The sequence below is a fragment of the Flavobacterium sp. MMS24-S5 genome (assembly GCF_050320125.1).
Classification (GTDB): domain Bacteria; phylum Bacteroidota; class Bacteroidia; order Flavobacteriales; family Flavobacteriaceae; genus Flavobacterium; species Flavobacterium tyrosinilyticum.
This window is the reverse complement of sequence record NZ_CP190016.1, coordinates 3,866,525-3,981,867: the sequence shown is the minus strand read 5'-3', so window position 1 is coordinate 3,981,867 and position 115,343 is coordinate 3,866,525. Positions and strand designations below refer to the sequence as shown.

The 115,343-nt window shown below is 33.5% G+C and carries 72 protein-coding genes, 5 tRNA genes and 16 pseudogenes (2 of these 93 running past the window's edge); 31 read left to right on the top strand and 62 right to left on the bottom strand.

Going from position 1 to position 115,343, the window contains the following annotated elements:
* The 3 pseudogenes from ACPWTF_RS18380 to ACPWTF_RS18370 form a co-directional block, all read right to left on the bottom strand.
* Nucleotides 1-255: pseudogene (locus tag ACPWTF_RS18380) on the bottom strand (bifunctional aconitate hydratase 2/2-methylisocitrate dehydratase); it reaches 2,516 nt to the left of the window's first position.
* 378 nt (nucleotides 256-633) lie between these two features.
* A pseudogene (locus ACPWTF_RS18375) lies at nucleotides 634-1,586 on the bottom strand (AAA family ATPase).
* Nucleotides 1,587-1,664: 78 nt separating this feature from the next.
* Nucleotides 1,665-3,094: pseudogene (locus ACPWTF_RS18370) on the bottom strand (peptidylprolyl isomerase).
* Between the two features lie 487 nt (nucleotides 3,095-3,581).
* On the opposite strand from ACPWTF_RS18370, the gene ACPWTF_RS18365 reads away from it, so the two are divergent.
* Entirely contained in the window at nucleotides 3,582-5,024 is a 1,443-nt protein-coding gene (locus ACPWTF_RS18365; protein WP_427872428.1) for an alpha-amylase, read from the top strand.
* 150 nt (nucleotides 5,025-5,174) lie between these two features.
* The gene (locus ACPWTF_RS18360) at nucleotides 5,175-6,767 is read left to right on the top strand and encodes a peptide chain release factor 3 (RefSeq protein WP_177210637.1); all 1,593 of its coding nucleotides are present in this window, start codon (nucleotides 5,175-5,177) and stop codon (nucleotides 6,765-6,767) included.
* Nucleotides 6,768-6,853: 86 nt separating this feature from the next.
* Here the strand turns inward: ACPWTF_RS18360 and ACPWTF_RS18355 are convergent, their stop codons facing one another.
* The 20 genes and pseudogenes from ACPWTF_RS18355 to ACPWTF_RS18260 form a co-directional block, all read right to left on the bottom strand.
* Nucleotides 6,854-7,597 (bottom strand): hypothetical protein, encoded by a 744-nt coding sequence (locus ACPWTF_RS18355; protein WP_427872427.1) that lies wholly within the window; start codon nucleotides 7,595-7,597, stop codon nucleotides 6,854-6,856.
* A 319-nt stretch (nucleotides 7,598-7,916) separates the two neighbouring features.
* Entirely contained in the window at nucleotides 7,917-8,228 is a 312-nt protein-coding gene (locus ACPWTF_RS18350) for a DUF3467 domain-containing protein (RefSeq protein ID WP_055094614.1), read from the bottom strand.
* A gap of 10 nt (nucleotides 8,229-8,238) precedes the next feature.
* Nucleotides 8,239-12,547 (bottom strand): annotated as a pseudogene (rpoC, locus tag ACPWTF_RS18345) (DNA-directed RNA polymerase subunit beta').
* Nucleotides 12,548-12,828: 281 nt separating this feature from the next.
* Nucleotides 12,829-16,641, bottom strand: a complete 3,813-nt coding sequence (gene rpoB / locus ACPWTF_RS18340) for a DNA-directed RNA polymerase subunit beta (protein ID WP_248729635.1) — start codon at nucleotides 16,639-16,641, stop codon at nucleotides 12,829-12,831.
* Between the two features lie 264 nt (nucleotides 16,642-16,905).
* Nucleotides 16,906-17,277, bottom strand: coding sequence for a 50S ribosomal protein L7/L12 (rplL, locus tag ACPWTF_RS18335; RefSeq protein ID WP_008466917.1), 372 nt, complete (start codon nucleotides 17,275-17,277; stop codon nucleotides 16,906-16,908).
* Nucleotides 17,278-17,369: 92 nt separating this feature from the next.
* Nucleotides 17,370-17,873 (bottom strand): 50S ribosomal protein L10, encoded by a 504-nt coding sequence (rplJ, locus tag ACPWTF_RS18330; protein WP_012024014.1) that lies wholly within the window; start codon nucleotides 17,871-17,873, stop codon nucleotides 17,370-17,372.
* 22 nt (nucleotides 17,874-17,895) lie between these two features.
* Nucleotides 17,896-18,586 (bottom strand): annotated as a pseudogene (rplA, locus tag ACPWTF_RS18325) (50S ribosomal protein L1).
* A 13-nt stretch (nucleotides 18,587-18,599) separates the two neighbouring features.
* Nucleotides 18,600-19,038, bottom strand: a pseudogene (rplK, locus tag ACPWTF_RS18320) (50S ribosomal protein L11).
* Between the two features lie 67 nt (nucleotides 19,039-19,105).
* Nucleotides 19,106-19,658 (bottom strand): annotated as a pseudogene (nusG, locus tag ACPWTF_RS18315) (transcription termination/antitermination protein NusG).
* Nucleotides 19,659-19,668: 10 nt separating this feature from the next.
* Entirely contained in the window at nucleotides 19,669-19,866 is a 198-nt protein-coding gene (secE, locus tag ACPWTF_RS18310) for a preprotein translocase subunit SecE (RefSeq protein ID WP_008466927.1), read from the bottom strand.
* Nucleotides 19,867-19,884: 18 nt separating this feature from the next.
* Nucleotides 19,885-19,955 (bottom strand) — tRNA-Trp (locus ACPWTF_RS18305).
* A gap of 56 nt (nucleotides 19,956-20,011) precedes the next feature.
* Nucleotides 20,012-21,200: pseudogene (gene tuf / locus ACPWTF_RS18300) on the bottom strand (elongation factor Tu).
* Nucleotides 21,201-21,255: 55 nt separating this feature from the next.
* Nucleotides 21,256-21,327, bottom strand: a tRNA-Thr gene (locus tag ACPWTF_RS18295).
* A gap of 87 nt (nucleotides 21,328-21,414) precedes the next feature.
* Nucleotides 21,415-21,495: transfer RNA gene (locus ACPWTF_RS18290), tRNA-Tyr, on the bottom strand.
* Nucleotides 21,496-21,554: 59 nt separating this feature from the next.
* Nucleotides 21,555-21,628, bottom strand: a tRNA-Thr gene (locus tag ACPWTF_RS18285).
* Between the two features lie 90 nt (nucleotides 21,629-21,718).
* The gene (hpf, locus tag ACPWTF_RS18280) at nucleotides 21,719-22,021 is read right to left on the bottom strand and encodes a ribosome hibernation-promoting factor, HPF/YfiA family (protein WP_008466930.1); all 303 of its coding nucleotides are present in this window, start codon (nucleotides 22,019-22,021) and stop codon (nucleotides 21,719-21,721) included.
* A gap of 32 nt (nucleotides 22,022-22,053) precedes the next feature.
* Nucleotides 22,054-22,947 (bottom strand): tyrosine-type recombinase/integrase, encoded by an 894-nt coding sequence (locus tag ACPWTF_RS18275; protein WP_427872426.1) that lies wholly within the window; start codon nucleotides 22,945-22,947, stop codon nucleotides 22,054-22,056.
* A gap of 90 nt (nucleotides 22,948-23,037) precedes the next feature.
* Nucleotides 23,038-23,232 carry a 30S ribosomal protein S21 gene (rpsU, locus tag ACPWTF_RS18270; protein ID WP_095954821.1) on the bottom strand — a complete coding sequence of 65 codons (195 nt, stop codon included), beginning with the start codon at nucleotides 23,230-23,232 and terminating at the stop codon, nucleotides 23,038-23,040.
* A gap of 211 nt (nucleotides 23,233-23,443) precedes the next feature.
* Nucleotides 23,444-24,586: an acyl-CoA dehydrogenase family protein gene (locus ACPWTF_RS18265; RefSeq protein WP_427872425.1), complete on the bottom strand. Its 1,143-nt coding sequence runs from the start codon at nucleotides 24,584-24,586 to the stop codon at nucleotides 23,444-23,446.
* Nucleotides 24,587-24,599: 13 nt separating this feature from the next.
* Entirely contained in the window at nucleotides 24,600-25,487 is an 888-nt protein-coding gene (locus tag ACPWTF_RS18260; RefSeq protein WP_427872424.1) for a ComEA family DNA-binding protein, read from the bottom strand.
* Between the two features lie 263 nt (nucleotides 25,488-25,750).
* On the opposite strand from ACPWTF_RS18260, the gene ACPWTF_RS18255 reads away from it, so the two are divergent.
* Entirely contained in the window at nucleotides 25,751-27,217 is a 1,467-nt protein-coding gene (locus tag ACPWTF_RS18255) for an APC family permease (RefSeq protein WP_427872423.1), read from the top strand.
* A 50-nt stretch (nucleotides 27,218-27,267) separates the two neighbouring features.
* On the opposite strand, the gene ACPWTF_RS18250 is transcribed toward ACPWTF_RS18255, so the two are convergent.
* The 8 genes from ACPWTF_RS18250 to ACPWTF_RS18215 form a co-directional block, all read right to left on the bottom strand.
* On the bottom strand, nucleotides 27,268-27,495 hold the full coding sequence (locus ACPWTF_RS18250) for a PspC family transcriptional regulator (protein WP_008466940.1): 228 nt from the start codon (nucleotides 27,493-27,495) through the stop codon (nucleotides 27,268-27,270).
* 73 nt (nucleotides 27,496-27,568) lie between these two features.
* Nucleotides 27,569-28,840 carry a DUF2851 family protein gene (locus ACPWTF_RS18245; protein ID WP_427872422.1) on the bottom strand — a complete coding sequence of 424 codons (1,272 nt, stop codon included), beginning with the start codon at nucleotides 28,838-28,840 and terminating at the stop codon, nucleotides 27,569-27,571.
* 77 nt (nucleotides 28,841-28,917) lie between these two features.
* Nucleotides 28,918-29,400, bottom strand: coding sequence for a 3'-5' exonuclease (locus ACPWTF_RS18240; RefSeq protein WP_379799138.1), 483 nt, complete (start codon nucleotides 29,398-29,400; stop codon nucleotides 28,918-28,920).
* A 79-nt stretch (nucleotides 29,401-29,479) separates the two neighbouring features.
* The gene (locus ACPWTF_RS18235; protein ID WP_427872421.1) at nucleotides 29,480-30,841 is read right to left on the bottom strand and encodes a pyridoxal-phosphate dependent enzyme; all 1,362 of its coding nucleotides are present in this window, start codon (nucleotides 30,839-30,841) and stop codon (nucleotides 29,480-29,482) included.
* 46 nt (nucleotides 30,842-30,887) lie between these two features.
* Complete coding sequence (locus tag ACPWTF_RS18230; RefSeq protein WP_427872420.1) at nucleotides 30,888-32,873, bottom strand: putative porin; 1,986 nt, start codon at nucleotides 32,871-32,873, stop codon at nucleotides 30,888-30,890.
* Between the two features lie 247 nt (nucleotides 32,874-33,120).
* On the bottom strand, nucleotides 33,121-34,635 hold the full coding sequence (locus ACPWTF_RS18225) for a SusD/RagB family nutrient-binding outer membrane lipoprotein (RefSeq protein WP_427872419.1): 1,515 nt from the start codon (nucleotides 34,633-34,635) through the stop codon (nucleotides 33,121-33,123).
* A gap of 3 nt (nucleotides 34,636-34,638) precedes the next feature.
* Nucleotides 34,639-37,080, bottom strand: coding sequence for a SusC/RagA family TonB-linked outer membrane protein (locus ACPWTF_RS18220; protein ID WP_427872418.1), 2,442 nt, complete (start codon nucleotides 37,078-37,080; stop codon nucleotides 34,639-34,641).
* The gene (locus ACPWTF_RS18215; RefSeq protein WP_427872417.1) at nucleotides 36,989-37,927 is read right to left on the bottom strand and encodes a carboxypeptidase-like regulatory domain-containing protein; all 939 of its coding nucleotides are present in this window, start codon (nucleotides 37,925-37,927) and stop codon (nucleotides 36,989-36,991) included. The genes ACPWTF_RS18220 and ACPWTF_RS18215 overlap by 92 nt, the downstream gene beginning before the upstream one ends.
* Nucleotides 37,928-38,588: 661 nt before the next feature.
* Here ACPWTF_RS18215 and ACPWTF_RS18210 point away from each other — a divergent pair.
* Nucleotides 38,589-39,254 carry a ribonuclease HII gene (locus ACPWTF_RS18210; protein ID WP_427872416.1) on the top strand — a complete coding sequence of 222 codons (666 nt, stop codon included), beginning with the start codon at nucleotides 38,589-38,591 and terminating at the stop codon, nucleotides 39,252-39,254.
* A gap of 33 nt (nucleotides 39,255-39,287) precedes the next feature.
* Here the strand turns inward: ACPWTF_RS18210 and ACPWTF_RS18205 are convergent, their stop codons facing one another.
* The 4 genes and pseudogenes from ACPWTF_RS18205 to ACPWTF_RS18190 form a co-directional block, all read right to left on the bottom strand.
* Nucleotides 39,288-40,139, bottom strand: a complete 852-nt coding sequence (locus ACPWTF_RS18205; protein WP_427872415.1) for a nuclear transport factor 2 family protein — start codon at nucleotides 40,137-40,139, stop codon at nucleotides 39,288-39,290.
* Between the two features lie 275 nt (nucleotides 40,140-40,414).
* A pseudogene (gene lipB / locus ACPWTF_RS18200) lies at nucleotides 40,415-41,112 on the bottom strand (lipoyl(octanoyl) transferase LipB).
* 5 nt (nucleotides 41,113-41,117) lie between these two features.
* Complete coding sequence (locus tag ACPWTF_RS18195; protein WP_427872414.1) at nucleotides 41,118-41,861, bottom strand: hypothetical protein; 744 nt, start codon at nucleotides 41,859-41,861, stop codon at nucleotides 41,118-41,120.
* 68 nt (nucleotides 41,862-41,929) lie between these two features.
* Complete coding sequence (locus tag ACPWTF_RS18190) at nucleotides 41,930-42,739, bottom strand: hypothetical protein (RefSeq protein WP_427872413.1); 810 nt, start codon at nucleotides 42,737-42,739, stop codon at nucleotides 41,930-41,932.
* 293 nt (nucleotides 42,740-43,032) lie between these two features.
* Between ACPWTF_RS18190 and lysS the strand changes: the two genes are divergently transcribed.
* The 4 genes from lysS (at nucleotide 43,033) to ACPWTF_RS18170 (ending at nucleotide 49,754) form a co-directional block, all read left to right on the top strand.
* Entirely contained in the window at nucleotides 43,033-44,733 is a 1,701-nt protein-coding gene (lysS, locus tag ACPWTF_RS18185; RefSeq protein WP_095928745.1) for a lysine--tRNA ligase, read from the top strand.
* Nucleotides 44,734-45,118: 385 nt separating this feature from the next.
* Nucleotides 45,119-46,264, top strand: coding sequence for a S1 family peptidase (locus ACPWTF_RS18180; protein ID WP_427872412.1), 1,146 nt, complete (start codon nucleotides 45,119-45,121; stop codon nucleotides 46,262-46,264).
* 81 nt (nucleotides 46,265-46,345) lie between these two features.
* Nucleotides 46,346-49,153, top strand: coding sequence for a VIT domain-containing protein (locus ACPWTF_RS18175; RefSeq protein ID WP_427872411.1), 2,808 nt, complete (start codon nucleotides 46,346-46,348; stop codon nucleotides 49,151-49,153).
* A gap of 208 nt (nucleotides 49,154-49,361) precedes the next feature.
* A complete protein-coding gene (locus ACPWTF_RS18170) occupies nucleotides 49,362-49,754 on the top strand; it encodes a hypothetical protein (protein ID WP_427872410.1) in 393 nt (130 codons plus the stop codon).
* On the opposite strand, the gene ACPWTF_RS18165 is transcribed toward ACPWTF_RS18170, so the two are convergent.
* The 10 genes from ACPWTF_RS18165 to ACPWTF_RS18120 form a co-directional block, all read right to left on the bottom strand.
* Nucleotides 49,751-50,347: a hypothetical protein gene (locus ACPWTF_RS18165; protein ID WP_427872409.1), complete on the bottom strand. Its 597-nt coding sequence runs from the start codon at nucleotides 50,345-50,347 to the stop codon at nucleotides 49,751-49,753. The two genes, ACPWTF_RS18170 and ACPWTF_RS18165, sit on opposite strands and share 4 nt — an antisense overlap.
* A gap of 27 nt (nucleotides 50,348-50,374) precedes the next feature.
* Nucleotides 50,375-51,388: a 2-hydroxyacid dehydrogenase gene (locus ACPWTF_RS18160; RefSeq protein ID WP_427872408.1), complete on the bottom strand. Its 1,014-nt coding sequence runs from the start codon at nucleotides 51,386-51,388 to the stop codon at nucleotides 50,375-50,377.
* Nucleotides 51,389-51,431: 43 nt separating this feature from the next.
* A complete protein-coding gene (locus ACPWTF_RS18155; protein WP_427872407.1) occupies nucleotides 51,432-51,812 on the bottom strand; it encodes a hypothetical protein in 381 nt (126 codons plus the stop codon).
* 4 nt (nucleotides 51,813-51,816) lie between these two features.
* Nucleotides 51,817-52,131, bottom strand: a complete 315-nt coding sequence (locus tag ACPWTF_RS18150; RefSeq protein ID WP_427872406.1) for a hypothetical protein — start codon at nucleotides 52,129-52,131, stop codon at nucleotides 51,817-51,819.
* Nucleotides 52,132-52,229: 98 nt separating this feature from the next.
* Complete coding sequence (locus ACPWTF_RS18145; RefSeq protein WP_286970256.1) at nucleotides 52,230-52,481, bottom strand: DUF6755 family protein; 252 nt, start codon at nucleotides 52,479-52,481, stop codon at nucleotides 52,230-52,232.
* 105 nt (nucleotides 52,482-52,586) lie between these two features.
* Nucleotides 52,587-53,009 carry a Rieske (2Fe-2S) protein gene (locus ACPWTF_RS18140; protein WP_427872405.1) on the bottom strand — a complete coding sequence of 141 codons (423 nt, stop codon included), beginning with the start codon at nucleotides 53,007-53,009 and terminating at the stop codon, nucleotides 52,587-52,589.
* Between the two features lie 11 nt (nucleotides 53,010-53,020).
* A complete protein-coding gene (locus ACPWTF_RS18135) occupies nucleotides 53,021-53,590 on the bottom strand; it encodes a 4Fe-4S dicluster domain-containing protein (RefSeq protein ID WP_427872404.1) in 570 nt (189 codons plus the stop codon).
* A gap of 19 nt (nucleotides 53,591-53,609) precedes the next feature.
* Nucleotides 53,610-55,826 carry a molybdopterin oxidoreductase family protein gene (locus tag ACPWTF_RS18130; protein ID WP_427872403.1) on the bottom strand — a complete coding sequence of 739 codons (2,217 nt, stop codon included), beginning with the start codon at nucleotides 55,824-55,826 and terminating at the stop codon, nucleotides 53,610-53,612.
* A gap of 78 nt (nucleotides 55,827-55,904) precedes the next feature.
* Complete coding sequence (locus ACPWTF_RS18125; RefSeq protein WP_427872402.1) at nucleotides 55,905-56,753, bottom strand: MFS transporter; 849 nt, start codon at nucleotides 56,751-56,753, stop codon at nucleotides 55,905-55,907.
* 208 nt (nucleotides 56,754-56,961) lie between these two features.
* Complete coding sequence (locus ACPWTF_RS18120; RefSeq protein WP_427872401.1) at nucleotides 56,962-58,428, bottom strand: MFS transporter; 1,467 nt, start codon at nucleotides 58,426-58,428, stop codon at nucleotides 56,962-56,964.
* 284 nt (nucleotides 58,429-58,712) lie between these two features.
* On the opposite strand from ACPWTF_RS18120, the gene ACPWTF_RS18115 reads away from it, so the two are divergent.
* A complete protein-coding gene (locus ACPWTF_RS18115; RefSeq protein WP_427872400.1) occupies nucleotides 58,713-59,153 on the top strand; it encodes a hypothetical protein in 441 nt (146 codons plus the stop codon).
* Between the two features lie 45 nt (nucleotides 59,154-59,198).
* Here ACPWTF_RS18115 and hemL read toward each other — a convergent pair.
* From hemL to ACPWTF_RS18095, 4 genes and pseudogenes are all read right to left on the bottom strand, one after another.
* A pseudogene (gene hemL, locus ACPWTF_RS18110) lies at nucleotides 59,199-60,485 on the bottom strand (glutamate-1-semialdehyde 2,1-aminomutase).
* A gap of 131 nt (nucleotides 60,486-60,616) precedes the next feature.
* Nucleotides 60,617-61,516 (bottom strand): glucosaminidase domain-containing protein, encoded by a 900-nt coding sequence (locus tag ACPWTF_RS18105; RefSeq protein ID WP_250833894.1) that lies wholly within the window; start codon nucleotides 61,514-61,516, stop codon nucleotides 60,617-60,619.
* Nucleotides 61,509-62,417 (bottom strand): 1-aminocyclopropane-1-carboxylate deaminase/D-cysteine desulfhydrase, encoded by a 909-nt coding sequence (locus tag ACPWTF_RS18100; protein WP_427872399.1) that lies wholly within the window; start codon nucleotides 62,415-62,417, stop codon nucleotides 61,509-61,511. The genes ACPWTF_RS18105 and ACPWTF_RS18100 overlap by 8 nt, the downstream gene beginning before the upstream one ends.
* On the bottom strand, nucleotides 62,414-62,749 hold the full coding sequence (locus ACPWTF_RS18095) for a hypothetical protein (protein WP_427872398.1): 336 nt from the start codon (nucleotides 62,747-62,749) through the stop codon (nucleotides 62,414-62,416). The genes ACPWTF_RS18100 and ACPWTF_RS18095 overlap by 4 nt, the downstream gene beginning before the upstream one ends.
* A gap of 115 nt (nucleotides 62,750-62,864) precedes the next feature.
* On the opposite strand from ACPWTF_RS18095, the gene ACPWTF_RS18090 reads away from it, so the two are divergent.
* The 8 genes and pseudogenes from ACPWTF_RS18090 (at nucleotide 62,865) to ACPWTF_RS18055 (ending at nucleotide 71,595) form a co-directional block, all read left to right on the top strand.
* Entirely contained in the window at nucleotides 62,865-63,044 is a 180-nt protein-coding gene (locus tag ACPWTF_RS18090; RefSeq protein ID WP_095928730.1) for a DUF5522 domain-containing protein, read from the top strand.
* 11 nt (nucleotides 63,045-63,055) lie between these two features.
* On the top strand, nucleotides 63,056-64,030 hold the full coding sequence (locus ACPWTF_RS18085; RefSeq protein WP_427872397.1) for a 2-hydroxyacid dehydrogenase: 975 nt from the start codon (nucleotides 63,056-63,058) through the stop codon (nucleotides 64,028-64,030).
* 458 nt (nucleotides 64,031-64,488) lie between these two features.
* A pseudogene (locus ACPWTF_RS18080) lies at nucleotides 64,489-66,463 on the top strand (urocanate hydratase).
* A gap of 105 nt (nucleotides 66,464-66,568) precedes the next feature.
* The gene (locus ACPWTF_RS18075) at nucleotides 66,569-67,108 is read left to right on the top strand and encodes a DUF4136 domain-containing protein (RefSeq protein WP_427872396.1); all 540 of its coding nucleotides are present in this window, start codon (nucleotides 66,569-66,571) and stop codon (nucleotides 67,106-67,108) included.
* 343 nt (nucleotides 67,109-67,451) lie between these two features.
* Entirely contained in the window at nucleotides 67,452-68,696 is a 1,245-nt protein-coding gene (gene ilvA / locus ACPWTF_RS18070; protein WP_427875770.1) for a threonine ammonia-lyase IlvA, read from the top strand.
* Nucleotides 68,697-68,772: 76 nt separating this feature from the next.
* Nucleotides 68,773-69,183, top strand: coding sequence for a group III truncated hemoglobin (locus ACPWTF_RS18065; protein ID WP_129746285.1), 411 nt, complete (start codon nucleotides 68,773-68,775; stop codon nucleotides 69,181-69,183).
* A 76-nt stretch (nucleotides 69,184-69,259) separates the two neighbouring features.
* Nucleotides 69,260-69,700: a hypothetical protein gene (locus ACPWTF_RS18060; protein ID WP_095928724.1), complete on the top strand. Its 441-nt coding sequence runs from the start codon at nucleotides 69,260-69,262 to the stop codon at nucleotides 69,698-69,700.
* Nucleotides 69,701-69,837: 137 nt separating this feature from the next.
* A pseudogene (locus ACPWTF_RS18055) lies at nucleotides 69,838-71,595 on the top strand (aromatic amino acid hydroxylase).
* A gap of 243 nt (nucleotides 71,596-71,838) precedes the next feature.
* Here the strand turns inward: ACPWTF_RS18055 and ACPWTF_RS18050 are convergent.
* The 6 genes and pseudogenes from ACPWTF_RS18050 to ACPWTF_RS18025 all read right to left on the bottom strand — a co-directional run bounded on the left by ACPWTF_RS18050 (nucleotide 71,839) and on the right by ACPWTF_RS18025 (nucleotide 83,739).
* Nucleotides 71,839-73,199 (bottom strand): IS3 family transposase gene (locus ACPWTF_RS18050; RefSeq protein ID WP_427872395.1). Its coding sequence is split into 2 segments (ribosomal slippage): nucleotides 71,839-72,716 and nucleotides 72,716-73,199, totalling 1,362 coding nucleotides; the frame shifts between segments, so codons are not numbered across the junction.
* A 176-nt stretch (nucleotides 73,200-73,375) separates the two neighbouring features.
* On the bottom strand, nucleotides 73,376-74,011 hold the full coding sequence (locus ACPWTF_RS18045) for a DUF4230 domain-containing protein (protein ID WP_427872394.1): 636 nt from the start codon (nucleotides 74,009-74,011) through the stop codon (nucleotides 73,376-73,378).
* 212 nt (nucleotides 74,012-74,223) lie between these two features.
* Nucleotides 74,224-76,539, bottom strand: coding sequence for a BamA/TamA family outer membrane protein (locus ACPWTF_RS18040; protein WP_427872393.1), 2,316 nt, complete (start codon nucleotides 76,537-76,539; stop codon nucleotides 74,224-74,226).
* Nucleotides 76,523-81,621 (bottom strand): annotated as a pseudogene (locus tag ACPWTF_RS18035) (translocation/assembly module TamB domain-containing protein). The gene ACPWTF_RS18040 and the pseudogene ACPWTF_RS18035 overlap by 17 nt, the downstream one beginning before the upstream one ends.
* A gap of 322 nt (nucleotides 81,622-81,943) precedes the next feature.
* Nucleotides 81,944-82,903 (bottom strand): GSCFA domain-containing protein, encoded by a 960-nt coding sequence (locus ACPWTF_RS18030; RefSeq protein WP_427872392.1) that lies wholly within the window; start codon nucleotides 82,901-82,903, stop codon nucleotides 81,944-81,946.
* 86 nt (nucleotides 82,904-82,989) lie between these two features.
* Nucleotides 82,990-83,739 carry a hypothetical protein gene (locus tag ACPWTF_RS18025; RefSeq protein ID WP_427872391.1) on the bottom strand — a complete coding sequence of 250 codons (750 nt, stop codon included), beginning with the start codon at nucleotides 83,737-83,739 and terminating at the stop codon, nucleotides 82,990-82,992.
* A 323-nt stretch (nucleotides 83,740-84,062) separates the two neighbouring features.
* Between ACPWTF_RS18025 and ACPWTF_RS18020 the strand changes: the two are divergent.
* A pseudogene (locus tag ACPWTF_RS18020) lies at nucleotides 84,063-85,807 on the top strand (ABC transporter ATP-binding protein).
* A gap of 220 nt (nucleotides 85,808-86,027) precedes the next feature.
* Here the strand turns inward: ACPWTF_RS18020 and alaS are convergent.
* A pseudogene (alaS, locus tag ACPWTF_RS18015) lies at nucleotides 86,028-88,669 on the bottom strand (alanine--tRNA ligase).
* 277 nt (nucleotides 88,670-88,946) lie between these two features.
* Between alaS and ACPWTF_RS18010 the strand changes: the two are divergent.
* The 8 genes and pseudogenes from ACPWTF_RS18010 to ACPWTF_RS17975 all read left to right on the top strand — a co-directional run bounded on the left by ACPWTF_RS18010 (nucleotide 88,947) and on the right by ACPWTF_RS17975 (nucleotide 96,427).
* Nucleotides 88,947-89,924: a M23 family metallopeptidase gene (locus tag ACPWTF_RS18010; RefSeq protein WP_201998240.1), complete on the top strand. Its 978-nt coding sequence runs from the start codon at nucleotides 88,947-88,949 to the stop codon at nucleotides 89,922-89,924.
* A 47-nt stretch (nucleotides 89,925-89,971) separates the two neighbouring features.
* Entirely contained in the window at nucleotides 89,972-90,304 is a 333-nt protein-coding gene (locus ACPWTF_RS18005; RefSeq protein ID WP_111364203.1) for a MerR family transcriptional regulator, read from the top strand.
* 34 nt (nucleotides 90,305-90,338) lie between these two features.
* Entirely contained in the window at nucleotides 90,339-90,923 is a 585-nt protein-coding gene (locus ACPWTF_RS18000) for a LemA family protein (protein ID WP_427872390.1), read from the top strand.
* Between the two features lie 31 nt (nucleotides 90,924-90,954).
* Complete coding sequence (locus ACPWTF_RS17995) at nucleotides 90,955-91,392, top strand: TPM domain-containing protein (RefSeq protein ID WP_250833911.1); 438 nt, start codon at nucleotides 90,955-90,957, stop codon at nucleotides 91,390-91,392.
* A 3-nt stretch (nucleotides 91,393-91,395) separates the two neighbouring features.
* Nucleotides 91,396-92,231: pseudogene (locus ACPWTF_RS17990) on the top strand (TPM domain-containing protein).
* A gap of 93 nt (nucleotides 92,232-92,324) precedes the next feature.
* On the top strand, nucleotides 92,325-92,738 hold the full coding sequence (locus ACPWTF_RS17985; protein ID WP_012023964.1) for an RrF2 family transcriptional regulator: 414 nt from the start codon (nucleotides 92,325-92,327) through the stop codon (nucleotides 92,736-92,738).
* A gap of 253 nt (nucleotides 92,739-92,991) precedes the next feature.
* The gene (locus tag ACPWTF_RS17980) at nucleotides 92,992-95,538 is read left to right on the top strand and encodes a TonB-dependent receptor (RefSeq protein WP_427872389.1); all 2,547 of its coding nucleotides are present in this window, start codon (nucleotides 92,992-92,994) and stop codon (nucleotides 95,536-95,538) included.
* 145 nt (nucleotides 95,539-95,683) lie between these two features.
* Nucleotides 95,684-96,427, top strand: a complete 744-nt coding sequence (locus tag ACPWTF_RS17975; RefSeq protein ID WP_427872388.1) for a DUF2490 domain-containing protein — start codon at nucleotides 95,684-95,686, stop codon at nucleotides 96,425-96,427.
* 118 nt (nucleotides 96,428-96,545) lie between these two features.
* Here the strand turns inward: ACPWTF_RS17975 and ACPWTF_RS17970 are convergent, their stop codons facing one another.
* The 3 genes from ACPWTF_RS17970 to era form a co-directional block, all read right to left on the bottom strand.
* Nucleotides 96,546-99,296: an outer membrane beta-barrel protein gene (locus ACPWTF_RS17970; protein ID WP_427872387.1), complete on the bottom strand. Its 2,751-nt coding sequence runs from the start codon at nucleotides 99,294-99,296 to the stop codon at nucleotides 96,546-96,548.
* A gap of 159 nt (nucleotides 99,297-99,455) precedes the next feature.
* Complete coding sequence (der, locus tag ACPWTF_RS17965) at nucleotides 99,456-100,769, bottom strand: ribosome biogenesis GTPase Der (RefSeq protein WP_250833916.1); 1,314 nt, start codon at nucleotides 100,767-100,769, stop codon at nucleotides 99,456-99,458.
* Between the two features lie 242 nt (nucleotides 100,770-101,011).
* A complete protein-coding gene (era, locus tag ACPWTF_RS17960; RefSeq protein WP_250833917.1) occupies nucleotides 101,012-101,893 on the bottom strand; it encodes a GTPase Era in 882 nt (293 codons plus the stop codon).
* Nucleotides 101,894-102,010: 117 nt separating this feature from the next.
* Between era and ACPWTF_RS17955 the strand changes: the two genes are divergently transcribed.
* The 3 genes from ACPWTF_RS17955 to ACPWTF_RS17945 all read left to right on the top strand — a co-directional run bounded on the left by ACPWTF_RS17955 (nucleotide 102,011) and on the right by ACPWTF_RS17945 (nucleotide 107,355).
* Nucleotides 102,011-102,083 (top strand) — tRNA-Met (locus ACPWTF_RS17955).
* Nucleotides 102,084-102,781: 698 nt separating this feature from the next.
* Nucleotides 102,782-104,653 (top strand): DKNYY domain-containing protein, encoded by a 1,872-nt coding sequence (locus tag ACPWTF_RS17950; RefSeq protein ID WP_427875769.1) that lies wholly within the window; start codon nucleotides 102,782-102,784, stop codon nucleotides 104,651-104,653.
* A gap of 80 nt (nucleotides 104,654-104,733) precedes the next feature.
* On the top strand, nucleotides 104,734-107,355 hold the full coding sequence (locus ACPWTF_RS17945; protein ID WP_427872386.1) for a hypothetical protein: 2,622 nt from the start codon (nucleotides 104,734-104,736) through the stop codon (nucleotides 107,353-107,355).
* A 290-nt stretch (nucleotides 107,356-107,645) separates the two neighbouring features.
* Here the strand turns inward: ACPWTF_RS17945 and ACPWTF_RS17940 are convergent, their stop codons facing one another.
* Together ACPWTF_RS17940 and ACPWTF_RS17935 are read right to left on the bottom strand one after the other, a co-directional pair.
* The gene (locus ACPWTF_RS17940) at nucleotides 107,646-108,113 is read right to left on the bottom strand and encodes a hypothetical protein (protein ID WP_427872385.1); all 468 of its coding nucleotides are present in this window, start codon (nucleotides 108,111-108,113) and stop codon (nucleotides 107,646-107,648) included.
* Between the two features lie 140 nt (nucleotides 108,114-108,253).
* Nucleotides 108,254-109,642: a serine hydrolase gene (locus ACPWTF_RS17935; protein ID WP_427872384.1), complete on the bottom strand. Its 1,389-nt coding sequence runs from the start codon at nucleotides 109,640-109,642 to the stop codon at nucleotides 108,254-108,256.
* A 489-nt stretch (nucleotides 109,643-110,131) separates the two neighbouring features.
* Here ACPWTF_RS17935 and ACPWTF_RS17930 point away from each other — a divergent pair, with 489 nt between their 5' ends.
* Together ACPWTF_RS17930 and ACPWTF_RS17925 are read left to right on the top strand one after the other, a co-directional pair.
* Nucleotides 110,132-113,407: a RecQ family ATP-dependent DNA helicase gene (locus tag ACPWTF_RS17930; RefSeq protein WP_427875768.1), complete on the top strand. Its 3,276-nt coding sequence runs from the start codon at nucleotides 110,132-110,134 to the stop codon at nucleotides 113,405-113,407.
* A gap of 26 nt (nucleotides 113,408-113,433) precedes the next feature.
* On the top strand, nucleotides 113,434-114,987 hold the full coding sequence (locus ACPWTF_RS17925) for a 3'-5' exonuclease (RefSeq protein WP_427875767.1): 1,554 nt from the start codon (nucleotides 113,434-113,436) through the stop codon (nucleotides 114,985-114,987).
* A 351-nt stretch (nucleotides 114,988-115,338) separates the two neighbouring features.
* Here ACPWTF_RS17925 and ACPWTF_RS17920 read toward each other — a convergent pair whose 3' ends face one another.
* Nucleotides 115,339-115,343, bottom strand: the 3' portion of a protein-coding gene (locus tag ACPWTF_RS17920; RefSeq protein ID WP_427872383.1) for a formylglycine-generating enzyme family protein. It continues 658 nt past the right edge of the window; the window shows 5 of its 663 coding nt (coding positions 659-663); its start codon lies off the right edge, out of view — the gene reads right to left on this strand; its stop codon occupies nucleotides 115,339-115,341.

The window sequence follows — 115,343 nt, the reverse complement described above, 5'->3', positions numbered from 1 at the left end:
AGTGATTTCTTTTACTACTGATTGGCCAAGAATAATTTCTTTTAAAAACTTTGCTTTTTCACCTGCAGCACTTGTAGTACCAGGTAATGTATTGTAAATAAAAAACTTAAGAGAGTCTTCGCGATGTGCGTTATCTGCATCTTTAATTTGAGCAATGATTTCGCTTAATAATTCAGCTCCATCGATTGGTTTAGGGTGTAACCCTAGATTTTTTCTTTCTTCAATTTCTTGAATGTAATCCTGATAAATATTCATAATAAAAGCGGATTTATTTTTTTGAGGCAAATTTAAGCATTAAAGGCGATAATTAAAAAAAATTTAATAGAACAAGCCTTTTCAAAAATTATTATTGCTAAAAAACGATTTTCACTGCTTGTTTTTGCCAAAAACTCAATTTTACATCAAAATAATGAATTATTAACATTTAAAGATCTTTTCTTTAACAAAGTCGAAATTTGATGTTAGAAAACAAGTAAGTTTTTACCTCTGTTTTCATGAAGAATCTTTCTAAATAAGTAATTATAACGTTATAGTTGGGATTTTAAACGTCTTTTGAGAAGAGTTTTTGACTTGCTAAAAACAAAAAATCCTGACAATAACTTATCAGGATTCTATAAATGTAAATTTTAAATTTTACATTAATTTTTTAATAATAACTTCTTCTGTTATACCTTCAGCATCAGCTTTATAGTTTTTAATAATTCTGTGTCTCAAGATTCCCGTCGCAACGGCTTGAACATCCTCAATATCTGGTGAAAATTTCCCATTAAAAGCCGCATGCGCTTTTGCTGCTAGAATTAAATTCTGCGAAGCTCTTGCCCAGCTCCCCAATCTAAATAGTTTTTCACAAAATCGTTAGTTAAACTATTATCTGGACGAGTTTTGCTAACTAGAGTTACCGCATATTCTATTACATTGTCTGCAACAGGGATTCTGCGAATTAAGTGCTGAAAATCGATAATTTCTTGCGCCGTGAATAAAGGATTAATCTCTGTTTTAACGTCTGAAGTTGTACGTTTTACCACTTGAACCTCTTCTTCAAAAGTTGGATATTCCAATTTAATAGCAAACATAAAACGGTCTAATTGCGCTTCTGGTAAAGGATAAGTTCCTTCTTGCTCAATAGGGTTTTGAGTCGCTAAAACAAAATAGGGCAAATCTAATTTATGATGTTGTCCTGCAATGGTTACCGATCTTTCTTGCATGGCTTCCAATAAAGCTGCTTGCGTTTTTGGCGGCGTTCTGTTTATCTCATCGGCCAAAATAATATTAGAAAAAATGGGGCCTTTAATGAATTTGAAGTTCCTATTTTCATCTAAAATTTCGCTTCCTAAAATATCAGAAGGCATCAAATCTGGCGTAAACTGAATTCTTTTAAAATCCAGACCTAAGGCCTGAGACAAAGTATTTATCATTAAGGTTTTTGCTAAACCAGGAACTCCAATTAAAAGTGCGTGTCCTCCAGAAAATATACACAGTAAAATTTGATCTACAACGGCGTCTTGCCCTACAATGATTTTCGCTATTTCTTTTTTTAATTCATTTCTTTTTTGAACTAAATTGTGAATTGCTGTTACGTCAGACATTTATGAATGTATTTAAAATTAAAAAGAGTTAATTCTATGAATTCATAAAACTAACTCTTTTTATTTATTTATTAAAACTTATTTTTTCAACCAATTGTTTGCAAAAGAACAGTCTTTATACTCGCCGATAATTTTGATGTAAGTATCTTTAATTTTAGTATCAAACCATTTTGCAATTGCATTGATCTGCTTTTCTTTTAATGCTAATTCTTTAATCTTAGTATAATCTTTAGCATAGTCTGCAGTATGATCTTCAATTCTGTTGGTAACTGTAATTAACTTATATGTTTTTTTACCTTTATCATCAGTATTTAAAAGTGGTTGAGAAATTTCATCTCCTTTTAAATTTGAAACCTGGCTGTATAAAGTCGGATCCATTTTTGTCAACTCAAATCGAGTATCTTGCGTGGTTGGATTTACCAATGTTCCTCCGTTTGCTCTAGTTTCCTTTTCATCAGATTCTGTTCTTGCAGCGTCAGCAAAAGTCAGTTCTTTATTGATGATTTTATTTCTAATATTTGTAATTCTTTCTTTTGCTTCTTTTAAAGCTGCTTCAGAAACAGTTGGAGCAATCAAAATATGACGAAGCTCTACTTCTTGCCCTTTAATTTTTTCTACCATAATAATATGGTATCCAAAAGTAGTTTCAAATGGCTGAGAGATCTCACCCGCTTGCAAACTAAATGCAACATCTTTAAACTCTTTAACAAAAGGAGTTTTTCTTGTCATTTTATAATATCCTCCGTTTGGCGCAGATCCTGGATCTTGAGAATACAAAACTGCTTTTGTTGCAAAACTAGAACCTTCTAGAACGTCTTGTCGAATTGCATTTAATCTATCAATAACTTTTTGCTTGTCTTCTTTAGAAATTTTAGGCTCAACAACAATCTGCGCTACTTCCATTTCAGCTCCAAAAGTTGGCAATTCATCTTTTGGGATTTTCTTAAAGAAATTACGAACTTCTTCTGGAGTGATTTCAACATCTTTAACGATCTTATCTCTCATTTCTGATGCTAATTTTTGCTCCTTTAAGATATCAGCAAAATAAGTTTTAAACTCTTCTACAGAGCTTTTTTTATAGTATTCAACTACTTTATTGATATCTCCTACTTGTTGCGTCATATAATTAAGACGATCTTCCATCATTCCTCTTACCTCTGCATCACTTACGATAATACTATCCTGAATTGCTTGGTGAGCATATAATTTATCTTCTAAAAGTTTACCAAGCATCTGGCATCTTGTAATATCTTTTACAGATCCGCCTTGCGCAGTAATTTCCAAAAATCCTTTATCGATATCAGAATCTAAAACGATATAATCTCCTACTGTTGCAATAATTCCGTCGATTTTCAATTTCCCACCAGAAGGAACTTCAACTGGTTTTTGGGCCACAACATCAGGAATAATTTCTTGCGCTGAGATAATTGGAGTAAAAAAAGAAAAAAACAAATTGTTAGTGCAAACTTGTAATCAATTGTTTTTAGCTGTAATTTTTTTAATAGCATTATTTTAATTTTTATTTGAATGTAAGCCTGTTTTAGATAATCCCTCTGAAACTATGTATGTTCATCAAACATAAATAATTAAAGTATAGTTCTTTCGTAACTTATAACGAACAAAAATAACAATTCAATTACATAATCCAACTATCCGATATAGTATTAACAAAAAATTATAGGATAGTTCTCTTTCCATGTACGAAATCATTTCTTTCAATTTTTCTAATTCAATGAAAGACAGTTTCTAATTGCTTCTTAAATTTAGTTTTAAACATCAAATAAACACCTAATTATAAGCACCATAAAAAAAAGTTCTCAACACTACAACGTTTTCGTTAACCTCTATTTTATTGCAAATTAAAATTAAATCAAAAAAACTTTACTTTAGATGCGTAATTAATAATTTACAGGAAAAAAAATAGAAATATCTGCATTTTTAAGCCTTATAATTAAACAATTACAAAGCTCACTATTTAACTTAACCACATCTATTATGAAAAAACCTATTTTAAAATTATGCCTTATTTCGGCATTTAGTGTACTTCTGTATTCGTGTTCTGAAAATGAAATCAGCGCATCGGACGCAAAAGCTGAAAGTCAAAAATTTAAAATCATTGATGTCACGCATCACGACGGAAAACCTTTCAGTACAGGAGTTTCAAGCAATTCTGCAACAGGAAAATATGTTGATAATCCTGGTGGAGGCGTTATGATGCAAGCTTTCTATTGGGATGTTCCTGCTGGAGGAAATTGGTGGAATACAGTAAGCAGTAAGGTAACTGCTTGGGGAAATGCTGGAATTGGCTCAATTTGGCTTCCACCTGCTTCAAAAGCGCAAAATGGAGCCTTTTCTATGGGATATGACCCAACGGATTATTTTGATTTTGGAGATTATAATCAGAATGGAACAACAGAAACAAGATTCGGATCAAAAACCGAATTAGTCAATTTAATTACAGCTGCACACGCAGAAAACATTAAGGTTTATGCGGATATTGTAATTAACCATAACAGTGGCGGACAATCGGAAGCGAATCCTTTTACTGGAACAAATACCTGGACTAATTTTAATGGAATAGCGTCTGGAAAGTTCAAACGTAATTATGCTAATTTTTATAAAAACAGCTATGGCAATAATGACGAAGGCTCGTTTGGAGGATTTCCTGACTTATGCCATGCCGATCCTTATGTAAAAGACTGGCTGTGGATTAGAGCTGATGGAGTTGGTAAATACTATAAAAATACCATGAAATTTGATGGCTGGAGATTCGACTATGTAAAAGGATTCGGTGCTTGGGTTGTAAATGCTTGGAATGCTAATGTAGGCGGATTTTCTGTTGGAGAATTATGGGATTCAAATGTAAATGTGCTAAATGACTGGGCAAACGCAGCTAATAGTTCTGTTTTTGATTTTGCTTGCTATTACAAAATGAATGATGCTTTTGACGGAAATAATCTTGCTCTTTTGAATGATGATATGATGTGGAAACGCAATCCATACAAAGCGGTAACTTTTGTAACTAATCATGATACTGATGAAATTTGGAGCAAAATGCTTGCGTACTCCTATATATTAACTCATGAAGGTTATCCAACTATTTTTTATAGAGATTATGAAGAATGGCTAGATAAAAACAAATTAAATAATCTAATCTGGATCCACAATAACAAAGCAACAGGAACAACTTCTATTTTATATTCTGATAATGACGAATATATTGCACGAAGAAATGGATATAACGGAAATCCAGGATTGGTAGTTTACATTAATAATTCTGACGTTTGGCAGGAAAGATGGATTCAGACCAATTGGGCCAATACTCAAATTAAAGATTTTACAGGAAACTCAACTTGGTACCCAACTACTCAGGCAGACAAATGGGTAAAAATACAATGTCCTCCAAAAGGATATTCAATTTGGTCAATTAATCAGTAATTTTAAAAATGACTATTTAAGGCTGGTGCAAAACAGCCTTATTTTTTTGTTTAAAAATCCCGTTAGAAGTAAAGACTACCAAATTTAGGAACTGAATATTTTTATAAAGCCGTAATTTAATAGTACTTTTGCAACCTATTTATACGAAATATGAGCTTTTTAAAAGAAATACAACGCAGAAGAACATTTGGAATTATATCGCATCCCGATGCCGGTAAAACGACATTAACAGAGAAATTACTTTTATTTGGAGGTGCAATTCAAGAAGCAGGAGCTGTAAAGAATAACAAAATTAAAAAAGGAGCAACGAGTGACTTTATGGAAATCGAACGCCAAAGAGGTATCTCGGTTTCGACTTCTGTGCTTGCTTTTAATTATAAAGATAAAAAAATCAATATCCTTGATACTCCTGGACACAAGGATTTTGCTGAAGATACATTTAGAACTTTAACTGCCGTAGACAGCGTAATTGTTGTAATTGACGTTGCTAAGGGGGTTGAGGAACAAACAGAAAAATTAGTTGCTGTTTGTAGAATGCGTAATATTCCTATGATTGTTTTCATCAACAAATTAGATCGTGAAGGTAAAGATGCTTTCGATTTGATGGATGAAGTAGAACAAAAATTAGGTTTAAAAGTTACACCGTTAAGTTTCCCAATCGGAATGGGTTACGATTTCCAAGGAATTTATAATTTATGGGAAGAAAATATTAACCTTTTCAGCGGAGACAGTCGTAAAAATATCGAAGAAACAATTGCTTTTTCTGATGTACAGAACAATCCAGAATTAGATAAAATTGTGGGTGAAAAAGCAGCCAACAAACTTCGTGAAGAGTTAGAATTAATTGATGAAGTATATCCTAAATTTGAACGTCAAGATTATTTAGATGGAAAAATTCAGCCCGTATTCTTCGGTTCAGCCTTAAATAATTTTGGAGTTCGCGAATTATTAGATTGTTTCATTACAATTGCTCCATCTCCAAGACCGAAAGATTCTGAAACTCGTACAGTTGAACCTACAGAGGAGAAAATGACGGGATTTGTTTTTAAAATCCACGCCAATATGGATCCAAAACACCGTGACCGTTTAGCCTTTATCAAAATTGTTTCTGGAACTTTTGAAAGAAATAAGCCTTATTACCACGTTCGTCAGAAGAAAAATTTAAAATTCTCAAGTCCAAATGCCTTTTTTGCTGAGAAAAAAGAAATTGTAGACATTTCTTATCCTGGTGATATTGTTGGTTTACACGATACTGGAAACTTTAAAATTGGAGATACTTTGACAGAAGGTGAAATAATGAGCTTTAAAGGAATTCCGAGTTTCTCTCCAGAGCACTTTAGATACATTAACAACGCTGATCCGATGAAAGCTAAGCAATTAGAAAAAGGAGTAGATCAGTTAATGGATGAAGGTGTAGCGCAGTTATTTACTTTAGAAATGAATAATCGTAAAGTTATTGGAACCGTTGGAGCACTTCAATATGAGGTAATTCAATATCGTTTAGAGCACGAATACGGAGCAAAATGTACTTACGAAAACTTTCCTGTACATAAAGCTTGCTGGGTAAAACCGGACGATGCTAAAAACGAAGAATTCAAAGAATTTAAACGTATCAAACAAAAATTCTTGGCTCACGATAAATACGGACAATTGGTATTTTTAGCCGATTCTGATTTTACAATTCAAATGACGCAGAGTAAATATCCAACTGTGAAATTATACTTTACATCGGAATTTGATTAATTTCTTTTGAAAGAAAAAATATGTAAGGCCTGTCTAATTTTTCTAGACAGGCCTTTTTATTTACATTCCCCAATATGTAAATTTAATTATTGTCCTGTATAGTTAATTCCTAATCCACCAGCAATATAGATTTTAGTCAGTTCTTCTGAAGCAATAATTATATTTTGTTGCAATATAATTCCCTTAACCGATTTTATGTTAAAAGGGATTTGTTTGGCAAGATAGTAGTCATTTCCACTTATCGTAACCATAAGCGTTTTACTGTCTTTTGAAACTTCTGTTGCTATAGAAAATTCTCCAGTTTTTGGATTTATTTTCACTGTGTTTCCAGAATTGTTAACAGAAAGTGAAAAGTTAGAATATGCATCTCCTCTAAATGGTCTTTTAGACTTAGCTTCAATTAATTTTCCTTTAATTGTTATCAAAACCTCTTTATCTACAGTTTGATTATATGCAACTTTACCTAGAGCGTAATAAGCTGGTTCCGGACAATTTGCCTCTGTTTCTATTATTGGTCTTTCCTGTCCAGCAACGTTATTTGAAGCAAGTAAAATAGTAGCTGCTGCTACTGCAGCATATTTAAAATTACTTATTTTTGAAGTTTCACCATATTGAAATTCTTCTTCCAGTTGAGAAGCTTTTAATCTGGCGCAAATGCTTTTGTCTTTGTTTTCTGAAATGAATTTAGCCACCTCAGAGTTGGTTTTTCTACTTAAATCAATTACATTTTTCATACAAGAATTACAAAATGAACCATTTGAATTTGGAATCATTTTATCAAAATTTTCAGAACATGGACTTGCTATTTCTAAGGTGAATTTCTTTTTCATACTGTAATTATTTAAGTTAAAAATCACGAAAGGATTATTATACTTATATAGAGCATGTTTTTGAATAAAAGGTTGGGAAAAGAATAAAAAAAATTGACATAAAAAAAGCGCTAATGGAATCAGCGCTTTTTTATAATTTGAATTAATCAACCTTTACTAAGTCAGTATATTTCAAAATTTAATCTTTTTTAGGCTATAGCAAGTTAAATAAATACTTTCTTGAAAAGAAAATTACCCGACTAAAGTAAATTAAATCCGACAAACTGCATTTTAATCATAAGCCATAAAAAAAGCCCCTTAAAAAAGGGGCTTTTAAAGTTTATGCTTGTCCAGTTGGACCAAAATTAAGCGGAATTGGCGCTTGTTCCGTTTCTTTGATTTCGCCATGAGCTGCCTCAAATCTATGGATATTTTCACCTATTGCTTTTAATAATCTCTTAGCATGTTGTGGTGTCAAGACAATTCTTGATTTTACCTTGGCTTTAGGAATACCTGGCATAATACTCACAAAATCTAAAACAAACTCAGATGATGAGTGATTGATAATTGCAAGATTAGAATAAATTCCTTCTGCAATAGTTTCGTCCAACTCAATATTAATTTGCTCTTGTTGTTGTTTCGGATTACTCATAGTTTCCTAATTAATAAATGTATTCTTCTTTATTTGCCATCATTTCATTGTAATCGTCTTTAGATCCTACGATAGTGTTATCGTACTCTCTCATACCAGTTCCCGCAGGAATTCTGTGTCCAACAATTACATTTTCTTTTAATCCTTCTAAGTCATCTACTTTACCCGCTACTGCAGCTTCGTTAAGTACTTTCGTTGTCTCCTGGAATGAAGCCGCAGAAATGAATGATTTAGTTTGTAACGAAGCTCTTGTAATACCTTGAAGAACTGGCGTTGCAGTTGCAGTGATTACGTCTCTTGCTACAACAAGATTTTTATCTGTACGTTTTAATAATGAATTTTCATCACGTAATTCGCGAGGTGTAATGATCTGACCTGGTTTCAACACTGAAGAATCTCCAGCATCTTCAACCACTTTCATACCATATAATTTATCGTTTTGAACGATGAAATCTTTAGTATGGATTAATTGATCCTCTAAGAATAAAGTATCACCTGGATCCTGAACTCTTACTTTACGCATCATTTGACGAATAACTACCTCAAAGTGCTTATCATTAATTTTTACCCCTTGTAAACGGTAAACCTCTTGAATTTCATTTACCAAGTACTGTTGAACAGCAGCTGAACCTTGAATTCTTAAAATATCATCTGGTGTAATTGCACCGTCAGACAATGGAACTCCCGCTCTTACGAAGTCATTCTCTTGTACTAAGATTTGGCTTGAAAGTTTAACTAAATACTTTTTAATCTCACCAAATTTAGATTCGATAACGATCTCACGGTTACCTCTTTTGATTTTTCCAAAAGAAACAACACCATCAATTTCAGACACAACTGCTGGGTTAGAAGGGTTACGAGCCTCAAGAAGCTCAGTAATTCTTGGTAAACCTCCCGTGATATCGCCCGCTTTAGAAGAACGACGTGGGATTTTTACTAATACTTTACCTGCTTTAATTTTCTCACCGTTTTCAACCATTAAGTGTGCACCTACTGGTAAGTTGTAAGAACGAATCAATTCACCTTCTTTACCATAAACTAATAAAGTTGGGATTAATTTTTTGTTTCTAGCTTCAGAAATTACTTTTTCTTGGAAACCAGTCTGCTCATCGATCTCCACCATGAACGATTGTCCTTGCTCTAAATCTTCGTAAGCGATCTTACCTGTAAACTCAGAAACAATTACACCGTTATATGGATCCCATTTACAGATTACAGTTCCTTTAGCTACAGTTTCTCCATCTCCAACAAAGATACTAGAACCGTAAGGAATGTTATGTGTATTTAAAACAATTCCAGTTTTCTCGTCAACTAATTTTAATTCAGTTGAACGTGAAACTACGATATCAACAGAGTTACCTTCTCCGTCTTCTCCTTTAACTGTTTTTAAATCTTCAATTTCAAGTCTACCTGCGAATCTTGTAACAATACTAGACTCTTCAGAGATACCTCCAGCAACTCCTCCAACGTGGAACGTACGAAGTGTCAACTGTGTACCTGGCTCTCCAATAGACTGAGCTGCAATAACTCCGACAGCTTCACCTCTTTGTGTCATTTTACCAGTAGCTAAGTTTCTACCGTAACATTTAGCACAAATACCTTTTAAAGCTTCACAAGTTAATGGAGATCTAACCTCTACTTTTTCAATTGGAGAAGCTTCGATAGTTCTCATAATTGCTTCAGTAATTTGCTCTCCAGATTTAACCATTACTTCGTTAGTAAGAGGATTAATAACGTCTTGTAATGCAACACGTCCTAAAATTCTCTCTCCTAAAGATTCAACGATTTCCTCATTTTTCTTCAATGCAGCAACTTCAACACCTCTTAAAGTTCCACAATCTTCGATGTTAACAATAACATCTTGAGAAACGTCATGAAGCCTTCTTGTTAAGTAACCAGCATCGGCCGTTTTAAGAGCCGTATCCGCAAGACCTTTACGAGCACCGTGAGTAGAAATAAAGTACTCAAGGATTGAAAGACCTTCCTTAAAGTTAGAAAGAATCGGGTTTTCAATAATCTCACCACCACCAGCAGTAGATTTTTTAGGCTTAGCCATCAAACCACGCATACCAGTTAACTGACGAATCTGTTCCTTAGAACCCCTCGCCCCAGAGTCAAGCATCATATATACAGAGTTGAAACCTTGTTGGTCTTCTCTAATATTTTTCATTGCTAACTCTGTTAACTGAGCATTTGCTGAAGTCCATACGTCAATAACTTGGTTGTAACGTTCGTTATTTGTGATAAGCCCCATGTTATAGTTAGTTGAGATACCTTCAACTTGCTCTCTAGCATCTGCAATTAACTTCGTTTTTTGTTCTGGAATTCTAATATCACCTAAAGAGAATGATAAACCTCCTCTAAATGCAAATTTATACCCCATATCTTTCATATTATCCAAGAAAGCTGCCGTTGTAGGTACATCAGTCACACTTAAAATGTGTCCGATAATATCTCTAAGGTTTTTCTTAGTCAATACGTCGTTGATATATCCAGCTGCTTCAGGTACTACTTCGTTAAATAATACACGTCCTGCAGTTGTTTGAATAATTTGATACACTAATTCTCCAGCATCATTAAAATCTTTTGCTCTAATTTTTACACGAGCATTCAATTCTAATCTTCCTTCGTTTAATGCAATGTTTACTTCTTCAGCAGAATAGAAAGTTAAATCCTGACCAATAATTTTGTGGTCTTCTGTAGAAATACGCTCTTTGGTCATATAATATAGACCCAAGACCATGTCCTGAGAAGGTACAGTAATTGGAGCACCATTTGCAGGGTTCAAGATATTGTGAGAAGCCAACATTAATAATTGTGCCTCTAAAATAGCCTCTGGTCCGTAATGGTAAGTGAACCGCCATCTGGTCACCATCGAAATCGGCGTTGAATGCCGTACATACTAATGGGTGTAACTGGATCGCTTTTCCTTCAATTAATTTTGGCTGGAAAGCCTGAATACCAAGTCTGTGCAAAGTAGGAGCACGGTTAAGTAATACTGGGTGTCCTTTAATTACGTTTTCAAGGATATCCCAAACTACAGGCTCTTTCTTATCAATGATTTTCTTAGCAGATTTTACTGTTTTTACAATACCTCTTTCGATCAATTTACGGATAACGAATGGTTTGTATAATTCAGAAGCCATATCTTTTGGCAATCCGCACTCATATAATTTTAACTCTGGACCAACGACAATTACCGAACGAGCAGAATAATCCACACGTTTACCAAGTAAGTTTTGACGGAAACGTCCTTGCTTACCTTTTAATGAGTCAGATAATGATTTTAATGGTCTGTTAGATTCTGTTTTAACAGCAGAAGCTTTACGTGTGTTATCAAATAATGAATCTACAGATTCTTGTAACATACGTTTCTCGTTTCTTAAGATAACTTCCGGAGCTTTAATCTCCATTAATCTTTTCAAACGGTTGTTACGGATGATTACACGACGATATAAATCGTTCAAATCTGAAGTTGCAAAACGACCTCCATCAAGCGGTACAAGCGGACGTAATTCTGGCGGGATAACTGGAACCACTTTCATAATCATCCACTCTGGACGGTTTTCGCGGTTTTCGTTAGACTCACGGAAAGACTCAACAACTTGTAATCTTTTTAAAGCTTCAGTTTTTCTTTGTTTAGAAGTCTCGTTGTTAGCGCTGTGTCTTAATTCATAAGATAAAGCATCTAAGTCAATACGAGCTAATAAATCCATAATACACTCTGCTCCCATTTTGGCAACAAATTTATTAGGATCTAAATCATCTAAATATTGGTTTTCTTGTGGAAGAGTATCTAAAATGTTTAAGTATTCCTCTTCAGTTAAGAAATCTAATCTTTGTAAAGATTCTCCATCTGCATTTTTAGCAATACCAGCTTGGATTACTACGTATCTTTCGTAGTAGATGATCATATCTAATTTCTTAGATGGAAGACCAAGGATATAACCAATTTTGTTTGGAAGAGAACGGAAGTACCAGATGTGAGCAATTGGCACAACAAGGTTGATGTGTCCTACTCTATCACGACGTACTTTTTTCTCAGTAACTTCAACACCACAACGGTCACAGATGATACCTTTGTAACGAATTCTTTTATACTTACCACAAGCACATTCGAAATCTTTTACTGGTCCGAAGATTCTTTCGCAGAAAAGTCCGTCACGCTCTGGTTTGTGAGTTCTATAGTTAATTGTTTCTGGCTTTAAAACCTCTCCTCTTGATTCTTTCAAGATAGATTCTGGTGAAGCCAATCCAATAGAAATTTTGTTAAATCTTTTTACTGGATTTTTTTCTTTATTGTTTCTGTTATTCATCATAGTTTTTACTATTGATTTATTTTGCAATTAAAAAATTGAATTTAGATTTATAATTTACTCTTAATAAATAAGAGTTAATCATTCAGCTACTACCTCGGGTTACTTCTCTAAACCTCAAATTCTTATTTGAAGCGCTAGTTATAAAATGCCTTGCATTGTTATAAAAAATCGGAACGGTTTACGGGTATAAATCTTTAAAAACTTCTAACATTTAGTAAACAGTCTCAGTCCCAGTTTTCAGTGCTAAACTGAATACTGAGACTGTGACTAGAAACTTTTATTTATTCTTCCAAACGAAGATCTAATCCTAGACCTTTCAATTCGTGCATTAATACATTGAATGATTCTGGTAAGCCTGGTTCTGGCATAGTTTCACCCTTAACGATAGCTTCGTAAGTTTTAGCTCTACCAATAACATCATCAGACTTAACAGTTAAGATTTCACGTAAAGTACTAGAAGCTCCATAAGCCTCAAGTGCCCAAACCTCCATCTCTCCAAAACGCTGACCTCCAAATTGAGCCTTACCTCCAAGTGGCTGTTGCGTAATCAATGAGTATGGTCCGATAGAACGTGCGTGCATCTTATCATCAACCATGTGTCCTAATTTAAGCATGTAAATTACACCCACAGTTGCTTTTTGTGCAAAACGCTCTCCAGTTCCACCATCATAAAGATATGTATGTCCAAAACGTGGTACGTTAGCCTCATCAGTCAAAGCATTGATTTCGTCTAGAGAAGCACCGTCGAAGATTGGAGTAGCAAATTTTCTACCCAAGTTCATACCAGCCCATCCAAGAACAGTCTCATAAATCTGACCAATGTTCATACGTGAAGGTACCCCAAGTGGATTCAATACGATATCTACTGGTGTTCCATCTTCTAAGAAAGGCATATCTTCGTGACGAACGATTCTAGCAACAATACCTTTGTTACCGTGACGTCCCGCCATTTTATCACCTACTTTTAACTTACGTTTTTTAGCGATATAGATTTTAGCCAATTTCAAGATTCCAGATGGTAATTCATCTCCAACTGTAATAGTAAATTTCTCTCTTCTTAAAGCTCCTTGTAAGTCGTTCAGCTTAATTTTATAGTTATGAATTAAATCATTAACCATTTTATTTGTAGCATCATCAGCAACCCACTGACCTTTGCTTAAGTGAGCAAAATCTTCTACTGCGTAAAGCATTTTTTGAGTATATTTTTTACCTTTTGGTAAAACTTCTTCACCCAAATCATTCATTACACCTTGAGATGTTTTTCCGTTAACGATCAAGAATAATTTCTCAACTAATCTGTCTTTTAATTCAACAAATTTAGTTTCGAATTCCATTTCTAAAGCGCCTAAAGCATCTTTATCTTGAGTACGTTTACGTTTATCTTTTACGGCTCTTGCAAATAATTTTTTGTCAAGAACTACACCATGTAATGATGGAGAAGCTTTTAATGAAGCATCTTTCACATCACCCGCTTTATCTCCGAAGATTGCACGAAGCAATTTCTCCTCTGGAGTAGGATCTGATTCTCCTTTTGGTGTAATTTTCCCAATCAAAATGTCGCCAGGTTTAACCTCCGCTCCAATTCTGATCATACCGTTTTCATCTAAATCTTTAGTAGCTTCTTCAGAAACGTTAGGAATATCGTTTGTTAACTCTTCGTTTCCTAACTTAGTATCTCTAACCTCTAATGAATAATCATCAACGTGGATAGATGTAAAAATATCATCGCGAACTACTTTCTCAGAAATTACAATCGCATCCTCGAAGTTGTATCCTTTCCATGGCATGAACGCAACTTTTAAGTTTCTACCTAAAGCTAATTCTCCATTTTGAGTAGCATATCCTTCAGACAATACTTGTCCAGGAACAACTCTATCACCTCTTCTTACGATAGGCTTCAAGTTGATACTTGTACCTTGATTGGTTTTTCTAAATTTAATTAAGTTGTACGTTTTCTCATCAGCATCAAAACTTACCATTCTCTCGTCTTCTGTACGATCGTATTTAATAGTGATGATGTTAGCATCTACGTATTCAACAGTACCATGCCCTTCAGCATTGATTAATACTCTTGAATCTGAAGCTACCTGACGCTCTAAACCTGTACCAACAATCGGTGCTTCAGGACGGATCAAAGGAACTGCCTGACGCATCATGTTCGATCCCATCAACGCACGGTTCGCATCATCATGCTCCAAGAAAGGAATCAAAGATGCAGAAATCGAAGCGATCTGGTTAGGAGCAACGTCTGTATAATGTACTGAACTTGGTTCAACAACTGGGAAGTCACCCTCTTCACGAGCAATAACATTACTAGCTGTAATTTTACCAGAAGCATCCATTTCAATGTTTGCTTGAGCAATCATTTTACCTTCTTCTTCTTCAGCACTTAAATAGATTGGTGCGCTTTCTAAATCAACAACACCATCTGTAACTTTACGGTATGGAGTTTCGATGAATCCCATTCCGTTTACTTTTGCATAAACACCAAGAGATGAAATCAAACCAATGTTTGGTCCCTCAGGAGTTTCAATCGGACATAAACGACCATAGTGCGTATAGTGAACGTCACGAACCTCGAAACCAGCTCTCTCTCTCGAAAGTCCACCTGGCCCAAGTGCAGAAAGTCTTCTTTTGTGTGTAATCTCAGCTAATGGATTCGTTTGGTCCATAAATTGAGATAACTGGTTAGTACCAAAGAAAGAGTTGATAACTGATGATAATGTTTTAGCATTAATCAAATCAATTGGTGTAAACACCTCGTTATCTCTAACGTTCATTCTCTCACGAATAGTTCTAGCCATACGTGCTAAACCAACACCGAATTGTTGAGACAATTGTTCACCAACTGTTCTAACACGACGGTTTGATAAGTGATCAATATCATCAATCTCTGCTTTAGAGTTAATCAATTCGATCAAATATTTAACGATTGTAATGATATCCTCTTTAGTAAGCACTTGCTTATCCATAGGGATATCTAAATCTAATTTTTTGTTCATTCTGTAACGACCAACTTCACCTAAGTTATAACGTTGATCAGAGAAGAACAATTTATCTATAATACCACGAGCAGTTTCCTCATCAGGCGGTTCAGCGTTACGCAACTGACGGTAAATGTGCTCTACAGCTTCTTTTTCAGAGTTTGTTGGATCTTTTTGTAACGTGTTGTGGATAATAGCATAATCTGCTTGGTTATTATCCTCTTTGTGCAACAAAATAGATTTTACGTTAGAATCGATGATCTCTTCAACATTATCTTTGTCGATAATAGTATCACGATCAAGGATGATTTCGTTACGCTCGATAGAAACTACCTCTCCAGTATCCTCATCTACGAAATCCTCGTGCCATGTATTCAAAACACGCGCTGCAAGTCTTCTTCCAATATATTTCTTAATTCCTGTTTTAGAAACTTTAATTTCTTCTGCTAAGTCGAAAATTTCAAGGATATCCTTATCTCTTTCGAAACCGATAGCACGGAATAAAGTTGTTACAGGTAATTTTTTCTTTCTATCAATATACGCGTACATTACGCTGTTAATATCAGTAGAGAATTCTATCCAAGATCCTTTAAAAGGAATTACTCTCGCAGAATAAAGTTTAGTTCCATTTGCGTGGAATGACTGTCCAAAGAAAACCCCTGGAGAACGGTGTAATTGAGACACTACAACACGCTCGGCACCATTAATAACAAAAGTACCACTAGGAGTCATGTAAGGAATTGTTCCAAGATAAACATCTTGTACAATAGTTTCAAAATCTTCGTGTTCTGGATCTGTACAATATAGTTTTAACCTAGCTTTTAAAGGCACACTATAAGTAAGACCTCTCTCTATACATTCTTGAATTGTATAACGTGGAGGATCAACAAAATAATCTAGGAATTCCAATACAAAGTTATTTCTTGTATCTGTAATTGGGAAGTTTTCCATGAAGGTATTGTATAACCCTTCGTTGCCTCTTTCGTCAGATTTCGTTTCTAATTGAAAGAAATCTTTAAAAGATTTAACCTGAACATCTAAGAAATCTGGATAATCAGGGATATTTTTTGTAGAGGCAAAATTCAATCTTTCAGTCTGATTTGTTATCATCAATGGACAAAATTTTGATTAAAAAAAAGTAATTTTTGTTTGTGTAAACACACTGTTTAATCTATACTTTCTTATTATAATCAATACATCTTTAAAAATAAAACAGTAAAACAAGTTCGATTTTCTTTCTTCGTATTGATCAAAAACTTTTTCGTATTTTAAACTATGGGATAATAAAATTTATAATATTTTATTATACGAAAAATGGTTTAGGCCTTTGAGTGTTAACTCAAGACCTAAACCTAGTTCTTAAACTGAGTTTAATTATTTAAGCTCAACAGTAGCTCCAGCCTCTTCTAAAGATTTTTTAAGACCTTCAGCCTCTTCTTTAGAAACACCTTCTTTAACGTTGCTTGGTGCACCGTCAACTACATCTTTAGCTTCTTTAAGACCTAAACCAGTTAATTCTTTAACTAATTTTACAACAGCTAATTTAGAAGCTCCTGCATCTTTTAATACAACTGTAAATTCAGTTTGTGCTTCTTCAGCAGCACCGTCTCCACCTCCAGCAGCAACTACTACAGCAGCAGCAGCAGGCTCGATTCCGTACTCATCTTTTAATATTGTTGCTAATTCGTTAACTTCTTTAACTGTTAAGTTAACTAATTGTTCTGCGAATTGTTTCAAATCTGCCATTTTTTCTATCGTTTAAAATGATTTGTGTAAAAAATATAATTTAATTATTGTGCGCTAATTAAGCAGTAAGGAAGCAAACTCCCTTACGATAATTACTCTGCTCCTTCTTCTTCGCTTCCAGCGAATTTGTTTTGTAAAGCAGAAATAATTCTTTGAGCTGGAGATTGTAATAATCCAATGATTTCTCCAATAAGCTCTTCTTTAGATTTAATCGTAGCTAATGCATCTAATTGGTTGTCTCCAATATATACTTCAGAATTGATGTAAGCTCCTTTTAAAACTGGTTTATCAGATTTCTTACGGAAATCTTTGATAATTTTTCCAGGCGCGTTAGCAACATCAGAAATAAAGATAGCACTGTTACCTGATAAAACTGTAGGTAAATCACCATAATCATTAGAAGAAGCTTCCATTGCTTTTGCAAGCAAAGTGTTCTTTACAACCTCTAATTTGATACCTGCTTTAAAACAAGCTCTACGCAAGTTTGAAGTTGTCTCTGCGTTTAAACCAGAAATATCAGAAATGTAAATGATATTTGTACCAGCTAACTGCGCAGTTAAATTTTCAATCGCGATTGATTTTTCTTCTCTAGTCATACTAAAAATTTTTAACTACCAATTATACTGCTTTTGGGTCTAATGCGATAGCAGGACTCATTGTGCTTGTAAGGTGAATACCTTTGATGTATGTACCTTTAGCAGCAGTTGGTTTAAGTTTTATTAATGTTTGAATAATTTCGTGTGCGTTGTCAACAATCTGCTCAGCTCCAAAAGAAACTTTACCGATTCCTGCGTGTACGATACCAGTTTTATCAACTTTAAAGTCAATTTTACCAGCTTTAACTTCTTGAACAGCTTTAGCAACATCCATAGTTACTGTACCTGTTTTAGGGTTTGGCATTAAACCTCTAGGTCCTAAAATACGACCTAATCGGACCTAATTTACCCATAACAGCAGGCATAGTAATGATCACATCAACATCTGTCCAACCGTCTTTAATTTTTTGTAAGTAATCGTCAAGACCAACGTGATCTGCTCCAGCCTCTCTTGCTTCAGCTTCTTTATCTGGAGTAACCAATGCTAATACTTTAACGTCTTTTCCTGTTCCGTGAGGTAAAGTAACTACACCTCTAACCATTTGATTCGCTTTTCTTGGATCAACACCCAAACGAACTGCGATATCAACAGACTCATCAAATTTTGCAGAAGCAACAACTTTAATTAATGCCGCAGCATCTTTTAAAGAGTATAATTTGTTCTTTTCAATTTTTGAAGCAGCCTCTTTTTGCTTTTTTGTTAATTTTGCCATTTCTTTTTCTTAATTAAAAAGGAGCATCTCCTGATACAGTTATACCCATAGATCTAGCTGTTCCAGCAACCATACTCATAGCTTTCTCAATTGTGAAAGCGTTTAAGTCCGGCATTTTGTCTTCAGCAATAGTTCTAATTTGTTCCCAAGTAACGCTAGCTACTTTTTTACGATTAGGCTCACCAGAACCAGATTTTAGCTTTGCAGCTTCCATTAACTGAACTGCCGCTGGAGGAAGTCTTAACAACAAAATCAAATGATTTGTCTTTGTACACAGTGATTTGCACTGGACAAATTTTGCCAGGTTTATCTTGAGTTCTAGCATTAAATTGCTTACAAAACTCCATGATATTAACCCCAGCAGCTCCTAAAGCAGGTCCAACCGGTGGCGACGGGTTCGCAGCACCTCCCTTAACTTGTAGTTTAACTACCTTACTAATTTCTTTAGCCATTTTTAAAAAATTTTACACTGTAATCAATGGAAGCGATTACAATGGTTTATTATAGTGTAACAAAAAATTATACTTTTTCAACTTGCATAAAGCTCAATTCCAATGGTGTCTTTCTTCCGAAAATCTTAACCATTACCTCAAGTTTACGCTTCTCTTCATTGATTTTCTCAACAAATCCATTAAATCCATTGAAAGGTTCGATCAATAACCTTAACTGTTTCACCTACACTAAATGGAATAGAACGAGTATCTGTATTTACAGCTAACTCATCTACTTTACCTAACATACGGTTTACTTCAGAAAGTCTTAAAGGAACAGGTTCTCCACCTTTAGTTTCTCCTAAAAATCCAATAACACTAGTAATTGACTTAATAATATGAGGGATTTCACCAACTAAGTTAGCTTCAATCATAACATATCCAGGAAAGTAAACTTTATCCTTAGATGATTTTTTCCCATCTTTTACAGTAACCACTTTTTCAGTAGGAACCAAAACCTGAGAAACATAATCCTCCATACCTAATCTCGCAATCTCAGTCTCGATATAAGCTTTCACTTTATTCTCTTGACCGCTAACTGCTCTAACTACGTACCATTTTTTCACATTATTATCTGCCATCACAAAAAAATTATCCTTTTAACCAGTTAAAAAATCCAGCCAAAGCTTTTGCAAAAAATTCGTCTACTCCCCAAGTTGCCAAAGCGAATAAGATCGAAAATACAGCCACAACAATTGTCAATTTCTGTACTTCAGCCCAAGCTGGCCAAGTAACATTTGACTTTAACTCTTCGAAAGCCTCTGATAAATAATTAGTAACTTTTGTCATTTGATATATTTTTTATTGCACGGGCGGAGGGATTCGAACCCCCATCAACGGTTTTGGAGACCGCTATTCTACCCTTGAACTACGCCCGTAATTAAAGCCAGTGATTAAAAAAATAATCACTGGCTTTTTTATTTATTTTATAGAATTACTCTACGATTTCAGTAACCTGACCAGCTCCAACTGTTCTACCACCTTCACGGATAGCGAAACGTAAACCTACGTTCATAGCGATTGGGCTTAATAAAGCAACTTCAATAGTTAAGTTATCACCTGGCATTACCATCTCTACACCTGCTGGTAAAGAAATAACTCCTGTTACGTCAGTTGTACGTACGTAGAACTGTGGACGGTAGTTATTGTGGAATGGAGTGTGACGTCCACCTTCTTCTTTTTTCAAGATATAAACCTCAGCTTTGAATTTAGCGTGTGGTTTTACTGAACCTGGCTTAATAATAACCATACCTCTTTTGATATCAGCTTTATCAATACCTCTTAACAATAAACCAACGTTATCTCCAGCTTCACCTCTGTCAAGGATTTTACGGAACATCTCAACTCCTGTAATAGTAGAAGTTAATTTTTCAGCTCCCATACCAATGATTTCAACAGGATCTCCAGTGTTAGCAACTCCAGTTTCGATACGACCTGTAGCAACAGTTCCACGACCTGTAATTGTAAATACGTCCTCAACTGGCATCAAGAATGGTTTAGCAACGTCACGTACTGGCTCTTCAATCCAAGCATCAACAGCTTCCATTAATTCGATAATTTTAGGAACCCAGTTAGGATCATTGTTCAATCCACCTAAAGCAGAACCTTGAACAACAGGACCATTATCTCCATCATATTCGTAGAAAGATAATAAATCTCTAATTTCCATTTCAACAAGCTCTAATAACTCAGCATCATCAACCATATCCACTTTGTTCATGAAAACAACGATTCTTGGAATACCAACCTGACGACCTAAAAGGATGTGCTCACGAGTTTGTGGCATTGGACAGATCTGTAGCAGCAACTACTAAGATAGCTCCGTCCATTTGAGCAGCACCAGTAACCATGTTCTTTACGTAATCCGCGTGACCTGGACAGTCAACGTGAGCGTAGTGACGGTTAGCAGTTTCGTACTCTACGTGTGATGTATTAATAGTAATACCTCTTTCTTTCTCCTCTGGAGCGTTATCGATTTGATCAAACGATTTTGCTTGACAGTAACCAGCATCTGACAATACTTTTGTAATTGCAGCAGTTAATGTAGTTTTTCCGTGATCTACGTGTCCAATTGTACCTATGTTTAAGTGCGGTTTGGAACGATTAAAATTCTCCTTTGCCATTTTACTTAATTTTTAATCTTAGTTATATATTAATTTTCAATTTCCTACTTACTTGAGCCAATGTCGGGATTTGAACCCGAGACCTCTTCCTTACCAAGGAAGCACTCTACCCCTGAGCTACACCGGCAGAGAGTTCTGAGTTTAGAATTCAGATTTTAAATTTTAGAATTTATTAATCCAAAACCTACAACCTAAAACTTCAACTTCTTTTTAGTGGGGAGAGCAGGATTCGAACCTGCGAAGTTCACACAGCAGATTTACAGTCTGCCCTCGTTGGCCGCTTGAGTATCTCCCCTAATTTTAAAATTCCATTATTTTAAAGAACCAATTTCAAATCGCATTTGAAATATATTGAGCCGATAGAGGGACTCGAACCCACGACCTGCTGATTACAAATCAGCTGCTCTAGCCAGCTGAGCTACATCGGCGAATACATTAAAAAAGTCCGCTATTTCTAACGGACTGCAAATGTAGGTATTTTATCTTTTAATCAAAACATTTTTTGAAAAAAATTTCAATTAAATGTGTGCTCTAATTTTTTCCTTCCTTTTTACAAGTAAACGTTCTAGCGATTCTGCCGAAAGCTCAACAGCCTCCTCAAATGTTTTACACTGTTTTTTTACCAAAAAATCATCACCAGGAACATTAATCTTTATTTCCACCACTTTATTCTCTTTATCACTCGTTCTTTCAACTTTTAAAAAAACATCTGATGAAACCACTCGATCATAGTATTTCTCTAGCTTACCCATTCTTTCTTGGATAAAATCGACTAATTTTCTGTCGACAGTAAAATTAACTGCATGAACATCTACCTTCATAATAAAAATTTTAGGGTTAACATTTAGAACCACTATTTATTTCTAGGATGCGCATCTTTATACACTTTTTTAAGTTCCGCCAAACTGTTATGAGTATAAACCTGTGTAGACGCCAAACTAGAATGCCCTAGCAATTCCTTAACTGAATTCAAATCTGCCCCATTGTTTAATAAGTGAGTTGCAAAAGTATGACGAAGCACATGCGGACTTTTTTTCACCTTTTCTGAGACCCTACTAAAGTATGAATTTATTAAACGATAAACAAAAGATTCGCTCAATTTTAACCCTTTTTTTGAAACGAAAAAATAGTCACAATCCGTCAAACTTTCCAAACCATCTCTTTCTCCCACATACGAATCAATTTGATCAGCAATAATCGGCAAAATTGGAATAATGCGTTCTTTATTTCTTTTCCCTAAAACCTTAATCGTATTATTTGAGCGATCGACATTTTTAATCATTAAATGAATTAATTCAGCGCGACGCATTCCTGTCACATAAAACATTTCCACAATTAATTTATCCCGAATCCCCTCAAAATCAACCGGAACCTCAATTGTAGCAAGTAAATCCTTCAACTCTTTTTCTGAAAAAGGAACCTGAACCACTTTCGGAGTCTTTAAAGACTTATGCTTCAACATCGGATTAACTTCTATCTGCTTCGTCTTCAAAAGAAACTTATAAAAAGCTTTCAAAGAAGCCATCTTTCTATTAACCGAAACATTAGAAATATTATGATCAACCAAAAAGACAATCCAACTTCTGACCTGACTATAATTTACCAAATCAATACTTTCTTGATCAAAAGATTCTTTTACAAAAGCTTCAAAAGAAACCACATCATTCAAATAAGCCTCAACTGTATGCGGAGAATATTTTTTCTCCAGCAAAAGATAATCCGAAAAAGCTTCTTTATTCGTTTTCATAAATCTAAAAATTAAGCATAAAAAAAACCGTTAGCATCAAAATTAAAACATTTTGACCACTAACGGTAATTATTTTTGAAAAGCTAAATACTAACTTTCTAAACTGTCTTTCAATCCTTGAATGTAAGCTGCTTTTTGAATCTGAGCTCTTTTGACAACAGAAGGCTTAATAAAAGCAGTACGTGCTCTTAATTGACGAACAGTTCCTGTTTTATCAAATTTTCTTTTATAGCGCTTTAATGCTCTATCGATATTTTCTCCGTCTTTAATTGGTATAATTAACATAATATAGACACCTCCTCTCGTTAAGGCTGCAAATGTATATATTAATTATGAATTATGAATTATAAATTGTGAATTATTTTTAAAAAAGAGAAAAAGAGTATAGAGAAGAGATAATAGATATAATTCTTAATTCTTAATTCTTAATTCTTAATTCTTAATTCTTTATTCTTTATTCTTTATTCTTTATTCTTTATTCTTTATTCTTTATTCTTTATTCTTTCAACAAATTCCTCGAAATAACAACCTTTTGAATCTCAGTTGTTCCCTCTCCTATAGTACACAACTTAGAGTCTCTGTAGAATTTTTCTACTGGAAAGTCTTTAGTATAACCGTAACCGCCATGAATTTGAACCGCATCATTTGCGATTTTAACACACGCTTCTGAAGCATACATCTTTGCCATAGCTCCTGATGTTGTTACTGGTTTATGCTTTTGTTTCAAGAAAGCCGCTTTATGCAATAGTAATTCTGAAGCTTCAATTTCTGTTGCCATATCTGCCAATTTAAAAGAGATTCCTTGAAAATTACTGATTGGCTGCCCAAACTGATGCCTTTCTTTCGAATATTTCAATGCAGCTTCGTAAGCTCCTTTTGCAATTCCTAGAGACAAAGCTCCGATAGAGATTCTCCCGCCATCCAGAATTTTCATTGCCTGAACAAAACCTTCTCCAACTTCTCCTAATCTATTTTCATCTGGAACGCGACAATTATCAAAAACCAGCTCTGCGGTCTCACTTGCCCTCATTCCTAATTTATTTTCTTTTTTACCTGATGAAAAACCTTTCATTCCTTTTTCAAAAACAAAAGCCGTCATTCCTTTAGAATCCCCTTTTTCTCCAGTTCGCACTACCACAACCGCAATATCTCCAGAGATTGCATGCGTAATAAAGTTTTTAGCGCCATTTACAATCCAATGGTCTCCGTCTTTAACAGCTGTTGTATTCATTCCGCCGGCATCAGAACCTGTATTATGTTCTGTAAGTCCCCACGCGCCAATATGTTCAGCAGTAGCCAATTTTGGAAGCCATTTTTTCTTTTGTTCTTCGTTTCCAAAAGTCAAAATATGATTAGTGCATAAAGAATTGTGTGCCGCCACAGATAATCCGATTGAAGGATCTACTTTTGAAATCTCTTCTATAACTGTAATATATTCGTGATAACCTAAACCAGAACCTCCGTATTCTTCTGGAACCAAAACGCCCATGAAGCCCATCTCGCCAAGTTGCTTAAACAACGGAATTGGAAAAATTTGTGCTTCATCCCATTCCATTATATAGGGTCTAATATTTTTTTCTGCAAAGTCTTTTATAGACTGTGCAATCATTAGTTGTGTTTCGTTGTAATCAAAGTTCATGAGTTAGTTTCTTTTAGAACTCCAAATATAAACTAATTATTTTTGCTTTTTCAACAGGAAAATCTTTAATTTTTGCCAAATCCTCAATATTATTAAAATTTCCATTCATACTTCTATAGGTTACAATTTGTTTTGCTAGTCCATATTTGAAATATGAAAATTGAGCCAATTCTTTTAAGGAAGCGTCATTTACATTTATTTTCTTCAAGTTTGAGGGAATTACAACTTTAAAATGAGCATTTAGTTCATTTATAACTTCAGGCGAAAGCCCCCAAATCTCTTTCATCTGCTCCATCGATACAAATGACCCAACGATTTCTTTCTGCTTTAAGATTCTAGATGACAACCCTTCTCCTATTCCGTAGATTTTCATCAAATCTTCTTGCGTTGCCTCATTAATGTTCATTATTTCTAACTTTTCTTTTTTAGGAAAACTTTTTACAATGAAATCTTTTTTCTCTACACTATAATTCTTTTTATTCTGTTTCCAATCTGGAAATTTAAACAAAGGAGAAATTTCCTTTAATAGAGAATCCGAAACTCCAGTAACCGCCTGAAACTCTTCTGCAGAGTTTACATATTTATTTTCTTTACGAAATGCCATTAAACGATCTATTTCCTCTACAGACATTCCAAGCTTATATCCTTTATAATCTGAAATAAAATTAGGATTGAAAAGATAAGTAATTGGTTTTACGCTTTTATCAGTTAATTTCTGTTGATCAATTTCTGACTGAAGAGCAAGCCACTCCTCTCTTTCAGAGTTTTTTGCTTCTGATATATTGAAATCAGATAAAAAATAAAATAATTGCAGTCCTATCATAATAAGAAAAAGCATAAAAATACCTATCCGTTGCTGTTTAGTAAAATGAAAATATTGGTTTAAAGACTTAAAATTCATGATTAAAATTACTTTTGAAGGATAACTTAAGAAAAATCTTTCAAATTTATTAAGAAAATTAGTAAGAAAAGTAACTTTTAAAAAATTATCGAATCTCTTATAAAAGTCCAATTAATTTAATGAATGTCAATACTTAGAGAATCTTTCTTACGAGTACTGTAAAAAAAACAAAGATTTTATAACTTAAAACATGATAATTGTTTTTATTTTTTACAAAAAACAATACATTTGGCACTTAATAACAAATAAACCAATAAAATAATATGTCAATTTGGAGAGTTAAACCTATATCAGCCTTTGAGGCCGATATGAAAAAGAGTGATTTAAAGAGAGTCCTAGGAAAATGGAGCCTTACTGCCATTGGTGTTGGTGCCATTATCGGTGGTGGAATTTTTGTACTTACAGGTACTGGGGCTTATTATCATGCAGGTTCAGCATTAGCTATTTCGTTTATCATCGCAGGTATTGCGTGTGTATTTGCAGCTCTTTGCTATTCTGAATTTGCTTCTATTTTGCCTGTTGAAGGATCTGCTTACGCATATGCTTACGGTACAATTGGAGAAGTTTTTGCCTGGATAATTGGATGGGGACTAATTCTAGAATATGCAATGGGATCGATGACTGTAGCGGTTTCCTGGTCTGGATACTTTAACAAATTGCTCAAAATATTTCACATTCACCTTCCTGATTGGCTAACTACAGATCCTGCAAGCTACACAGGAGAAGGTTTTTCTATGAATCTTCCAGCTTTCTTGATCGTTCTTTTAGTTATTTCATTGCTTATTAAAGGAACAAAAAGCGCTGCTAAAGCAAATAACGCAATTGTTATTCTTAAAGTATCTGCTGTAATCTTTGTAATTATTGCTGGTCTTTTCTTTATTAATACAGCAAACTGGAGCCCATTTATTCCTGAAGCAACTCAGATTATTGAAAAAGAAACTACACACAATGCTTACGGAATTGGAGGTATTATCTCTGGAGCTGCAGCTATTTTCTTTGCTTATGTTGGTTTCGATGCTGTTTCTACACAAGCTGGAGAAGCTATTAATCCTAAAAAAGATGTTCCTTTTGCAATTATCGCTTCTTTATTAATTTGTACTACTTTATATATTCTTGTTTCTTTAGTATTAACAGGAATGATGAATTACCAAGACTTTAATCCACTAGGAAAATATCCTGAAGCTATTAAAGCTCCTGTTGCTTATGCATTTGATATTGCAGGACAAGGCTGGGCTGGTTCTATTATTACTGTTGCGGCAACTATTGGTTTGGTTTCAGTATTAATGGTAATGATCATGGGACAATCTAGAATTTTCCTTGGAATGTCTAAAGACGGTTTAATTCCATCTGTATTCTCTAAAGTAAACCCTATTTCTGGAACTCCAAAAACAAACTTAATGATTCTTGGAATTATTATCGCAACAGTTGCTGCCTTTACACCAATCAACAAATTGGCTGACATGACCAGTTTTGGTACTTTGTTTGCCTTTACAATGGTTTGTATTGCTGTTTGGATTTTAAGAGTAAAACAACCAGGATTAACCAGAACATTTAAAGTTCCTGCTTTACCAGTTATTGCGGTATTAGGAATTGCAATCAATTCTTATTTAATTTTTAATTTAAGCAAAGATGCACAGTTGTTATCTTTTGGATGGCTTATTATTGGTATAATTGTATACTTTGGATATAGCAAGAAAAGATCTAAACTTAACAATCCTACTGAAGAATAATAAATACAACTTCATAAAAAAAGCTCCAAATTTAGATTTGGAGCTTTTTTTTATAAATCAAATACCGATGTTCTTTTTGATCGAATTAAATCTTTTAGGCGAATCCAGAAAGCAAGAGTCAAGTAGACTCCAAATCCTAAACCAGCTGTAACAAAAGAAATGTAGATAAAAAACAATCGCACGCTTGTTACGCGCATTCCGAGTTTATCTGCTAATCTTGAAGAAACATGGAAACCATATTTTTCAAAAAAAAATTTAAGTTTTAAAATTGCTGACATTTCTATATTTTAGATTTAAGACTTTTAGATTTTTAGATTCCTGACTGCTCAGGATTGCAAAAGTACAAATTATCTAAGTATTTTTAAGCAACTCTAATCCGATAGCACATTTTAGACAAGCCTTTCGCTCGCAATATTCATTTTTAAGTTCTAATAGCGTCTGACTTTCAAATGCCGTTTTTGATTGCACACCAAAAGAATTAAACTTATCCATAATGACGTTTTTCTCTGAAGCAACTTCATTCATAAAATCAATTAAATCTTCGGAAATTGATTCACCTATAATATTCGAATAAGTAAATTGAAGCGGAATAATGGTATTTATAATCAGGAGATCTATAAATGATTTAGAAAGCGTTTTAGACTTCTTCGGGCTCTCTTTGTCAAATTGATAATGATTTTGCCAATACGAGCTTGCAGACACGCCTAGTAAACGATATACAGCATCTACAGATTTTAAATCGATAATCTTAGAAAATAAATTTTGATGTTTATGGTATAATGCCGCCAATTGAGAAAGCCTGATTGTTGGAAAATTATCCAGACGAAGTTTAAAAAACTGGAGAGGTTCTGTGTACGTCTTTTCTATTTGATACTTATGCAATAAATAAAAATAGCGAAACTTTAAATCTTTATAATACACATCTTCTTTCTCGACCTCCAATAAACCAGCAGTGCCAAAAAGGAGCGATTCTAAATTTTCGATTTCAAAACTTTCTTTTCTGATTACCGAAAACGGAATTGCCATCGAGATTTGCAGAAAGGAATTTCCATTCGTATTTAGTCCAAAATTCTTTGCTAGAAGGCAAAATAAGACCGCTTCCCAATCTTGATTGGTTTCATCCAATAACTGAGCAATAAATTTAGATTTACGCTCTAAACGCTCAAAAAACAATCTTTCTTGCCAGTTTTTAAAAACAAATCTGTCTATGTCTTTTAATTGCCTTTCGCAGAAAATCCAAGTCTTTGGAGAAACCAATGCCTTATAATTTTCGATTATTTCTTTTGAAACATAATCTTTAAGAACCAAAACAGGAATTTCGGTATTGTTTTCTCTAAAAATAGCCGTGTCATTTTCCCAAACTACATGAAGAATAACATTTTTATAAGCAGGATCTTTCTCGTGATTATGTAAATACCAATCTGAAGATTTCAAATGGATCTCTACATTGCCTGCCCATTTTTGGTTTCCGATTTCTATGTGAGCATTAAAAAAATCTGGCCCAGCAAGTTCTAGATAATCGCCAGTTTTAAGAATAGTTATTAATTCGCCTTGAACCGATTTTAAATTCAAAGAATCAAACTTCTTGAATTTCCAGATATAATGAAGAAAGTCTTCTTTCATTTTTAGATTTTATAGTAGAATTACAAAATCTAAAAGTAATTAATTTTTAATATTATTCTTACAAAAATGTTTTTTTTTTAACGAAGCATATATAATTTAGCACAAGCTCTTGCGTCTGACAAAGCTTCGTGGTGATTCAGCTGGATATTCATTTCACGACAGCAGTCGCTTAATTTTGTTGGTTTTACGCCTTTTGCTTTGTAGATTTTAACCGTGCATTCCCACTTTGTGGCAATATTTAAATCGTCATAATTTAAGCCATGCAGGAGCATTGTTTTCATTAAAACATTTCGATCAAAACTTTCGTTATGTGCTACTACAACTTTATTTTTTAGCCTCTTTTCAATCTCTGGATAGATCTGAAAGAACGATTTTGCATTCATAGTATCTTTAGGATAAATTCCATGAACACGAATCGTAAAAGGATTATACTCGTTATTTGGCGGTTTAATTAAAGTGACATATTCGTCCACAATAATTCCGTTTTCGACGGTCACAATACCTACCGAACACGGATGATATCCTGTCGCAGTTTCAAAATCTATAGCTGTAAAATTCATTTTCTAATTTTAAAAGACAAATCCATAAATCTAATTGATTTACAACAAGATTTATGGATTATTTATATTTATAAGAGGCTTACTTTATTGCGCCAATAATATCATATTTAGTAATAATGTGATGGTGTCCGTTTCCTAAGTCAACCAAAACAGCATCATTTTCTTTGCTAAAAAGTTTTGAAACCTCTTCAATAGGTGTCCCTAGTTTCACAATTGGGAAAGGCTTGCCCATTACTTCTTTAATTGGTTTTTCGGCAACATTTTTATCCGCAACGTAGCTTCTAAATAAATCTGTTTCGTCAACAGAACCCACAAATCCATTGATATCAACAACCGGAATTTGTGAAATCTTATATTTACGCATACGCTCGATTGCATGCGAAACTAATTCTTCGGTACGAACAACGATTAATTCTTTATCAATATGATCTTTAATAACGTCTTCTGCTTTTGTAATGTTTTCTTCTAAGAATCCGCGCTCGCGCATCCAGTCATCATTAAACATTTTTCCAACATAACGGCTTCCAGAATCGTGAAATAATACCACAACAACATCTTCTGGTTTAAAATGTTCTTTTAACTGCAACAGACCTTTTATACAAGCTCCTGCAGAATTTCCAACAAAAATACCTTCTTCAAGCGCAATCTTTCTAGTATAAACTGCAGCGTCTTTATCGGTTACTTTTGTAAAACCATCAATTAGAGAAAAGTCAACATTCTTAGGCAAAATATCTTCTCCAATACCTTCTGTTATATACGAATAGATTTCGTTCTCGTCGAAAATTCCTGTTTCGTGGTATTTTTTGAACACAGAACCATAAGTGTCAATTCCCCAGATTTTAATATTCGGATTTTGTTCTTTCAAATATTTTCCAACTCCAGAAATAGTTCCTCCTGTTCCAACTCCCACAACAAAATGTGTAATTTTTCCTTCCGTCTGTTTCCAAATTTCAGGTTCAGTTTGCTCATAATGCGCCAACGAATTTGACATGTTATCGTACTGATTGACATACCAAGAATTTGGTGTTTCTTCTGCTAAACGCTTTGAAACCGAATAATAGGAACGTGGATCTGTAGGCTCAACATCTGTAGGACAAACAACAACTTTTGCTCCAACAGCACGAAGAATATCCATTTTTTCTTTAGACTGCTTGTCTGAGATCACACAAATTAGTTTGTAGCCTTTTACAATTGCCACAAGTGCAAGTCCCATTCCTGTATTTCCAGAAGTTCCTTCAATAATAGTTCCTCCAGGTTTAAGTCGGCCATCTGCCTCTGCATCTTCAATCATTTTTACAGCCATTCTGTCTTTTACAGAATTACCCGGATTAAAGGTTTCGACTTTTGCCAATACTAACGCATCAATTTCAGCAACAATTTTGTTGAGTTTTACCAATGGCGTATTACCAATTGTTTCTAAAATATTATTTGAAAAGTCCATTTTTATTTAAGTTTATTTAGTGGTTCGAAATAAAAAAAGCCAGTTTTTATTGGAAGAAATTCCAAACCAGACCAAAGCGCAGTACAAAATCACGATACGGATTATGAGGCGCTGAATAATAATTACTTTGTGAAAACAAAGCATTAAAATGTTCCGCTTTTAAATAAAAACGTGTCTGGCGTATTCTGGCATTCACAAAGAAATCGAATGTTGCAAAACCACCGATTTTCTTGTCTTGCTGCACAAAAAATTCTGCTATAACAGGATTATAATCATCTCCATAATATTTCGTAAGATAATTAAAGACAAGACCTGTTTGCATGAATAATGCTTTTTTAAAGAAATGATTCGAATAATAGAATGTATTTCTAGTTACAAAATCTGGCACATTTAAAACTAAATCTGACTGATCTACTTTTTGATACAAAAGGGTATTATCTAACGCAAAAGGTCCAAATTTGAATTCTCTACTAGCCTTAATCTCTAAATAATTAATCGCATTTCCGTACTGCATTGGATTAACGATCTGTATATTAGCCGCTTTTTGCGCATCTGTCGCTACATCTGTAAAATACAAATGATCTTTTAATACCGTATATTGAACTTGTCCTGTTAGCCACGGAGTTGTAATTTCTGCACTTAACGAATTAATTTTTTCGTTTTTAAAATCATTTGACCAATTGTACGAAATCCAACTACTTTGGTATAAATTATAATTGTTATTAGGCAGTTTATTGATGTTGCGATATCTAAAATCAAACTTAATTTCATCGCTCATATCATAACGTAATTTAGCATCTAAATCAGAAAGCGATTCATTAGTAATTGATCTTGAATATAAAAATCGACCATTCCATTTGTTTTTCTGATATTCGTACTGAGCACCAAAATTGTTAAACTGTAAATACAAATTGTCTGGAACGGCGTTTCCAGCTGCATCAACAATAATTCTGTTATATCTATAATTAGATCTATAATCGTCAACAAAAAATATAAATTTACCTAAGAGCGAATTTTCGTAAGCTGCTCCAACTTTATTATAAAGTCTTTCATATTTAGTCTGATCGTTAATATTGCTTGCCGCGTACGACTCACCAAATCTCTGCACTCGACTAGTTGTTCCATCATTTGCAGTTACTGTTGAAATTACAGTTGGCTGCTTGTATTCATAATCTTTATACTCATAATTAAATTGATGCGTAAGGTATAAATTATTACTTCCGTCAGTTGGATTCACTCTAAAAGCATGATCAAAAAACAATCTTCTTCCTTTTAAGAATGATTCTGCATCGGTTAAGTAAACCTGTAATCTTTGTCTATTTTTATAATCTTGACTATCACTTTCAAAATCTGCATCGTTTGTTATACCGCCATTTTCCTCATTCAAAATATCCTGATTTGTAAAATGTGCATTTATCGCATATCGTTTGCTAGTTGTGGCATAACTGGTTGTAATTCTTAAATTACCAGCACTAACCAATTGATTATTATAATCTCCTTCAGATCTTAAACCTTTATAAGCAATCGAGAAATTAAGATTCTTAGAGACATTTAATGTGATAAAAGAATCTACATTCTGTCCTTTTTTTATCGTAGTATTAAAAAACAATTCTGTAAAAGGCGTTGCTACAGAATAATATCTTATTTGATCTGCTTGCATGTAATTAGAATGCTTTCCGCTAAAACCAATTTCAGGATACGGAGAAAAACTTGTCAAACTGTATTGAAGCGTATTTATAGGCTGTCCGATATTAGAAAACTCCATAAGACCAAAAAGATCTTTTCTCAGATGATTTTGCCTATAAGCACTTTTAAGCGTTAGCGACGTATCTGCATAAATAGTATCATGTTCTAATGTGACAATTTTATACTGATCTATTGTTGCAATCTTTTGTTTTTTCTTTTTTACGGTATCGGTGACACTTGAATATTCTGTATTCATATCTAAATTATTTTTAGAAGCAGTTTTTTTTTCTTGCGAAAACAATAAAGTTGGAACAACTAATAGATATAAAAAAATGAATATTCTCATTTGATGGCTTTGTATAAATTTATTTTGACAAAATTTGCTAAGCAAAGGTAATATAAAAAGGTATAAACGAAAAAACATAATATATAATATGAAGCTTGAATCGCTTTGGTCTTTTGAAACGAAAACCCCGTATACAAAAGTATACGGGGCTCTCAAAAAAAATCAAAATATTTATTATTCTTATTCCCAAACTGGGTATAATTTACTTTGAATATCAATTAAATTGATATGGATTATATTCTAAATATTAGAATTTATCCCAGAACAATTTAGTATTTAATAAATCTCCTCCAATATCAGCAGATGCTTTAGTATAATTTGTTTTATTGATACTTGCTTCTACACCTGGATAAGTATATCTAACAGGAACAGTAAAAATAAGTTTGTTAATAGCTGCTTGAGGCGCTTTTAACACAGGGAAATCCAATCTTCTGTAAGATGTCCATGCTTCATACCCTCTATTGTAAAGAGCGAACCATGCTTGATTACCAATTTTTTCTTTCCATGTTGCTCCACTTAAAGGATTATTGTAATCTACTTTTGGACTTGCAATGTAAGCTGAAATAGCAGTAGCGTTAGTTACTCCCCAGTCTGCCATAGAAGCAGTAATACCTGCATCATAGTACACTTTTGCTTGAGCAGAACCACCTGGAATTAAGTTTTTCTCAGCAGCTTCTGCTAATAAGAAATTCAACTCAGCGAAATCAAAAATAGTTCCTGGAAAAACTGGATTGTTTAATGTAGACGTAATTTGTGAATAAGCTGTATAAACATTTGCCGAACCATAAGTTCCACCAGTAAATGTTCTTCCTGCAGGAATAACTGGTGCTGGAGCAGTTAAGTTAGTAAAATATTTAGGCATCCTTGGGTCACCACCAGGAACAACAGCGTCCATAGCAGAAACAAAAGGCTCAGCAGGAATAAAATCAAATCTCTGACTAGTTACTAAATCAGCATATAATGGATTTTGATTTCCTGATGTAGTTAAATAAGTCAATTTTGTATTGTCAGCATTACTAGCTAAAGCACCAGAAGCAAGAGCTGCCTGAACTTGAGTAGTTGCATAAGCTGGATCAACATCAGACATATTAACTGCCATTCTAATAATTAATGAGTTAGCAAATTTTGCCCATTTTGCATTACTTGCCGCATTACCAGAATAGATGATATCTGCTGCGCCAAAGTTAGCTACTGTACTATTTGCTTTTAAAACTGCAGCAGATGCACTTAATCTTTTAATAAGATCTTGGTAAATCGTTTTTGCATCATCATAAGCTGGTAAAGGATATTTTTGAATATCAATTGCTTGTGAGTAAGGAACGTTTCCAAAAGTATCTACCAATACGCTATAAGCATAAGCTTCTAAGATATCGATAAGCGCTAATTTATTTTGTTTGATTGCTTCATCAGCAGGAGTTGCAGGAGTTGTTGCTGCAATCATAACTCTTGAATCATGAAAATCAGCTAAAACATCTCTGTACAAAACCAAAAAGTGCGTATCTGGAATTTTTCTGTTTGTAATGTTATATTGGCTCTCATCTGGATAAGTTGTCTCTGTCCATTGCTGTGCAAATAATCTAAAAACGTTATTATTCACACTAGTACTAACCATTTGATCGACTAATTTCTTCTCAGCATTGGTAAACAAAAATTCCGCTTTGGTTGTTGTTGGTCTTTTCGGATCAACATTCATATCTGTAATGTCCTGGCTGCACGAAACCATCATACCCACCACAGACATTAATAAAAGTACTTTTTTCATGATTTAAAATTTTAATGTTAGGTTACAACCAATATTTCTTGTTGTCGGAAGTGAACCTCCTGAATAACCTGATGATAAGTTACCTGAACTTATACCACTTTCTGGATCTGCATCTGGAAGATTTTTACTGATAATCCATAAGTTAGAACCTACTAAAGAAAGACGTAAATCATTCAAACCTGCTTTAGCTATAAATTGTTTAGGGAAACTATAAGTAATGCTTACCTCTCTTAATTTTACATAACTTGCATCATAAACAAATGCTTTTTGTGGGTTATTATTGTAACCATAGATACTTCCAGCTACCTCAGGACTTGGTGTTCTTGTAGTATTAGGAGTTCCATCTTCGTTTACTCCAGGTAAAATAACACCTCCACCATTAGCAAGTGTATTTCTTACAGGATTTCCAAGTTCATTGTTTCCTGCTGTAGAAGCATACAATCCAGAGCTTTGTCCATAATATTGATCAAGAGAGAAAATATCTCCTCCTTTTTGAACATCGATTAAGAAACCTAAAGAGATTTGTTTGTAAGTGAATTTGTTACGAACACCACCAATCCAATCTGGAGTAACGTTACCAATTACATTATTAGTAGTTGCTGTTTGTAAATACACTCCATTTTTAGTTACTTTTTGTCCGTCTGCACTGTAGATGAAATCTTTTCCAAGAATATCTCCATAAGCATGTCCTTTTGTACCAACGATACTAACTCCTCCTTGGAATGTACCAATTGTTAAAACATCAACACCTGGTGTTAAATCTACAACTGTATTCTCATTTTTAGACCAGTTTACGTTAATATCCCATTGGAAATCATTTGTTTTAACAGGAGTTACGTTGAAGATTACCTCAACACCTTTATTTTCTACAAATCCTGCGTTTACGTATCTAGAAGAGTTACCAGTTGCAGTAGAATAATCTACTGGGAAGATTTGGTCTTCACTTAAACTTTTGTAAACACTCACATCAAAACCTACTCTTCTGTCAAGGAATTGCATCTCTAAACCAAGTTCTTGAGATTTAGTTTTAACAGGACGTAATTCTGGATTATTAGCAATGTTTGGTCTTGAATAAAGTTGGTTTGAGCCAAATGGATTAAATTTAGTAAATACATCTTGCAATGCATAAGAATCGATGCTTCCTTGTGGGTTTTCAGCATAACTCGCTCTTAATTTACCAAAAGTTAACCATGGAGCATTAACATGTTTTGTAAACACATAACTTCCAGAAACTGAATAAGTATTAACATCATTGTCGTCTTGCGGCAACATAGAGAATGCATCATTACGTACTGTTCCTTCTACATAAAGGAAATCTCTGAATCCTACAGAAGCAGAAGCATAAACACTGTTCACAGCTGTATTGTCTTCCACCTCAATTGGGAATGGAGAAGGATTTATTGAATTTGATAATGCATAGATTCCAGGAATAATAAGTCCTCCATCTGTAGAAGCTAATGTAGATGTACGTCTAGTTCTTAAAGCATTATAACCAACTAAACCTGTTAATGAAAAATCATCATTAAGTTTTTTATTGAAGTTTAATGTAAACTGATAGTTTTGCTCAGAAAACATTCCAGTATATTTTTGGTATCCTGAACCAACAGCCAAACGGTTAATTCCAAATGTTCCAGCCAAAGATCCTACCGCTTTTCTTTCTTCACGTAGTTCTGAATAAGAATCTGTACTAATTTTTCCTGTAGCGCTTAACCAATCTGTAAATTTATAATCTAACTGACCGTAACCGATGAAACGATTTCTTTCGTCTGATTGGTAGTTTTTATATCTAGTGAAATATGGGTTATCCCAATATTTAGGATTTGTATTTCCATTAGAAGGATCTGCCATGTTCCAAGAAATATTTTGTCCGCCTGAATTTTGGAAAGCTTCTTCCTGAGATTTAATATCCACGTTAGTTCCCCACCATTGACGAAATAAACTCGCAACGTTATCACCACCGTAACCAGTAGTATTTCTACCTTGCGTAGTTTGCGCTAAATAATTTGCAAAAACACTAACAGATAATTTATCTGTTAATTTGTGATTGAATTTAATACTTGCGTTATTTTTTCTCAATTCACTATTTGGTAAAATACCATTCTCTTTATAGTTGTTGTAGTTGATAACAAAATTGCTTTTATCTGAACCACCTTCAAAAGAGATTGAGTTATTGAATGTTTGAGCTGTTTGAAAAAATGTAATTGGACCATTTTTAGCAGCAACCCATGGAGATTTTTGTCCAAATTTTGAAGAGTATGGAGTATACGATTCCCACGTATAAACTGAAAGATTTGGATCAAACGCAACACCGTAAGAAGCATCATCTGTAGTACTTACTACTTGGTTGCCATTTTTATCCATAACAAAAAACGCTCCTGTTGGTTCCAACTGGAATTCCATTAGGAGTTCCATCAGTCTTATAAGTTCGTCCGTAACCTTGTCCATATTTGTTTTGGTAAACAGGGAAAGTATTTTTATCAACTGAACCTACCCCAAACTCACTTGAGATAGTAACTCCCATACCTTTTTGAGCTTTTCCTTTTTTCGTAGTAATCATGATTACACCATTACCAGCTTGAAACCCGTATAAAGCAGATGCCGCAGCACCTTTAAGAATATTTAATGTTTCGATATCATCTGGATTAATATCCATACCAGCGTTACCGTAATCATAAGTATTACGTGCTCCAGCTGTTTGTGCTCCATTGCTTGAATTCACATTCGCGTTATTAATAGGCATACCATCAATAACAATAAGCATTTGGTTATTTCCAGTAAGGTTTTTAACACCTCTTGAAACTGCGTTTGTAGATCCTCCAAAGTTGGTATTTCTTCTAATTTGCACCCCAGCAGATTTACCAGAAAGATCATTGATAAAGTTAGCACCTGTTGTTCCACCAACTAAATCTTCTCCTTTTATTTCCTGAGTAGTATATCCAAGAGCTTTTTTCTCTCTCTTAATACCTAATGCAGTAACAACAACACTTTCTAATTCTGTAGTATTACTAGTTAATTTTACACTTAGTGTTGTAGAACTAGCTGCAACTTCTTGCGTTTTCATTCCAATGTAAGTAAAAACCAAGACTTCACTTGGAGTTGCTTTGATAGAGAATTTTCCATCAAAATCTGTTTGCGTTCCGCTTTTAGTTCCCTTAACTAATACACTCACACCTGGAAGAGGCATTCCTGAATTATCGGAAACTATACCCGAAACAGTTCTTTCTTGCGCAAAGGTTAATTGCGTAATCAGCGCCACCAAAAGCACTAAGAATCCATTTAACTTTAGTTTCATTTTTAAAAATTTTGAATTAGTATGTGGCAAACATCTTAATATTTTCTTAAAAGAACAATGTGTTTTAGTGTCTCGTTCTAACATTTTTTTAATATTTCTTTAACATATACTTGTTAACGAATAGTTAATTAACACAAAAACAACTCAATACGTAATTTTAATCGTAAAATACTGCATTTTTTTTAATTAAAAAATTAACATATATTTAACATTCAAGATAGCGCTTTTCTTAAAAAAACAGACAAAAAAATAAAATAAAACAAAGTGTATTCTTACAATAAAGCCGATTAAATAAAACATTCTTGACTGAAAATGTTGTATTTGACAAATTTTTAATTTGCTTTTCGTTCTCAAATCGTAATAAATTGTAAATCAATTCTTCCAAGTTGGAAAAATCCTTGATTTGATCTTTTTAGAATACATTTTTAGAAAATTATCAATTATTCATTTCATAAAAAAAATCATAAAAACCAAGTGTTTTCGCGGGTTTTTAACCAATATCGCATACTTATAGTCAATTTGAAAAATAGCGTAATTTCCAACAGTATTACTCGCTGATAGGATTGCTCTAAAGAGCAATTATTGATTGTATTGATTTGAATCTATTTAACGCTTTTTAGAAAAAAAAGTACAATATTTGCCTTTTTAAAACCTAAAAAAAATGCTCGAAAAAAATTTCTCAGGATTTGTTTTAGAAACTGGAACTGATGAAGCCGGAAGAGGATGTCTAGCTGGTTCAGTTACTGCCGCTGCCATAATTTTACCCGAAAATTTTGAAAATAAAATTCTGAATGACAGTAAGCAGCTTTCTGAAAAAACTAGAGCGCTTTTAAGACCTATTATAGAAAAAGAAGCCCTATGTTTTGCCGTTACTCATTTGTTTCCCGACGAAATTGACGAAATAAACATTCTAAATGCTTCAATGAAGGGAATGCAGGAATGTATTTTAAAATTAAAACACGTTCCCGAATATATTATTGTGGACGGGAACCGCTCTTTGAATGCTAAACTGGGACTAAAAAATAATTTTGGAAAACAGTTTTCTCCAGATGAAATTGCGCTTTTAAAATCGATTCCGAATCAAAGTATTATAAAAGGCGATGGGAAATACTTAAGCATTGCCGCTGCGTCTGTTTTAGCAAAAACATATCGTGATGAATACATGGATCAAATTCATGAAGAATTTCCAATGTACAACTGGAAACAGAACAAAGGATATCCAACCAAAGAACATCGTGAAGCAATCAAAGAATTTGGAACCACAAAATATCACAGAATGAGTTTTAGGCTTTTACCAGAGCAATTAGAACTCGATTTCTTTCCATAAAAAAAAACGACCTATTCAATAGGTCGTTTTTTTTTATTTTTTACTTTTTAAGAATTCTGCAAATGTTTTGGTGTCATAATAAAAAGACCTTATAGCAGTAATTTTACCATCCTTCAAATCAAAATGTTCTGAAATCGGAACTGACATTGTTTTGCCTGATTTCTTAGATCTACAGTTTATCGTAAAATAAATGATTACTTCATTTTTAGAAGCATCACTAAAATAAACGGGTTCTTTTTCTATCTGCAAATCAAAAAACTCAGCCGATTTTGTAAACATTTTAGTCCATTCGCTAAAGCCAATATAAGTTCCTCCATAAGGCAAACCTACAGCTTGATTATAAACGGCTCCGTCTCCAATTAAAGTTCCTAGCGCATCAAAGTCTCTTGTTTTAAAAAGACTTTCGTAATATTTTGCTACTACTTTCAAATTATCAGCTTCCAGATTTTTCAAAACATCTGCTTCAGACGGCGCTGCTCCTTTATCCCAAAAACCAATAATTTTACTTACTTGACCTTTTCCATTCAAACGCGCAAAGTCACGGCCAGCCATGATAAGGTTATTTTTAGAATCGAAAATTTTCCATTCCCAGGTTACATAATTATCTTTTACAATTTTGGCTCCCGAAGTTAAAACGGCATCTGGGTTTTTCTTGTAAAATTCGTTGATAACATTATTAAACGCAGCAGTTCCTTTTATAGAAGCCGAAGGATCTTCAAAAGTACTATCTTCTAACCAGATTGATTTAATCATCTTTAATCTGGTATCGCTGTTTTTTTCCTGCCACACTTTTTCATAAACGGCAACTGGATATAATTTATCTTTCTTTTGGGCAAAAAGACCATTAAGCACAAAAAGGAAACAGAATAAGTAGATTTTTCTCATAAGCAATCAGTTAGAATAAAATTTAAATTTAATAGTACAAAACCAAATTTAGCATAAATAGCTAAGAGAACTACAAGAAGTATAGAATTTGCCATCCCTGCAAAATCTTAACTTTTGAGAAATGGTTTTTCCGTTTTTTGTATATAAATTTAAGAAAAAAACTGCTTTCTATTAAAAAAACAAGCCTGATTTATTATTCAATTCATCACTCAAAATAAAAAACCCGTTTCAAAATCGACGCTTGAAACGGGTTACTTTTTATTAGCAATTATTTTTTAAACAAATTCGGCTTCGAACAGCTCAGTTAAATGTTTGATGATTTTAGCTTTTACTTCTTCTTCATCTACTTTTTCTACTCCAAGTTCTACGTTTAAAGAAGTAACGCCTTTTCCGCGAATTCCACACGGAATAATATTGTCAAAATATCCTAAATCGACATTTGCGTTTAAAGCAAATCCGTGCATAGTAACCCAGCGTGATGCGCGAACGCCCATTGCACAGATTTTACGTGCAAACGGAGTTCCTGCACCAAGCCAAACTCCTGTTTCGCCTTCACTCCTGCCCGATTCTAATCCGTATTCTTCCAGAGTCAGAATTATGGATTCTTCTAATAAACGTAAGTATTTATGAATATCGGTAAAGAAGTTTTCTAAATCTAAAATCGGATAGCCTACAATCTGTCCGGTTCATGATAGGTAATATCTCCACCTCGGTTGATTTTATAAAAAGTCGCTCCTTTGGCTTCGAGCTGTTTTTCGTTTAATAGTAAATTTTCAAGATCACCGCTTTTTCCTAAAGTATAAACATGCGGATGCTCAACAAAAAGTAAATAATTTGGTGTTGGCAGATCTAGTTCTTCTCTTCTGTTCTTGATTTTTAAATCTACTATATCCTTAAAGATTTCTTCTTGATATTCCCAAGTCGATTTATAATCTTTATTGCCCAGATCCTGAAGTTGGATTTTTTTGTTCATTTTAATTATTTTTCAAACTCAACATCAAAGTTCAGTTTGTCGGGATTCTCCATATAATCCGTAAAAGAGTATTGAATTGTAATCGATTTTCGATCGTCGCTAAACAAAGCTGTTGGGTTAGAGACTTTCTTAATTTTTTTTGGAAAGTGATACTTTACAATATAGCTAGACGAAGCAAACATCATTTTAGACATATCTCCAGCCGAATCTTTTGCCTTTGCTGCTTTTTTCTGCTCATCGACCACTGCTTTTCTTGTAAATTTCTTTCCGTCATAAGTATAACTTAATTTACTACCATTATCTCCGAAACCGCTTCCCATAGGATTTGCGCCTCCTTCTAATTTTTGCAGTGTACCTAATGTTTGCAAAATATCTTGAAGTTCGTTTACATTTTTAAAATCAGTCGACATGTTCATTAAAAACTGTTTTTTCTCCGAACTTATTTTCGTTGATACAATATAACTCTCCAGTTTTTTAAGTTCTTTTTGTGTTTCTGGCGACAACTTGGCAATACTGTCTTTTTTCTCTTCAAACACTTTTTTGAAAGTAAAAGTAGTATCAATATCTTTTTTGTCGTCTCCCATTTGCCCAGCAATCTGATCACCAGCCATTTCCATTAAAGCAGAACCATCCATATCTACAGAGAATTTCCCAGTTCCGTTATCGTTTATGTAAATATTCTCAGTGAAAGTACAGCTAGTTAAAGTCGCTATTAAAAAAGAAAAACTAAGTAGTTTATATAGTTTCATTAATGTTCTATTTTTTATCAAAGATACAAAGACTATTTTTAAAAATACATTTTATCGAAAACCTCGAATTATTGCTCAAATTCTACTTTAAAACCAAAATCCACACTACTCTCCTGCATATTATCCAGAGGAACTTCTACAGTAAAACCTTTTCTGTCTTTTGTTAGTACTGCATTTTTAAGCGAAACTGTTTTAATCTTTTTCGGAAATTGATACTCAGCGGTATATTTACATTCTTTCATCATTTCTTCCATTTTTTTAGAGAATGGATCGTCGCTTTTATCTTTCTTGTTTTCTTTTTTCTTTTTAACTTTTTTATCGTCTTTCGAAGGAGTAACCGTTTTAATGAAAACCTTACCATCATAAAAAATGGTGGTATTAGTATTAGACTTTTCTTCTGGCTTTGGCGCAGCACTTAAAGCTCCTAATCTCTTCTTATCTGTCGCAGCCAGCGCTTCTAAACTTTCGGCAGGTGTTGCAATAGTTTTAAAATCTGTTCCACTAGGAAAATCAATTGCCATAGTGTATTCAAATTGCTGTTTTTCGTCGTTTACTTTCATGCTAACTTTAAAATTCTCCAAAATTTTAAGTTTCTCTTTTTCTTTCTCCAGCATCTCGATTTTCTCTTTATCCGCATCTGGTAATTTAGAAATACTGTCGCTTAACTTGTTAAGCATATCTTTGAAGGTAAAAGTAGTGTCTACGACTTTATTGACTTTAGTCGAATCACTTTTTTTCATCCCCATTTTATACATCGGAGACATATCAAAACCGTACGAAAAAGTTCCAGAACCATCTTCGTTCATAGTCATCTTTTCTTTAAGGATACAGCTAGTAAAACAAAATGCAATAAAAAAGCAAAGTAGAATTTTTTTCATAATTGAGGTTTAAGTTATTCAAGCGAAGATACTTTCTTTTAAGAATTATTTTAGTTTCATTTTAAAACAACTTCAAATTTGTCATTTAAGGCTTTATCCAAACCCTGTAAATGAACAACTTGATATTAGAGCATATTTTACATTTGTTAGAAACACGTCTATTCCAACAGCTATCGATGCCGACTAAAGTTGATTGAAACCCAATAATTTGATGTTGCAAAAAATCTAAAAACTGCATTAAAAAATCTACATTCTTTTCTTTATCTTTGCACACTTAAAAAAATAAAGCAAAAATGGCATTATCAGAACAAGAAATCATCAGAAGAGAAAAACTTCAAAACTTACGCAACTTAGGAATCAATCCTTATCCAGCTAATCTTTTTCCTGTAAATCATACATCTAAGCAGATAAAGGAGTCATTTGAAGAGGGTAAGAAGGTTATCGTTGCGGGTCGTTTGATGAGTGTTCGTGATCAGGGTAAAGCTTGTTTTGCTGAGTTGCAAGATAGCGAAGGACGTATTCAATTGTACGTAAATCGTGATGTATTGTGTGAAGGTGACGATAAAACTTTATACAACCAAGTATTCAAAAAATTAACCGATTTAGGAGATTTTATTGGTATTGAAGGTGAATTGTTTACTACACAAGTTGGTGCAAAATGTATTCGTGTTTCTGGTTTTACTTTCTTGAGTAAAACTTTGCGTCCGCTTCCATTGCCAAAAGTTGACGAAGAAGGAAATGTTCACGACGCATTTAATGATGCTGAGTTACGTTACAGAATGCGTTATGTAGATTTAACTGTAAACCCACAAGTTAAAGAAACATTCATCAAACGTACTAAATTGTTCAGTGCAATGCGTGGTTATTTTAACGACGCTGGATATTTGGAAGTTGACACTCCGGTTTTACAATCCATTCCTGGTGGAGCTTCGGCGAGACCATTTATTACGCACCATAACTCGCTTGATATTCCGCTTTACATGCGTATTGCAAATGAGTTGTATTTAAAAAGATTAATTGTTGGTGGATTTGAAGGTGTTTATGAGTTCTCTAGAAACTTCCGTAATGAAGGTATGGACAGAACACATAACCCTGAGTTTACTGCAATGGAAATATATGTAGCTTACAAAGACTACAACTGGATGATGGAGTTTGCTGAAGGTTTATTGGAGCATTGTGCGATTGCTGTAAATGGTACAAGCGAAGTTACTTTTGGCGAGCACAAAATAAACTTTAAAGCGCCTTATGCACGTGTTACAATGACAGATTCTATCAAACACTTTACAGGTTTTGATATCTCTGGAAAAACAGAACAGGAATTGTTTGAAGCAGCACGTGGAATGGGAATCGAGGTTGACGAAACAATGGGTAAAGGAAAATTAATTGATGAGATTTTTGGAGCTAAATGTGAAGGAAATTATATTCAGCCAACTTTCATTACTGACTATCCAAAAGAAATGTCTCCGCTTTGTAAAGAGCACCGCGATAATCCAGATTTAACGGAGCGTTTTGAATTAATGGTTTGCGGAAAAGAAATCGCAAATGCATATTCTGAATTAAATGACCCTATTGATCAAAGAGAGCGTTTTGAAGATCAAATGCGTTTGGCTGCAAAAGGTGATGATGAAGCAAACGGAATTATCGACGAAGATTTCTTAAGAGCTCTTGAATACGGTATGCCTCCTACTTCTGGAATGGGAATTGGAATGGATCGTTTGATTATGTATTTAACAAATAACGCTTCGATTCAAGAAGTTTTATTGTTCCCTCAAATGCGTCCTGAGAAAAAACAACTAATTGAACTTTCTGATGAAGAAAAATTCATTGTAGATTTATTGAAAGGAAATGATAATAAAATGGATCTTCAGCAATTAAAAATTACTGCAAATTTAAGTGGTAAAAAATGGGATGCGTCTATGAAAAATTTATCTAAACACGGTTTGACTAAAGTTGCTGTTGAAGGTGAATTTAAATTTGTGGAATTGGTTGGATAAATTCCAAAATTAAAATTCCAAATTCCAAGTTGGATTTTATAATATTCAAACCCGACAGATTTTAAAAGCCTGTCGGGTTTCTTTTTTTAAACGAATACTTCTTCCTATCACCATTTAAAACAAAAATCAAAACTTATTTTTAAAAAACTGAAAAACAACACTTTACTTTCTCTAAATTGTTTTACAAGAAAATACTTTCACAAGCCTTGCTATACCACTAAAAAACAAAACAAAATTTGGTTAGCATTGTATATTTAATTGATTCTGTTTTTGCTTTTTTTTAGCAAACAAATTACTACATTTGAAGAAAAAATAGACTTTGTATAAAGTCTATTTTTTTTAATCCCAAACCCATTCAATTAACATTTTTCAACCAATCCTTTAAATGAAAATTAGAAAAATCGCCCCAAACGAAGACTTAGAAACAACAGTCAACAAAAAAAGAAATCGTTACAAAATTGCTATCATCGCTGTTATCTTTATTTCAGCCGCTGGCTTTTTAGGATTTAAATATTTTACTCCTAAAAAAGAAGCTGTTTGTTTAGGCACAGATACCAAAATCTATGATACCTACAAAAACGCCGTTGTACTTGTAAAGCATAAATATGGCTATTTTGCTAAAATTAATGGAAAAGAAATTCCGCTTAATGTTGAGGATGCTAAGGAAGAAACCATTTATGGAACAGGCTTTTTTGTAGATACAGAAGGAGACATGATTACCAATAGACATGTTTTACAGCCATGGAATTCAACTGAAGAAGAAAGTGAGAAAGTAAATACTACTATTCGAAATCTGCGAATGAAAATTGCTTCTATCCTTACTACCGATGTTTCTGAAGATGACTATGAAAGTTTTATTAGCAACAATTGGTCGCATGCTTCAGTCTCATATGACGAAGGTGAAGGAGAGGGAGAATATGAAGAATCGAGCGAAGAAACTAGTGAGTCAGCGGGTGAAGAATTTGTTAGTTCTAATGAAACAGAAACAGATACATCGCAAGTATCAACTGATATAGCAGCATCTATTCCAGTAAAAGAATATGTTTCTGCAGAAAATATTGAAGTATATGTAAAAACGGTAGACATTCAAGTTGCACTTCATAATTCTGATAGCGAATGGATTAATTGTGAAATGAAAAAAGTTTCAGATGACAGCAATATTGATTTAGGTATTTTGCAAGTAGCTGATCATAAAACCCCTCAAACCGTTACCAATATTATAAGTCTTGATAATATTGTTGACAATGATACTTCTCTAGCTCCAGGGCAAAAAGCGATAATGGTGGGCTATCCGATGGGAATAGATTTGGCACAGACCAATTCTGGTATAAAAGTGCAGCTTTACAATGGCCAAATAAGTAAAGAATCTGATGGCAACAAAATTCAATACAGTATAACTTCTACACATGGTGCTAGTGGATCGCCTGTTTTTAATGAATGTGGTCAACTTATTGCAGTTAATTTCAGTGGATTCGATCAGGTTCAGGGTTTCAACTTTGGAATTGTAGCTAAGCATATTCAAGCGCTCTAATTTTAAAAACCAAAAAAAAGACGATTAAATCTAATCGGGTTTTCACATTTCCAATCAAATAAAAAATCGACTTAATCAATTATGAATAAATTTTTTAGCATCTGTGCACTACTTTTCTGTGGTGCCGCTTTTTCACAGATTCCAACTCTGGATGTCGAAAATCAGAAAAAAAATTCGGTAATCTTACAGGAAGTAAAAATTGAAACCAAAATTTTAGGGAATCTTGCTTCAACTACCGCAACTTATACATTTTACAATCCCGGAGACAGAATTTTAGAAGGAAATTTCACCCTTCCGTTACCAGAAGGAGTAAGCGTGAGCGGTTATGCTTTGGACATTAATGGAAGCTTAAGAGATGCCGTACCTGTTCCAAAAGAACGAGCTAAAGAAGTATTTGAAAGTATTAAAAAAAGAAATGTAGATCCAGGTATTATTGAAAAAGTAGCTGGAAACAATTTTAGAACTAGAATTTATCCCATTACAGCTAGAGGCAGCAGATTTATTAGAATTACGTACAATCAGGAATTGAAAAATTCGGCTACGGATTATCAGTATTTTTTAAGCTTTGCCAATGCGGTTAATATCCCAAAATTTAATCTGAAAGTAATAGTTAATGAAAGTTTAGCCACTCCTAAAATTACGGAAAATCCAGATGGAAGTTTTACTTTTCAGAAAAAAGGGAATCAATGGATTGCTGAAATTAATAAAGTAAATTTTACGCCAAATGAAAGCCTTAAAGTAGCTATTCCAAAAGTAAACGAATCGTCGAATGTGATGCTTCAAAAAGCTTCTGACGATAAATCTTATTTTGCGGCAAGTGTTGCGATGAATTTCCCTGTAAAGGAAAAAACAAAATCTCAAAAAATTGCTATTATTTGGGATAATTCATTTAGCGGATCAAAGAGAGATCGTCAAAAAGAACTGGACTTTCTTAATGCGTATTTTTCAGACAACAAGAATGTTGCAGTCTCTTTTGTCCTTTTAAATAATACCCTTGAAAAAACAGAAGAATTTACTGTTTCTGGAGGAAACTGGAACGCATTAAAAGACAGAATTCTTAATCTGAAATATGATGGCGGAACCGACTTTAGTGCTTTAAAAGAAATTTCATCTATAGACGAATATCTTTTATTTTCTGACGGAATTTCAAATTTTGGAGATTTAACTTTAAAATTCAAAAAACCGGTCAACACTGTAACGAGCACACCAACTTCTGATTTTAATCTGCTGAAACTTTTAGCATCACAATCTGGAGGAAATTTTATCAATCTTAACGAATTAGATACGCAATCTGCTCTTAAAACATATAAAAGGCTTCCTATTTTATTTTTAGGTTTTAAAGAAACCAATACGCTTCAAGAATTGTTTCCAAATGTTGGAACTGCCGTAAACGAACCAGTGAATATTTTTGGAATTTCATCTTCAAACTTGAATAAACTTACTGCTGTTTTCTCAGTAGGAGATAAAAAATTTGAAGTGCCTGTCGATTTTACTAATGCTGTACAAGTAGACAATTGGCCTCTTGCACAATTTTGGGCGCAAAGAAAAATTAATGATCTTGAACTTAACTCAACACAAAACAGCGATGAAATTAGAAATCTGAGCGAACAGTTTGGAGTTGTAAGCAAGAACACTAGTCTTATCGTATTGGAAGATGTTAATGATTATGTTCGTTTTGGCATCACACCTCCACAGGAATTATTATCAGAATACAACAGAATCGTTTCGCAAAACAAAAAACAAATCTTAGAAAAAAGAAGAAATCTTCTATCTAAAGCTTTTGATAAAACACGTGAACTGACAACTTGGTGGAATAGCGAATTTAAACCTACAGAAAAAAAACAGTATCCTACCATTTCTAAACAGTCACAAAAATTGTCGTCGGCAGAAGAAAGTGTTGTTAGCGATAATGCTGTATATTCTGCAGAAAGTAGAGCAGGCGATAAAAAAACATCTACAGGTAAAATAACTTTGATAGATGTAGAAAGTACTCAAGAGTATATGAAAGATTTTCAGTCTTTACAATCACCTGAATTGATTTACCAGAAATATCTTGAAAATCGTCCGAAATACGAGAAACAGGTAACGTATTATTTTGATGTTTCTAAATTGCTTTTCAAAAAAGGAGACAAAGCTCTTTCTTTAAAAGTTTTAAGCACACTGGCAGAACTTGATTTGGAAAACGAAGAATTGTACAAAACGATTTCTTACTTATTGAAACAAAGAGGTAATTATGAAAAAGAATTGTGGATTACCCAAAAGATTCTAGAATGGAGACCATTTGATCCTCAAAGTCATAGAGATTATGCGTTGGCTTTGGTAGACAATAAAAAACCTCAAGAAGCTCTTAATATTTATAAAGGCATGCTGTATCAGGAATATACCGATGAGATTTCTGTGAGAGATAATGGTATTGAAGAAATCTTGATTATGGAAATCAATAATATTTTGAGCCAAAACAAAAATGTTGATGCAAGCAAAGTTGATGATCGTTTAAAAGCAAATCTTCCAGTCAACATTCGCATTGTTATTAACTGGAATAAAGACAATACAGACATAGATCTTTGGGTTACAAATCCAAGAGGAGAAGATTGTTCGTACTCGCATAAATCTACCGAAATTGGAGGAAGATTAAGCAACGATTTCACCCAAGGTTTCGGCACTGAACAATTTTTACTTAAAAAAGCGATCAAAGGGAAATATAAAATCAAAACGAATTTCTTCGGTGAGAGACAGAATATTCTTTCTGGACCAACGACTGTAATGGCAGAGGTCTACCTTTACTATTCTGATGGCAGACAGGAACGTAAAATTGCTGTTTTCCAAAGTCAAAAAGAAAACAAACGTGAAAGTGATAGTAAAATTTTAATTGGAGAATTTGAGTTTTAGAAAAATATAAAAATTCCAAACTCCAAAATTAGGATTTATAATATTTCAAACCCGACAGATTTTGAAATCTGTCGGGTTTTTTATTTAATTTGTCTAAGAATATATTCAATTATAAAAACTTGAAAAGATGCTATATTGTTTCCTATTTCTATTTTCAATATTTCTTTGTTATTCATATTTCGATCAAAAAACCCTTAAAAAAATGCATTTGGAGAGGAAACAACAAATGTTCGAATTACTAAAAAACAAATATGATGGATTAAAAGAAAACGACCTTAACCTCTTTGAATATAAAACTCCAAATCATACAATATTTTTCGAATACAAACTTATCACTTCAAGAAGAATTTCAAACAGCTTGAAAGTCTATTTAGATATCTCTGCAATTGAAGAAGACATTAAACATCTATGTAGAATTCATTTTTATTGCACCAAAATTGACAATCTTGACTACATTGAAATGCCTGTCGAAGTATACTTTGATTCGTTATATAATTTATCAGAGCATTCAACTAAAATTGTTAATAGAATAATCACAGAAACAGAAAATTACATTTCTGAAAAAAGAAAAGAAAGAGATAAAAAAACATCCAAATTTTAAAAAGAATACTTCTCCAATTTTTTCCCTTGAATATCCAAAACCTTTGTGCTTTCTTTTGGAATATCACCTTTTATAACTTCTTGAACTGAAGGATTAGATGGATATTTTCCACCTTTCATTTTTAGAAGATGAAATTTTCCTCCGCTTTCAAATATCAAATCATAAAATTTTTCTGTTGATGAAGTGGTTACATAAATTGGAAAATCGGTTACAGTGAAACGATTGATTACAGTACCGTCATTTTTCAAAATATAACCTGAACAACCTCCGCTTCCGCAGAAATAAGAATTAGAGAAACCAACAAAATATTCCTCTTTCTTATCGTTATTTAAATCGAAAGCTTCATAATAGAAAGATCTGTCTTCTTTTGTCATTGCGGGTAAATCTTTCTCCAATAAAATCAGCAATTGTTTTCGAATTAATTCTACTTCTTTATTATTTTTTTCGGAAACTTCACTTAAATCGGCCGTTCCGCCAAGAGTTTTAGACAAGGTATCTTGAACAATTGTTTTTACAATATTTTTTGAATTGTCTTTGTTTTGGCAAGAAGATAATGCCAAAATTGCAATTAAAATCAGAAATCTATTTTTCATAATCTGATGTTTTAAATTCGCGATCGATTACACTAATAATGCTGCTTTATTTTCAATATCATTCTGCGTCAATAATGATTTTATATTATTGAAAGTCACCAAAGCAATTTGAGTTAAAGCTTCGTTGGTAAAAAATGCTTGATGCGCTGTTACCAATACATTCGGAAAACTCATTAAACGCTGAATCGCGTCGTCTTGAATAATGTCTGCCGATAAATCTCTAAAGAATAATTTTTCTTCTTGTTCGTAAACGTCAATTCCTAAATAACCTATTTTACCTTCTTTTAAGCCTTCAATAACCGACGATGTTTCTATTAATCCGCCGCGACTCGTATTGATAATCATAACACTGTCCTTCATGAAAGTAAGTGAAGTTTTATTGATTACATGTTTCGTCTGATCGTTTAAAGGGCAATGCAACGAAATAATATCGCTCGCCTTGAAGATCTCTTCTAAACCAACAAAAGAAACGCCGTCTTTTTTCATTTCATCACTTTCAACAATATCATACGCCAAAACTTTACAGCCAAAACCTAATGCTATTTTAGAAAATGCTTTTCCGATATTTCCTGTTCCTATAATTCCGATTGTTTTTCCGAATAAATCGAAACCTAATAATCCGTTTAAAGAGAAATTCTGTTCGCGAACTCTATTATAAGCTTTGTGTGTTTTTCTGTTTAAAGTTAAAATCATTGCCATAGCGTGTTCGGCAACCGCTTGAGGAGAATAAGCAGGAACTCGGCAAACTTTTATGTGGTGTTTTTTAGCCGCTTCTAAATCGACATTATTAAAACCAGCGCAACGTAAAGCAATTATTTTTACTTTTTTTTCTGCTAATTGTTTAATAACCGTTTCGTTTACAATATCATTTACAAAAACACAAACAATCTCGCACTCTTCTAGTAAAGCTACCGTCTGGGGATTTAACTGTGTTTCAAAAAAGTCCAACTGAAAACCAAAATCTTCGTTGTATTTATTGAAAAACGTTTTATCGTAAGGTTGGGTAGAGAAAAAAGCGATTTTATTGTTCGATGAATTCATAGGATTTGATTTTGAATAGTTTCTTAAAATTAAGGAAATTATTTCAAACCTCTTTTATGAAATACAAATCGATCATTTTTATTTTTGTAAACAACATTTTGGAATTCGTACGTTGAAAACTGCCAACTTCGGCCGGATAAAAATCTCCTTGAGATAAAAACTCACTCAGTTTATAGTCAATATATTCTCTCATTTCTTCAGTAATCCAAAGCTTTATTGAATTATTCTTATAAAAAATAAAATCATCTTCTTTAATTATAAATATTTGAAATAAAATATTTTCTAAGCTTTCTAATGCTTCAGTTTCAATCTCTATTTCACCATGTACATTCAGAGATCTAATTTTATTAAGAAAATAAAATGCGCTTTTCTCATTAAAGATAAAATGCAAAGAGCCTAAAGTAAAATCTATTTTTGGCGACATATCTTTATTCAAAAGCACAAAAAAAATCTCTTGCAACTTTTACTTGCGGATATTCAAGTTCAAGTTTATTACTATTTGTAATATCTTCAAATTGGAGCTTTTTATCTTGAACTATAAACCTAATCACTTTTCTTTCATTTGTAAAAAGGACACCAAACTCTCTTTCATTTTCATCCTCAAAATAAGAAATCAATAATAAATTATGTGCATCAAGATTTGATTCTTTGATTAATTGTTTTAAATCCAACCATTCTTCATTTAAAAGCTCAGTCAATTCTATTATTTCTTCTTTATACAGCTCAATTTCTTTCTTATCCATTTATATTCCTTTATCTATTTTTACAAATCACATTGCAAATTTAAATCTCAAGAAATTGAAAGACTGCTTTAAGAAGCCAGAATTATAACACTAAAAGCTTATTTATTATTTCTAAAATTCCCTTTTGGCAGATAATACAGCCATCCAAAACCAATTAAAAATAAAATAAGCGAACCTATAAATGCTGGAATCAAAATCTCTTTATTATTATCTAATGCATTGTTTAAAGCGGCATACAACAACCAAATTTGGATGCTTACATTTAAGATTAAAACAAATATTAAAGTAGAAAGAATAACATTCAACTTATTTGGATTTGCCTGATTTTGGCTTTTTCTAAATGTACTCATAATATATTTCTTAAACAATTAACTCGCTTTATTTTCAAAAGCTTTTACAAAAATCTTTTCTCCTTTTAAAACCACTTCCAACTGAGGCAATGCTCTTGGCGGAGGTCATGCAATAACATCTCCGGTCAAAGCATCAAAAGAACCTTCATGGCAAGGGCAATGAATAATTCCTGTTCCTGGTTTGTAATAAACGGCACACGAAAGGTGTGTGCATTTTTGTTCAAAAGCTCTAAACATGCCACTTTCTAAATGAACTAAAATATACGGAATGGTACTTCCTTCAATCACAAAACCTCTCGTTCCGCCTAACGGAATATCTTTTACATCGCATACAAAATGTTCGCCCACCACTTCATCAGCTGGCAATAAATAGGCTTTTGCCGCTACTAGTCCGCTACCCACCATTAAACCACCAGAAACCAGCGTAAGGAATTTAGCAAAATCACGTCGGCTAACTTGTGTTGATTCCTGCTTTTTGTAAGGAAAATCTTTTTTCCAATTTTCTTTTAAATTATCTTCTTTAGACATGGATTTTAGATTTAGAATATTCGTAATTGGTTGCTTCCCTTCGGCATCATGATATTTACTTTTGTATTTACGCGCTCTTTTCCAAATAAAAATGAATTTACAGGCGTACTATTCGGACGCATTTCTTCGATTTGAGAACGAGTACCATAAAATAATGCACCGCTCGGGCAAACCGTAGCGCACATTGGCTTTTTGCCAACGCTCGTTCTATCGTAGCACATATTGCATTTCATCATTAAATCGTATTCTTCCATTTTTTTTGGAACTCCAAACGGACAAGCCATAACGCAATTGGAACATCCAATACAGCGTTCTGTATTTGCAGTATGAACCACTCCAAATTCGTCTTGCGAAATTGCATCGGCTGGACAAACATTGGCACAAACTGGATCTTCACAATGCATGCAAACCTGAACTGTGGTCTGAATGGTAACGGCACGTTCTACATAATTAACATGAATCATCGATTCTTGTCCATTGGTTTCGCATTCAGAACAGGCCATCTCACATGCTTTGCAGCCTATGCATCTTTGTAAGTCTACAAAAAACTCTTCGTTTTTATTATAATTGGTTAAATTCATAATTGTTGCTTTTTATAGATTAAACACTTGCATAAGCATTTGATTTGTCTGATGAATTTTCGATTTCTCCCAAAGGTTCCAGCTTGCAAGCACAAACTTTGAACTCTGGAATTTTAGAAATAGGATCTAAAGTTCCCGGCGTTAACTGATTGGCCGATTTTTTCCCTGGCCAATGATACGGTACAAAAACAGTATCTTTTCGGATGGTTTCTACAATATTGGCTGGGAAAATTCCTTCGCCTCTTCGTGTAGAAACTTTCACTAGTTCTCTCTGCTGAATATTATATTTCTGAGCCATTTCCGGATGAATTTCCAACAACGGTTCTGGAAACTGATCTACCAGTTTCCCAATTCTTCTTGTTTGTGTTCCGCTTAAATACTGAGATACAACTCGACCCGTAGTTAATATTATCGGATATTCTTCATCTGTAATTTCGCCTGGCAATTTATACGGAGCAGGATTAAAATGTGCTTTTCCGTCTGGAGTTGCAAACTTTTTATCTTCCCACAATCTTGGCGTTCCAGGATGATCTTCGGTTGGACATGGCCAGAAAACGCCCATATTATCTTCTACTTTTTTATAGGTAATTCCATTGTAATCGGCAGTCCCCCCTTTTGAAGCAACACGCAGTTCATTAAAGATGGCTTCGCTATCAGCGTAGGTAAACTTATCTTCCTCCCCTAACCTTTTAGCCAATTCTAATAATATTGAAGTATCTGTTCTGGCGTCTCCCGGAGGTGTTACGGCTTGACGAATTCGGATAACTCGTCCTTCGGCTGAGGTTGTTGTTCCTTCCTCTTCTTCCTGCAATGAACCCGCTAAAACAATATCCGCATGACGGGCAGTTTCATTCAAAAAGAAATCTATCGCAACATAAAACTCTAATTTTTCTAGAGCAGAACGCACATAATTATTGTTTGGAAGAGATACTAACGGATTAAAACAAATCGAAATCAATCCTTTTATTTCACCACTATGAATCGCTTCTATAATTTCGTAAGCTGTAATGCCTTTATGCGGCATATCTTCTTCCTTAATTTTCCAGACATCGGCAATGTATTTTCGATGATCCATATTTTCGATATCACGATTTCCAGGCAGCTGATCACATTTATGACCGTGCTCCCTTCCACCCTGACCATTTCCTTGTCCGGTAATCGTTCCGTAACCGCAATAGGGTCTTCCAATTCTTCCAGTTGCCAAAACCAGATTAATGCATCCCAAAACATTATCGACACCTTTTGAGTGATGTTCGATTCCTCTTGCGTGCAGTAAAAAACTCGTTTTAGCTTTTCCCCATAATTCGGCCGCTTCTTTAATTTTTTCTTTCGAAATTCCAGTAATTTCTTCTGCCCATTCTAACGTATACTCTTTTACAGCATCAATTGTTTCTTGAAATCCTGAGGTATGATTATCAATAAAATCATGATCCAGCATATCGTGATCTACGAGATATTTAAGCATTGCGCCGTATAAAGCCGAATCAGTTCCTGGCCTTACATCCAAATGAATATCGGCTGTTCTTGCTAACGGAATAACACGCGGGTCAACAACAATTAATTTTGCTCCTCGATCTCGGGCTTTCCAGATCCAATGGGTTAAAGTGGGAAACGTTTCGCTGATATTCGCTCCAGCCACTATAATAACCTCAGCATATTCTAAGTCAGAATAATTGTTTGAAGCGCGATCTAAACCAAATGCTTTTTTATTCCCTGCGCCAGCACTTACCATGCAAAGGCGTCCGTTGTAATCTAAATTTCTTGTTTTTAAAGCAACTCTTGCGAATTTTCCAACCAAATAACTTTTTTCGTTGGTAAGCGAAACTCCAGACAACATCGAAAACGCATGTTTCCCATATTTTTCCTGAATTCTTTTGATTTCAGAAACGGTTTTATCCATAGCCTCATCCCAAGTGGTCTGTTCAAAACCTTTGCCTTCCACTCTTTTTATCGGATGCAATAATCGGTCGGGATGATTGTTCTGCATATAGCGCTGAACACCTTTTGGACACAAACGCCCTTCGTTGAACGGAAATTCCATCCAAGGCTCAAAACCAACCACTTTATTGTCTTTTACAGATAATTGAATACCACATTGCATTCCGCAGAAACAGCAATGTGTTTTAACCGTTTTATCTGGTTCATCACGTCCTGAATACCCTTCTTTTGGCGTATAATTCAGATGCGGACCAAATGCTTCAATTATTTTTTCAGTTGATACAGGTAGTTTTGCCATGATTTTTTTTGTTATTTTTTGGTTTCATGTTTCAAGTTTCACGTTCTGCTACGAAACTTGAAACTTGAAACTATATTTTTATCCAAATAAATTTCCGCCTTCAATTCTTGCTTTTAAATGTGCTTTCGCCAAGCGATCTCGTTTTCCTTCGGGACTTAAATCCAAGTGTGAATTTCCTTCATCATCACTAAAGTCAAAACCTAATTGTTTTGTTACTATTTTTAAATCGTCTATATGAAGCTGTGTTGTAAAAGGCTTTCCTGTTTCTTTACAAATTGCCATTCCTTTTTTCATTCCTTCCTTTTTGTAAATATGCGCACCTATTTGAGCCGGTCGCTGAATGATGTGGAAGAACTTTCCAAAGGGAATCCATATCAAAAACATTATAACTGTTACAGCATGAACTACTGCGAGAAAGTCATACGCAAATCCTTTCATAAACTGATACGAATACGTTAGGCATAATCCAGTGACCGAAATAGCAATTAATAAAAGAAGTGGCAGTAAATCGCCTTCAAAAGTCTGTGTGGCAATTAATCCTGGATTGGTTAAACGTCTTCTTAAATAATAAAGAGAACCGAAAATAACCAGATAAGAAGACCAGTTTAAGGCATGGAAAGTCAAAAATGCCATAATAGAATCCAATCTGAAATCCATTACTTTAAAACCAAAAAAATGAGCTTCGTAAACGGAAATGGAATTGGGTGCCAAAGTAAAATGGATCCATCCAAATGTGAGCGGGAAAGTAATAGCAAAAGCAGAAAAACAGCCAATTGCAATACAAAAATGGGCCAGCCATCTGTATTTTCCTCTTGGATAAATGAATTTCTGAAAAGCGATATTCTGAACTGATTCTTTTCCTAAGAACCACAAATGCGAAAATACTTTTCCTGTAAAGAGAAAATGAATTCCGCGTTTGAAATACATCCAAGTTGGCGGGCGTTGCAGACCAAACCGTATAGCGATACACAACTCCGAAAAATGCAAACAGAGTTCCGAACAGATAGGTAACCAAAGCCGCATCAAAATTTTGCAGTTTTCTTGATCCATAGAAAACCAATACGACCATAAAAACCGAAGCGGCCGTTGCAATTAATAAAGCTTTTGTATTAAATGTTTTTTCTTTCATGACAGATTATTTTCGATCAATATCTTTAGCCATTTCAGGCAGTTTTTCTTTTGTCATTTTCACAATTACACGATGCATCCAGATTAAACAAGTTAGCGACAATGCCAAAATAAAGAGCCACGAGCTCGTCCAGAATCCTGTAAATGATAATAAATACCCGAAAATAATCGGCAAGAATCCGCCTAAACCGCCTAAGAGTCCGACCATTCCACCAATTACTCCCACTTCATTAGGAAAATAATCTGGTATATGTTTGTAAACAGCAGCAGAACCAATTCCCCACGAAATTCCTATTAGAATAACCAAAACTAAATACACCCACATATTGGCTTCAAAATGAATTTGTGTAATTCCTTCTGCCAATAAATCTTTCTTTTGCACTTTTTGGTTTTGCTCTACAACCACTTCCTGCCATGTTTTTTTGGATGGAAAAAATTTAGAATGCGGCTGACTTTCGTCTTTCTGGGCGATGTTATATTCTTTATCATCTATTACAATTTTATCTGGTGCTACAGACGTAACTGTTCCTGCTTTGCTAGATAACAACCCACTTCCTGATGTTGTAATATCCATTTTCGGAAATAATAGTAAAAAGCTCAAAACGACTGAAGAACTCAAAACCCAATACATTACTTTTCTAGCCCCGAATTTATCCGATAAAAAACCTCCAAAAGCGCGTACGACACCTGCAGGTAAACTAAAACAAGAAGTAAAGATTCCGCCCAAAACTAAAGTTGTGTGATAGACGTTCATAAAATTTGGCAGAAGCCATTGTGAGAAAGTAACAAACGAGCCAAATACTAAGAAATAATAAGTTCCAAAACGCCAAACACGCACGCTCTTTAAAGGCTGTAATAATTGTTTTACCGTTTTGGACTGTGCTTCGCTTTTTTTGTTTTTGGCAAAAATCAGAAATACAATTCCCATCAATAATAAAGCAGAACCGTAGAGAATAGGAAGCCATTTCCAACCATTTTCAGGATCGCTTTCTGAAAATGTACTTAATAAAGAAGGGGCTAAAAAAGGTGTAATTGAGGCTCCTGCGGTTCCCATTCCGAAAATCCCTAAAGCTCTTCCTTGCCATTCTTTTGGATACCACACAGAAGTTGATGCTACGCCTACAGCAAAACTAGTTCCGACCATTCCGAATAAAAAACTTAAAATGGCAAAAACAGTAAAAGAAGTCGCAAAAGGTAAAAGAAACAATGGAATTGATGCCAAAATCAATAAAGCAGAATGCACAATTTTACCTCCAAATTTATCAGTTAAAATTCCCATTGGCAATCTCATAATCAATCCTGTAAGAACAGGAATCCCTAAAAGCCAGCCGATCTGTACAACACTCCAGTTAAAAATTTCCTTATCAACTAAAAAAGTAACCAGTACTCCGTTGAGTGTCCAGCATGCAAAACAGATTGCAAATGCCAAAGTGTTTAAAAAAAGGATGCGGTGGGCTTGGGAAAGATCTGCCATAGAATAAAGTATTAAATTGTGTTTTTGAAAATCTATTACTGAAATATGGGAATCATGGAAATTGCTTTTCCTAAACAACAAAAAAGCAATAGTTTACTAAAGTTAAAAAAAATATCCAAATCAAAGTACTTACTGTCAAATATTTAGCGTTATAATAATCTTATTTAAATTCATTCTTATAAAAACTGATAATCCATCTGTTAAATAAAACACAATTTCAAAAGAGTGATTAAACCTGTTTTAATTAATAAAGTCTAATCTGTAAACAATTAAAAAACTTGAATATGAAAAAATTATTTATCGCAGCTATGCTATTTGTTGGAATAGCAAGTTTTGCACAAGAAACAGATCAAAAACCGGCGCGTGAGCAAAGAGAGAGAATGACTCCGGAACAGCGTAATGAGAAACAGCTTCAAAAACTGACTACAGAATTAAGTTTAGATGCTAGTCAGCAAGCACAGGTAAAGCAGCTTTTAGCAGATAGAAGTGCAAAAGCCGAAAAATTTAGAGAAGCTAGAAAAGAAAAAAAAGATAGCAACACAAAACCAACTGCTGAAGAAAAAGCGGCTTTCAAAAAACAAATGGAAGACGAAGTTGCAGCAAATGATGCTAAAATGAAATCGATCTTAAAAGCTGATCAATACACAAAATGGAAAGCCCTGCAAGAAGAGAAAAAAGACAAAATGAGGGATAAAATGAACGAGCACAAAAAGGATAAAATCTAATTTGATGCAAAAAAAAAGAGGCTTTGAAAGCCTCTTTTTTGTTATTTAAAATGTTTTCGATACTTTATCAATCGCATTGATTGTAAAATCTAAATCTTCGTAAGTTAATGCATCTGTAATAAACCACGTTTCGTATGCAGATGGTGCGATGTAAACACCTTCTTGCAATAATCCGTGGAAGAATTTCTTGAATGTTTCGTTATCTCCTTTTGCAGCAGTTTGGAAATCGGTAACTGGATTGGCATCAAAGTGAACCGAAATCATAGAACCAACTCTATTAATAGTAAACGCAACATTATTTGCTTTTAAAACTCTATCAATTCCCGCTTCTAAATAAGCCGTTTTTTCTTCTAAACGAGTAAAAACTTCTCTGTCAGAATCAAGTGCTTTTAGCATTGCCAATCCCGCTGCCATTGCTAACGGATTTCCAGATAATGTTCCCGCTTGATAAACTGGTCCAAGAGGAGCTAAATAATTCATGATTTCTTCGCGTGCCGCAAAAGCTCCAACCGGCAATCCACCACCGATAACTTTTCCGAAAGTCACGATATCAGCATCGATACCATATAATTCCTGTACACCACCGCGAGCCAAACGGAAACCTGTCATTACTTCATCAAAAATCAATAAAATTCCGTTTGCAGTACACAAATCTTTTAAACCTTGCAAAAATCCTTCTTGAGGCGGAATACATCCCATATTTCCTGCAACTGCTTCAATGATAATCGCAGCGATTTCTCCTTTATTAGCTTCGATTAAAGTTTTTACATTCTCTAAATCATTGTATTTGGCTAACAAAGTATCTTTTGCTGTTCCTTCTGTTACACCAGGACTATTTGGCGAACCAAAAGTTACGGCTCCACTTCCTGCTTGAATCAAAAATGAATCTGAATGTCCGTGGTAACAACCCGCAAATTTTACAATTTTATCTCTTTTTGTAAATCCTCGAGCCAAACGAATTGCACTCATACAAGCTTCTGTACCTGAATTTACAAAACGAATTTTATCAATATTTGGAACCATAGAAACAGCCAAAGCAGCGATTTCAGTTTCCAATTCAGTCGGCATACCAAATGAAGTTCCTAGTTTTGCTTTTTCAATAACAGCATCAACAACTGGCTGATAGGCATGACCCAAAACCATTGGTCACCAAGAGTTAATATAATCTATTAATTTGTTTCCATCTTCATCATATAAATAAGCACCTTTGGCACTTTTTACAAAAATCGGAGTTCCGCCAACGGCTTTAAATGCTCTTACTGGTGAATTTACTCCTCCCGGAATTACTTTTTCTGCTTCAGCAAAAAGCTGACTACTTCTTTTATATAACATTCTTATTTTTGATTTTAGAATTCAGATTTTAGATTAAAACTGAAAACCTATTTTAATTTCTAGATTAATTTCAACAGAACTGGAAACTGCCACTGAGACTGAACACTAAAAACTGAACAGTGACCACTTAATTACTTAACCTTAAGTCTCTGTCCAATTGAAATAGCATTATCCGTTAGATTATTTTTTCTTTTTAAATCTTCAACCAATAAATTGAATTTCTTTGAAATGGAATACAATGTATCTCCTTTTTGAACTTCATATGAATTAGGATCATATTGGTTCATATTGATCTTTGGATCAGAAGCGACATCATAAGATGATTTTTTTGGTGGAGTCGAAGTATTTATCGGAACATAGTTTCTTCCTGTTACCTGGCAATCGTATTGATGTAGATTATAACGTTCAATATAACTAATCAACTTATCTGGATATTTCGGATCGGTTGCATAACCTGCCGCTCTCAAGCCTTTTGCCCAAGATTTATAATCGTCTTTTTCGTAAGTAAATAAAGTTGCATATCGCTTTTTTCCAACCAAAAATAAAGCATGATCTCTATAGGATTCTGATGCCTGAGGATATTTTCTGAAACATTCCTGAGCCGAATCATCGTCGTGGCGAACACTTTCTCCTAACCAATCGTTATGACATTTTATACCAAAGTGATTATTAGCATCTACAGCCAAATCTCCTCTCCCTGCGCCCGATTCCAAAATTCCTTGCGCTAGAATAATACTCGCTGGAATTCCGTACGTTTTCATGTTTCCCATTGCAATATCTTTGTAAAGCAAGACATAATTATTAATCAAATCGCTGGTAACAACTGTTTTGGAAGTAGATTGAATAACCTCAGTTGTATTATTTGTAGAAGGGTAATTTTTACCGATAGGCTTAACAGGAGTACTTCTTTTTGTCGCTGCCGTTCGAGATTGAACTGCTGCCGCTTTTTTAGTCGTCGCGATAGCAGGCTTACTAGAAGAGCAGCTTGCTAAAGCTAATATTACGAGAAGTAATACAATTTTTTTAATCATTGGTTTTTAGTATTGGTAATTTCTTCTGCTTCAATTTTATATTCATTCCATCAATTCCCTGCAATCCACCTGTGTGAATGAGTAGAATTTTTGAATGTGCAGGAAAATAATTTTTGCGGATTAAATCTATAACGCCAAAAACCATCTTTCCTGTATAAATTGGATCTAAGGGTACTTTATTTTCTTCAAAAAAAGCATTAATAAATTCGATTAATTCTAAATTTATCTTTCCATAACCTCCAAAATGATAGTCAGAAATTAAATTCCAGTTATCTTTTTTTGCAAAAATACGAATTTCATCGGTTAAAAAGTCACCTTTTAACGCTGGAAAACCCAAAATTTTCTGATTTTGCAGCGAACTATTAATTAATCCCGAAATCGTGCCGCCTGTTCCAACTGCACAACAAACATAATTAAAAACCGAATCTTGTTCTGTTAAAATCTCCTCGCAACCTTTTACTGCTAATTCGTTTGTACCTCCTTCTGGAACCAAATAAAAATCTCCAAATTTATCTTTCAACTTTTCTATAAAAGATTTTTCACCTTTCAAACGATACTCTTCTCTTGAAACAAATTCAAATTGCATTCCGTTTTCTTGGGCAAATTTCAAGGTTGGATTTTCTGTTATTTTATCTAAAAGTTCATCGCCTCGAATTATTCCGATGGTTTTGAAACCTTGTTCTTTTCCCGCATAAGCAACTGCTGCAATATGATTGGAAAATGCTCCGCCAAAAGTCAGTAAAGTTTCTTTATTTTCGGCTTTCGCCTGAAGTAAATTGTATTTCAGTTTTCTAAATTTATTTCCTGAAACGAAAGGATGGATGAGATCTTCACGCTTTATAGTCAACGAAATATCATTCGGAAATTGAATATTGATGGACTGATTGAAAACTGGATTCATTTTAATTTAATGTAATGTAGAAACTGGAAAAAAGATCTGTCTTTCAGATAATTTAAATCGGTTTCTTTTGTGTAAGCTTCTCTTTCAAAACTAATATTTCGATACGCTAGATCTTTGTTTTTGTATTGAATTAAACGAATTAAAAATTCCAGAACATACCAAATAAAGAATGGCAGAACTAGCATTTCTAGCTGTTGTCTCAAATGTATTTTTTCATGATTTACAAAAGTCCCGTTTGCTTTATCAAAATCATATTTAACTAAAACGAAAGGAAATAAAGCCATTCCTCGATACCCTTTCGGAATTAAATATTTAGCAACAATCAGAAACATTGGCTGTAAAATTTATAAATTTGTAGCTATAAAATTGTTCGATTTCAATAAAATCATAATCAAATATTTATATTTTTGATTTTAGTTTATCCGAAAAAGAACCCGAAGCAGATTTATGAAAGAGCAAAGTAATGAAAATAAATTAATCGAAGGCGAAGATTTTTACTATACGCCCGAAGGTTACAAATGCTTTACTGAAAAACATCATTTAAAACGTGGTTATTGTTGCAAAAGCGGTTGTCGCCACTGTCCTTACGGATATGATAAAAAAACAGGAAGAATAAATAAAAATTAGAATACCACAAGATGAAGGTTTTTATCAATAAAAATATACCCGAAGCCGGCATTAAATTGCTTCAATATAAAGGCATTGCCTTTACAATAAATCCAACAGAAAATGTATTGTCAAGACAAGAGTTTATAAAAATCTGTCAAGAACATGATGCGTTGCTGAATGTTGGAACAAACAAATTTGATGAAGATTTTTTTCAGCAATGTCCCAATTTAAAAGGAATCGCACTGTTTTCTGTCGGATTTGATTCTGTCAATATTCCATCGGCAAACAGCAGAAAAATTCCTGTTGGAAATACGCCCGACGTTTTAAGCAGAGCTACATCGGATGTTGCTTTTTTATTGATGCAAAGTGTTGCGAGAAAGTCATTTTTCAATCATAAAAGAATTTTAAACAATGATTGGGGAAGTTTTGACCCTTTGGCAAATTTAGGACAGGAACTTTACGGTAAAAAGCTGGGAATTTTCGGTTTGGGAAGAATTGGTTTTGAAATGGCTAAAAAATGTAAGGCCGCATTTGGCATGAACATAATTTACCACAATCGTTCTCATAATGAAATTGCCGAAAAAGAATTGGATGCGAAATATGTAGATTTTGAAACGTTACTTGCAGAAAGTGATGTTTTAAGTGTTCATTCGAATTATACAGAAGAAAATAACGAAATTTTCAATAAAAATGCTTTTGCTAAAATGAAATCTAATTCTATTTTCATCAACACGGCAAGAGGAAAATTTCATAATGAAAATGATTTATTTGAGGCGCTAACGAATAGTATAATCTGGGGAGCAGGATTGGATGTTACCAATCCTGTACCAATGCAATCAGACAATCCGTTATTATCACTTTCTAATTGTTGCATTTTACCACATATTGGCTCTGCAACTTATGAAGCTAGAAACGCAATGGCGGTTTGCGCGGCTCAAAATATTATTGCGCTTTTTGAAAATAAAAAAATGCCGTTTTGTGTTAATGAGGAAGTTTATATTTAAAATTCCAATTTTTTAAATTCCAAATTCCAATCTAAAATCTAAAATTATAAATGGATATTCGTTCAAGAAAGTTTAAGATTACGATTTACAAATCGTATCATAGGTCGGATATCCGTTATCCCTAGTTCTTTTTAATTAGAAAATATGACAATTAGCCAATGAGTCAATTTGAAAATGAGGAAATTAAAATAAATTTTAAATCTAATTTCGTCGGCTAATATTTCGCTCCTCTGGAGCTTTTATATTGGGGCTACTGTTTTTCTATAAATATTACGCCTTTCCAAGGCTTTATTTTATTAGCTCCAGAGGAGCGAAATATTTATAGAAATCATTTAAACGTTTGTCAGATATAAGCCCCAGCGGGGCGACATAATTAAAAAAACAAAAATTAATCTGATGTTAATCTAAGCTCAATATCTTAGTAACTTAGAATCTTAGCATCTTAGAATCTTAAAAAAATGACTTTCAAAGAACAAATACAACAAGGAATACCTTCTATATTACCAGCAAAGCAGGCTTACGATCCAGCAATTAATCATGCTCCGAAACGAAAAGAAATTCTTTCGGCAGAAGAAAAAAAGTTGGCGCTGAAAAATGCATTGCGTTATTTTGATCCAAAACACCACGCCGAATTACTTCCTGAATTTTCAGAAGAATTGGAAACTTACGGCCGTATTTATATGTATCGTCTTCGTCCAGATTACAAAATGTATGCAAGACCAATTGATGAATATCCTGGAAAATCATTGCAGGCGAAAGCGATTATGCATATGATTCAGAACAACTTGGATTATGCAGTGGCACAACACCCTCATGAATTGATTACGTATGGAGGAAATGGAGCCGTTTTCCAAAACTGGGCGCAGTATTTATTGACGATGCAATATTTGTCTGAAATGACAGACGAGCAGACTTTAACCATGTATTCAGGTCATCCAATGGGATTATTCCCTTCGCATAAAGAAGCGCCAAGAGTTGTGGTTACTAACGGAATGGTGATTCCGAATTACTCCAAACCTGACGATTGGGAAAAAATGAATGCATTGGGAGTTTCGCAATACGGACAAATGACGGCGGGAAGTTATATGTACATTGGCCCTCAAGGAATTGTACACGGAACGACAATTACGGTTTTAAATGGTTTTAGAAAAATAAAACAAAATCCTGAAGGAAGTTTATTTGTAACTTCTGGTCTTGGCGGAATGTCTGGGGCACAGCCAAAAGCAGGAAATATTGCAGGATGTATTACGGTCTGCGCCGAAGTAAATCCGAAGATTACTAAAATCCGTCACGAACAAGGATGGATTAACGAAGTGGTAACTTCTGCAGACGAATTGGTTGCCAGAGTAACTTTAGCGAAAGCGAATAAAGAAACCGTTTCCATTGCTTATTTAGGAAATGTCGTGGACGTTTGGGAGCGTTTCGATGAAGAAAATATCAAGATCGATTTAGGTTCAGACCAGACTTCGCTTCATAATCCGTGGGCTGGAGGTTATTATCCAGTTGGAATTTCTTTTGAAGAAGCAAATGATTTGATGGCCAACAATCCGGAATTATTTAAAGAAAAAGTTCAGGAAACCTTACGCCGTCACGCAGATGCTATTAACAAACACACCGCAAAAGGAACTTACTTTTTTGATTACGGAAATGCCTTTTTACTAGAAGCTTCTCGCGCAGGAGCCGATGTAATGGCCGAAAATAATATCGATTTTAAATATCCAAGTTACGTTCAAGATATTATGCGCAATGTGTTTTGATTATGGATTTGGTCATTTCCGTTGGGTTTGCACTTCAGGGAAACCTGAAGATTTATTAAAAACAGATGCGATTGCTTGCGAAGTTTTAGAAAAAATGGCCGAAACTGCTCCAAATGAAATTCAGCAGCAAATGCAGGATAATATTAGATGGATTAAAGGCGCACAGGAAAATAAATTGGTTGTAGGTTCTCAAGCTCGAATCTTGTATGCTGACGCTGAAGGCAGAATTAAAATTGCCGAAGCCTTTAACCAGGCCATTGCAAAAGGAGAAATTGGCGCGGTTGTTTTAGGACGCGATCATCACGATGTTTCAGGAACTGATTCTCCTTATAGAGAAACTTCAAACATCTACGATGGATCTCGCTTTACAGCCGATATGGCAATTCATAACGTAATTGGAGATAGCTTTAGAGGAGCAACTTGGGTTTCTATTCATAATGGAGGCGGAGTTGGCTGGGGTGAGGTTATAAACGGCGGATTTGGTATGGTTCTTGATGGTTCTACAGAGGCTTCAAAACGTTTAGCATCAATGCTTTTCTGGGATGTTAACAACGGAATTTCAAGAAGAAGCTGGGCTCGAAATGAAGGTGCTGTTTTTGCCATAAAAAGAGCCATGGAAGTTGAGCCTTTATTAAAAGTGACTTTACCCAATTTAGTCGACGAAAGTTTGCTTTAGAATAACATAATGTCATAATGAGCAAAATCGAAGGCTTACAGAAATGAAAGGACTTTGACTCCGCTCAGTTTGACAAACTTAAAAAGAACATTAATTCTTAGATATATGAAAACACTTAAGTTAATTCCGTTTTTGTTACTGCTGATATTTACTTCTTGCAGTACTGTGACTGTTTATTCTGATTATGACAAAACTGTCGATTTTGCGCCTTATAAAACATACGCTTACTTTAAGCCCGGAATTGACAAGGTTGAAATATCAGATTTAGACAAAAGAAGAATTCTACGCGCTATTGATGATCAAATGCAAGCTAAAGGATTTACCAAAAGCGACAATCCAGATTTACTGATCAATATTTTTACAAAATCCAGAGAGCAAGTAGATGTAAACCAATTTAGTGCTGGCTGGGGTTACGGCTGGGGCTGGGGTTGGAATCCTTATATGATGTATGGTGGTAACCAGACTACCGTGTCTACTTCTACTGAAGGGACTTTATACATTGATTTGATCGATGCTAAAAAGAAAGAAATGATCTGGCAAGGTGAAGGTGTTGGAACTTTGACAAGAAACATCGATAAAAAAGATGAAAAAATTGCTGAGTTTGTAGGCAAAATTTTAGCTCAATATCCGCCAGTTAAAAAGTAATTTTCAGTCGCAGTTGGTAGTTTTCAGCTTTTATAAAACTTTAAATAGTTGTGAACTTTCCAGAAATAATTAATACATTTGCTACTCAATTAGCTAGAAAAATGAAAAACTTTAACAACATTATTATCGCTATTATTAGCATTATTGCAATTCAGCAATAATGGCGAGGTGTTATATAAGTTTGTAAAATATAATTTATAGAAACCTCCCAATTGGGAGGTTTTTTATTTTTAAGAAAGTTTAAAACAAATATTTTTTTTGCCACAGATTTCACAGATTCTCACAGATTAAAAATCATATTAATCCTTTTAATCTGTGGCAAAAAAGTTAAAAACAAAACATGATGAGTTTATTTAACGAAGTACTTAATGCCCAAAAGCAGTTGGAAAATGTAGTTGCCGCAACACCTTTAACCCAAAATTTGAATCTTTCAGACGAATTTGAATCTACTATTTTATTAAAAAGAGAAGATTTGCAAATTGTTCGTTCGTATAAAATTCGGGGCGCTTACAATAAGATTTCTTCGTTAAATGAAAAAGAAAAAGCAAACGGAATTGTATGCGCCAGTGCCGGAAATCATGCTCAAGGTGTTGCTTATTCTTGCAATCTTTTAAAGATTCAAGGCAAAATTTATATGCCTAAAACAACTCCAAAACAAAAAGTAAAACAAGTTCAATTGTTCGGAAAATCGTTTGTTGAAATTGTTTTAACTGGCGATACTTTTGATGACGCTTATGCTTCTGCAACTGCTGATGCTATCAAAAATCATAAAACATTTATCCACCCTTTTGATGATGAAAAAGTAATTGCTGGACAGGGAACCGTAGGGTTAGAAATCTTAGAAAGTTGTAAAGAACCTATCGATTATGTTTTTGTTCCAATTGGCGGCGGCGGACTGGCTTCGGGATTGTCTGAAGTTTTTAAGCATTTAAGTCCGCATACCAAAATAATTGGAGTCGAACCAAAAGGTGCGCCTTCAATGAAAACTTCGATTGAAGAAAACAAAAATACGGCACTAAAAACAATTGACAAATTTGTAGATGGAGCTGCTGTAAAACAAGTTGGAGATAAAACTTTTGAAATCTGTCGTTATAATCTGGAAGATATAATTTTGGTTCCCGAAGGAAAAGTCTGCACTACAATTTTAAGATTGTATAATGAAGAAGCAATGGTTGTTGAACCAGCAGGAGCATTAACAATTGCAGCTTTAGATTTTTACAAAGATAAAATTAAAGGTAAAAATGTAGTTTGTATTGTAAGCGGAAGTAATAATGACATTGAAAGAACTGCCGAAATAAAAGAGCGATCTCTACTTTATGAAGGTTTGATGCATTATTTTATGATTCAGTTTCCGCAGCGTCCGGGAGCTTTAAAAGAATTTGTCAATAATATTTTAGGCCCAGATGATGACATCACGTATTTCCAGTTTGCTAAGAAAAACAGTCGCGAAGTTGGTTCTGTTGTCGTTGGTTTAGAATTGAAAAACAAAAACGACATTATGCCTATTAAATTAAAAATGACCGAAAATGGTTTTGAGTTTCAATACCTGAATGATAATCAAGATTTATTTACGCAGTTAATTGGATAATCTTGTCTAAAATGATAAATGTCAGAAAACAAAAAAGAAGTTATCGTATTTTTGCATTTACTTTAAAACTAAAAAAATGACAGCTTTAAAAGATATTTCGACAATAGAAGACATTCAGCAAATGGTTAATAGCTTTTATGCAAATGTTAGAAAGGACGATTTAATCGGGCCGATATTTAATGATAAATTACAAGACCGTTGGGAACCTCATCTGCAAAAAATGTACAATTTTTGGCAGACGATTCTATTTGATGTTCGCGCTTATTCTGGAACGCCTTTTCCTCCACATAAACAGTTACCAGTAGACAAAACGCACTTTGACCGTTGGATCGCTATTTTTAATTCGACAATCGATTCGCAATTTGCAGGACCAATAACCGAAGAAGCCAAAATGCGCGCTACGAATATGGCTTTTATGTTTAGCCATAAAATTGAGTATTTTAGAAATGCAGAAAATGAGATGAGAAATGCAATAAAAAAATCTTAAAAAATTTCTTTCATTTAAAAAGCAGAACTTTATATTTGATAAAATGAATTAAACCCAAATCTATATTCTTTTATTTATGAAAAAAGTTATTTTCTTTATTGCAATCTGTTTCTCATTTTTAAACCAATTATCAGCACAAACACCAGCTTCTAATTTATACAAAGGAACTGTCGACGGAAAAACCCCGATTACACTTTACATTCAGACATCAGAAAATCAATGCAATGCCGATTTAAGCTATGCGGCAATGTATCGCTACAATAAATCCAAAAATTGGATTCAAATTTATCCTACTCAAAACAAAAAGAAAGAAAATGAGTTTGTTATGGTTGAACACAATTTCAGTGGTGTTTTAATTTTACAGAAAAGCGGCAATACTTTCACTGGTTTATGGATTAGCCCTGATGCTAAAAAACAATTGAAAGTAGAGGTAAAAGAAACTCCAATGACCAAAAAAGAGATTGAAAACTATCAACAAACGATGGAAAGAGTAAGTTTTGATAATAACGACTGCTAAAATCGTACTTATTACAGCTCTTTAAAAATCTACAAAAATGCAATAAAAGTCAATTTCGAATAAAAATTTTGCGATGGATGATAAAAAATCGAGTCTTAAATTCGTAATTTTACATTTTAATCTACAACGTTTTCGAAATGAATCCAAATATTGAAACCAATCCGTTATTAGAGAGATTGCCGAAGCATTTACAGCAATTTATCAAACCTCAAGATTATAGTGACTACACTCCTATCAATCAAGCGGTTTGGCGATATGTTATGCGCAAAAATGTAGATTATCTTTCTAAAGTTGCACATCATTCTTATCTAGAAGGTTTGCGTAAAACAGGAATCGAAATTGATTCTATTCCGAGCATGTACGGCATGAACCGAATTCTAAGTGAAATTGGGTGGGCTGCGGTTGCAGTTGATGGCTTTATTCCGCCAAATGCTTTTATGGAATTTCAAGCTTATAACGTTTTGGTTATTGCTTCAGACATCAGACAATTAGAACATATTGAATATACTCCTGCTCCAGACATCATTCATGAAGGTGCAGGTCACGCTCCTATTATTGCCAATCCAGAATATGCCGAATATTTAAGGCGTTTTGGCGAAATTGGCTGTAAAGCGATTTCTTCTCATAAAGATTATCAAATGTATGAAGCGATTCGTCTGCTTTCTATTTTAAAAGAAGCAGAAGATACGCCACAAGAAAAAATCGATGAGGCCGAAAAAGCGGTTGCCGATTTGCAAAACAACATGGGCGAATTATCTGAAATGGCTCAAATTAGAAACTTACACTGGTGAGCCGTTGAATACGGTTTGATTGGAACAGTTGAAAATCCAAAAATTTATGGTGCGGGATTACTTTCTTCTATTGGAGAAAGCGCTTGGTGCATGACTGATAATGTGAAGAAAATTCCATATGATATTTCTGCAGCCAATCAGAATTTTGATATTACTCAATTGCAACCTCAGCTTTATGTAACACCAAATTTCTCTTATTTGAGTTTGATTTTGGAAGAATTTGCAAATAAAATGGCTTTACGAACTGGAGGTTTGTCTGGTATTCAGAAACTAATTCAATCGAATGCTTTAGGAACAATAGAATTAAGTACAGGTTTACAAATTTCTGGAGTTTTTACCAATGTAATTGAAGAAGAAGGAAAACCAGTTTACATTCAGACTACTGGAAAAACAGCTCTTTCTTACCGCGAAAAAGAATTAGTTGGTCACGGAACTTTAACGCATCCTCATGGATTTGGAAGTCCGATCGGGAAACTGAAAGGTTTTAATCTGGCGATTGAAGATATGAGTCCGAAGGATTTACAAGCTTACAGTATTGTAGAAAACGAAACTGTAAAACTGGAATTTGAAGGCAATATTATTGTGGAGGGTGAAATCATTACAGGATCTCGAAACTTACATGGAGAAATCATTCTAATTAGTTTTAAAAATTGTACCGTTACTCATGGAGAAACTATTTTGTTTCAGCCTGAATGGGGCAATTACGATATGGCAATTGGTAAAAAAGTGATTTCTGCATTCTCTGGCCCTGCCGATGTGAATAGTTTTGATTTAATTAATATTGTTCCTTCAACAAAAACAATCAAAGCGAAACATACCGACGAGCGTGATGAATTGGAAGTTTTATATGCTACAGTTAGAAACATAAGAAATAATAAAGACTCTAAATCGGAATTGAAATCGGTTTTTGAAAAAGTCAAAAGCAATCATTCAAATGACTGGCTGTTAAATATCGAAATTGCCGAGCTTTTGAAAGATTCAGATGAGAAACAGCTTTTACAAAAAGTTTTAGTTTATCTGGATCAATTGAAAGAAAGACGTCCCGAAATTGCGCATTTAATTTCTGGTGGATTGGATTTGATTTTTGATCGTTCTATTGCTTGATTTGCCACAAAGGCACTAAGGCGCCAAAATTCTTCTTTTGCTAATTTTTTAATCTCGCAAAGACGCAGAGTCGCAAAGTTTTTTACTTTTTAAAGCTTACTAAGTTTCTTTTATTAGATTAAAAGATAGAATTATATATTGAATTGCCTCCTGCTTTAGCTGGAGGAAAATAAAGCCAAAATTAAAAGGCTTTAGCCAAATCTCATTTTTAGACTGCACCCAAAAGTTTAGACAAATTAATAATTAAGTTTTATAATAATGAGCTCGATATTGTATCGGGCTCATTGCTTTTAGATTAAGTTTTATTCTGTCATTATTATAATAATTAATATACTCAATAATCTCCTGTTTTAATTGACCAATGGAACTGTATTTTTTAAGATAAAACAACTCTGATTTTAATGTTCCAAAGAAGTTTTCAATAATTGCATTGTCAAGACAATTTCCTTTTCTGGACATACTCTGTTTAATTCCTTTTTCTTTTAATAAGCATTGGTACTGTTTCATTTGATACTGCCATCCTTGATCAGAGTGCAGCGTTAAATTAGTATTGTCGGGTATTTTCTTAAATGCTTTTTCAAGCATCACGGCTACCTGATTAAATACAGGTCTTTCAGCCAGTTCATAACTAACTATTTCTCCATTAAACAAATCAATTATTGGTGATAAATATAATTTTTTTCCTGAGACGTTAAATTCAGTTATATCGGTCGCCCATTTTTGATTAGGCACTGATGCTTTAAAGTTTCTGCTCAGAATATTTGGGGCAATCCTGCCTTGTTCTCCTTTATAGGATTTATATTTTTTAACTCTGATCAGGCTTTTTAATCCCAACGATTTCATTAGCCTTAAAACTGTTTTATGATTGATGATTATCCCTTGAAGCTTTAACTCACTAGTGATCCTCCTGTATCCGTAACGCCCCTTATGCTTAGAATAAATTGATTTTATAAGTTCTTTTACTTTTTTGTATTTATCAGCTGTTTTACTCTGTTTTTGATAATAATAAAAACTGCTGCGCGCCACATTACTGCAATTTAAAAGTAATTTTAAATCATAGCGATGCCTTAATTCCATTATGACTTGCGATTTTTGGCTTTTTCTTCGGCTTGAATTAAGGCTTGTAACTTTTTTAGATAATCAATTTCACAGCGTAATGCTTCATTCTCCAACAGAAGTTCTTCTTCCCTGGTTAAAGGTTTTTCAGATTTACTTTTTTTATCTTTAAAATCACTCATAGATTTTGGTCTCCCTTTTGGTTTTAGTTTTAATCCTTCTAAACCAAAATTAGCAAAATCTTTTTTCCATTTAATGATAATTGAATCCGAAGGAATGTTAAATCGCAAACGAGCTTCTCTTAAAGATAATGAATCCCTGCAAATTGACTTTAAAACCTTTAATTTAAAACCAATCGGATAAACCTGATTTTTTCGTGACATTAAACCTGCCCTTCCATATTCCCTGTAAAAACTGACCCATTTGCGTATATTAGATTTGCTGGTTCCTTTCTCGCTAGATGCTAATGCAAATGAATAATGTTTAACAACTACTAATTCTACACACTCAAGTTTGAATTCATAGCTGTGCTTGACTTTTCTTTCCATAAAAATGCCCCCAAATAGCGTCTAACTTTTTGGGGGCAGTGCATATTTTGGCTAAAGCCTTTTTCAATTTCTTGATGAATACCTCCAGCTAAAGCAGGAGGCAATTCAAAAAATCATTTTAATCCTTTAATCTGTGGCAAAAATTCTTTGCGACTCTGCGTCTTTGCGAGATTTTTTTACAACTTTGAATTCAAATCCTGAGTCAACTCCGTTTCAGACTCGATAGTTTTTCCGTTGTATTCTAGTTTCCAGCCCATTGAATTCGTCATGATTAAAATCTTAGACAACTCGCTTATTAATCGGTTTTGGGCGTTGGTTTTTAGGGTAGATTTTTCGATTTTCTTAGCCAGATTGGCTTTTACCGATTTGTTGATTTTATTGTAATCGTCGCCCGTAAACGGATTCAGTTTACTTTGTTCTACATCATAAAACTGAATATCTGGGTTTATGGTAATTTCTTCTTTTGGAATATTTAAAATCGTAATGGTTTTGTTTTTCTCATCAATATCATATTTCATCTGATGCAAATCGTAAGCAACCGTCACATTTGCATTGACCACAATAAGTGCTTTTTTCTCAAAAGAAATCATGTCCATCAAATATTTCTGCTGATTTTTATAGGTAATGACTTCTGAAAAATGCCCTTCGGTAACAACCAATTTCCCAACGTTAAGAATCTGCTGTTGAATTAAATTAGTATTGTACTGAATATCTGAATCGTCTTCTTTTTTGAACTGGCAATATTTAAACCCCAGAACAATTATTAAAACAATAACTCCAACACCTATAATTCTTTTAATCAAGTTTTGCATTCTTCTAAAATATTTTAGACCAATTTACTCCTTTTTTTATTTTTTTGCCACGAAATTGTTTCTTTTTCTGCCACGAATTCACGAATTTTCGCTAATGTCATTATCTATAAATTTTTCCATTTCACAAATTTAATTTGTGAAATTCAATTATAAGTATCCGCATAGATTAGCGAAAATTCGTGAATTCGTGGCGAAAAAAATGGCAAAAAAACTTAAAAAGGATATCCAATAGCGATATTCAAAATCAGGTTGTCTTTTCTCCACGAACTGCTTCCAAAATTAATGTCGTCAATTACCCATCTTTGTCCGTCTGGCAAGGCAGGATTTCGAAGCGGAATGGCCAAATCTGTTCTTAGAACTAAAAACGATAAATCGAAACGTAAACCTGCTCCTGCTCCAATTGCGATTTCTTTCATAAAATCTTTTGAGATTTCTGCGCCAGATTTGTTCGGGTCAGCATGCAGCAACCAAATGTTTCCAGCATCTAAAAACACCGCACCTCTAACAATACTGAAAAGTTTTGCTCGATATTCGGTATTAAATTCCAATTTTAAATCAGCGGATTGATCTGGCGTATAATTATCATTTGTCGTTGGTGGAATAACATAACTTCCCGGCCATAAAGTTCGTGCTCTAAACGCTCGAATACTATTAGTTCCTCCTACAACAAACTGTTTGGATGCTGGAAGCGTATTCGAATTCCCGTAGGCAAATCCAGCTCCAACAATCAATCTGCTGGCTAATTCGCTTTCTTTTCCGATTTTTAAATAATGCCTGAAATCGGATCTGATTTTTACATATTGGCTAAACGGAACATCGAATATCGTTTTAACCTTATTTGGATAGTCTGCACCTGTAATCAATCCAGTAAGATTTCCTGCCAAATCCAATTCCCCATTAAAATAGATCTTATTTTTTCTGCGTTTCTGCATTGTATTGGTATACGTATAATTGTAAGTTGGGCCAAAAATCAGCTGTTTTTCGATTACTTTTCCTAATGCCGGATCATCCTCGATATCAGCTAGATATTCTGGTGTAACATGATTCGGACTCACATAAGTCACATCCACAATGTTTAACTGATGCTCTTTACGAATGTTTTCTTTCCACAAATATCCAAATGAAGTATTAAAAGAATTCAAGGCATACAACTGCGTTCGCTTTTGATATTCGTAACGAATAGTTGCTTTAGTCCTCGGCACATATTCGCTATTTCCTTCAATATTAAAAGGAGTAATAAATCTAGGCCAAGTCAAGCTGACTTCACCTCCAAGCTTATAAATATTTTTTCCTTTATTTACTCCTCCAAGCTGAAAATCGGCACCACCAAAAATCGAAGCAGTAAACAATTCTGCACCACGCAAAAAGTTTCTGTTGTTCCAGTTTAGATTTAATTCTGTACCGGTATAACTCGCTGAATTGGTTTTCCCGATAACTTCAACACGAATAAACTTTTTAGGCAAAAGCGTTAGATAATAATACGAATCTAAAGCATTGTCTATACTGTCTGAAGGTTTGAATTCATTTTTGACAAAACTAAAAGTTCCTAAATTTACAAAACGATTCAAAGTCAAATTATGATCGGTTCGGTTGTATAAATCTCCTTTTTTGAAATAGATTGTTCTATCGTAAACTCTTGGCTTAAACGTTTCTGCCGTATCAATAATGGTAAAATCTTTATACTGAGTAATATTCTTTTTCCTGTAAACCATACTGTCGTTTCCCAGAGAATAATTGGGATAAACGAAAATGTTATTTATCGTATAAGCTCTTAATGCTTTTACAGGAGTTTCGTCTTTAATAACCAATCTAATTTTTACTTCATGATCGCCTTTACTGCTGTCTACTTTTGCCAGAAGATAATCAGGATTAAAATAGTAATACCCTTTTTCTTTCAGTCTGGCATCAATACGTTCCCGTTCTGCTTTTATTACATCCAAATCATATGGCTTTCCCACTTTCAACAAACTGCGTCTGCTTGATCTGGCAATTATTTTTGACATCTTTAAAGAGTCATCTGGAAATGTGACACTTTTAATAATATATTGCTTTTTTGGAACTACAGTATATTCTGCCGTTACTCTTTTGTTACTTACAGTAGAATCGGCGCTGACACGAGTTTTAAAATAGCCTCTATTTTCAGTAAAATTTCTCAGCACTGAAGCATTATAATCTAAATCGACTTTACTAAAAAGCACTGGCTCTTCTCCAACTTTGTTGCGAAGCCAATATCTAAATCCTTTTTCTTTTTTGGGCTCACCAGCAATATTATAAAACCATAACTTCGGACGTAATCCTAAAAACGTTTTATTTGGTTTTGGACGAAGAAGACCTTCCAACTCGGTTTGCAGTGCTTTTCTATCTTTCTTTTTCATGATAGAATCTTTCACTTTCACCGAACCGCCTGTGTAAAGCAAATCACCTTCTGGAAGATATTTTGTATTACTGCATCCAAGGACAAAAAACAAGGATATCAACACAAAATAATTTGCAAAATGATTATTTATATGATTATGTTTTCTGTTCATTTCCTTCAATTTGATTTTCCTGCAATTTCTCCTTCTCTTTATCTTCCCTTTTTTTCTGTTTTTCTTTTTCTTTTCGAAGCTTTTCTTCGCGAATCAATTCTTTTTCTTTTTCGGAGCGATGGAAAAGTTCTCTAAATTTATTGTAACTCATCGTGATAATAAAAGCAACACCTGTTTCTACAACCTGCCCTTCAACTGCCACTTGATATTGATTTTTTCTGTAGGCACGAACCATATAACGGCCGTCTTTTGTCAATTGATAATCTAAAGCGACATCACCCGCAATATTCGTGCTTTCTTCATTGGCGCGCTCTGCACCTTCTACTCCAAAACTGCTTCCAACGGTTACTTTTAATCTGTCATCCAACAGTTTTTTAGAAACCTCCACATTCAAATCGGTTCTATTTTGCATCGTTCCAGATGTGTAATCTTCAGACGATTCTAAATCGAAATTGACTTCAACTCCTGTGATCAATTCTCCTGCCAGATTATTCAATTGCTGCGAAAGTATTTTACTTACACTTTGTCTTGCCATTGTTTCGGCGCTTATACCACCACTTTGACTCGCAAACGGATTTTCGCCTACAAAACGGTTTAATAATAAAAGGGCAAAAACCTGTTTGTTCAATTCTGCAGGATCTTGTTCTAATTGTTTTAATTTACTTTGTGTCGTTGTAACAACATCTGAAGAAACATTATAATTTCCTTCTGGCAATACAATTCCAAATGAGATTTCAGGTTTCATCAATTCTCCATTCATTTTCAATAAGGTCTGAAAAGGAAGCTTTTGTTTATAGGTATTTTGAACAGCCGGTTCCATTCCCGCCAACTGATTTCCAAGCAAATCAATCGGTGCTGCGTTTACATTATAAATCGCTGTAATATTTAAGTTTGCCATTGTTGGTTCTCCATTCCAGGTAATGTAACTTCCTTTCTGAATATCAAATTTTCTTTTGATTCCATTAAAATTCATTTCATAAGCTCCATCCGAGAACTCGTATTTCCCTGTTAGCGTTGTTTTTCCAGATTGATCAATTCCTCCTACCAATTCCGCTTCCCCTTTCAAGTTCAGATAATCTCCGTTTGCTTTATCAATTAACAGTGTTAATTCGGCCTCTTTATCAATTGTAATGGCAACATTTACATCCATTCCTTTCAATTCCGATTGATCTAATTTATTCTGAAGATCAACTGTTTGTTTGAGGTACATATTGTCTTCATCAACAAACTCTACAATTCCCTCACGATCGGCAATAGAAGGATCTGATTGTGGCATTACCACTGTAAACTTGGTTTCTTTATTGATTTTAAGCGTTCCGTCAACAACCGGACTATCCAAGTTTCCTTTTATATTCAATTTGGTATCTAAGAATAAATCTCCATAGAACAAATCGTTGTCTTTTGCTTTTGAATGAATGGCTCTAAAATCGTCTGCTTCAACTAGCAAATTGAAATTGTACTTAACAAAATCTGGAGACTGAATGGTTCCGTTTACATACAATTCGTTGTCATTCTCATCAAAAAGAGAGAATTTATCAAATGAAATCGTTTCATTGCTAAAAGTGATTTTCTCATTTTTAGTTTTAAAATAGGAATTGAGCTGTGTCACCCTAAAACCAGCATCGTTAAAATTCAATTCGCCATTAATTTTTGGAGCAGAAGTGTTTCCTGTAAGCTTAAAATTTCCCGATAAAAACCCTTGACCTTCAGTAATATTTCCCATGCTGAAACCTTGGATACTTTTGATGTTTAACTTATTAATAACCACATCAAAATCAAAATTCCCAGTATCCAGCAAATAATCTCCTGTTAGCTTCAAATCATTTCCTTCGTCGCTTAAAGCTACATTTGCAGCAAGTGTATTTGCCGTTTTATTGTTAACTTTTATTTCTAAGTCGCCAACTTTTGAACCTTTAAAAGTAAAATCATCAATTTTTAAGTCAGAAGTAAAAGTCGGGTTTGTCATCACGTTTTCAACCAATGCATTTCCGTTTATCAACCCTTGCATCAGCAATTCGTCTTTTTTAACCATATTCATAATGGTTTCGATTTTGAAATTCACAAAATCGACTTGCAACGGCGCATTATCCTTTGTTCCTTGTGATTGAATTTTTAACTCGTTTCCGTTATTATTCAAATTGAATTTATCGACATAAAGTCTTTTTTCTCCAAACTCAATCCTGTTTTCTGGATTTACATTCCATTTATCATAATTTAAAATGAAGTTTTCAGCATCCAATTTTACAATGTTCTTTGAGTCTTCTGCCTTAAATTCACCTGCTATAAAATATTGCTGTTTGTCTTTGGCATCTTTTACTTCAAGAGCATAAGTCAAAATATTATTCTGCACATCTCCTGATAAACTTGTAAATGGAATTTTAAGCGAGCCGCTTTCAATTGTTGCCACAGAAATCGAATATTCTAAAGCATTTTCTTTGGCTTCGATGTTTATTTTCCCGTCCGAAATGGTATTGCCTCCATAAACAATTCTTGGAATGGTTCCTTTTACAGTCAACGAATCTGTCTGATTATTATAATTTCCTGTTATGCTAAAAGGTTCTAAACCTGTTAATTTTGGCAATAATTTCATAAGCACAGGATCATTATCTACTTTCAAAGTAAAGGCTAATCTTTGTTCATCTGATTCTGCATTAACCTTTGGATTTTTTAGATCAATATATTTTGATAATGATTTTTGAATCGAATTTGCCAGTGTCGTGAGTTTGTATTTTCCCGTTACTTCGGCTTTTAAAAATTGAGACGAAATTTTAATCGAATTGCTGTCTTTGTCTGCAAAAGCCAAAACGCGAATTGAATCTAGAACAATTGGTTCGGCATCTTGCAAAATCTGAATGTTCGAAAGAAATAATTTTCCGTTCAGAAAATCTGGATTGCTATTGGTTATATCGGCATCGACATTTCCGCGAAGTTTCATTGGTCATGCATGCAGATTTAGCTTTTCTAAATCGGCAATATCCAAATTTAGTTTCAGTTTTACGGTTGGATATTTCTCTTTTGTATCGCCTGAAGCCGTTAAATTGAAATTCAAATTAGGATCTTCCATTCCTGATTTTACAGCAAAAGAACCGTTTTCGATATTTCCTTTCAGCGTTAAATCTTTATAGGTATATCTGTTAAAAACTGCTTTCTGAACAATTCCATCAACAGAAGCATTTGCCGTCTTCGGATCTAAACCGTTACCTTTTACTTTCGCTTTAAGCATAATTTTCCCGATGGAGTCGTTTTTAATTAATCGCCCCAAATCGAATTCCTGCAGAGAAATGTTTGCATCATATTTCTCTCTTTTTTAATGCGCTGATCGAATAACGCATCAACTTTCGCATTTCCGAAACTGCTGTTTAAAGCCAGATTCGTTTTAAAATTTTGAACTGAACCTTTAAATTTTCCTTGCAAACTTAACTGTGACGGAAGTTGAATATTTTTCGGAATTGTTCCCGCAGGCACAAACAAGTTAATGTCTTTTGAAGTACTCGAAATCTTCTTGATATTCAAATCATAATACGCTTTTTGAGCATCCGGAAGTCCTACTATTTTTCCAGAAAGCGAAGCTTTTGTCGTTCCTATTCCACTCATTTCAAATTTCGAAATAGTCAAATCTTTTACTTTTCCGCTCACGCGACTGTCTACGTACAAAATCGCATTTGGATTGCTTTTAAACGGATTTGTTTTCTGCAAATCTGGAACAAACAAGAGAATGTCTTTAAACCCAATTTTTGATTGTTTTAAATTAGCATCAATCGCCAGATTTCCTAAATCTTTCTGAAGCGATTCAAGTGATTTATATTGCGCCTTAACTTTATCTTGAACAAGAGTTTGTGGCGTTTTTAAATATAAATTATCTAACGAAGCATTTTTTGGACCATAAAAGAAATCGGTTTTGAAAGCCTGAATCTGCAAACCGCTTTTTTCGTTAACAGTCAATGTTTTAATATTTCCAGAAATGGTATCATTTCCATAATATAATTTTTCGGCTCTAAAATTAAATCTACTCAAATCAAGATGCGCATAATCCAATCCTTTTGTTTTAGGTTTGGATTGCATATCATCAAATTTGAAAGCAATATTTTCTAGATCGGTTTTGTTCAATTTTACTTTCCAACCTGCTTGCTTTATGGCTGTGGTATCCAAATCGGGTGCATCAATTTGCTTGTCTTGTGCTCCCAAGCGCAGATTTCCGCTTAGATTTTTTACTTCGAAAGTATCAAAATCTAAAAGCTGCTTATTCAGGTCAATTTCATTAACGGCTAAATTTAAGTTTCCTAAACGAATCCCAGAATTTAGTTTCGAATCTTTATTATCGTATAAAATATCGATTTTAGACAACGTTATTTTATCTAAAGCCAATTTAAAATCTGGACGCTTCGAAATTGTATCAACCGTTTTTACTGAAACCTCAGCAATTTTTTCGACTACATCCTGATCTAAAACCACCTTCAATCCGTTTAAATTGATTGTCGGAATATTAAAATCCATCTGATCCAGATCAAATTTTTTGAATTTGGTATCAAAATGAGTCAGGTTTACACGAATGTCATTTTTAGCGAAATCATCTTTAAAATTAAATTTAACCTGATCAAGGTTTACTTTTACAACCGAAATTTTAAAGGGCTTTGCATTAGGATCTTCAACCTTTGGTTCATTTGATTCGAATGCTTTGATGATATAATCGAAATTGAAGACTCCTTGTTTGTTTCTAGAAATATTGGCTTTTACATTTTCAAGCGAAACTGAGTTGATTTCGAGTTCACTGCTAACGAGTTTAAAAAGGTCGACATCAACTTCTAATCGATTACCTGCCAACAAAGTATCTTTTTTTTGATCTTCAAAATAAAAACCTTCCAGAACTACGTCTTTGGGGAATTTTATCGAAATATGATCTAAGGAAACTTTAGTTTTTATCTTGCCCTGAAGATAGTTTATCGCTTTATCCTTAACGAAATTTTGAACCGAAGGAACTTGAATTAGAATGATCAGAAGTAATAAAAGTGCAACTACAGAAACCACGCACCACATAAGGATACGAAGTGTTTTTTTAAGAAAATAAACAGGTTTCTTATTCATACCTCAATAAAATCGGATTAGATTAAAATTGCTTCTGAAAAAAGCAGAGTTACACATTTTACAAAAATGTAAAATTTAAACCTTAACAATTTACACAATTATGAGGAATTATTCTAAAATTTTATTGTTGTTTTTGCCACAAAGGCGCGAAGTCGCAAAGTTTTGAGTTATTTTTTTGCCACAGATTAAACGAATTAACACAGATTAAAAAAACTACATTATTTTGAAAAATCCTTAAAATCTTTTTAATCAGTGGCTAAAAAACAGTTAGTGTGGAGCTTTTTTTGCTTTCTAAACTGTTGGTTTTAATCAATCTCTGCGATTAGAATTTAATATGTGGTAATTTTTCTCCTAATTGATTTATTTTCTGCTGGAGTTTAGCCAAGAATTTTTGATGCTGTTCAGATTCTGGATTAAAGCTTCTGTGGCGAAGACTTTTCTGGATTTCATCAACTTCCTGCATTGTTGTCAAACTTTCCTGAGAAATGTAATTTTCGCTGAAAAGCTTCCAGATATAATCGATCGCAATTTGATTGGGATGCAGCATATCTTCATTATAAAAACGATAGTCGCGAAGTTCGTCCATCATGATTTCATAAGAAGGAAAATAGTTATGAGCTATGAGTTTTGAATTATGAGTTTTTAAAACCTGATGCAAAGCTGTAAACAAATGGGATTTACTTAATTGGTTCTCTACAAATCCATCTTTGATATGACGAACTGGAGAAATAGTGAAAATGAAATTTATATTTGGATTTAAAACCTGAATGGCTTCAATTGTATTTTGAATACTTTGTTGAATTACTTCAATAGACAATAATTCCTTTGAAAATTGTTTTTGAGGTACTTTATGGCAATTGGCAACAACTTCGTCTTTTTCTAGATTTCTATAAATCCATGAAGTTCCAAAAGTGATAATAATATGGGTTGCTTCTTTTAATTGTTTATTCGTTTCTAAAATTGCTTTGTTTAAAGTTTCAAGCAATTCTTGTCGGTCGGCATTACTTAAATCAGAATGCACGTCAAAAGAATGCCAGCGTTCATTATGAAAGAAAACGTCTTTTTCTTCAAACCATTGTTCTTTACAAATTCGTTCAAATAATTTTTCTATAGAGACCGAATTAAATATAATTCCAAACGGATTGGTTTCATTCTGAAATTTAAAATAATCGAATTTCTCCGCCATATTCTCTGCAAAACAAGAACCAATAGAAAGTATTTTCGAGTTATAATCGATTGGCGAATTACTTTTTGAAATGGGGATTTGTGTTCTGAATTGCATGACTTAAACATTTTAAACAAATTTCGATTATTTTTAGCAATAAAAAAAGCCAGATAAATCTGGCTCTATAGCTAAAAAGTTGGCTTTTAATAAAAATATTCAGTGGTACCTAAACTATCAGATCCTGTATTAACTTCTTTAGTTGGGTATCCTTGATCATTATAGGTAAAAGTGCTGTTTCCCCATAAATCACCATCTGCTGTATCTGTTAGGGTATTGAATTTAACTCCATTTGCTTCTCCATCAACAAATGCAATTTTATCCATTCCTAAAATATTTTTAGTTGCATTGTTTTTATTATCATAAGTGTATTTATGATCTGGTGAGTTAGTGCTTGTAATTTCGCTTACTTCACCATTTACAAATTTAATTGTAGCTGTTCCTGAAGGAATAGTTTGGGAAACATCACTTCCTGAATATCCCTTCACCGAAATTGTACCATCTGTATTATACGTATAAACTTCTTTATATCCTCTTAATACTGCTACTCCTTCCTCATGTTCATATTCAACTCTTACAAAAGTTGATAGCTTTCCATCAGTAGTGTATGTAAAAGTATTTACTTGTTCTGATTTTCCATTAGGAAGTTTGAAATCAATTTTTGTAATTAAATCTCCTGTATAAGTATAATGCAGATTAAAAAATCCAGTATCATCTGTTGCACTTACTATTTTGTTACCGTCATACTTATAATTAATGGTAGCTTTATCTCCATCTGGATTTGTAATAACAGTTTTTTTAAGTAAAACAAGATCTGAAGAACTTGATGAATCATCGCTTGAACACGATGTCAAAACTAGTGCTAAAGCACCAAAAAGGCATAATAGTTTTTTCATGTTGATTTGGTTAAAATTCTTATTGGTGCAAACCTAGTACAATCAAAAATCAAAACCTTACGGGATTCCTCATCGAAGCATATTTTACAATTAAAAATTATTACAACACTAATAACAAACAATATAAAGAATATCTTAAAACACAATATCCCTTTTATGACTTCTTTTATTTTTGCGTGATAAAAATTGAAAAACGTAAAAACTTTAAAAACTCCATCAGTAAATTTTACCTGCAAAAAAATTACATTTTTAATAACAGAAATCAACTTCACAAACTAAAACAATTCCTTACTTTTGCATCTTCCATTTTTTTAAAATCTTATATGAAATTATTATATACTTATATTATCAAACATAAAATGCTCTTGTTTTTTGCTTTGATAATGGCCACTATCAACATTTGTTTCAGTTTATCAGACTCTGTAATTACGGGTAAATTAATGCAGGACTGCGGCGTCGGTCTGTCAAAATACAAAGGGAACGAAATCGGATTTATAAAATCTTTAGCTTTCTGGCTTGGTCTTTCACTTGGTGCTGCTATGATTTCCAGAATTACCAAAAACTTTCAGGATTATTTTACCAATGTTGTCATTCAGAGAACTGGTGCGCAAATGTATACCGACGGAATCAAAAAATCTCTTGATCTTCCTTACGCAGAATTTGAAGATCAGCGAAGCGGTGAAACTTTAAGCAAACTGACAAAAGTTAGAATCGATTCAGAAAAACTGATCACGCTTTCTATTTCTCTAATTTTCCAAACTATTATTGGTTTCATTTTCGTAATCGTTTATGTAGCCCGAATTGATATGAGAATTTCAATTATCTTTTTAATTACTGCTCCAATTATTGCTTTGGTAAGTTTGTATTTAGGAAAAAAGATCAAAATTGTTTCTCGAAAAATCGTGAATCAAACCAATGCGTTAGCAGGTTCTACTACCGAAAGTTTAAGAAACATCGAATTGGTAAAGAGTCTTGGCTTAACATATCAAGAAGAAAAACGTTTAAACTTAAACACTTTTAAGATTCTTCAACTAGAGTTACAAAAAATAAGATTTATAAGAAGTTTAAGTTTCATTCAAGGAACAACCGTTCATTTCTTGAGAACTTGTGTTGTTTTTGCTTTGTATTATTTCTTATTTGGAGGAAAAATTATCGTTGGAGATTTATTGACAATGGTATTTTTTACCTTCTTCATTTTTGTCCTTTACAAGAATTAGGAAACTTCATCATCGCTTTGAACGAAACAAAAGTTTCAATGGAGAATTTCAAAAACTTACTGAACGCTCCAAAAGAATTCCGCCCAAAAACTCCAATACATATTGGTGCAATTCAGAAACTGCTTTTCGAAAATGTGAGTTTTCAGCATAAAACTGCCAAATTTAAAGCAGTTGAAAATATCAATTTCGAAATCAAACAAGGTCAGACCGTTGCGTTTGTTAGGCTGTCGGGATCTGGAAAAACAACTTTAGTAAAATTATTAGTTGGATTATATACTCCAGAAGAAGGTCAGGTTTTATACAATGATATTGATTCGACCGAAATTGATTTACTAGATTTAAGAAAACAACTTGGTTTCGTGACTCAAGATGCACAATTATTCTCTGGAACAATCCGCGAAAACTTACTATTCGTTAAGCCAAATGCAACCGACGAAGAACTTTATGACGCTTTAAAACGCGCAAGCTGTGACAAACTTTTAAGACGCGCCGAAGATGGTTTAAATACTACAATCGGAGAAGGCGGAATCAAAGTGTCAGGCGGTGAAAAACAGCGTTTATCTATCGCGAGAGCTATTCTTAGAAATCCGAATTTATTGATTTTTGATGAAGCGACTTCTGCTTTAGATTCGATTACCGAGGAAGAAATTAACGATACGATACGAAATATTTCAGATAAAAACAGAATTACTGTTTTAATTGCGCACCGTTTATCAACTGTAATGCACGCTGATAGAATTTTTGTTCTAGAGCAAGGTAAAATCATCGAGCAAGGAAAACATGAAGATTTGATTGTTGAGAAAGGATTGTACTACGCTATGTGGCGCCAGCAGATTGGGGAGAGAAAATAGTTGCGAGTAAAGAATCTCGCAAAGTCGCAGAGTCGCAAAGTTTAATTTTTTAAGCTTGGCGACTTTGATTGCAGAGTTACTTGCGAAGATTTCTCCTTCGTAGAAATGACATAAAATGAGAAAACCCTATAAATACAAAACCCGACAGGTTTTAAAAACCTGTCGGGTTTGTTGTGAATTATAAAAACTTAGTTCCTTAGTATCTTAGAACCTTAGCATCTTATTTAACAAAATCAACCGCTTTAGCTAAAGCTTCAGCAATTCCATCAACATTTTTACCTCCAGCAGTTGCGAAGAAAGGCTGTCCTCCACCACCACCTTGGATGTATTTACCTAATTCGCGAACAACTTGGCCAGCGTTTAAGTTTTTCTCTGCTACAATTTCTTTAGAAACATAACAAGTTAACATTGGTTTTCCTTCGTGAGCAGTTGCTAAAACTACAAATAAGTTGTTGTAAGAACCGCCTAATTCGTAAGCTAAATCTTTTGCACCTTCTGGGTTTAAATCTACTTGTTTAGCTAAGAATCGAACTCCATTGATTTCTTGTAATTCTTTAGCCAAATCAGCTTTCATATTTTTAGCTTTATCTTTCAATAAAACTTCCAATTGTTTTTTCAATTGCGCATTTTCGTCTTGTAATGCTTGGATTGCTTTTACAGGATCTGGAGCATTTTTTAGCACTTCTTTAATTTCTCCAAAAGAAATTGCTTGAGACTCAAAATATTCTTTTGCAGCTTCACTTGTAATCGCTTCAATTCTTCTAATTCCAGCAGCAACAGCTCCTTCAGAAACAATTTTAAAATGCCAGATATCAGATGTATTGGCAACGTGCGTTCCTCCGCATAATTCGACAGAATCTCCGAATTTAATAGTACGAACTAAATCACCATATTTTTCACCAAACAAAGCAATTGCACCATCTTCAAGAGCTTGATCTTTTGGAATCGCTCTTTTCTCGATTAACGGCAAACTCTCACGAATCCTTGCATTTACAAAGTTTTCAACCTCTAATAATTCCTCATCAGTAACTTTAGCAAAATGAGAAAAGTCAAAACGCAATGAAGCATTTCTTACCATCGACCCTTTTTGCTCGATATGAGTTCCTAAAATCTTACGTAAAGCTTGGTGCAACAAGTGCGTAGCAGAGTGATTTGAAGAAGTTTTAGCTCTTTGAATAGCATCAACAACAGCATTAAAAGTTCCAGTAAGATTCTCTGGCAGTGATTTTGCCAAATGTATCGTTTGGTTATTTTCTTTTTTAGTGTCGATGATATAAATGATATCTCCGTTTTGCGCTTCTAAATATCCTTTATCTCCAGTTTGCCCTCCGCTCTCTCCGTAAAATGGAGTAGCATTGAAAACTAATTGGAAAATTTCTCCATCCTTTGCACTTTCAACTCTACGGTATTTTGTAATCTTAACTTGTTGTGATAATCTGTCATAACCAACAAACTCCTGAATATCATCTTCTACAAGCACATTCCAGTCACCAGCAGTTACTTTAGAAGCTGCACGAGATCTTTCTTTTTGTAATTGTAATTGTTCTTGGAATCCTTCTTCATCTAATTTCAATCCTCTTTCAGAAAGAATCAAAGCCGTTAAATCAATTGGGAATCCGTAAGTATCATACAATTCAAATGCTTTTTTACCATCAACAGTATCTCCGTTGTTATTTAAAATTACAGCATCTAAAAGAATCAATCCTTGATCTAATGTTTTAAGGAAAGAGTTCTCTTCTTCACGAATTACATTTGAACAAAGTGCTTTTTGTGTTCTGATTTCAGGGAAAGAATCTCCCATTTGCTCACTTAGAGTTTCAACCAATTTAAAAATAAATGGCTCTTTAGTCCCTAAGAAAGTAAATCCGTAACGAATAGCACGACGTAAAATTCTACGAATTACATATCCTGCTCCTGTGTTAGATGGCAACTGACCGTCAGCAATAGCAAATGCTACCGCACGAACGTGATCTGCCACTACACGAATGGCAATATTCATTTTATTTTGTTCTTCACTAATGCCTGTTACATCATTAGTTGTATATTTTGCTCCAGTAATGGTTTCGATTTCTCTAATCAAAGGCATGAAAACATCAGTATCATAGTTGGATGTTTTTCCTTGCAAAGCCATACATAAACGCTCAAATCCCATTCCGGTATCAACGTGCTGTGCCGGAAGTTTTTCCAATGAACCATCTGCTTTACGGTTGAATTCCATGAATACATTATTCCAGATTTCAACAACTTGCGGATGATCGTTGTTCACTAAACTTTTTCCAGAAACTAAAGCTTTTTCTTCTGCAGAACGTAAATCAACGTGAATTTCAGAACAAGGTTGCACATCGCTCATTGATCTCCCATTTCCCAGAAATTATCTTTTTTGTTTCCAAGAATAATTCTATCCTCGTCAATTAATGTTTTCCAAATATCCCAAGCTTCTTGATCAAACGGAACATTATCCTCTTTACTTCCTTCAAAAACAGAAACATAAAGATTTTCTTTTGGGATCTTGTACACTTCTGTCAATAATTCCCAAGCCCAGTTGATTGCTTCTTTTTTGAAGTAGTCACCAAAAGACCAGTTTCCTAACATTTCAAACATAGTGTGGTGGTAGGTATCAATACCCACCTCTTCAAGGTCATTATGTTTTCCTGAAACACGAAGACATTTTTGCGTATCGGCTATTCTTGGACTTTTTGGAGTTCCGTTTCCTAAGAAAAATTCTTTAAACTGGGCCATTCCCGAGTTGTTGAACATTAGGGTTGGATCATCTTTAAGAACAATAGGAGCTGAAGGAACAATAGTATGCCCTTTACTCTCAAAAAAATCTAAAAATTGTTTACGTACGTCTTGTGATTTCATATTTAAATTAGAAAAATGTGTCAATTTATTGTGTCAATTTGAAAACTAGATCATTAGCTAATTAATTCATTTGATGATGCGTTAAGTTTTTTATAATGTAATTAAAAAACTTATAATTTAAACAATAAATTGCCTATTTTGCGCATTATCTAATGATAAAAATAGCCCCAATATCTAATCATTAATCCTCGTAAAAAAGTGTCGAATAACTGAAACAATTAGCAGTTTTATTCGACTAACTCATTTTACAAGGTGCAAAAATAGCGTATTTTAAAATATGGCGAAAGTAAAATATTATTACGACCCAGAAAATCTGGCTTATACAAAAATAAAAACCAGAAAAAGAATAAAAATAGGTTACGCATTCTTGTTTTTACTGGCATCGGCTCTATTTGGTTTTTTAGTTTTTGTTCTTTTAATTAACACACCTTATTTCGAAACTCCAAAAGATCGTTTACAGGCACGCGAAATTGAAAATTTGAAACTTCAATATGCCATTTTGAATAAAAAACTGGATGAAATTGATGAAGCTGCAGATGCTTTAGAAGAACGTGATAATAATATTTATCGTGTTTATTTCAACAAAGCTGAAATTCCAGATTCGATTCGAAAAGCTGGTTTCAGAAGTTCCGACAGATACAAAACACTAGAAGGATATAACAATTCTCAATTGGTTTTGAATGCAACAAAAAGAGTTGATAAATTATCGAAGCAATTGGCAATTCAGTCTAAATCTTTAGATGAAATTTTAAAATTAGCTGGAGCTAAAGAAAATTTATTATTGGCTATTCCTGCCATTCAGCCAGTTCGAAATGAAAATTTAAAACGTGTCGCGTCAGGTTTTGGATATCGCATTGACCCTTTCACGAAAGTGAGAAAAATGCATAACGGAATGGATTTCACCGCCAATACAGGCGCTCCAATATACGCAACAGGAGATGGTGTTGTGGAAAGAGCTGACAACACAGCTTCAGGATACGGAAATCATGTTGTGATCAGGCACGGTTTTGGATATGAGAGTTTGTACGCGCATTTGAGCAAATACAATTGTCGTCCGGGGCAGCGTGTAAAACGTGGCGATGTTATTGGTTATGTTGGAAGCACAGGAAGATCTGAAGGTCCGCATTGTCATTACGAAGTGCATAAAGACGGTAAAGTAGTCAATCCGCTGAATTTTTATTATGGAAATATTTCAGCTGTAGAATATGTTGCGATTTCACAAATGGCAAACCAAGAAAATCAATCATTAGATTAATAGTACAAAAAACACTATTTTTGAAGTAAAATAGAAAAAAACGAATCATGCATATTGAACTTTCTAAAGACAAAAGATATTACAGTATTGGCGAAGTTGCCAAAGCTTTTAATGTCAATGCTTCTTTGATACGATTTTGGGACAGCGAATTTGACATTCTAAAACCTAAAAAAAATGCAAAGGGAAATAGAATGTTCACTCCAGACGATATTACCAATCTTCAATTGATCTATCACTTAGTAAAAGAAAGAGGATTTACACTTGAAGGCGCCAAAACACACTTAAAAGAAGGTCAGAAGAAAACGTTAGATAAATTCGAAATAATACGTAAATTAGAGTCGATAAAAACGCAACTGAACGACATAAAAAACGAATTGTAATTAAAAATAGAAATAAACTTAAATCAAAACAAACATGAAAAAGTGGTTAATCCCTGTAGGAATTATTGTAGCACTTATTGCTATTATCGCATTTTGGTCGATTGGTATTAAAAATACTGCTTTACAACACAGTCAAGCTGTAAATAAAGAATGGGGAAATGTTCAAACGGCTTACCAAAGACGTAATGATCTTATTGGGAATTTAGTAAACACTGTAAAAGGTGCTGCTGACTTTGAAAAAGGAACTTTGACTGCAGTAATTGAAGCTCGTGCCAAAGCTACATCGGTAACTATCAATCCTAGCAATGTTACACCAGAACAATTAAAAGAATTCAATCAGGCTCAAAGCGGAGTAAGTTCATCATTATCAAGATTATTGGTTTCTGTTGAGCAATATCCAACTTTAAAAGCAAACGAGAATTTCTTAAAATTACAAGACGAATTAGCAAGTACTGAAAACCAGATTTTAACTGCTAGAACTCGTTTTAACGAAGCTGTACAAGTTTACAACGGATACGTTTTAAAGATTCCAAACAACTGGTTCTTGAGCGAATACAAAGAAAAACCATACTTTGAAGCCTCTACTGGAGCTGATAAACCAGTTGAAGTAAAATTCTAAAATCTACAATCTAAACTCTAAAATCATTTTCATGTCAAAAGTAGAAGATTTTTTAACCAAAGAAGAAGAGCGTGAAATTGTTGAAGCAATTCGCGTGGCCGAAAACAATACTTCTGGCGAAATTAGAGTACATATAGAAAAAACAACTTCTAAAGTCCATTTTGATCGGGCTTTAGAAGTTTTTCATGAATTACGAATGGATGAAACCAGATTGAAAAATGGAGTACTGCTCTATTTTGCAGTTGAAGATAAAAACTTTGTGATTTGTGGAGACAAAGGGATTAATGATGTCGTAGCCAACGATTTTTGGGATTGTACCAAAGACATTATGGTGAATCATTTTAAATCCGGCAATTTTAAACAAGGAATTGTTGACGGTATTTTGAATGCCGGAGAACAGCTCAAAAAATATTTTCCTTCTCAGGAAGATGATGTAAACGAACTATCTAACGAAATCTCAAAAGGATAAATAATGAAAAATTCCAAAATTAAAACCCCAAATTCTAATAGAATTTTTCAGATTACTTTTTTGTTTATCGCATTATTTATCAGCAATGCTATTTTTGCGCAATTTGAGATTCCACCCAAACCAAGTTTCCAGACTTCTGTTTACGATTACGCTAACATTTTAAGTTCTACAGAAAAGACACAATTAGAAGAAAAACTAGTTCGTTACTCTGATTCTACCACTACTCAAATCGTAGTAATTACAATTGAAAGTTTAAAAGGAGAAGATGTAAGCCAATTAGCAACTAAATGGGGGCAAACATGGGGAATTGGAGGAACTAAAGAAGATGATAATGGAGTGGTCATTCTTTTAGCTAAAAATGAAAAAAAAATTGCCATAAATCCTGGATACGGTCTTGAAGATCGTTTAACGGCAGGTATTGGCGGAACAATCATCAGAAATATTATTATACCTGAGTTTAAAGCAGGAAGCTTTTACAACGGTCTTGATAAAGGAACTGATGCTATTATTGATGTTTTTAAAGGAAAATACAAAGGCGAACGCAAACAAGCAAAAGGACAAGATTTTCCTATTCTGCCTTTTATTGTAATTGTTGTAATTGTTTTAATCTTACTCGCTCGAAATAAAAGAGGCGGTGGAGGAAATTCTGGCAACAATGGCGGCGGTGGCCTAGCCTACTCGATGTTATTATTCTGAGCAATCTTGGAAGAAGTGGCGGAGGCGGATTTGGAGGCTTCGGCGGTGGATCATCTGGTGGTGGTTTTGGCGGAGGCGGAGGTTTCGGCGGCGGATTTGGCGGTGGAGGTTTCTCTGGCGGTGGATTTAGCGGAGGCTGGTAATTTATTCTGGTTCTAATTTTCTTTGTTTCAGGTTTCAAGTTTAGGTTTCAATCTTAAAAAATCATACATTTACATTTTACAATTTATTAATAGATGTTATCACATAAAGCAAAATACGCCCTTAAGGCCTTACTTTATTTAGCAGAACAAGACGAAAATCACATTTCTAGAACTGTAGAAATCGCTGATGGCGCTAACATTCCTAAAAAGTTTTTAGAGCAGATTTTATTAGATCTAAAACGCGGTCGTTTTGTAAGCAGTAAGCAGGGAAAATTTGGCGGATACTATCTAATTAAATCCAAAAATGATATCACTTTGGCAGAAATTCACCGATTATTTGACGGTGCAATTGCCCTTTTGCCATGCGCTTCTTTAAATTTTTACGAGCCTTGCTCTGATTGTAAAACCGAGTCTGAATGCAGTCTTCGTCACGGTTTAATGCTAATTAGAGATAAAACTTTGAAGGCTATGGAAGGCATCACAATCGCCTCATTGGTAAAAAAATAAAAAAATATTTTCTAAAGTCTAGTAAATCGATAGAATTAATTATATATATTTGCCAAAAATAATTAACTAATCATTTACAAAATTTTAACTCATGAAAGTACATTCTAGTAAATCAGGTGGACAAAATCTTTTGCAAAAAAAACATAATTATAATTTCACAATCGTGAATACTGCTTCATCTATGATGTGTATGTGTTGGTAAAAAAAAATTTAATTTTAAATTCTACTAATCATATATACTTAATATAAAAAAATGAAGACATCTATAAAAAATATACTTACAATACTTGCAGTTTTAACATTTTCAATCTCATTCGCACAAAAAATTGACGGGGTTGTTACAACAGATCAAAATATTCCTTTAGAAGCAGCCAATGTGGTAATTAAAGGAACAACTTTTAGCACAATTACAGATTCTGAGGGAAGATTTTCGATAGAATCACAGGGAAAATTACCGCTTACAATCCTAGTTCAATACATTGGTTATAATACTGCTGAACTTGAAATTACAGCTATCCCTGCTTCGCCATTATTGGTGACTTTACGCGAAGAAAACAAACTTGTTGAGGTTGTAGTTTCTTCAAGAAGAAGAATTGAAAAAGTACAAGACGTGCCTATTGCCGTTTCTGTAGTTACAGGAAAACAAGCAGAAGCAGCAGGAGCTTTCAACGTAAACCGTATTAAAGAATTGGTTCCTTCTGTACAATTGTATTCTTCTAATCCAAGAAATACTGGAATCAACATTAGAAGTTTAGGTTCACCATTCGGACTTACCAACGATGGTATCAATCCTGGAGTTGGTTTCTACGTAGACGGTGTTTATTATGCTCGTCCTGCAGCAACTACTTTAGATTTTATCGATGTAGAACAAATCGAGGTATTACGTGGCCCACAAGGTTCTTTATTCGGAAAAAACACAACTTCTGGAGCTTTTAATATTACATCTCGCAAACCAAGTTTTACAACTGGTGCCGATTTTGAATTGAGTTATGGAAATTACGCCTTTTTACAAGCTAAAGCTTCTATCACTGGAGCATTAGGAAAAAAAGTTGCTGGCCGTTTATCTTTCTCAGGTACACAACGTGATGGTTTAATTGATAACGTTGCAACAGGAAGACCAACCAATACTTTAAACAATCAAGGTTTTAGAGGACAATTATTATGGACTCCTACTGAAAATACTAACATTACTTTTGCAGGAGATTTAACAACACAGCGTCCTGACGGTTATGCGCAGGTTGTTGCTGGTGTTGCCCCTACTCAAAGGGCTGCATACCGTCAGTTTGATGCTATTATTAAAGATTTAAATTATCAATTACCAAGTTTAAATGCTTTTGACCGTAAAATAGATCACGATACACCTTGGCGTTCTGGACAAGATTTAGGAGGTGTTTCTTTAAACATTGATACTAAAATTGGAGGCGGAACTCTAACTTCTACAACTGCATGGCGTTTCTGGAACTGGGCCCCGTCAAACGATAGAGATTTTACAGGATTACAAGTTTTAGCTAAATCTCAAAACCCAACAAGACAAACTCAGATTACACAAGAAGTTCGTTATGCTGGACAATTAACTTCAAAAATTAGTGGTGTTGCAGGAGTATTCTTTATCGATCAGACTTCTCAAACAGATGGTACAGAAGAATCAGGAAATGCTCAATGGAGATTCTCTCAAAGTTCAACAAGTCCATTATGGAAAACTCCAGGTCTTTTTGAAGGATACGGAATTAAAACTGATGCAAGAATTAGAGCTTCTAGTGCTGCAGTATTCGGACAGCTTGATTGGGCTGTTACAGAGAGATTCCACATTTTACCTGGTTTGAGATATAATTTTGATAAAAAAGATGCAAGTTATTCTCGTAAAACTTATGGAGGTCTTCAAACCACAGACCCTGCTTTATTGGCTTTGAAAAAATCGGTTTACTCTGATCAGGCATTTGATTCAAATACTGACAATACAGACTTTTCTGGAAACTTAACGCTTACTTATAAAGCATCAGACAAAATCAACGCTTATGCAACTTATGCAAAAAGTTACAAGCCGGTTGGAGTTAACGTAGCTGGTCTTCCAACAAATGCAGCGGGACAGCCATTAACTGAACTTGCAGTGGTTAAGCCAGAAAAAGTAAATCATTATGAAATTGGAGTAAAAACTTCTCCTTTCAAAAACTCAATTTTCAACTTAACGTTCTTTAATACTGACATCAAAGATTTCCAAACCAACGTTCAGGCAGCTGAATTAGGTGTAAACCGCGGATATCTTGCTAATGCAGATAAAGTACGCGTAAGAGGTGCAGAATTGGATGCAAGTTTTGTTATCAATTCGCACGTAACAATTAATGGAGCGGCAACTTATACAGATGGTAAATATGTGAAGTTTACTAATGCGCCACTTCCGTTAGAAGAAACTGGAGCGCCAGTTGCCTTCAAAGATGTTTCTGGAACTGAATTGCCAGGAGCTTCAAGATGGGCAGGTTCTCTTGGAGGTGAACTTTCGGACAACGCAAAATTCTTTGGTAATGCTGGAAAAATCTTCTTTGCTGCTGACGGATACGCTCGTTCTGAATTTTCTTCAAGCCCTTCGGCTTCAAAATATTTAGTAGTACAAGGTTATGCAATCTTTAATGCTCGTTTAGGTTTCCGTGCTTCGCAAGGTTTATCTATTCAGATTTGGGGAAGAAACCTTTTCAATAAAGATTACTATGAGCAATTATTGCCTGCAGGTGGTAACACAGGTCAATATGCTGGAGTTCTTGGTGATCAAAGAACTTACGGAGTTACATTTAAGTATTCACTGTAAGATGGTTAGTTAGTTTTAGTATTAAAAAGGGATACATTTTAAAATGTGTCCCTTTTTTTATTTCACAAAATAACTTTCAAATCAAATTTTAAAATAGACAGAAATAAGATCATTTGTATAAATTCGCAGCCTGAATTTATAGTTTTTGAACAGATCTTTTAGATTACTTTTTATCATAATCTTTCTTTGTCAGCTAATTACTGGGCAAAACCAAAGAAATATCGACCAGCAGACTTTGACCTGGATTCGATACTATAATATTTTTCCATTATCCGAAAAATGGGCTATTCATTCCGAATTTGATAATCGAAGTTTTGTAAATCCCGTTCATGAGAATCTTTTCGTTATACGATCTCAAGCTCGTTACAGAGCCAGCCAATTAATGGATTTTGGTGCCGGATTTGCCTTTTTTAGCGTCAATACTCAAAACCCAAACCTTGATCCTGATTATTCTGTTCCTGAATATCGTGCACAGCAAGACCTTACTTTAATTAATGATATTGCCAAAATCACTTTTCATAATCGCTTTCAACTAGAAGAACGATTCATTCAAAAAGCAGATAAAAACGGACTTTTAGACGAATTCTCATTTGCTTACCGATTTAGATACCGATTACAATCTATGTTTACCCTTTGGGAAAAAGAAGGAAGAAGCATAAAAGGAACAATTTCTGACGAAGTTTTATTCAATTTCGGAAAAGACAATCACAGAAATACTTTTGATCAAAATCGTTTTTACGTTGCTTTACGTTATCATTTCACACCAAATCTTGGATTGGAACTGGGTTATTTAAAGAACTTTCAAAGACGCGCCAGCGGTGTAGATTTCTACGATCGCGATATCATCAGGTTTACGGTTTATCATAGAATTAATCGGAAAAAGTTATGAGTTAGGAGTTATGAGTTATGGGTTATACAAAAAATGCCTATCAAATTAATTTGACAGGCATTTTTGTAACCTTTGAACCTTAGATCCTTAGCATCTTAGTACCTCAGAACCTTAAAAACTAAGATCCTCTCTGTTTTCTTCCCTTTTTGCTTTCAGCAAAGTTTCCAATTTTATACGCTAGAGAAAACATTACGTAACGTTTTAAAACTGTATTTTCTTCATCTCGAATTGAGGTTGGCGAAATGGTTCTTGTGGCACTTTGATTCTGATTTAAAACATCATACACTTTCACTTTTGCATATAATTTTTTATCCATAAATCCGTAAGAAAGACTCGTATTCCAAAGGAAAAAATCCTTTTTGAAATCGTCTGAAATATTTGAATTGTACGTATATCCAAAATCATTTCCGAAGATTAAATTAGCGGGCCAATAGGATGTGGTCTGCAAATTAATTCTGTGAATTACGTTTGAAGTCGCATCTCTAGAATAGTTTTCATATCGTGTTTCGTTGTATGATAAACTATAAGATGGCGCAATCGAAAGCACTTCTCCATAATCGTAAGAAGCGTAAACACTTGGCGTAATTACAACCGATTTTGCATTGTACATAACCGCATTTGTAAATCCTTTATCAAAATTATAATTACCGCTTAAACGCAAACCGTATCTTAAAGTATGAGCATCTTTTTTAACTTGCTGATTCCAATTTCCTCCAACCGAAGCCGAATACGTTCCCGAAATATTTACATAAGTTGTATTTCTTTTTCCACTATCATCATAAATAGAAGTTGAAACTATATCATTATTGTAGTAATCTCCTTTAAGGAACAAGCTATAGCCAGAACGCGTTCTAAAATCAAAGTTTTTAAAGTCGATTCCTGCCGTGTTTTTCTCAATCGGATTTAAGTTTGGATTACCAATTACACTATTCAACGGATTATTTAAATCTGCAACTGGCATTAATTGTGTTGCCGACGGAAGCGCATTAGAATAATCGTATTTAAAAGTTAAATTTTTAGAACGATTAAATTTATATCGAAGTTGTGCCGTTCCGTACGGAAGCATGTATCTTTTATTCAAATCGGTTGCTTGATTTAAATAAAAAGAATGATTATCGAACTCCACAATTGATGTTCTAGAATTGATATTAAGCGAATATTTACTTTTCTGCCAACTAATTCCAACTTTTGGTGTAATCGAATTTTGTTTGGATGTGGTATAATTTGTTAGAGACAAATTTAAATCTGAATAATCTTGTGAAGCATCATCAAAATTAAATGTCTTTTGATCATTCATCGAACTTTGCCAGTCAAAATCGGCACCAAAACGAACGCGAAGCGAATCTGTAATTGGCTCTGTATATTCTAAATCTAGTGAATAAGCATCGCTTTTTGAAGTGTTTTTTGCGTTCTGATTTCTTTCGTCATTTGGTTTATTATCCTGATAGAAAATAGTCTCCGAAATGTTGATTCCGTTCGAATCATTTTTAGTGTTATTATTATTAAAAACCACACTTAAATTTCGCGACTTCTTTTCAAACGTTTTATTGAAATTAATACTATTGGCAAAACTTGTATTTGAACTTTCTGTATGCGATGTTGCCGTACTTTCGTTCAACGCATCGCCATTTTCATTTTCAGAGAAAGTCGAAGATTCAGCATTACTCTTTGATTCGGATAAATTCAATTTAGGAGCAACAACAATCTGCATCGTAGGATTGATTTTGTATTCTAATTCAAAATTAGCCTTGTTTCCTGTATTTTCATTTCTAGTTTTAGAATCGGCTTCTGTTAAGATATTTCCCGTTGGCAAAAAACTAAGCTGGTTGGATTTGCTGTCATTTTTAGTCACCGAATTTGTAAAGTTATAACTGCTCATAAACTCCAAATCCTTTGTCCAATCGTCAGAATAATTAATCCCTGCCAAAGTCGACTGTGTAATCCCTTTTCCTCCACTGCTTGCGCCTTGACTACCTCCTTTTGCATTTCTTCCTCCTCCCATATTATCAAACACCTCATCCATAGAGAATCCGGTTGAGTTGATATTATTTGAAGATGCTAAAACACTAATTTTTTGTTTGTTCTTGAAGAAATTCATCATCAAACTACTTTCATAGCGTTCGTCTGAACCATATCCTCCAAGTACTTTACCGAAATATCCCTTGTTTTTCTTTTCGTCGATTGTAATATTTATACTCGAATAATCTGAAGTAGATTCTTGTTTAGAAAGTTCTTCTTTTTTAGTTTTAAAATCAGAAACCTGAACTTTTTTAATAATATCTGCCGGAAGGTTTTTAATGGCAATAGCTCCATCTTTATCAAAAAATGCTTTTCCGTTGACTAAAACCTGATTGACTTCTCGCCCATTTACGGTAATTTTTCCTGTATTGTCAACATCAAATCCTGGCAACTGTTTCAATAAAGTTTCCACATTTGCATCTGGACGCACTTTATAAGATCCGGCGTTAAATTCTAATGTATCTTTTTTGATGGTAATGGGCGGTGCTTCGCTTTTTATGATTACCTCATTTAAGACATTTGCATTTTCAAGCATGTACAATTTACCAAAGTCTTTACTTTCTGTAAGTCCTTTTTGTTCTTCGTAATATGCTTGATATCCCGTATAATTTACTTTCAGAAAAACGGGCTTGTCATACTTTTTAGTATTGATAATGAAATTTCCGTTTTTATCGGTCGTAGCATATTCAATAATGGTTGAATCTTTTACCGCTGTAAAATAAACGGTTGCGAGTTCTAGCGGAAGTTGCGAGTTAATATCGACTACAGTTCCTTTAATAACAATATTGTTCTGGGCATTTGCCGAATATACAAAGGCTAAAAACAATAGTAATGAATAAATTCTGGTCATAAAATTAGGTTAGTTAGATCAGTAAGACTTAAAAAAACGCAAAAGGTTTAATTGTATTTTTTACATTTATCCAAATATAATGCCAATAAAAAAATTGATCTTTTAATTATCTAGACACCAAACATAAAAAAATCCCCTAATTCAAGGGGATTGTTTTTTTTATTTTTCTCTAATATAAATATCGATCGGAACTCCTGCAAAATCCCATTTTTCTCTAATTTTATTTTCGAGATATCTTTTATATGGCTCTTTAACATATTGCGGCATATTGGCAAAAAATACAAACTGAGGTGTTTGTGTTGGCAACTGCATACAATATTTAATCTTTACATATTTTCCTTTTGTTGCTGGCGGCGGATAAGCCTCAATAACCTTCAACATGTACTCGTTGAATTTTGAAGTTGCAATTCTTTGTTTTCTGTTTTCGAAAACTTGAACTGTTGCTTCCAATGCTTTTAATAAACGCTGTTTCGTTAAAGCAGAAACGAATAAAATTGGCACATCTGTAAAAGGCATCAATTCTTTTTTGATTTTCTCTTCGTAATCGCGAGTAGACATCGTATCTTTTTCTACCAAGTCCCATTTGTTTACCAAGATTACAACCCCTTTACGGTTTTTCTCGGCCAACCAGAAAATACTCTGATCTTGACCTTCAAATCCGCGAGTTGCATCGATAACCAAAATACAGATATCTGCATGCTCAATCGCACGTACAGAACGCATTACAGAATAAAACTCTAAATCTTCTTTTACTTTTGCTTTACGGCGAATACCCGCAGTATCAACCAAATTAAATTCGAAACCAAAACGGTCAAATTTTGTATCAATTGCATCACGAGTTGTTCCCGCAATATCTGTAACAATATAACGATCTTTACCAATCAAGGCGTTGATAAAACTTGATTTTCCAGCATTTGGACGTCCTACAACTGCAAAACGAGGCAATTCAACTTCTGGTGTTTCTGGTTCTGGTTTTTCTGGGAAAGCATCAATTAAAGCATCCAATAAATCTCCTGTTCCACTTCCAGAAATACTTGCGAATGTATAATATTCACCTAAACCAAGATTGTAAAACTCTACCGCGTCTTTTTCGCGCATAGCATTATCAACCTTATTTACAGCCAATAAAACTGGTTTTGTTACTTTACGAAGTAATTTTGCAACAGTTTCATCCATTGGCGTAATTCCTTCTTCAACATCAACCACAAAAATAATAACATCGGCTTCGTCGATAGCAAGTTCTACCTGTTTACGGATTTCACCTTCAAATACGTCATCGCTTCCGCGAACGTATCCACCTGTATCAATGACAGAAAACTCTTTTCCGTTCCACTCGCTTTTACCATAGTTTCTATCGCGGGTAACCCCAGATACTGAATCTACAATAGCTTCTCTTCTTTGTATCAGCCTATTAAAAAGGGTCGATTTCCCTACATTAGGTCTTCCTACTATCGCAACAATGTTATTACTCATTTTATTGATTTTTAGATTTTAGACTTTAGATTTCAGATTCTTAGCTTCCTAAAAACCTAATTACTTGTAATCCAAAATGCCTTATTTAAATTTTTTGCAAAGGTAGTTAAAAAAAGTTGCTAAGACGCTAAGATTCTAAGTACCTAAGATTTTATTATTTTTTGTTTCAAGTTTCAGGTTTCAAGTGCCAAGTTTTATACCTGACGTTTAACTTGAAACCTGAAACTTGAAACAATTATAAACTATTGATTATATCCGAAACGTTTCAGCATATTGGCGTTGCTTCTCCAGTTTTTGTTCACTTTTACGACTAGTTCAATGTGAATTTGTTTTCCGAAGAATTTCTCTAAATCGGCGCGAGCATCGGTTCCTACTTTTTTTAAAGCGGCACCTTTATGTCCGATAATAATTCCTTTTTGAGTTTCACGTTCTACCATAATAATCGAACGGATTCTGATGATTTTTTCGTCTTCAAAAAATTCTTCTGTAACGATTTCTACAGCGTATGGAATCTCTTTGCTGTAATTCAATAAGATTTTTTCACGAATAGTTTCGTTAACAAAGAAACGTTCTGGCTTGTCTGTCAACTGATCTTTTGGATAATAAGCTGGAGATTCTGGCAATAATTCGATAATTCTTCCGAAAACTTCCGGTACGTTGAAGTTTTGCAAAGCCGAAATTGGGAAAATTTCTGCATTTGGCACTTTTTCTTTCCAGAAAGAAACCTGCTCTTCTAATTGTTCCTGATTTGAATTATCGATTTTATTTAAAAGTAATAAAACGGGAATTTTGGCATGAATGATTTTATTAAAGAAAGCTTCGTCTTTTAGATCTTGCTCACCTATTTCGACCATATAGATTAAAATGTCTGCATCTTCAAAAGCCGATTTTACGAAGTTCATCATCGATTCCTGCATTTCGTATGCTGGTTTGATGATTCCAGGAGTATCAGACAAAACTAACTGAAAGTCTTCTCCGTTTACGATTCCTAGAATTCTATGACGTGTAGTTTGTGCTTTTGATGTAATGATCGACAATCGTTCTCCAACGAAAGCGTTCATCAATGTTGATTTTCCAACATTTGGATTTCCGATAATATTTACGAAACCTGCTTTATGTGACATTTTTTGCTTTATTTATTTTGCAAAGGTAGTCATATCAACTCAATACAGAAAATAAAACATTTTTTAAAGTTTTCGTTGGATTTCTCAAAAATCGCCGTATCTTTGCACCCGAAACATCGCGGGATAGAGCAGTAGGCAGCTCGTCGGGCTCATAACCCGAAGGTCACAGGTTCGAGTCCTGTTCCCGCTACAAGAAAAATTGCAAAGCCTGAGAAATCTATATTTCTCAGGCTTTTTTTATAGTTCGAAAAATCTTGCTTAAATTGCTTAAATTTTTAAACTCCTCAAGCAAATTTGGTTCGAGTCCCGTTAAGTTAAACTTCCAATTACAATTGATTTTTTCGTAAAGCAAAAGTCATAAATAATCAACTTCGTCACAACCTTTTCCGAATTTCAAGCATCTGTACTTATGAAGAGCAATTTATTCGTCAAAAACACTTTTTTTATTGTTAATTTGATGAAATCAATTTCTTTATTTTAGAGAGAATAAAGAAATTCTGAAAAATTAAAATAAGAGATAAAAACACAAAGATCTGATTTTAAAATAATTAACATTAAATGTCAATTCAATAATTCCAAACTATGAGACAGTTGTTTGCCTTTTTTTTATTCCAATTATTAAGTTTTTGCGCTCAACAAAAAATAAACATGGCATAAAAATTTATCTGGAACATGCAAAAACAGCAAAAAAATTCTTCTCTCTCCAACCTTTTTAGATTTTAACGCATCCATATAATAAAGAGAGCCTAAAAAACCACAATACATACCACAACATGAATAAATATTACTTCTTAGTATTATCAATTATATTGATTTCAAATTTAAGCTGTGCACAAACTCCAGATTCTTTTTCTATAATAGAATCCTGTTGTAGATACTACTTTAGTAATAAATCCTAATGCTGGTTTTGAGGCTCCGCTTTATATCAAAAATAAAAACTATATTGTTTTTCAAAAGAATACCAGTGAAAGAAAAATTCTAAAAGATGCAGATGTTGAATCTTTTAGATTTCCAAGATTCAATAAATATGGTCTTTTTGCTTTAGACAAAAATGGCGTTTATTATAATGGAGATTTTATAGCAATTGATACAACAGGTTTTAAAATTATTGCCGAAATCAGGAATACAGATTACCTTGTTCGCCCGGATTTAGTATGGAAAACAAAGTATAAACTTTTTAAAAACAATATCGAAATCAAGGAAGATATTGATGTCGAAAGTTTCATATCGACCGATTTTTCAACACTTTATTTTAAAGACAAAAATCATCTTTATTATAATTTTAAAAAAATAAAAAACGCTGATGTAAATTCAATTTCAGAAACTTTTAACACCGTCATGTATGATAAAAATTATATTTATATTGATGGTGAGATTGGGTTGCATAACGGAGATACTCTTCGGCCTGTAAATCATTATTTAATGAAAACTTCAACCGACGTATTAATATTAGGAGGCAGGTCAGTTGTTCCAAATATTGATGCAAAAACTATTCGACCATTGTCTAAACATTATTCTATAGATAAGAATTTTGTGTATTATGATGGCAAAAAAACGGCACTAACAGCAAAAAATCCAGGAAATATTAAAGTTTGGGATCAGGTAAACAGCCGTTATATTTCTGATGGCAAAATGGTGTATGCGGGCGCAAATTTTCCATTTACTTCAGTTGACGCTAAAACTTTTGGAATGATTCCATCTTCAGATTGGTACTTTGACAAAAATGGAATTTATGGACAAGAATGGAACGAAAAAGAAGGAAAGTCTGAACTTAAAAAATTTCCTTTTGTATACACACGAAAAGTAACATCCAAAAATACTTTTCATGGTTATTATTATTTAATCTATGAAAATCAGGCTTACGATGTTTATAATAAGAAAATGTATAAAAATCTTTCTCCGGCGCAAATCAATGCTGCAAAAAACGCTAAAACAGATATCCTCAATTCAACACAAACTAATCATTATGAATATCAATTGTATAAAGCGAATAACAAAATATACATTAATGGTAAAGAAACCACTGCAGATGCTGAAACGTTTGAAAGAATTCTGAATTATTACAAAGACAAAAACAACATTTACGTTTATTATGGCAGTCAAAAACTTATTCCCATAAAAGGTATTGATGCACAAAGCGTTAAGACATTCTACAATTTTCTAGCCGACAAAGATTATATCTATCGGGGCATTAATAAAATAATTAAAAATAAGAATGTCGAAATATTAGCCATTATGACTGGCTACAGACTTGGTTGTGGTTCAGATACAACTCCGGCATCTGATTATTATCTTCTTAAAAATGATGAAGGATATTGGCTAGCTCTAATTTCAAATGTTGTTAAGATTAAATATTTAGGCAATGAACCCATTGAAGGGACAGGAAATATTGGCACTCTATATACTGCTCCGGCAATAATCACGCCCGGAACTATAGACGAAAACAAAATTTATAATACACCAGAACTCGATGTATTGCCCGATTATAATGGTGGAACGGCTGCAAAAGTGAAATTTATAGATAAAAACTTTAAAGCACCAAAAGATGACGGAGAAATACTTCAGGGAAAAGTTTATTTGTCTTTTATAATAGAAAAAGACGGCACAATTACGAATCAAAAAGTATTAAGAGATTATGGTTATGGTTCCGGTCCAGAAGCTTTGAGAGTTTTGAATAAAATGCCAAAATGGATTCCAGGACAGATAAAAGGAAAAACAGTTCGATGTCTTTATTCTACTGTTTTCCTTATTCATAAATAAATTATAATCAGAGATTATTATCCCTTTTTATGCTTGAAAAATCATATTCTGTTTTTCCATTTTTTATAAAAGAAATATTTATGAAAAGAATACTATTCATTATTTTGTTTTGTTGCGCGCCACTTAATTTGTTTTCACAAACAATAACAGGATATACCTTAATTCCTGATGCTAATTTTGAAAAGTGCCTGATAGATATGGGATATGATTCTGGTAAACCTGACGGAAAAGTATTAACGACTGTAATTTCTAAAGTAAAATCACTAAATATTTCAGAAAAAAGCATTTCAGATTTAACTGGAATACAAGATTTTGAAGCATTAGATGATTTAACCTGTTTCGGAAATAAATTAACAAAACTGGACCTCAGCAAAAATACTGTCTTAACCTTTTTATCCTGTAGCAATAACAAACTAAAATCATTGAATGTAACAAAAAACGTTATTCTAACTCACTTGTTGTGTTATGATAATCAATTGAAAGCTTTAGATGTAACGCAAAATGCAAAATTAAATCAGTTAGATTGTTCCAAGAACAAATTAGCAACTTTAGACCTGAGCAAAAACACTGTCTTGCAGTATTTAATGTGTTCCAAAAATCAGTTAACCTCTTTAAACTTGAATAAAAATAGCACTTTAGAGTATTTACAATGCTCTAATAATGAATTGGCTTTTCTGAATCTAAGCCAAAATTCAAATTTAATTACTTTGGAATGCAATAATAATAAATTAACCCACTTGAATTTAACTCAAAATATTAATCTAGGTTCTATACAATGTCAGGAAAATCAATTGACAGCTATAAGTTTTTCAAAAAATAATAGCCTTACTGAAATTAACTGTTCCAATAATCAATTGACTGAATTGGATCTTAATGCTAACAAAACTTTGACTAGTTTGGGATGTCGCGAGAATCAGCTAAAAACATTGGATTTATCAAACAGTCTTTCTTTAAAAGGTTTTGATTGTTCTAAAAATCAATTAACTGATTTGACTATTAAAAATTGTCCTCTTATAAGTTATATGTTTACTGAGGAAAATCCTGATCTAAAATGTATTAGTGCAGATTTTGATGGAACACCTTATCATGTCAATGATGTTTCAGACTTTTCAAAATGCAAAATAATATGCGCAGAAATCGAACCTGGATACACGGTGATTCCAGATCTTAATTTTGAGAAAGCTCTTATTGCACTAAAATATGATTCTGGTGAACCAGACGGAAGAGTCTTTACAGCAAATATTGTCTCGATTACAGATTTGGATGTTTCCAATAGACAAATCCAAGACTTGAAAGGCTTGGAAGATTTTGTCGCTTTAAAAACATTAGATTGCTCTAGAAATAGCATTGAAAATCTGGACATTACCGAATATAAAGCTTTAACAAAGCTAATTTGTACTAAAAACCTAATAACTTCCTTAATTGTAAACAAAAATAAAAATTTAACTGCGCTTTACTGTCAGGAAAATTATCTAAATACTTTAGATATTTCGGGAAATAAGGTGCTAAAAGAACTAGATTGTGAATCTAATAGTATCGATTTAGATGTTTCGAATAATAAAGCACTGACTTTATTAAATTGTCAGCGCAATCACATGACTTCTTTAGATGTTAGCCAAAATAAAGCGTTGATTACTTTGAATTGTGATTACAACAACTTAAAATCTTTGAAATTGTCTAAAAATAAATTGCTAACCAATTTAAATTGTGATGGCAATAAATTAACAACTTTAGAACTTTCAGAAAATAAAGTACTGACTACCTTATATTGTAACAATAACTTATTAACTGACTTAAGTGTTACTAAAAACACTTCACTAATCGAATTGGGCTGTCATGCGAATCAAATAACAAACCTCGATTTATCTAAAAATTTACATTTAGACTATATTGATTGTCAATCTAACGAAATAGCAGATTTAGATGTTTCTAACAATATTGCTTTGACAATTTTACGGTGTGACAATAATAAATTAACAACTTTGAATTTATCTAAAAATGTAATTTTAGATGAGTTGTTTTGCAGTAATAATCTCTTATCTGTTTTAAACACAAATCTAAACCCAAAATTGGAAAAACTTGCTTGTGCAAATAATCAATTGACAAACCTTGATACTTCTAAAAATAAAGACTTAAAAATGTTGTATTGCAATGAGAATAAATTAAAAACATTGGATATAAGTCTAAACAAAGTATTGAATAATTTTAGCTGTGTATCGAATCAACTAAACACTTTGGATGTCTCTAAAAATACAGTTTTATGGTATTTAAATTGTAGTTCAAATAAATTAACTAATTTGAATATGAGTAAAAATACTCTTTTAATGCATTTTGAATGTAACTCTAATCTATTGAAAACTTTAGATATCACTAAAAACACAGCTTTAAAAGAATTTCGTTGCCAGCAAAATAAACTTGAAAATTTAGATCTGTCTCACAATCTGCAATTAATGAGAGTTTCATGTGAAGAAAACAAGATCAAAACTTTGGATTTATCCAAAAACACAGCATTGATTGATTTAATTTGTTCTTCGAATGAATTGATTTCTCTTAATCTCAAAAACGGAAATAATAGCACAATATCTTATGTTTCTGCTCTTAAAAATGATAAACTCAAATGCATTCAGGTTGATAAAGTAAATTTCCCTTCTTCCCGATGGTTTAAAGATTCTGGTGTTGATTTTTCTACATCATGTCAATAGAACAGAAATTATACTATTGAATATTCTTATGCTAGGAATTTGACACCATAAAGTAATCAGAATGAATTAAAACCTTTAAAAAACAATTAAAAGTCAAGATCTAAAATAGAAAAATGAGATTTAATATAACCTATACATTAAATTCATAACTTGATGATTGAAATAGATTTATCCTTTTCAAATCCTTATAAAAGCAGTTCGTGAATTGTCCCGTTAGGGCTACTAAAAAAAACTTCTGAGAAATCTGGAGCTTTTTTTATTATGTATGATTCAGGTTATTGAATTAGATATCAATAACAAAGTTTCCTTTTTACTTTGGTTATGACAAAATCTCCATTATCATATACTAAATACTTTATAATATATTCTTCATAACCGTAATCTGTTGAAAAATATACTTTAAAAGAATAATTTACAATATCCAAAATTCGCACATAAAATAATGGTGAATTCTCTGAATTATGTTTCAATGCAAAATTGTCGTTTACATTCTTAATATCATCTAAGATTTTTCTAGAAATCTTTAATATCTTTTCTTCGTTTTCAATAAACCTATCGATAAAATTTATTAAATATGAATTGAAATCATAACCTTCAATAATGTATTTTTTAGAAATTATTTTTTCCTTAAAAGAAAATTGATAATTGAATTTAGGGAAGTCATCACCTGCAGACAATTCGGCCTTAGTTTCCCATATTCTTTCATCTGTAGTTTGTCTAAAAATTAATATTCTATTATTTTTAGTTTTTATTTCCATGAAATAGTTCTTCTAGATTTTGTCTGTTAATAAATATTACACATTGACTAGTTTTCAAATATATGGATATGTAAACAAAAAAAGCAGAAAAAGAATTTACGTTCATGAGAAGGACTCTCGCACCAAGAAGCGAACAGTTTTTATTTCATACGTTTTGCTTCTATCTTTTTTCCATTCTGTAATAAAAACAAATTTGAAATTTCTCCTTTTTCGTTCTTTTCAAACTGAATTTGTGCATCTACTACTTTATAGAAAAATAACATTTCATTTTCTACAAATATTCGGAACGCATCTTGTCCTGTCAATTGTGAAAAAAGTTGGTCTTTATCTAATGAAATTTTTATTTCATACTCATTTTCAACGGCATAAGTCCCAACAAACTTTTGAAGTTCTTCAGGAGTAATACTAATTTCTTTTCTGATTTTTTGCACAGGCAATGGTTTATTATATAGAATACTTCTAATTGCTTTAGAAGGAATTGTAACGTTGCTGTGATTTTGAAGTATTATTATTGTTTTATCATTTGTAAGATGTCTATCGATAAAAGTTACATAACCTGGCCATCCCCCATCATGGTTTGCAATTTTTCCAAAATCAGCATTTTCTTCAATTCCCCAACCAAAACCATAATTCCTTTTAGCTCCGTCTTTCAAAGTTGCTAATTCAAAAACTGCTTTCATATCCTCTTTTGCAAGTAATTTATTGGTATATAATGCTCTATCCCAAATCAATAAATCGTTTACAGTTGAATTAACTCCTCCATCTCCAACAACACCATCAAGGAAAATAACAATTTTAGTTTCTTCCAATTCGTCTGGTAAAACATATTTTTTCAAACTATCTGAGTAAACATAACCAAAAGCATAATTCTCAATTTTCTTTGGCGATAATCTACGATTGTACGCAAAGGTATTTTTCATTTTCAACGGTTGGAAAATAGCCTTGTTTAGATAGTCAGCGTATGTCATACCCGATGCTTTCTCAATTATTGAAGCCAATAGTGCATAGCCCGTGTTGCTATATTCCCATTTAGTATTTGGCTCAAATAGTATTTTTGGTTGGTGTTTACTAAATATATTAATTATATCTTTGTTAGTGGCAATTTTAGATTTGTCAAATAAACTATCCATAAGCTGCATGTAGTCTGGTAGACCTCCAGTATGATTCAATAAGTTTTTTACCGTTACCCCTTTATAAAAAGAAAGTTCGGGTAAGTATTTTGTGATGTCATCGTCCAAATTCAACTTCCCTTTTTCTTTAAGGATCATTATTCCCATAGCGGTGAACTGCTTTGAACAAGATGCCAATTCAAAAATCGAATTTTCGTTCAATTTTTCTTTTGTCGTTTCGTTTGCAAGTCCAAAACTATGGCTATAAATAACTTTCCCTTTTTCTGCGATTAGAACATTTCCATTGATTTTCTCTTTTGAATAAAGGGAATTGAGCAAACTGTCAATTTTTTGAATTCGGTCTTGTCCAAATGTAAGATGTGCAATTAAAAGAAGTCCGATTGTAATTGTTAATTTCATTTTTTTATTTCTTGTTAATTAATGTAGTTGAGATGTCTCGCAAAATTGCCACCAACTTATTTATGTGTGTGACAAAACCACATATAGCTATCCAAATTTGGATAGCTATATGTGATAAATCTCATACATTATTTATCTTTCAAATATATATTTTTTTAACTGCAAATTGTTAAAAAGACAGTAAATTTGATTGATGCTTTTTAGCACTTATATGAGTAACTATGCAAACAAAAAGTATAGAAAAAATTAAGATGCACTTGCTAAAATATTGTAATAATACAAGATAATCTGGTTAGATATTTGAATGCTTCCTGCTACTAATGAAAAAAGCTATTTTTTCTCCCTCTTTATTTAACACAAAAAAACCTTGTAATAAAATTGTTTTGATTTTAGAAATTAAACACTAAATTAGCTATATATCATACTCGCCTTTAAACACTTGCCTATTTCTTCTTAATAAGAAACCAAAACATAATCTTGTTGCGTTTAATGCTTATAGAAAAACAAAACAATGCCGGGTTAATTACATTTATAGACACCGAAATCGAATCGGTTAAAGGTAAAATTCTTGATATAGGTGCAATTAAAGAAGACGGCAATCGCTTTCATAGTGCTTCTTTAGGAGAATTTATTCTGTTCCTAAAAGGAAGCGAATATATTTGTGGGCATAACATTTTAAATCATGATATTAAATACATAGGGAAAACAATTAGTGATGCTGGCATTAAGCCTTTAAACATCATTGACACTCTACATCTGTCCCCTTTATTATTTCCAACAAAACCTTACCATTCATTAGTAAAGGACGATAAACTTCAGACAGAAGAACTAAACAATCCTTTAAACGATTCTATTAAAGCGCAAAATTTGTTCAATAGTGAAGTTGCAGCTTTTTGGCAAATTGACGAAACACTCAAAGAAATATTTTATTCTCTCTTAAACCGCACAAAAGAGTTTGGAGCTTTCTTTCAGTTTATAAATTACATAAAATTTAACTCTGACACAGAAGCACAGATTAGATTAAAGTTTCGTAACGAAATTTGCGAACATTCAGATTTAACCAAAATAATATCTGAATATCCGATTGAATTGGCGTATTGCCTTTCACTTATTCATTCATTTATAATCCATAAAAATGTTCACTCCATTACTCCTCCATGGGTTCTTAAAAACTACCCAGAGGTGGAACGCATTATGTTATTACTACGTGGCAGGCCTTGTATAACAGGATGCAGCTATTGCAATAATGCTCTAGACATTCACAAAGGACTAAAAAAATTCTTTGGCTTTGATTCGTACCGCACCTATGGCGGAGAACCACTTCAGGAGAAAGCTGTTAAAGCAGCTATTAATAACAAATCAGTATTGGCTGTTTTTCCAACGGGCGGAGGAAAATCTATTACATTTCAAGTTCCTGCGCTTATGAGTGCCGAAAACACTAAAGGTTTAACCGTTGTAATTTCTCCTCTCCAATCGTTAATGAAAGATCAGGTAGACAATCTTGAAAAAAATGGAATAACTGAGGCGGTTACTATTAACGGATTATTGGATCCGATAGAAAGAGCGAAATCATTTGAAAGAATTGAAAATGGATCTGCTTCAATCTTATATATATCACCTGAATCGTTGCGATCAAAAACTATCGAAAAACTAATTTTAGGCAGGAAAGTAGCGCGTTTTGTAATTGATGAAGCCCACTGTTTTTCGTCATGGGGACAAGATTTCAGAGTTGACTACCTTTACATTGGCGATTTTATAAAATTAATACAGGAATATAAAAATCTTGAAGAAAGCATACCAGTATCCTGCTTTACTGCAACGGCCAAACAGAAGGTAATTGAAGACATCCGGAATTATTTTATCGAAAAACTTTCATTGGATCTTGAAGTATTCACTTCCAAAGCGTCAAGGACTAATCTTCAGTACAGGGTTTTTAAAAAGCAAAATGAAGAAGAAAAATATTTGTCTGTTAGAGATTTAATTGAGAAGAAAAACTGCCCAACAATTATCTATGTATCCCGAACACTCAAAGCCTATAAACTTTCCGAGCAACTAGTAAAAGATGGTTTTAATGCAAAACCATACCATGGGAAAATGGATAAAAACGAGAAGACCGAGAACCAAAATACTTTTTTAAATGGTGAAACACAAATCATGGTGGCTACTTCTGCATTTGGCATGGGAGTAGATAAAAAGGATGTTGGCTTAGTTATTCATTATGAAATTTCAGATTCCCTAGAGAACTATGTTCAAGAAGCTGGACGAGCAGGTCGAGATGAGAATATTTCGGGCGATTGTTTTGTGTTGTTTAATGAAGAAGACCTTAGTAAGCACTTCATTCTTCTTAATCAGACTAAACTTTCTATAAAAGAAATTCAGCAGGTATGGAAAGCAATAAAAGACATTACAAGGTTCCCATCTAAAATATCTAATTCTGCATTGGAAATTGCCCGTAAAGCAGGTTGGGATGATAATGTTGCAGAAATAGAAACACGTGTAACCACAGCTATAGCAGCCTTAGAAGATGCAGGATATTTAAAACGTGGGCAGAATATGCCAAGGGTCTTCGCTAACGGTATTTTATCTAAAAATGCTGAAGAAGCTATTAGCAAAATAAATAGTTCCAAAAAGTTTGATGAAGAACAAAAAAAGCAAGGCATTCGTATTATAAAAAAACTCTTTTCAAGTAAAAGCAGAAAACAAGCTAATGATGAAAATCCTGAATCAAGAGTAGATTACATTAGTGATCATTTGGGTATCATAAAAGAAGAAGTAATTACTATAATAAACTTGTTTCGTGAGGAAAACATCCTTGCCGATTCTAAGGATCTGACTGCATTTATAAAAAACACTGATAATAAAAACCGTTCTCTTTCTATTGTAGAGCTATATGGTAAAATTGAAAACTTTTTACTGCAAGTTTTCAAAGAAGAAGAAAGTGTTTTTCACTTAAAAGAATTAAACGAAGATGCTGAAAATTATGGATGTCAAGATGTAAACACCAGTAAACTAAAAACGATAATTAATTTTTGGTCTATTAAAAGTTGGATTAAAAGAAAGAACTTAGACCACTCTAAAAATCATATTGCCATATTCTGCCTTCAAAGTAAAGAGCTATTAAAAAATAAGCTCGAAAGGCGTCATGAACTTGCAACATTTATCATTGAATTCTTTTATAATAAAACCATCACAGAAACGATAAAAGGGCAGTTAGATAAAGATGAAATTTTGGTGGAGTTTTCAGTACACGAATTAAAGTTTGCTTATGAAAATAGTGCCAACCTTTTCAAAATAGAAATAAGCATTGATGATATTGAAGATACATTATTCTATCTCTCTCGAATTGAAGCAATAAAAATAGAAGGCGGTTTTCTTGTCATTTATAATGGTTTAGCTATTGAGCGAACTGAACAAGATAATAAAAAACGATATACGAAAGACGATTACCAAAAGCTCAGCCAATTTTACGAAAACAAAGTTCAGCAAATTCATATAGTGGGCGAATATGCCCAAAGAATGATTGACGATTACAAAAATGCACTTCAGTTTGTAGAAGACTATTTCCAGCTTAATTACAGTTCTTTCTTAAACAAATATTTTAAAGGTAGTGAGAGACAAAACGAGATTAAGCGAAATGTTACTCCTGCAAAATTCAGACAGTTATTTGGAGAACTATCGCCAACACAATTAAAAATTATAAAAGACAATGAAACACAGCATATAGTTGTTGCTGCCGTGCTGGCAGCGGAAAAACAAAGGTTTTAGTCCATAAACTGGCTTCGCTATTGTTAATGGAAGATGTGAAACATGAGCAGTTATTGATGTTAACATTTTCAAGAGCAGCTGCTACTGAATTTAAAAAGCGTCTTCTAAAGTTAATTGGTAACGCTGCCAACTTTATTGAAATTAAGACATTTCATTCTTACTGTTTTGATCTTTTAGGCAAGGTTGGCACGTTAGAAAAATCTACGGATATTTTAAAATGTACAGTTGAAAGAATTAAGAATGGGGATGTTGAGGCTAATAAAATCACTAAAACTGTTTTAGTAATCGACGAAGCCCAAGATATGAATGCAGATGAATTTGCCCTTATAAATGTATTATTGGAACAGAATGAGGGAATGAGGGTCATAGCAGTGGGAGACGATGACCAAAATATTTATGAATTTAGAGGTGCGAGTTCTAAATATCTGGAACAGTTTATCTATGACAACAATGCAATAAAACATGAATTAATCGAAAATTATCGTAGTAAAAGTAATTTGATTTCATTTTCGAATCAATTTGTGCAACAGATTCAACACCGCCTAAAAGAAACACCAATTATAGCGAATCAAATTGATAATGGAAAAATCAAAATTATTAATTACCAAAGCAACAATCTAATTACGCCTCTCGTAACGGATGTTGTTAACGCAGACCTTTCTGGAACTACGTGTATAATAACAAAAACTAACGAGGAAGCTATAAAAGTTGCTGGACTTCTTTTAAAAAATGGTGTTGTGGCAAAACTAATACAGTCTAATGATGGTTTTAATTTATATAATCTTGTTGAGGTCAGATTTTTATTGAATAAAATAGATTCTGGCCCTAATATTTACACAATTAGTGATGAAATTTGGGATAATGCCAAAATAGAGCTAAAGAATACTTTCAATAAAAGCAGTAAACTAGAGATTTGCGAGAATATTATCAAAGATTTTGAAACCACTAATCCTAATAGAAAATATAAATCTGACTTAGAGGTTTTAATTCGTGAATCTAAGTTGGAGGATTTTTATAATGAAAATGGCGAAACAATTTTTGTATCGACCATTCATAAAGCTAAAGGAAAAGAATTTGATAATGTATTCCTTTTACTAGAGAATTTTAACATAACTGCAGATGAAGCCAAGCGACAATTATACGTAGCAATGACTAGGACTAAATGCAATTTAAATATTCACCTAAATGCAAACTATCTCAATCATCTTTCTGCAGAAAACCTTGAACAAATAAACGATTTTGAAATCTATACTTCACCTGATAAAATTGCTATACATGCCACTTTCAAAGATATCTGGTTAGACTACTTTATTAACAGACAGGCCTTAATTTCACAACTAGTCTGTGGAGAAACGCTACATGTTAAAGGTAATGAATGTTTAAACTCAAGTGGTCAATCTGTACTGAAATTCTCAAAGCAGTTCATTGAGAAAATTGAGATAATGAAATCAAAAAACTATGAACTAAAAAGCGCAAACGTGAATTTCATATTATATTGGGTTAAAGAAGAAACTTCGCAGGAAATCAAAATAGTTTTACCAGAGCTTTATTTTGAGAGTATAAGGCATAGTAAAAGTTAGCTATTTGTCCCTGTATTTCTCATTGCAAAACGAAACCTATTTCGTCTTCATATTCTTAAATGTTTTCATATAAACAAATTGCCTGATTTCACAAAAAGAATTAAGATGCAGATGCGCTAATTTTATAATCATCCAATTATAAAGCTATTTTCCATTAAGGATATTACCTAAAACTATTGTAATAACTGTTGCCCGTAATTTTATTTGTCTTTTGTGATTCTAAATCCAAATCCATCATTTCGTGTATCTTTTGGAGATTGGTATCTCACTTCCGGCATATGAATTCCGTAATCTAATGGTTTTCCATCTGCACTTTGGGTTTCGTAAAACCAACTTACACCTTTCGAGATTTTATA

Coding starts and splice junctions, on each gene's coding strand:
- ACPWTF_RS18165 (WP_427872409.1), bottom strand. CDS start 50,347: ATGAAAAATAGATTTCTGATTTTAATTGCAATTTTGGCATTATCTTCT.
- ACPWTF_RS18065 (WP_129746285.1), top strand. CDS start 68,773: ATGACAGCTTTAAAAGATATTTCGACAATAGAAGACATTCAGCAAATG.
- ACPWTF_RS18210 (WP_427872416.1), top strand. CDS start 38,589: ATGCTCGAAAAAAATTTCTCAGGATTTGTTTTAGAAACTGGAACTGAT.
- ACPWTF_RS18155 (WP_427872407.1), bottom strand. CDS start 51,812: ATGTCGCCAAAAATAGATTTTACTTTAGGCTCTTTGCATTTTATCTTT.
- ACPWTF_RS18130 (WP_427872403.1), bottom strand. CDS start 55,826: ATGGCAAAACTACCTGTATCAACTGAAAAAATAATTGAAGCATTTGGT.
- rpoB (WP_248729635.1), bottom strand. CDS start 16,641: ATGATAACAAATCAGACTGAAAGATTGAATTTTGCCTCTACAAAAAAT.
- ACPWTF_RS18275 (WP_427872426.1), bottom strand. CDS start 22,947: ATGAAAACGAATAAAGAAGCTTTTTCGGATTATCTTTTGCTGGAGAAA.
- ACPWTF_RS18250 (WP_008466940.1), bottom strand. CDS start 27,495: ATGTCAGCAATTTTAAAACTTAAATTTTTTTTTGAAAAATATGGTTTC.
- ACPWTF_RS18230 (WP_427872420.1), bottom strand. CDS start 32,873: ATGAGAATATTCATTTTTTTATATCTATTAGTTGTTCCAACTTTATTG.
- ACPWTF_RS17970 (WP_427872387.1), bottom strand. CDS start 99,296: ATGACCAGAATTTATTCATTACTATTGTTTTTAGCCTTTGTATATTCG.
- ACPWTF_RS18360 (WP_177210637.1), top strand. CDS start 5,175: ATGAGCTTTTTAAAAGAAATACAACGCAGAAGAACATTTGGAATTATA.
- ACPWTF_RS18255 (WP_427872423.1), top strand. CDS start 25,751: ATGTCAATTTGGAGAGTTAAACCTATATCAGCCTTTGAGGCCGATATG.
- secE (WP_008466927.1), bottom strand. CDS start 19,866: ATGACAAAAGTTACTAATTATTTATCAGAGGCTTTCGAAGAGTTAAAG.
- ACPWTF_RS18125 (WP_427872402.1), bottom strand. CDS start 56,753: ATGTATTTCAAACGCGGAATTCATTTTCTCTTTACAGGAAAAGTATTT.
- ACPWTF_RS18365 (WP_427872428.1), top strand. CDS start 3,582: ATGAAAAAACCTATTTTAAAATTATGCCTTATTTCGGCATTTAGTGTA.
- ACPWTF_RS18190 (WP_427872413.1), bottom strand. CDS start 42,739: ATGAAAAAAATTCTACTTTGCTTTTTTATTGCATTTTGTTTTACTAGC.
- ACPWTF_RS18025 (WP_427872391.1), bottom strand. CDS start 83,739: ATGAAAAAACTATTATGCCTTTTTGGTGCTTTAGCACTAGTTTTGACA.
- ACPWTF_RS17925 (WP_427875767.1), top strand. CDS start 113,434: ATGGAAGATGTGAAACATGAGCAGTTATTGATGTTAACATTTTCAAGA.
- ACPWTF_RS18085 (WP_427872397.1), top strand. CDS start 63,056: ATGAAGGTTTTTATCAATAAAAATATACCCGAAGCCGGCATTAAATTG.
- ACPWTF_RS18175 (WP_427872411.1), top strand. CDS start 46,346: ATGAATAAATTTTTTAGCATCTGTGCACTACTTTTCTGTGGTGCCGCT.
- hpf (WP_008466930.1), bottom strand. CDS start 22,021: ATGAAGGTAGATGTTCATGCAGTTAATTTTACTGTCGACAGAAAATTA.
- ACPWTF_RS18240 (WP_379799138.1), bottom strand. CDS start 29,400: ATGAATTTTACAGCTATAGATTTTGAAACTGCGACAGGATATCATCCG.
- ACPWTF_RS17935 (WP_427872384.1), bottom strand. CDS start 109,642: ATGAAATTAACAATTACAATCGGACTTCTTTTAATTGCACATCTTACA.
- ACPWTF_RS18220 (WP_427872418.1), bottom strand. CDS start 37,080: ATGGACAAGGTTACGGACGAACTTATAAGACTGATGGAACTCCTAATG.
- ACPWTF_RS18105 (WP_250833894.1), bottom strand. CDS start 61,516: ATGATTAAAAAAATTGTATTACTTCTCGTAATATTAGCTTTAGCAAGC.
- ACPWTF_RS17985 (WP_012023964.1), top strand. CDS start 92,325: ATGTTATCACATAAAGCAAAATACGCCCTTAAGGCCTTACTTTATTTA.
- ACPWTF_RS18350 (WP_055094614.1), bottom strand. CDS start 8,228: ATGAGTAATCCGAAACAACAACAAGAGCAAATTAATATTGAGTTGGAC.
- ACPWTF_RS17930 (WP_427875768.1), top strand. CDS start 110,132: ATGCTTATAGAAAAACAAAACAATGCCGGGTTAATTACATTTATAGAC.
- ACPWTF_RS18150 (WP_427872406.1), bottom strand. CDS start 52,131: ATGGATAAGAAAGAAATTGAGCTGTATAAAGAAGAAATAATAGAATTG.
- ACPWTF_RS18120 (WP_427872401.1), bottom strand. CDS start 58,428: ATGGCAGATCTTTCCCAAGCCCACCGCATCCTTTTTTTAAACACTTTG.
- ilvA (WP_427875770.1), top strand. CDS start 67,452: ATGAGTTTATTTAACGAAGTACTTAATGCCCAAAAGCAGTTGGAAAAT.
- ACPWTF_RS18140 (WP_427872405.1), bottom strand. CDS start 53,009: ATGTCTAAAGAAGATAATTTAAAAGAAAATTGGAAAAAAGATTTTCCT.
- ACPWTF_RS17940 (WP_427872385.1), bottom strand. CDS start 108,113: ATGGAAATAAAAACTAAAAATAATAGAATATTAATTTTTAGACAAACT.
- ACPWTF_RS18100 (WP_427872399.1), bottom strand. CDS start 62,417: ATGAATCCAGTTTTCAATCAGTCCATCAATATTCAATTTCCGAATGAT.
- ACPWTF_RS18225 (WP_427872419.1), bottom strand. CDS start 34,635: ATGAAAAAAGTACTTTTATTAATGTCTGTGGTGGGTATGATGGTTTCG.
- ACPWTF_RS18215 (WP_427872417.1), bottom strand. CDS start 37,927: ATGAAACTAAAGTTAAATGGATTCTTAGTGCTTTTGGTGGCGCTGATT.
- ACPWTF_RS18235 (WP_427872421.1), bottom strand. CDS start 30,841: ATGGACTTTTCAAATAATATTTTAGAAACAATTGGTAATACGCCATTG.
- ACPWTF_RS17995 (WP_250833911.1), top strand. CDS start 90,955: ATGTCAAAAGTAGAAGATTTTTTAACCAAAGAAGAAGAGCGTGAAATT.
- ACPWTF_RS18115 (WP_427872400.1), top strand. CDS start 58,713: ATGAAAAAATTATTTATCGCAGCTATGCTATTTGTTGGAATAGCAAGT.
- ACPWTF_RS18195 (WP_427872414.1), bottom strand. CDS start 41,861: ATGAAACTATATAAACTACTTAGTTTTTCTTTTTTAATAGCGACTTTA.
- ACPWTF_RS17945 (WP_427872386.1), top strand. CDS start 104,734: ATGAAAAGAATACTATTCATTATTTTGTTTTGTTGCGCGCCACTTAAT.
- ACPWTF_RS18060 (WP_095928724.1), top strand. CDS start 69,260: ATGAAAAAAGTTATTTTCTTTATTGCAATCTGTTTCTCATTTTTAAAC.
- der (WP_250833916.1), bottom strand. CDS start 100,769: ATGAGTAATAACATTGTTGCGATAGTAGGAAGACCTAATGTAGGGAAA.
- ACPWTF_RS18005 (WP_111364203.1), top strand. CDS start 89,972: ATGCATATTGAACTTTCTAAAGACAAAAGATATTACAGTATTGGCGAA.
- ACPWTF_RS18260 (WP_427872424.1), bottom strand. CDS start 25,487: ATGAATTTTAAGTCTTTAAACCAATATTTTCATTTTACTAAACAGCAA.
- ACPWTF_RS18265 (WP_427872425.1), bottom strand. CDS start 24,586: ATGAACTTTGATTACAACGAAACACAACTAATGATTGCACAGTCTATA.
- ACPWTF_RS17980 (WP_427872389.1), top strand. CDS start 92,992: ATGAAGACATCTATAAAAAATATACTTACAATACTTGCAGTTTTAACA.
- ACPWTF_RS18180 (WP_427872412.1), top strand. CDS start 45,119: ATGAAAATTAGAAAAATCGCCCCAAACGAAGACTTAGAAACAACAGTC.
- ACPWTF_RS18045 (WP_427872394.1), bottom strand. CDS start 74,011: ATGCAAAACTTGATTAAAAGAATTATAGGTGTTGGAGTTATTGTTTTA.
- ACPWTF_RS18090 (WP_095928730.1), top strand. CDS start 62,865: ATGAAAGAGCAAAGTAATGAAAATAAATTAATCGAAGGCGAAGATTTT.
- rpsU (WP_095954821.1), bottom strand. CDS start 23,232: ATGTTAATTATACCAATTAAAGACGGAGAAAATATCGATAGAGCATTA.
- ACPWTF_RS18075 (WP_427872396.1), top strand. CDS start 66,569: ATGAAAACACTTAAGTTAATTCCGTTTTTGTTACTGCTGATATTTACT.
- ACPWTF_RS18205 (WP_427872415.1), bottom strand. CDS start 40,139: ATGAGAAAAATCTACTTATTCTGTTTCCTTTTTGTGCTTAATGGTCTT.
- rplL (WP_008466917.1), bottom strand. CDS start 17,277: ATGGCAGATTTGAAACAATTCGCAGAACAATTAGTTAACTTAACAGTT.
- ACPWTF_RS18010 (WP_201998240.1), top strand. CDS start 88,947: ATGGCGAAAGTAAAATATTATTACGACCCAGAAAATCTGGCTTATACA.
- ACPWTF_RS18135 (WP_427872404.1), bottom strand. CDS start 53,590: ATGAATTTAACCAATTATAATAAAAACGAAGAGTTTTTTGTAGACTTA.
- ACPWTF_RS18160 (WP_427872408.1), bottom strand. CDS start 51,388: ATGAATTCATCGAACAATAAAATCGCTTTTTTCTCTACCCAACCTTAC.
- rplJ (WP_012024014.1), bottom strand. CDS start 17,873: ATGACTAGAGAAGAAAAATCAATCGCGATTGAAAATTTAACTGCGCAG.
- ACPWTF_RS18030 (WP_427872392.1), bottom strand. CDS start 82,903: ATGCAATTCAGAACACAAATCCCCATTTCAAAAAGTAATTCGCCAATC.
- ACPWTF_RS18040 (WP_427872393.1), bottom strand. CDS start 76,539: ATGAACAGAAAACATAATCATATAAATAATCATTTTGCAAATTATTTT.
- ACPWTF_RS18000 (WP_427872390.1), top strand. CDS start 90,339: ATGAAAAAGTGGTTAATCCCTGTAGGAATTATTGTAGCACTTATTGCT.
- era (WP_250833917.1), bottom strand. CDS start 101,893: ATGTCACATAAAGCAGGTTTCGTAAATATTATCGGAAATCCAAATGTT.
- ACPWTF_RS18245 (WP_427872422.1), bottom strand. CDS start 28,840: ATGAAAGAAGACTTTCTTCATTATATCTGGAAATTCAAGAAGTTTGAT.
- lysS (WP_095928745.1), top strand. CDS start 43,033: ATGGCATTATCAGAACAAGAAATCATCAGAAGAGAAAAACTTCAAAAC.
- ACPWTF_RS18145 (WP_286970256.1), bottom strand. CDS start 52,481: ATGAGTACATTTAGAAAAAGCCAAAATCAGGCAAATCCAAATAAGTTG.
- ACPWTF_RS18355 (WP_427872427.1), bottom strand. CDS start 7,597: ATGAAAAAGAAATTCACCTTAGAAATAGCAAGTCCATGTTCTGAAAAT.
- ACPWTF_RS18095 (WP_427872398.1), bottom strand. CDS start 62,749: ATGTTTCTGATTGTTGCTAAATATTTAATTCCGAAAGGGTATCGAGGA.